This is a genomic window from Rhodanobacter sp. LX-99 (assembly GCF_018599185.1).
Classification (GTDB): domain Bacteria; phylum Pseudomonadota; class Gammaproteobacteria; order Xanthomonadales; family Rhodanobacteraceae; genus Rhodanobacter.
Genome location: NZ_JAHFVL010000001.1, coordinates 1,515,863 through 1,630,592, shown reverse-complemented (window position 1 = coordinate 1,630,592; position 114,730 = coordinate 1,515,863). Strand labels below are relative to the sequence as shown.

At 68.2% G+C, this 114,730-nt stretch carries 98 protein-coding genes, 1 tRNA gene and 1 riboswitch (1 of these 100 only partly in view); of the genes, 39 read left to right on the top strand and 60 right to left on the bottom strand.

Annotation, left to right across the window (positions count from 1 at the left end; genetic code table 11):
* Positions 1–119, top strand: partial view of a ComF family protein gene (locus KK131_RS07620; protein WP_214556062.1) — the 3' portion only. 595 nt of this gene lie to the left of the window's left edge; 119 of the gene's 714 nt are visible here — the last part of the coding sequence; the start codon falls outside the window, past its left edge; the stop codon is at positions 117–119.
* A gap of 17 nt (positions 120–136) precedes the next feature.
* Here the strand turns inward: KK131_RS07620 and ubiA are convergent, their stop codons facing one another.
* Positions 137–1,066, bottom strand: a complete 930-nt coding sequence (ubiA, locus tag KK131_RS07615) for a 4-hydroxybenzoate octaprenyltransferase (protein WP_214556682.1) — start codon at positions 1,064–1,066, stop codon at positions 137–139.
* Between the two features lie 261 nt (positions 1,067–1,327).
* Here ubiA and KK131_RS07610 point away from each other — a divergent pair, with 261 nt between their 5' ends.
* Positions 1,328–2,452, top strand: a complete 1,125-nt coding sequence (locus KK131_RS07610) for a GGDEF domain-containing protein (RefSeq protein WP_214556061.1) — start codon at positions 1,328–1,330, stop codon at positions 2,450–2,452.
* A gap of 4 nt (positions 2,453–2,456) precedes the next feature.
* Here KK131_RS07610 and ilvA read toward each other — a convergent pair whose 3' ends face one another.
* The 14 genes from ilvA to KK131_RS07540 all read right to left on the bottom strand — a co-directional run bounded on the left by ilvA (position 2,457) and on the right by KK131_RS07540 (position 18,741).
* On the bottom strand, positions 2,457–4,022 hold the full coding sequence (gene ilvA, locus KK131_RS07605) for a threonine ammonia-lyase, biosynthetic (RefSeq protein ID WP_214556060.1): 1,566 nt from the start codon (positions 4,020–4,022) through the stop codon (positions 2,457–2,459).
* Positions 4,019–4,267: an acetolactate synthase small subunit gene (ilvN, locus tag KK131_RS07600; protein ID WP_214556059.1), complete on the bottom strand. Its 249-nt coding sequence runs from the start codon at positions 4,265–4,267 to the stop codon at positions 4,019–4,021. The genes ilvA and ilvN overlap by 4 nt, the downstream gene beginning before the upstream one ends.
* A 154-nt stretch (positions 4,268–4,421) precedes the next feature.
* Complete coding sequence (ilvB, locus tag KK131_RS07595) at positions 4,422–6,215, bottom strand: biosynthetic-type acetolactate synthase large subunit (RefSeq protein ID WP_250887079.1); 1,794 nt, start codon at positions 6,213–6,215, stop codon at positions 4,422–4,424.
* Positions 6,216–6,347: 132 nt separating this feature from the next.
* The gene (gene ilvC, locus KK131_RS07590) at positions 6,348–7,358 is read right to left on the bottom strand and encodes a ketol-acid reductoisomerase (RefSeq protein ID WP_214556057.1); all 1,011 of its coding nucleotides are present in this window, start codon (positions 7,356–7,358) and stop codon (positions 6,348–6,350) included.
* A complete protein-coding gene (locus KK131_RS07585; protein WP_214556056.1) occupies positions 7,355–9,076 on the bottom strand; it encodes a dihydroxy-acid dehydratase in 1,722 nt (573 codons plus the stop codon). The genes ilvC and KK131_RS07585 overlap by 4 nt, the downstream gene beginning before the upstream one ends.
* A 174-nt stretch (positions 9,077–9,250) precedes the next feature.
* Positions 9,251–10,348 carry a 3-isopropylmalate dehydrogenase gene (leuB, locus tag KK131_RS07580; RefSeq protein ID WP_214556055.1) on the bottom strand — a complete coding sequence of 366 codons (1,098 nt, stop codon included), beginning with the start codon at positions 10,346–10,348 and terminating at the stop codon, positions 9,251–9,253.
* Entirely contained in the window at positions 10,345–10,932 is a 588-nt protein-coding gene (leuD, locus tag KK131_RS07575) for a 3-isopropylmalate dehydratase small subunit (protein ID WP_214556054.1), read from the bottom strand. The genes leuB and leuD overlap by 4 nt, the downstream gene beginning before the upstream one ends.
* Positions 10,929–12,359, bottom strand: coding sequence for a 3-isopropylmalate dehydratase large subunit (leuC, locus tag KK131_RS07570; protein ID WP_214556053.1), 1,431 nt, complete (start codon positions 12,357–12,359; stop codon positions 10,929–10,931). Before leuC ends, leuD begins: the two co-directional genes overlap by 4 nt.
* Positions 12,356–13,357 carry a branched-chain amino acid transaminase gene (locus KK131_RS07565; RefSeq protein ID WP_214556052.1) on the bottom strand — a complete coding sequence of 334 codons (1,002 nt, stop codon included), beginning with the start codon at positions 13,355–13,357 and terminating at the stop codon, positions 12,356–12,358. The genes leuC and KK131_RS07565 overlap by 4 nt, the downstream gene beginning before the upstream one ends.
* Complete coding sequence (locus KK131_RS07560; RefSeq protein ID WP_214556051.1) at positions 13,354–14,955, bottom strand: 2-isopropylmalate synthase; 1,602 nt, start codon at positions 14,953–14,955, stop codon at positions 13,354–13,356. The genes KK131_RS07565 and KK131_RS07560 overlap by 4 nt, the downstream gene beginning before the upstream one ends.
* Positions 14,956–15,065: 110 nt before the next feature.
* A complete protein-coding gene (locus KK131_RS07555) occupies positions 15,066–15,203 on the bottom strand; it encodes a hypothetical protein (protein WP_214556050.1) in 138 nt (45 codons plus the stop codon).
* A 120-nt stretch (positions 15,204–15,323) separates the two neighbouring features.
* On the bottom strand, positions 15,324–16,640 hold the full coding sequence (gene thrC / locus KK131_RS07550) for a threonine synthase (RefSeq protein WP_214556049.1): 1,317 nt from the start codon (positions 16,638–16,640) through the stop codon (positions 15,324–15,326).
* Positions 16,637–17,602 (bottom strand): homoserine kinase, encoded by a 966-nt coding sequence (locus tag KK131_RS07545; protein WP_250887080.1) that lies wholly within the window; start codon positions 17,600–17,602, stop codon positions 16,637–16,639. Before KK131_RS07545 ends, thrC begins: the two co-directional genes overlap by 4 nt.
* Positions 17,603–17,625: 23 nt before the next feature.
* Positions 17,626–18,741: a homoserine dehydrogenase gene (locus KK131_RS07540; protein WP_250887081.1), complete on the bottom strand. Its 1,116-nt coding sequence runs from the start codon at positions 18,739–18,741 to the stop codon at positions 17,626–17,628.
* A 174-nt stretch (positions 18,742–18,915) separates the two neighbouring features.
* On the opposite strand from KK131_RS07540, the gene KK131_RS07535 reads away from it, so the two are divergent.
* The 4 genes from KK131_RS07535 (at position 18,916) to KK131_RS07520 (ending at position 23,115) form a co-directional block, all read left to right on the top strand.
* Positions 18,916–19,185, top strand: a complete 270-nt coding sequence (locus KK131_RS07535; RefSeq protein WP_214556046.1) for a hypothetical protein — start codon at positions 18,916–18,918, stop codon at positions 19,183–19,185.
* Positions 19,182–19,949, top strand: a complete 768-nt coding sequence (locus KK131_RS07530; RefSeq protein ID WP_214556045.1) for a c-type cytochrome — start codon at positions 19,182–19,184, stop codon at positions 19,947–19,949. The genes KK131_RS07535 and KK131_RS07530 overlap by 4 nt, the downstream gene beginning before the upstream one ends.
* Positions 19,946–21,232 (top strand): cytochrome c, encoded by a 1,287-nt coding sequence (locus KK131_RS07525; RefSeq protein WP_214556044.1) that lies wholly within the window; start codon positions 19,946–19,948, stop codon positions 21,230–21,232. The genes KK131_RS07530 and KK131_RS07525 overlap by 4 nt, the downstream gene beginning before the upstream one ends.
* Before the next feature lie 836 nt (positions 21,233–22,068).
* Positions 22,069–23,115, top strand: coding sequence for an alpha/beta hydrolase (locus KK131_RS07520; protein ID WP_214556043.1), 1,047 nt, complete (start codon positions 22,069–22,071; stop codon positions 23,113–23,115).
* Between the two features lie 40 nt (positions 23,116–23,155).
* On the opposite strand, the gene KK131_RS07515 is transcribed toward KK131_RS07520, so the two are convergent.
* The 3 genes from KK131_RS07515 to KK131_RS07505 form a co-directional block, all read right to left on the bottom strand.
* Complete coding sequence (locus tag KK131_RS07515; protein ID WP_214556042.1) at positions 23,156–24,127, bottom strand: SDR family NAD(P)-dependent oxidoreductase; 972 nt, start codon at positions 24,125–24,127, stop codon at positions 23,156–23,158.
* A gap of 13 nt (positions 24,128–24,140) precedes the next feature.
* Positions 24,141–24,905: a glucose 1-dehydrogenase gene (locus tag KK131_RS07510; RefSeq protein WP_214556041.1), complete on the bottom strand. Its 765-nt coding sequence runs from the start codon at positions 24,903–24,905 to the stop codon at positions 24,141–24,143.
* Between the two features lie 183 nt (positions 24,906–25,088).
* The gene (locus tag KK131_RS07505) at positions 25,089–25,949 is read right to left on the bottom strand and encodes an AraC family transcriptional regulator (protein ID WP_214556040.1); all 861 of its coding nucleotides are present in this window, start codon (positions 25,947–25,949) and stop codon (positions 25,089–25,091) included.
* A gap of 150 nt (positions 25,950–26,099) precedes the next feature.
* Between KK131_RS07505 and KK131_RS07500 the strand changes: the two genes are divergently transcribed.
* Both KK131_RS07500 and KK131_RS07495 read left to right on the top strand, forming a co-directional pair.
* Positions 26,100–27,104, top strand: coding sequence for an aldo/keto reductase (locus tag KK131_RS07500; protein ID WP_214556039.1), 1,005 nt, complete (start codon positions 26,100–26,102; stop codon positions 27,102–27,104).
* Positions 27,105–27,137: 33 nt separating this feature from the next.
* On the top strand, positions 27,138–27,545 hold the full coding sequence (locus KK131_RS07495; RefSeq protein WP_214556038.1) for an organic hydroperoxide resistance protein: 408 nt from the start codon (positions 27,138–27,140) through the stop codon (positions 27,543–27,545).
* A gap of 281 nt (positions 27,546–27,826) precedes the next feature.
* Here KK131_RS07495 and KK131_RS07490 read toward each other — a convergent pair whose 3' ends face one another.
* The gene (locus KK131_RS07490) at positions 27,827–29,824 is read right to left on the bottom strand and encodes a bifunctional 2',3'-cyclic-nucleotide 2'-phosphodiesterase/3'-nucleotidase (RefSeq protein WP_214556037.1); all 1,998 of its coding nucleotides are present in this window, start codon (positions 29,822–29,824) and stop codon (positions 27,827–27,829) included.
* 218 nt (positions 29,825–30,042) lie between these two features.
* Between KK131_RS07490 and KK131_RS07485 the strand changes: the two genes are divergently transcribed.
* The 6 genes from KK131_RS07485 to KK131_RS07460 all read left to right on the top strand — a co-directional run bounded on the left by KK131_RS07485 (position 30,043) and on the right by KK131_RS07460 (position 37,666).
* Entirely contained in the window at positions 30,043–31,755 is a 1,713-nt protein-coding gene (locus KK131_RS07485; protein ID WP_250887031.1) for a sulfatase-like hydrolase/transferase, read from the top strand.
* A gap of 141 nt (positions 31,756–31,896) precedes the next feature.
* Positions 31,897–32,112 (top strand): hypothetical protein, encoded by a 216-nt coding sequence (locus KK131_RS07480; RefSeq protein ID WP_214556036.1) that lies wholly within the window; start codon positions 31,897–31,899, stop codon positions 32,110–32,112.
* Positions 32,113–32,207: 95 nt separating this feature from the next.
* The gene (locus tag KK131_RS07475) at positions 32,208–33,950 is read left to right on the top strand and encodes an alkaline phosphatase (RefSeq protein ID WP_214556035.1); all 1,743 of its coding nucleotides are present in this window, start codon (positions 32,208–32,210) and stop codon (positions 33,948–33,950) included.
* 49 nt (positions 33,951–33,999) lie between these two features.
* On the top strand, positions 34,000–34,746 hold the full coding sequence (locus KK131_RS07470) for a lysoplasmalogenase (RefSeq protein ID WP_214556034.1): 747 nt from the start codon (positions 34,000–34,002) through the stop codon (positions 34,744–34,746).
* The gene (locus KK131_RS07465) at positions 34,743–36,029 is read left to right on the top strand and encodes a sterol desaturase family protein (protein ID WP_214556033.1); all 1,287 of its coding nucleotides are present in this window, start codon (positions 34,743–34,745) and stop codon (positions 36,027–36,029) included. The genes KK131_RS07470 and KK131_RS07465 overlap by 4 nt, the downstream gene beginning before the upstream one ends.
* 125 nt (positions 36,030–36,154) lie before the next feature.
* Positions 36,155–37,666 carry an amino acid permease gene (locus tag KK131_RS07460; protein WP_214556032.1) on the top strand — a complete coding sequence of 504 codons (1,512 nt, stop codon included), beginning with the start codon at positions 36,155–36,157 and terminating at the stop codon, positions 37,664–37,666.
* Positions 37,667–37,678: 12 nt separating this feature from the next.
* On the opposite strand, the gene KK131_RS07455 is transcribed toward KK131_RS07460, so the two are convergent.
* Positions 37,679–38,764, bottom strand: coding sequence for a GGDEF domain-containing protein (locus tag KK131_RS07455; RefSeq protein ID WP_214556031.1), 1,086 nt, complete (start codon positions 38,762–38,764; stop codon positions 37,679–37,681).
* 287 nt (positions 38,765–39,051) lie between these two features.
* Here KK131_RS07455 and KK131_RS07450 point away from each other — a divergent pair, with 287 nt between their 5' ends.
* From KK131_RS07450 to KK131_RS07440, 3 genes are all read left to right on the top strand, one after another.
* On the top strand, positions 39,052–40,950 hold the full coding sequence (locus KK131_RS07450) for a M61 family peptidase (RefSeq protein ID WP_214556030.1): 1,899 nt from the start codon (positions 39,052–39,054) through the stop codon (positions 40,948–40,950).
* Positions 40,951–41,101: 151 nt separating this feature from the next.
* Positions 41,102–41,178: transfer RNA gene (locus tag KK131_RS07445), tRNA-Arg, on the top strand.
* A gap of 84 nt (positions 41,179–41,262) precedes the next feature.
* A complete protein-coding gene (locus KK131_RS07440) occupies positions 41,263–42,318 on the top strand; it encodes a glycerophosphodiester phosphodiesterase (protein WP_250887032.1) in 1,056 nt (351 codons plus the stop codon).
* A gap of 55 nt (positions 42,319–42,373) precedes the next feature.
* Here the strand turns inward: KK131_RS07440 and KK131_RS07435 are convergent, their stop codons facing one another.
* The 3 genes from KK131_RS07435 to KK131_RS07425 form a co-directional block, all read right to left on the bottom strand.
* Positions 42,374–42,967 (bottom strand): hypothetical protein, encoded by a 594-nt coding sequence (locus tag KK131_RS07435; RefSeq protein WP_214556028.1) that lies wholly within the window; start codon positions 42,965–42,967, stop codon positions 42,374–42,376.
* A gap of 172 nt (positions 42,968–43,139) precedes the next feature.
* Complete coding sequence (queF, locus tag KK131_RS07430) at positions 43,140–43,964, bottom strand: NADPH-dependent 7-cyano-7-deazaguanine reductase QueF (RefSeq protein WP_214556027.1); 825 nt, start codon at positions 43,962–43,964, stop codon at positions 43,140–43,142.
* An 86-nt stretch (positions 43,965–44,050) separates the two neighbouring features.
* Positions 44,051–45,043 (bottom strand): aldo/keto reductase, encoded by a 993-nt coding sequence (locus KK131_RS07425; protein ID WP_214556026.1) that lies wholly within the window; start codon positions 45,041–45,043, stop codon positions 44,051–44,053.
* Between the two features lie 104 nt (positions 45,044–45,147).
* Between KK131_RS07425 and KK131_RS07420 the strand changes: the two genes are divergently transcribed.
* Positions 45,148–46,047, top strand: coding sequence for a LysR family transcriptional regulator (locus KK131_RS07420; RefSeq protein WP_214556025.1), 900 nt, complete (start codon positions 45,148–45,150; stop codon positions 46,045–46,047).
* A 9-nt stretch (positions 46,048–46,056) separates the two neighbouring features.
* Here KK131_RS07420 and KK131_RS07415 read toward each other — a convergent pair whose 3' ends face one another.
* Together KK131_RS07415 and KK131_RS07410 are read right to left on the bottom strand one after the other, a co-directional pair.
* Complete coding sequence (locus tag KK131_RS07415; protein ID WP_214556024.1) at positions 46,057–46,809, bottom strand: glutathione S-transferase family protein; 753 nt, start codon at positions 46,807–46,809, stop codon at positions 46,057–46,059.
* Between the two features lie 77 nt (positions 46,810–46,886).
* Positions 46,887–47,279, bottom strand: coding sequence for an acyl-CoA thioesterase (locus KK131_RS07410; protein ID WP_214556023.1), 393 nt, complete (start codon positions 47,277–47,279; stop codon positions 46,887–46,889).
* Positions 47,280–47,474: 195 nt separating this feature from the next.
* Here KK131_RS07410 and KK131_RS07405 point away from each other — a divergent pair, with 195 nt between their 5' ends.
* Positions 47,475–49,811 carry a DPP IV N-terminal domain-containing protein gene (locus tag KK131_RS07405; RefSeq protein WP_214556022.1) on the top strand — a complete coding sequence of 779 codons (2,337 nt, stop codon included), beginning with the start codon at positions 47,475–47,477 and terminating at the stop codon, positions 49,809–49,811.
* A 141-nt stretch (positions 49,812–49,952) separates the two neighbouring features.
* Here KK131_RS07405 and KK131_RS07400 read toward each other — a convergent pair whose 3' ends face one another.
* The 6 genes from KK131_RS07400 to glnK all read right to left on the bottom strand — a co-directional run bounded on the left by KK131_RS07400 (position 49,953) and on the right by glnK (position 56,785).
* Positions 49,953–51,785 carry a M56 family metallopeptidase gene (locus tag KK131_RS07400; RefSeq protein ID WP_214556021.1) on the bottom strand — a complete coding sequence of 611 codons (1,833 nt, stop codon included), beginning with the start codon at positions 51,783–51,785 and terminating at the stop codon, positions 49,953–49,955.
* Between the two features lies 1 nt (position 51,786).
* Positions 51,787–52,173 carry a BlaI/MecI/CopY family transcriptional regulator gene (locus tag KK131_RS07395; protein WP_214556020.1) on the bottom strand — a complete coding sequence of 129 codons (387 nt, stop codon included), beginning with the start codon at positions 52,171–52,173 and terminating at the stop codon, positions 51,787–51,789.
* Between the two features lie 82 nt (positions 52,174–52,255).
* Positions 52,256–53,281 carry a ribonucleotide-diphosphate reductase subunit beta gene (locus KK131_RS07390; protein WP_214556019.1) on the bottom strand — a complete coding sequence of 342 codons (1,026 nt, stop codon included), beginning with the start codon at positions 53,279–53,281 and terminating at the stop codon, positions 52,256–52,258.
* 14 nt (positions 53,282–53,295) lie between these two features.
* Entirely contained in the window at positions 53,296–53,520 is a 225-nt protein-coding gene (locus KK131_RS07385; protein ID WP_214556018.1) for a hypothetical protein, read from the bottom strand.
* Between the two features lie 17 nt (positions 53,521–53,537).
* A complete protein-coding gene (locus KK131_RS07380) occupies positions 53,538–55,988 on the bottom strand; it encodes a ribonucleoside-diphosphate reductase subunit alpha (protein ID WP_214556017.1) in 2,451 nt (816 codons plus the stop codon).
* A 153-nt stretch (positions 55,989–56,141) separates the two neighbouring features.
* Positions 56,142–56,357: riboswitch (cobalamin riboswitch) on the bottom strand.
* An 89-nt stretch (positions 56,358–56,446) separates the two neighbouring features.
* On the bottom strand, positions 56,447–56,785 hold the full coding sequence (gene glnK, locus KK131_RS07375) for a P-II family nitrogen regulator (protein WP_214556016.1): 339 nt from the start codon (positions 56,783–56,785) through the stop codon (positions 56,447–56,449).
* Between the two features lie 180 nt (positions 56,786–56,965).
* Here glnK and KK131_RS07370 point away from each other — a divergent pair, with 180 nt between their 5' ends.
* From KK131_RS07370 to KK131_RS07360, 3 genes are all read left to right on the top strand, one after another.
* Complete coding sequence (locus tag KK131_RS07370; protein ID WP_214556680.1) at positions 56,966–57,226, top strand: accessory factor UbiK family protein; 261 nt, start codon at positions 56,966–56,968, stop codon at positions 57,224–57,226.
* Positions 57,227–57,375: 149 nt separating this feature from the next.
* Complete coding sequence (locus KK131_RS07365; RefSeq protein WP_214556015.1) at positions 57,376–58,869, top strand: YifB family Mg chelatase-like AAA ATPase; 1,494 nt, start codon at positions 57,376–57,378, stop codon at positions 58,867–58,869.
* Between the two features lie 70 nt (positions 58,870–58,939).
* Entirely contained in the window at positions 58,940–60,745 is a 1,806-nt protein-coding gene (locus KK131_RS07360; RefSeq protein ID WP_214556014.1) for a sodium:proton antiporter, read from the top strand.
* Between the two features lie 74 nt (positions 60,746–60,819).
* Here KK131_RS07360 and aceA read toward each other — a convergent pair whose 3' ends face one another.
* Positions 60,820–62,115: an isocitrate lyase gene (aceA, locus tag KK131_RS07355; protein ID WP_214556013.1), complete on the bottom strand. Its 1,296-nt coding sequence runs from the start codon at positions 62,113–62,115 to the stop codon at positions 60,820–60,822.
* Positions 62,116–62,176: 61 nt separating this feature from the next.
* Entirely contained in the window at positions 62,177–63,805 is a 1,629-nt protein-coding gene (gene aceB, locus KK131_RS07350) for a malate synthase A (RefSeq protein WP_214556012.1), read from the bottom strand.
* A 123-nt stretch (positions 63,806–63,928) separates the two neighbouring features.
* On the opposite strand from aceB, the gene KK131_RS07345 reads away from it, so the two are divergent.
* Positions 63,929–64,969, top strand: coding sequence for a LysR family transcriptional regulator (locus KK131_RS07345; RefSeq protein ID WP_214556011.1), 1,041 nt, complete (start codon positions 63,929–63,931; stop codon positions 64,967–64,969).
* 65 nt (positions 64,970–65,034) lie between these two features.
* On the opposite strand, the gene KK131_RS07340 is transcribed toward KK131_RS07345, so the two are convergent.
* The 11 genes from KK131_RS07340 to KK131_RS07290 form a co-directional block, all read right to left on the bottom strand.
* Positions 65,035–65,985, bottom strand: coding sequence for a polysaccharide deacetylase family protein (locus KK131_RS07340; protein ID WP_250887084.1), 951 nt, complete (start codon positions 65,983–65,985; stop codon positions 65,035–65,037).
* Positions 65,986–66,218: 233 nt separating this feature from the next.
* Positions 66,219–67,706, bottom strand: a complete 1,488-nt coding sequence (locus tag KK131_RS07335; protein ID WP_250887033.1) for a hypothetical protein — start codon at positions 67,704–67,706, stop codon at positions 66,219–66,221.
* Positions 67,694–69,085 carry a glycosyltransferase gene (locus tag KK131_RS07330; RefSeq protein WP_214556010.1) on the bottom strand — a complete coding sequence of 464 codons (1,392 nt, stop codon included), beginning with the start codon at positions 69,083–69,085 and terminating at the stop codon, positions 67,694–67,696. Before KK131_RS07330 ends, KK131_RS07335 begins: the two co-directional genes overlap by 13 nt.
* A complete protein-coding gene (locus KK131_RS07325; RefSeq protein ID WP_214556009.1) occupies positions 69,051–70,067 on the bottom strand; it encodes an NAD-dependent epimerase/dehydratase family protein in 1,017 nt (338 codons plus the stop codon). Before KK131_RS07325 ends, KK131_RS07330 begins: the two co-directional genes overlap by 35 nt.
* A gap of 335 nt (positions 70,068–70,402) precedes the next feature.
* Positions 70,403–70,999, bottom strand: a complete 597-nt coding sequence (locus KK131_RS07320; protein ID WP_214556008.1) for a 1-acyl-sn-glycerol-3-phosphate acyltransferase — start codon at positions 70,997–70,999, stop codon at positions 70,403–70,405.
* Positions 70,996–71,418: an alternative ribosome rescue aminoacyl-tRNA hydrolase ArfB gene (arfB, locus tag KK131_RS07315; protein WP_214556007.1), complete on the bottom strand. Its 423-nt coding sequence runs from the start codon at positions 71,416–71,418 to the stop codon at positions 70,996–70,998. Before arfB ends, KK131_RS07320 begins: the two co-directional genes overlap by 4 nt.
* Before the next feature lie 97 nt (positions 71,419–71,515).
* Entirely contained in the window at positions 71,516–72,229 is a 714-nt protein-coding gene (locus tag KK131_RS07310) for a pseudouridine synthase (RefSeq protein ID WP_214556006.1), read from the bottom strand.
* A 42-nt stretch (positions 72,230–72,271) separates the two neighbouring features.
* Positions 72,272–73,921, bottom strand: coding sequence for a ubiquinone biosynthesis regulatory protein kinase UbiB (ubiB, locus tag KK131_RS07305; protein ID WP_214556005.1), 1,650 nt, complete (start codon positions 73,919–73,921; stop codon positions 72,272–72,274).
* Positions 73,918–74,568 carry an SCP2 sterol-binding domain-containing protein gene (locus KK131_RS07300; protein ID WP_214556004.1) on the bottom strand — a complete coding sequence of 217 codons (651 nt, stop codon included), beginning with the start codon at positions 74,566–74,568 and terminating at the stop codon, positions 73,918–73,920. Before KK131_RS07300 ends, ubiB begins: the two co-directional genes overlap by 4 nt.
* A 27-nt stretch (positions 74,569–74,595) precedes the next feature.
* A complete protein-coding gene (locus tag KK131_RS07295; RefSeq protein WP_214556003.1) occupies positions 74,596–75,066 on the bottom strand; it encodes a tRNA (cytidine(34)-2'-O)-methyltransferase in 471 nt (156 codons plus the stop codon).
* 41 nt (positions 75,067–75,107) lie between these two features.
* Positions 75,108–75,311 carry a hypothetical protein gene (locus tag KK131_RS07290; RefSeq protein WP_214556002.1) on the bottom strand — a complete coding sequence of 68 codons (204 nt, stop codon included), beginning with the start codon at positions 75,309–75,311 and terminating at the stop codon, positions 75,108–75,110.
* 272 nt (positions 75,312–75,583) lie between these two features.
* Between KK131_RS07290 and KK131_RS07285 the strand changes: the two genes are divergently transcribed.
* Both KK131_RS07285 and KK131_RS07280 read left to right on the top strand, forming a co-directional pair.
* Positions 75,584–78,439 carry a pitrilysin family protein gene (locus KK131_RS07285; RefSeq protein ID WP_214556001.1) on the top strand — a complete coding sequence of 952 codons (2,856 nt, stop codon included), beginning with the start codon at positions 75,584–75,586 and terminating at the stop codon, positions 78,437–78,439.
* A gap of 142 nt (positions 78,440–78,581) precedes the next feature.
* Complete coding sequence (locus KK131_RS07280) at positions 78,582–78,980, top strand: DUF4156 domain-containing protein (RefSeq protein WP_214556000.1); 399 nt, start codon at positions 78,582–78,584, stop codon at positions 78,978–78,980.
* Positions 78,981–78,985: 5 nt separating this feature from the next.
* On the opposite strand, the gene KK131_RS07275 is transcribed toward KK131_RS07280, so the two are convergent.
* The gene (locus tag KK131_RS07275; protein WP_214555999.1) at positions 78,986–80,110 is read right to left on the bottom strand and encodes a CapA family protein; all 1,125 of its coding nucleotides are present in this window, start codon (positions 80,108–80,110) and stop codon (positions 78,986–78,988) included.
* A 330-nt stretch (positions 80,111–80,440) separates the two neighbouring features.
* Here KK131_RS07275 and KK131_RS07270 point away from each other — a divergent pair, with 330 nt between their 5' ends.
* The 7 genes from KK131_RS07270 to pssA all read left to right on the top strand — a co-directional run bounded on the left by KK131_RS07270 (position 80,441) and on the right by pssA (position 91,770).
* Positions 80,441–83,155, top strand: coding sequence for a TonB-dependent receptor (locus KK131_RS07270; protein WP_214555998.1), 2,715 nt, complete (start codon positions 80,441–80,443; stop codon positions 83,153–83,155).
* An 80-nt stretch (positions 83,156–83,235) separates the two neighbouring features.
* Complete coding sequence (locus KK131_RS07265; protein WP_214555997.1) at positions 83,236–84,648, top strand: hypothetical protein; 1,413 nt, start codon at positions 83,236–83,238, stop codon at positions 84,646–84,648.
* A 2-nt stretch (positions 84,649–84,650) separates the two neighbouring features.
* On the top strand, positions 84,651–86,585 hold the full coding sequence (locus KK131_RS07260) for a CocE/NonD family hydrolase (RefSeq protein WP_214555996.1): 1,935 nt from the start codon (positions 84,651–84,653) through the stop codon (positions 86,583–86,585).
* Positions 86,586–86,660: 75 nt separating this feature from the next.
* Positions 86,661–87,593 (top strand): LysR family transcriptional regulator, encoded by a 933-nt coding sequence (locus tag KK131_RS07255; protein ID WP_214555995.1) that lies wholly within the window; start codon positions 86,661–86,663, stop codon positions 87,591–87,593.
* A gap of 66 nt (positions 87,594–87,659) precedes the next feature.
* Complete coding sequence (locus KK131_RS07250; protein WP_214555994.1) at positions 87,660–90,143, top strand: prolyl oligopeptidase family serine peptidase; 2,484 nt, start codon at positions 87,660–87,662, stop codon at positions 90,141–90,143.
* A 51-nt stretch (positions 90,144–90,194) separates the two neighbouring features.
* Positions 90,195–90,326 (top strand): hypothetical protein, encoded by a 132-nt coding sequence (locus KK131_RS17730; protein WP_284731447.1) that lies wholly within the window; start codon positions 90,195–90,197, stop codon positions 90,324–90,326.
* 52 nt (positions 90,327–90,378) lie between these two features.
* Entirely contained in the window at positions 90,379–91,770 is a 1,392-nt protein-coding gene (gene pssA / locus KK131_RS07245; RefSeq protein ID WP_214555993.1) for a CDP-diacylglycerol--serine O-phosphatidyltransferase, read from the top strand.
* A 3-nt stretch (positions 91,771–91,773) separates the two neighbouring features.
* Here the strand turns inward: pssA and KK131_RS07240 are convergent, their stop codons facing one another.
* Both KK131_RS07240 and KK131_RS07235 read right to left on the bottom strand, forming a co-directional pair.
* Positions 91,774–92,373, bottom strand: a complete 600-nt coding sequence (locus tag KK131_RS07240) for a GNAT family protein (protein WP_214555992.1) — start codon at positions 92,371–92,373, stop codon at positions 91,774–91,776.
* A 19-nt stretch (positions 92,374–92,392) separates the two neighbouring features.
* Positions 92,393–92,599, bottom strand: a complete 207-nt coding sequence (locus tag KK131_RS07235; protein WP_056388232.1) for a DUF465 domain-containing protein — start codon at positions 92,597–92,599, stop codon at positions 92,393–92,395.
* A 108-nt stretch (positions 92,600–92,707) separates the two neighbouring features.
* Between KK131_RS07235 and ttcA the strand changes: the two genes are divergently transcribed.
* From ttcA to KK131_RS07215, 4 genes are all read left to right on the top strand, one after another.
* Complete coding sequence (ttcA, locus tag KK131_RS07230) at positions 92,708–93,565, top strand: tRNA 2-thiocytidine(32) synthetase TtcA (protein WP_214555991.1); 858 nt, start codon at positions 92,708–92,710, stop codon at positions 93,563–93,565.
* A 40-nt stretch (positions 93,566–93,605) separates the two neighbouring features.
* A complete protein-coding gene (locus tag KK131_RS07225; protein ID WP_214555990.1) occupies positions 93,606–94,808 on the top strand; it encodes an amino acid aminotransferase in 1,203 nt (400 codons plus the stop codon).
* Between the two features lie 161 nt (positions 94,809–94,969).
* Positions 94,970–95,887 (top strand): recombination-associated protein RdgC, encoded by a 918-nt coding sequence (locus KK131_RS07220; protein WP_214555989.1) that lies wholly within the window; start codon positions 94,970–94,972, stop codon positions 95,885–95,887.
* A 115-nt stretch (positions 95,888–96,002) separates the two neighbouring features.
* On the top strand, positions 96,003–96,773 hold the full coding sequence (locus KK131_RS07215) for a YgjP-like metallopeptidase domain-containing protein (RefSeq protein WP_214555988.1): 771 nt from the start codon (positions 96,003–96,005) through the stop codon (positions 96,771–96,773).
* A gap of 224 nt (positions 96,774–96,997) precedes the next feature.
* Here KK131_RS07215 and KK131_RS07210 read toward each other — a convergent pair whose 3' ends face one another.
* From KK131_RS07210 to KK131_RS07180, 7 genes are all read right to left on the bottom strand, one after another.
* Entirely contained in the window at positions 96,998–97,585 is a 588-nt protein-coding gene (locus KK131_RS07210; RefSeq protein ID WP_214555987.1) for a sterol desaturase family protein, read from the bottom strand.
* Positions 97,586–97,738: 153 nt separating this feature from the next.
* Positions 97,739–98,683: an alpha/beta fold hydrolase gene (locus KK131_RS07205; protein WP_214556677.1), complete on the bottom strand. Its 945-nt coding sequence runs from the start codon at positions 98,681–98,683 to the stop codon at positions 97,739–97,741.
* A gap of 176 nt (positions 98,684–98,859) precedes the next feature.
* Positions 98,860–100,716 (bottom strand): M1 family metallopeptidase, encoded by a 1,857-nt coding sequence (locus KK131_RS07200; RefSeq protein ID WP_214555986.1) that lies wholly within the window; start codon positions 100,714–100,716, stop codon positions 98,860–98,862.
* A gap of 96 nt (positions 100,717–100,812) precedes the next feature.
* Positions 100,813–101,454: a glutathione S-transferase family protein gene (locus tag KK131_RS07195; protein ID WP_214555985.1), complete on the bottom strand. Its 642-nt coding sequence runs from the start codon at positions 101,452–101,454 to the stop codon at positions 100,813–100,815.
* Positions 101,455–101,543: 89 nt separating this feature from the next.
* On the bottom strand, positions 101,544–102,497 hold the full coding sequence (gene pip, locus KK131_RS07190; RefSeq protein WP_214555984.1) for a prolyl aminopeptidase: 954 nt from the start codon (positions 102,495–102,497) through the stop codon (positions 101,544–101,546).
* A gap of 34 nt (positions 102,498–102,531) precedes the next feature.
* Entirely contained in the window at positions 102,532–104,232 is a 1,701-nt protein-coding gene (gene acpA, locus KK131_RS07185) for an acid phosphatase (RefSeq protein WP_214555983.1), read from the bottom strand.
* A gap of 25 nt (positions 104,233–104,257) precedes the next feature.
* Entirely contained in the window at positions 104,258–104,752 is a 495-nt protein-coding gene (locus KK131_RS07180) for an Lrp/AsnC family transcriptional regulator (RefSeq protein WP_214556676.1), read from the bottom strand.
* Positions 104,753–104,892: 140 nt separating this feature from the next.
* On the opposite strand from KK131_RS07180, the gene KK131_RS07175 reads away from it, so the two are divergent.
* Complete coding sequence (locus KK131_RS07175) at positions 104,893–105,813, top strand: EamA family transporter (RefSeq protein WP_214555982.1); 921 nt, start codon at positions 104,893–104,895, stop codon at positions 105,811–105,813.
* Here KK131_RS07175 and KK131_RS07170 read toward each other — a convergent pair whose 3' ends face one another.
* From KK131_RS07170 to KK131_RS07145, 6 genes are all read right to left on the bottom strand, one after another.
* Positions 105,814–106,428 (bottom strand): FmdE family protein, encoded by a 615-nt coding sequence (locus tag KK131_RS07170; protein WP_214555981.1) that lies wholly within the window; start codon positions 106,426–106,428, stop codon positions 105,814–105,816. It lies immediately after the preceding gene.
* 13 nt (positions 106,429–106,441) lie between these two features.
* Positions 106,442–106,708 carry a DUF2249 domain-containing protein gene (locus KK131_RS07165; RefSeq protein ID WP_214555980.1) on the bottom strand — a complete coding sequence of 89 codons (267 nt, stop codon included), beginning with the start codon at positions 106,706–106,708 and terminating at the stop codon, positions 106,442–106,444.
* Between the two features lie 90 nt (positions 106,709–106,798).
* The gene (ubiE, locus tag KK131_RS07160) at positions 106,799–107,569 is read right to left on the bottom strand and encodes a bifunctional demethylmenaquinone methyltransferase/2-methoxy-6-polyprenyl-1,4-benzoquinol methylase UbiE (RefSeq protein WP_214555979.1); all 771 of its coding nucleotides are present in this window, start codon (positions 107,567–107,569) and stop codon (positions 106,799–106,801) included.
* Positions 107,570–107,604: 35 nt separating this feature from the next.
* The gene (gene plsB, locus KK131_RS07155) at positions 107,605–110,250 is read right to left on the bottom strand and encodes a glycerol-3-phosphate 1-O-acyltransferase PlsB (protein ID WP_214555978.1); all 2,646 of its coding nucleotides are present in this window, start codon (positions 110,248–110,250) and stop codon (positions 107,605–107,607) included.
* A 31-nt stretch (positions 110,251–110,281) separates the two neighbouring features.
* Entirely contained in the window at positions 110,282–111,211 is a 930-nt protein-coding gene (locus tag KK131_RS07150; RefSeq protein ID WP_214555977.1) for a YbjP/YqhG family protein, read from the bottom strand.
* A gap of 300 nt (positions 111,212–111,511) precedes the next feature.
* Positions 111,512–112,408: an HAD family acid phosphatase gene (locus KK131_RS07145; protein ID WP_214555976.1), complete on the bottom strand. Its 897-nt coding sequence runs from the start codon at positions 112,406–112,408 to the stop codon at positions 111,512–111,514.
* 124 nt (positions 112,409–112,532) lie between these two features.
* On the opposite strand from KK131_RS07145, the gene KK131_RS07140 reads away from it, so the two are divergent.
* A complete protein-coding gene (locus KK131_RS07140) occupies positions 112,533–113,564 on the top strand; it encodes an AI-2E family transporter (protein WP_214555975.1) in 1,032 nt (343 codons plus the stop codon).
* Between the two features lie 111 nt (positions 113,565–113,675).
* Positions 113,676–114,578, top strand: a complete 903-nt coding sequence (locus tag KK131_RS07135; RefSeq protein WP_214555974.1) for a LysR substrate-binding domain-containing protein — start codon at positions 113,676–113,678, stop codon at positions 114,576–114,578.
* The last annotated feature ends 152 nt before the right edge of the window (positions 114,579–114,730 follow it).

Below are 114,730 nucleotides of genomic sequence, written 5' to 3'. Positions count from 1 at the left end.
TCGACGACGTGATGACCACCGGCGCCACCCTGGCCGAATGCGCCCGCGTGCTGCGCCGCGCCGGTGTGCAGCGGGTGGACGTGTGGGCGCTGGCGCGCGCGCCGTCGCCGCGCGGGTGACGGTACCCGGTGCGTTGCTAGCGCAGCGCCAGCGCCAGCACGATGCCGATCCACACCGCCAGGCCCAGCCAGTTGTTGTGGCGGAACGCGGCGAGGCAGGCGTCGCGGAGGCGGTCGCGGATCAGCCACAGCTGGTAGCCGAACAGGCCGGCGGCGGTCAGCAGGGCCAGCCAGTACGGCCAGCCGAGCCCGGCGCGCTGGCCGACGAACAGCATGGCCAGCAGGAAGGTGCCCATCAGCATGCCGAGGATCGGCACGTCGGCGTCGCCGAACAGGATCGCGGTGGACTTCGCGCCGGCCTTGAGGTCGTCGTCGCGGTCGACCATCGCGTACTCGGTGTCGTAGATCACCGACCACAGGATGTTGCCGATGAACAGCAGCCAGCCCACCGGCGGCACCGTGCCGGCCACCGCCGCGAACGCCATCGGGATCGACCAGCCGAACGCGGCGCCCAGCACCACTTGCGGCAGGTAGGTCCAGCGCTTGGTGAACGGATAGATCGCCGCCAGCGCGGCGCCGGCGAACGACAGCTGGATGGTCAGCCTGTTGGTGAACAGCACCAGCACGAACGCGAACGCCAGCAGCGCGGCGAACACGAGCAGCGCCTCGCGCGGCGTCACCCGCCCGGAAGCGATCGGCCGGCCGGCGGTGCGCGCCACCAGCGGATCGAGCTTGCGGTCGGCGTAGTCGTTGATGGCGCAGCCGGCCGCGCGCATCGCGAACACGCCGAGGGTGAAGACGAGCAGCAGCTTCCACGGCGGGAAGTCGCCGGCCGCCAGCCACAGCGCCCACCAGGTCGGCCACAGCAGCAGCAACGCGCCGATCGGGCGATCCATCCGGGTCAGCACCAGGTAGTCCCGGGCTTTCTCGCGATGACGCGTCGGCAGTTTCTGCAGCAGCCAGTCCAGTACCCGCATGGCGCGGGTCGAGCTGTCGGCCGGGCGCACCGGTTTGGCGGCGGCTTTCGCCGGGCCGGGCCGTGGCCGGGCGGCGGACGCAGGCGCGGCGCTGCGCCGCGGGTGCTTCTTGCGGGATGGGGGAGCCATACGCGGAAGTCTAGCGCGCCATGCCGCTTCGAACCGCGCGGTGGATCACTGGCCGGCTAAAGTCCGCCGCCCGGCAGCCGATATGGCCTATGGGCGAACCATTCGGGGTAACGCCAAGCATGCGCCGTACGAAGCCCGGGGCCGCCGGTGTCTGGAACGTTGATGGCCGGATACGAAACCACCGAAAAGGACTCCGTTCTGTCGCGCGATGCGACCGCTGCCGACGACGGCGCTGCCGCCATGTCCACGCCGGCGGTGGCGGAATCGTTCGTGCATTCGCGCCTGCTCGATTCGGTGGCCTCGTTCACCCACCACCGCGACATCGCCGCGCTCGACCACAGCCTGGTGCTTTCGCTGGCCGAACTGACTTCGGCGCACCGGGTGGTCCTGGCCAAGCGGGCGCTCGACGGCGCGTACGTGGAAAGCATCGTGCGCTGCATGCCGGACGCGCAGGGCGCCTATCAGCTGCAGGCGGACGATCCGGATCGGGTCGATCCGGCGCTGAAGCTGCTGCATCGCTGCATGCACCGGCTGGAAGTGCAGACGGAAAGGGTGCAAAGCGTGTACCGGCTGGTCGTGCCGATCCTGCGCGACGGCCGCGCGATCGGTGCGCTGCAGCTGGACAGCGACATGCCGCCAGCCGCCAGTCGGCCGCTCGCCGACGGGTTCGCCCGCATCTATGCCAACTACACCGGCCTGCTCCATGAAAGCGAGCGCGACAAGCTGACCGGCCTGTACAACCGGCGCAGCCTAGAGCGCCAGCTGCAACGGTTGTTGCACCAGCGCGAACAGGCACTGCGCAATGCTGCCTTGGCCGGCGGACCTGCCGATGAGCCGCCGCAGGTGTGGCTGGCAATCCTCGACATCGACCACTTCAAGCGCATCAACGACAATTACGGCCATATCTATGGCGACGAGGTGATCCTGCTGCTGGCCCAGCAGATGCGCGCCTGTTTCCGCCGCGGCGACGTGCTGTTCCGCTTCGGCGGCGAGGAGTTCGTGATCCTGTTCGGCGCAACCGGGCAGGCCACCGTGCACGCCGCGCTGGAGCGTTTTCGCCGGCGCATCGCCGAGCACGTGTTTCCGCAGGTGGGCAGCGTCACCGTCAGCATTGGCTATGCCGGCGTCGGCCGCCACGATTACCCGGCGAGTGCGCTGGACCGTGCCGACAAGGCGCTCTACTTCGCGAAGCAGCATGGCCGCAACGGCACCTACGGCTACGAGAACCTGAGTGCGTGCGGTCTGCTGGGACGCGGGATGGCGGCGGGAAGCATCGACCTGTTCTGAGCCGTCAGCTGCGCAGCAGCAGTCGGTAGGCCGGGTGTGCGCTCTCGTCAACCCACGGGTAGCCCAGCGTGGCGAGGAAGCGCCGGAACAGCGGCTGTTCGGCCGCCGGCACCTGGATGCCGACCAGGATGCGGCCGTGGTCGGCGCCATGGTTGCGGTAATGGAACAGGCTGACGTTCCAGTCCGGATGCAGCTGGCCGAGGAAGCGGGTCAGCGCGCCGGGGCGTTCGGGAAATTCGAAGCGGTACAGCAGCTCGTCCTGCGCCAGCGGCGAGCGGCCGCCGATCATGTGGCGCAGGTGCAGTTTGGCCAGCTCGTCGTCGGTGAGGTCGAGCACGTCGAACCGCTGTGCGCGGAACGCGGCGATCAGCGCTTCGCGCTCGTCGCGGCTGGCGATCTGCACGCCCACGAAGAGGTGCGCGGAGCGCGCATCGCCGATGCGGTAGTTGAACTCGGTGATGGCGTGCCGGCCCAGTGCGGAGCAGAAGCGGCGGAAGCTGCCGCGCTCCTCCGGGATGGTCACCGCGAACACCGCCTCGCGCTGCTCGCCGACCTCGGCGCGTTCGGCGACGAAGCGCAGGCGGTCGAAATTCATGTTCGCGCCGGAGACGATCGCGACCAGCGCGCCGTCGCCGGCGCCGTGTGCGGCGACGTACTGCTTCAGTCCGGCCAGCGCCAGTGCGCCGGACGGTTCCGGCACGCTGCGGGTGTCCCGGTAGATGTCGCGGATCGCGGCGCAGATCGCGTCGGTGTCCACCCGCAGCATCGCGTCCACGTGCTGCCGGCACAACGCGAAAGTGAGCGCGCCGACCTGCTTCACCGCGGTGCCGTCGGCGAACAGGCCGACCTCGTCCAGCACCACGCGCTCGCCGGCTTCCAGCGAGCGCGCCATCGCGTCCGAATCCGCCGCCTGCACGCCGATCACCTTCACTTCGGGCCGCAGCGCCTTGATGCACGCGGCCACGCCGGCGAGCAGGCCGCCGCCGCCGACCGGCACGAACAACGCCTGCAGAGGGCCGGGGTGCTGGCGCAGGATCTCCAGCGCGATCGTGCCCTGGCCGGCGATCACCGCCGGGTCGTCGAACGGGTGCACGAACACCGCGCCACGCTCGGCCTGCAACTGCGCAGCCGCGGCCTGCGCGTCGCTGTAGGAATCGCCGGCCAGCACGACGTCCACCAGCGCGCCGCCGAAGCGGCGCACCGCGTCCACCTTCAGCTGCGGCGCGGTCACCGGCATCACGATGGTGGCGCGGATGCCCAGCTTCGCCGCGGCCAGCGCCACGCCTTGCGCATGGTTGCCGGCGGAGGCGGCGACCACGCCGCGTGCGCGTTGCGCTGCATCCAGTTGCACCATGCGGTTGTACGCGCCGCGCAGCTTGAACGAGAACACCGGTTGCTGGTCCTCGCGCTTGAGCAGCACGCTCTGGCCCAGCCGCGCACCGAGCAGCGGCGCCGCTTCCAGTGCCGATGCATGCGCCACCTCGTAGACGCGCGCGGCGCGGATCCGTGCCAGCAGGTCGCCGCTCGCTGCCGCATCGCCGTCGGTGAGCTGCGGCGCAACGGCATTCATGCAGCGAGAGCCGTCGCCGGATGTGCCACCTGCAGCACGTCGACCAGCTTGCGCGTCTGCTGCAGGATCTGGCCGAGTGCGGCGTCGTCGCATTGCAGGCTCAGGGTCAAGCGCGACACCGCCGGGTCATGCGTGGCGGCGACGGTCAGCGTGTCGATGTTGTAGCCGCGCGCGGCGAACAGCCCGGCCACGCGCACCAGCGCGCCGGCTTCGTTCTGCAACAGGATGGACAAGGTGTGGTTCATGGCGGGTGCTCCAGAGATGAGTCCCTCTCCCTTCGGGAGAGGGTGCCGACAGGCGGGTGAGGGTTCGGACGGAGCGAGGCGCTGAGGCTCGCCCGTACCCTCACCCGACCCTTCGGGCCACCTTCTCCCAAAGGGAGAAGGGAAGGTCAAACGCTCAGAACATGTGGGACGTCGAGTCCTCGTGCGCGACCGGCGCCGCGCGCGAGGCGATGAAATCGCCGGTGATCATCTGCGCGTAGCTGGCGCCAGGCCCGACCATCGGGTACACGCCGGCATCCGGGTCGATCATCACTTCGAGGAAGGCCGGGCCGTCGAAGGCAAGGAAGTCGGCAATCGTCGCTTCCAGCTCGTCCACGCGTTCCAGCCGCCGCGCCCATTCGAATCCGTCGGCCTGCGCGGCGCGCACGAAATCCTTCTTGTGCAGGCTCTTGTCGGACGCGGCGAAGCGGCCCTTGAAGTACAGCTTCTGCCACTGCCGCACCATGCCGTCGCCGACGTTGTTGAGCACCACGATCTTCAGCGGCAGGCCGTAGGTGGTGACCGTTTCCAGCTCGCCGATGTTCATGCGGATGCTGGCGTCGCCGTCGATGTCGATCACCAGCTTGTCGCGGTGCGCGAACTGCGCGCCGATCGCCGCCGGCAGGCCGAAACCCATCGTGCCCATCGAGCCGGAGGTGAGCCAGTGCCGCGGCGCGCGGAAGTCGAAATACTGCGCCGCCCACATCTGGTGCTGGCCGACGCCGGTGCTGACGATCGCGCGGCCCCGGGTGTGGCGGTTGATCGCCTGCAGCACCGCGTACGGCTGGATCAGCGCGCTTTCGCGGTCGTAGTTCATCGCGTGCACGCGCTTCAGTTCCGCCACGTGCGCATGCCACTCGGCGAGCTGCGGCTTGAAGCGGTGCGCGCAGCCATAGGCGGTGAGCCGTTCCAGCGCGCGTTGCAGCGGGCCGACGTGATGCCAGCCGACGCCCTTCACCTTGCCGATCTCGGCCGGGTCGATGTCGATCTGCGCGATGAACTTCGCGCGCGGCGCGAACTTGTCCGGCACGCCGGCCACGCGATCGTCGAAGCGCGCGCCCAGCGCCAGCACGAAGTCGCAGTCCTCCACCGCGTAGTTCGCGTACGCGGTGCCGTGCATGCCGAGCAGGTGCAGCGCCAGCGGGTCGGTGCTGTCGAAGCCGCCCAGACCCATCAGGGTAGTCGTGACCGGCAGGCCGAATGCATCGACGAACGCGCGCAACGCCGCGGATGCCTCCGCGGCGATCACGCCGCCGCCGGCATAGATCAACGGCCGCCTGGCCTGCATCAGCGCGGTGAACAGCGCATCGCAATCGGCGTCGCCCAGCGTCGCCTGTTCCACCGCGCGCAGCCGCGTGCGGTAGCCGCTCAACGCCAGCTCGCCGCGGCCATGCCAGTTCAGCGCGGCGTTCTGCACGTCCTTCGGCACGTCCACCACCACCGGCCCGGGCCGGCCGCTGCGGGCAAGGGTGAACGCGGTGCGCACGGTGGCTTCCAACTGGCTCGCGTCGGTGACCAGGAACACGTGCTTGGCGCAGGCGCCCATGATGTTGCTGATCGGCGCCTCCTGGAACGCGTCGCTGCCGATCGCCGCGGTGCCGACCTGGCCGCAGATCGCCACCAGCGGGATCGAGTCGGCCATCGAGTCGCGCACCGGCGTCACCATGTTGGTGGCGCCGGGGCCGGATGTGACGATGGCCACGCCGACCTTGCCGGACGCGCGCGCGTAGCCCGCGGCCATGAAGCCCGCGCCCTGCTCGTTGGCCGGCACCACCAGCGGCATCGCTTCGCCGCCGTCGGCGCGCGGGTGCTCGGCGTTGTGGCGGAACACCGCGTCGTACACCGGCAGGATCGCGCCGCCGGAATAGCCGAACAGCACGCCGACCCCTTCGTCGGCGAGTACCTGCACGATCACTTCGGCGCCGCTCATCGCCTGGCCGGCAAGCGGATGCCGGTCTGTTGAGGTTTCGGCTTTCAGTGGTTGCGCATTCACAAGATAGATTCCCCACGCGTTGCGGTGATGTGCTCTCTCCCCTGCATCGCAGGGCAGAGAGCAGGAGCGTCAGCCGGCTTTCTTCAACGGGGTGACGGCGGCCGCCGCCGCGTTCGGCTGCAGCCACGGCATCCGCGCACGCAGCTTCGCGCCGACCACCTCGATCGGATGCTCGAGATCGGCCTGCTTCAGGCGCTTGTAGTTCGGCAGGCCGGCCTGGTACTCGGCGATCCAGTTGCGCGCGAAGGTGCCGTCCTGGATGTCGGTGAGCACTTCCTTCATGCGCGCCTTGGTGCCGGCGTCGACGATGCGCGGGCCGCTGACGTAGTCGCCGTACTGCGCGGTCTCGGAGACGAACTGCAGCATCTTGGCCAGGCCGCCCTCGTAGAACAGGTCGACGATCAACTTCAGCTCGTGCATCACCTCGTAGTAGGCGATTTCCGGCTGGTAGCCGGCTTCCACCAGGGTTTCGAAACCCTTGATCACCAGCTCGCTGGCGCCGCCGCACAGCACCGCCTGCTCGCCGAACAGGTCGGTCTCGGTCTCTTCCTTGAAGTCGGTCCGGATGATCATCGCGCGGCCGCCGCCGATGCCGTCGGCGTAGCCCCTGGTCTTCGCCTCGGCCTGGCCGCTGACGTCCTGGTGCACCGCCCAGATGCACGGCACGCCGCGGCCGCGCTCGTACTCGCTGCGCACCAGCGCACCGGGGCCCTTCGGCGCAACCAGGATCACGTCGATGTCGGCACGCGGTTCGATCTGCCTGAAGTGCACGTTGAAGCCGTGCGCGAACAGCAGCGCGGCGCCCGGCTTGATGTTCGGCTCGATCGCTTCCTTGTACAGCGTCGGCTGCACCATGTCGGGGGTGAGCACGGCGACCAGGTCGGCGCCTTTCACGGCTTCGGCCGGCTCGGCCACCTTGAAGCCGTCGGCTTTGGCCTTGTGCCAGGTCGGTCCGTTCGGGCGCAGGCCGACCACGACGTCGAGGCCGGAGTCGCGCAGGTTCAGCGCGTGCGCGCGGCCCTGGCTGCCGTAGCCGAGCACGGCGATGCGGGATTGGGCGAGGGTGTTGTTGCTGCTCATGCGGTGACTCCCTGGTTGGATTCGGTATGGGTTTGCTTGGGTGTGGAGACGGCTGAATGAATCTGATTGGAGCCGGGATGCGTGGTGGCGCCGTCGGAGGCGGAGCCGACCAGCAGCGCGTACTTGGCCAGCGCGCCGCGGCTGACTTTCGGTGCGGGCGGTTGCCAGCCGGCGCGGCGTGCGGCGAGGTCGGCGTCGGTGGCGATCTCGCGCCGCGCCGCGTCGATCACGATGCGGTCGCCTTCGTGCAGCAGCGCGATGGGGCCGCCGCGCGCGGCTTCCGGCGCGATGTGGCCGACCATGAAGCCGTGGGTGGCACCGCTGAAGCGGCCATCGGTGATCAGCGCCACGTCGTCGCCCAGGCCGCGGCCGATCAGCGCGGCGGTGACGCCGAGCATCTCGCGCATGCCGGGCCCGCCGGCCGGGCCTTCGTTGCGGATCACGATGACGTCGCCCTTGGCGATGTCGCCGGCCTGCACCGCGGCGAAGGCCTGTTCCTCGCCCTCGTACACGCGGGCGCGGCCTTCGAAGTGGGTGGCGCCCTTGCCGGCGAGCTTGAGGATGCAGCCTTCCGGGGCGAGGTTGCCGTACAGGATCGAGTAGCCGCCGCGCGGCTTCAGCGGTGCGCTCACCGGATGCACCACGTCCTGCGCTTCGGCATGCGGCGCCGCCGCGGTTTCGGCGAACAGCGAGCGGCCGGTGACGGTGGGCGTGTCCTCCAGCATGCCGGCGGCGATCAGCTCCTGCGCCACCCGCGCGCTGCCGCCGGCGCCGAACAGTTCCACCGCGGTGTAGCGCCCGCCGGGCAGCAGGTCGGCGATCACCGGCGTGTGCGCCGAGGCCGGCTCGAAATCCTCCAGCGTCCACGCGACGCCGGCCTCGCGCGCGATCGCCAGCAGGTGCAGCACCGCGTTGGTGGAGCCGGCGGTGGCGGCGACCATGCGCGCGGCATTGCGCATCGAGCTGCGCGTGATCAGCTCGCGCGGCGTGCGGTTCGCGCGCAGGCATTCCATCACCAGCTCGCCGCAGCGGAACGCGGCCGCGCCCTTGGCCGGGTGGGTGGCGGGGATGTCGTTGTAGCCCAGCGGCGACAGCCCCAGCGTGGTCAGCACCATCGCCATCGTGTTCGCGGTGAACTGGCCGCCGCAGGCGCCGGCGCCGGGGCAGGCGTCGCGCTCGACCGCGGTGAGTTCCTCGTCGCCGATCTTGCCCGCGCCATGTGCGCCGACCGCCTCGAACACCTGCTGGATGGTGATCGGATGGCTGTCGTGGGTGCCGTGCGCGATCGTGCCGCCGTACAGCGCCACGCCGGGAATGTTCAGCCGCGCCAGCGCCATCGCGGCGGCGGGGATGGTCTTGTCGCAGCCGCACAGCACCACCATCGCGTCGAGGCAGTGGCCGTCCACCGCCAGCTCGATCGAGTCGGCGATCACTTCGCGGCTGATCAGCGACGAGCGCATGCCCGGCGTGCCCATCGCGATGCCGTCGGTGACCGCGATGGTGTTGAACTCCACCGGCGTGCCGCCGGCGGCGCGGATGCCGGCCGCGGCCTCGACCGCGAGCTCGCGCAGGTTGAGGTTGCACGGGCTCACGTTCGACCAGGTGTGCACCACCGCGACCAGCGGCCGCGCGATCGCCTCGTCGTCGAGGCCGGTGGCGCGCAGCATGGCGCGGGCGGGTGCGCGGTCGGGGCCGCTCTTGATCAGGTCACTGCGCATGGCGATTCCGCTGGGTGAAGAAAGAAAAGCGCCCCCTGCGTGCGAGGGAGGTGGCTGGACGGGGCGGGGATCGGCGCCATCGCGGCGTGCGCGAACCGTCCTGTGCCGGGAGCACGCAGGGGGCGGCAGAAAATGCGGGCACGTCCGTGTGCCCGCTGGGGAAACCTGGCTGCATCAGCCGCATGCGCGTGCTCCGCAGAAGAACGCGGCGGCGTTGTCGGCGTGATCCTCGATCGCCGCGAGCACGGCATCGCGCACTTCATCGGTGCCGGCGTTGCCGCCGATGTCGCGGCTGTGCGGGCCATGGCGCAGCACCTGCTCGACCGCCGCCTCGATCGCCACCGCTTCGGCTTCCAGGCCCAGCGAGTGGCGCAACAGCAGCGCGGCGGAAAGGATCGCGCCGACCGGGTTGGCCACGCCGGTGCCGGCGATGTCCGGCGCGGAGCCGTGGATCGGTTCGTACAGCCCGCGCCGGCCGTCGCCCAGCGACGCCGACGGCAGCAGGCCGAGCGAGCCGGCCAGCGCGGCGGCCTCGTCGGTGAGGATGTCGCCGAACAGGTTCTCGGTGACCACCACGTCGTAGCGGTTCGGCTGGGTCAGCAGCAGCATCGCCATCGAGTCGACCAGCTGGTGCTCGAGCTTCACGTCCGGATACTCGGCAGCGATGCGCTGCACCGTGCTGCGCCACAGCCGCGAGGTCTCCAGCACGTTGGCCTTGTCGACCGAGGTGACATGGCGGCGGCGGCCGCGTGCCAGCTCGAACGCGCGGCGCACCACGCGCTCGATCTCGGCCACGGTGTATTTGCACTCGTCGGTGGCGGCCTCGTCGCTGCGCGTCTTCGCGCCGAAGTAGGCGCCGCCGGTGAGCTCGCGCACGAACAGCACGTCGACGTGCTTCAGCTTGTCGTTCTTCAGCGGCGACAGGTTGGCCAGCGCCGGATGCACCTGCAGCGGGCGCAGGTTCGCGTACACGCCGAGCGCGGCGCGCAGCGCCAGCAGGCCCTGCTCGGGCCGCACCGGCGCGTTCGGATCGGACCACTTCGGGCCGCCGACGGCGCCCAGCAGCACTGCATCGGCGGACTTACATGCCGCCAGCGAGGCGGCCGGCAGCGGCTCGCCGGTGGCGTCGATCGCGATGCCGCCGATCAGCTGCTCGTCGAACGCGAACACGTGCTCGTAGCGCGCGGCCACGGTCTTCAATACGGCCACCGCGGCAGCGGTGACTTCGGGGCCGACGCCGTCGCCGGGCAGGGTAACGATGTGGGCTTTCATGCCGCTTGCTCCTGATGCTGTTGTTCGTAAGAGGTGATCGCGTCGCCTTGCTGAAGCAGGTAACCGAGCTGGTCGACGCCGTTGAGCAGGCAGTGCCGCGCGAACGGCTCCAGAGCGAACGGGATGCGGCCGCCGTCGGGCAGCGCGATGTACTGCTCGCGCACGTCGATCGCCAGTTCGATGCCGGGATGCTTGAGCAGCCAGCGGTGTTCGAGTTCGTCGATGACGATGGCGAGCAGGCCGTTCTTCAGCGCGTTGCCGCGGAAGATGTCCGCGATCTCGCTGCACAGCACCGCCTGGATGCCGTAGTCGAGCAGCGCCCACGGCGCGTGTTCGCGCGAGGAGCCGCAGCCGAAGTTGCGCCCGGCCACGAGGATCGAGCAGCCGCGCGCTTCCGGGCGGTTCAGCGGGAAGGCGGGGTTGTCGCTGCCGTCGGCCTGGTAGCGCCAGTCGTGGAAGCACAGCTTGCCCAGCCCCTCGCGCGTGGTCGTGGTGAGGAAGCGCGCCGGGATGATGCGGTCGGTGTCGATGTTCTCGTCGGCCAGCACGGCGGTGCGGGAGTGGAGGTGGGTCACGGGTTTCATGCGGCTTGCTCCTGCCGGCTCTTGTTGTGTACGGCGTACTCGCGCGGGTCGGCGATGCGCCCGGCGATTGCCGACGCAGCGGCGGTGGCCGGGCTGGCCAGCACGGTGCGCGCGCCCTTGCCCTGGCGGCCCTCGAAGTTGCGGTTGGAGGTGGAGACCACCAGCTGGCCCGGCTGCGCCAGGTCGCCGTTCATCGCGATGCACATCGAGCAGCCGGGCACGCGCCACTCGGCGCCGGCGGCGGTGAACACGTGGTGCAGGCCTTCGCGCTCGGCGTCGCGGCGCACCGCTTCGGAGCCGGGCACCACCAGCATGCGCACGCCGTCGGCGACGTGCCGGCTATGCAGTACGCGCGCCGCTTCGCGCAGGTCGGACAGGCGCGAGTTGGTGCAGCTGCCGACGAACACCACGTCGACCGGCGTGCCCTGCATCGGCTGGCCGGGCTTGCTCTGCATGTAGTCGAGCGCACGGCGCTCCTGCGCATTGGTCGCCACCGGCACCGGGGCGTCTAGCGCGATCGCCATGCCCGGATGGGTGCCGTAGGTGACGGTGGGTTTCACGGCGCCGGCATCGATGCGCACCTCGCGGTCGTAATGCGCACCGTCATCGCTGCGCAATGCGCGCCACTTCGCCACCGCTGCGTCCCACGCCTCCCCCTGCGGCACGCGCGGGCGACCCTTCAGCCAGGCGAATGTGGTCTCGTCCGGCGCGATCAGCCCGGCGCGCGCGCCGGCTTCGATCGACATGTTGCAGACGGTCATGCGCTGGTCCATCGACAGCGCCTCGATCGCCGCGCCGCGGTACTCCAATACGTAGCCGGTGCCGCCATCGACGCCGATCGTGCCGATGATGTGCAGGATCAGGTCCTTCGCGCCCACTCCCGGCGGCAGCTGGCCGTCGACGTGGATCGCCATGGTCTTCGGTCTGCGCTGCAGCAGGCACTGCGTGGCCATTACGTGGCCGACCTCGGTGGTGCCGATGCCGAACGCCAGCGCGCCGAACGCGCCGTGGGTGGAGGTGTGGCTGTCGCCGCAGACGATGGTCATACCTGGCTGGGTCGCGCCCAGCTCGGGGCCGATCACGTGCACGATGCCGCGGTCGGCGCTGTCCCAGCCGTGCAGCTCGACGCCGAACTCGCGGCAGTTGGATTCCAGCTGCGCGACCTGCGCCTGCGCTTCCGCGTTCGCATAGGGGCGGCTGCCGTCGGCGTTCGTGGGCAGGGTCGGGGTGGAATGGTCCAGCGTGGCCAGCATGCGGTCGGGCCGGCGCAGTTTCAGTCCGCGCTCGTGCAGTTCGCTGAACGCCTGCGGCGAGGTGACTTCGTGCACCAAGTGCAGGTCGACGTAGATCACCGCCGGTGTGTCGCCGGTTTCGGCGGCGACGACGTGGGCGTCCCAGACTTTCTCGAACAAGGTCCGCGGGTTCATGCCGCTGCCTCCGTGGGGGCCGGCCGTTCCTGAGGAGTCCGGCCATGGATGGCCGGTTCTTGATCTTCGCGGTCAGGGATGACCGCGTTAACCAAACTCAGCCAGGACCAGCGATCTTCCGTGCGGCCGTCGAACAGGCCGAAGAACGCCTGCTGCAAGACCTTGGTGATGGGACCGGGCGCACCCTTGCCGACCGCCTTGCGGTCGACCGAGCGCACCGGGGTGATCTCGGCGGCGGTGCCGGTCATGAACACTTCGTCGGCGGAATACAGCGCCTCGCGCGGCAGGTCGCGTTCTTCCACCGCGATGCCGAGATCGGCGGCCAAGGTGATCATTGCATCGCGGGTGATCCCGGCCAGGATGCCGGCGCTGGACGGCGGCGTGAGCAGCTTGCCGCGCTTCACCAGGAACAGGTTCTCGCCGGCGCCTTCGCTGAGCAGGCCGTTGTGGCCCAGCGCGATGCCCTCGTCGTAGCCGTTGCGGCGCGCCTCCAGCCCGATCAGCTGGCTGGACAGGTAATTGCCGCCGGCCTTGGCCCAGCTCGGCAGGGTGTTCGGCGCGGGGCGGTTCCAGGACGACACGCACACGTCGGCACCGCGTTCGGCCGCCTCGCCGAGATACGCGCCCCAGTTCAGCGCGATGATCGCCACCTCCACCGGCGCATCGCCCTTCGCCAGCACGCCCAGCCCGCCGGCGCCGCGGAACACGATCGGCCGCACGTACGCCGATGGCATCCGGTTCGCGCGGATCACGTCGAGGCAGGCGGCGTTGATCTCGTCCTCGCTGTAGCCGATATCGATCTCGTAGACGCGCGCCGATTCGAACAGCCGGCGGGTGTGCTCGGCCAGCCGGAAATACGCCGGCCCGCGCGGCGTGGCGTACACGCGCTCGCCCTCGAACACCGACGAGCCGTAGTGCAGCGCATGCGCGCTGACGTGGGTGGTGGCCTCGGCCCACGGCTTGATCTGGCCGTTGTGCCACAGGAATGGCGTGCTCATGCGGTGGCTCCCTTGATGTGCGCGACGGCAGCGGTTGGCGTGGTTCGTTCGATCCGGTTGACGATGACCAGCGCGGCCAGCGCGGCGGCCTCGACGATGTCGGTGCTGCTGCCGTGGCCGCGCCAGTCGCGGGCGGCGTGGCGCGCGCTCAGCTGCGCGTGGCCCAGGGCGTCGGCGCCTTCGCCGAGCGCATCGATCTGGAAGCGGGTGAGCGCCAGCGGCGTGCCGGTGGCGCGCTCGATCGCGCGCAGCACGGCGTCGACCGGGCCGTCGCCGATCGCCGCCTCGCCGACCTCGTGGCCGTCGTCGTGGGCCAGCTTCACCGAGGCCGAGGCGCTGCCGCCGAAGTGCGAGCTGGCGTGCAGCTGCACCAGCCGCCACGGGCCGGCAGCGTGCGGGTCGCGGCCCAGCGCCAGCGCTTCCAGGTCTTCGTCGTGCAGTTCGCGGCCGTGGTCGGCCAGCGTCTTGAAGCGGCCGAAGATCTCGTCCAGCGCGGCGTCGTCCGGTGTGTGGCCCAGCGCCTGCAGGCGCTGGCGCAGCGCGGCGCGGCCGGAGTGCTTGCCCAGCACCAGGCGGGTTTCGGCGATGCCGACGTCCTGCGGCCGCATGATTTCGTAGGTGCCGCGATGCTTGAGCATGCCGTGCTGATGGATGCCCGACTCGTGCGCGAACGCGTTGGCGCCAACGATCGCCTTGTTGCGCGGCACCGCCTGGCCGGTCAGTTCAGTGAGCAGGCGCGAGCTTGGGTACAGCTGGCGGGTGTCGATGCGGGTATCGACGCCGAAGTGCGGCGCACGCACCTTCAGCGCCATCACCACCTCCTCCAGCGCGGCGTTGCCGGCGCGCTCGCCGATGCCGTTGATGGTGCATTCCACCTGGCGTGCGCCCGCGCTCACCGCGGCCAGGCTGTTCGCCACCGCCATGCCGAGGTCGTCGTGGCAGTGGCTGGAGAACACCACCTTGTCCGCGCCGCGCACGTGCTGGCGCAGGTAGCGGAACAGCTCGACGATCTCGGTCGGCGTGGTGTAGCCCACCGTGTCCGGCGCGTTCAATGTGGTGGCGCCGGCGGCCACGGCGGCGCTGAACACTTCGGCGAGGAATTCGGGTTCGGTGCGCAGGGCGTCCTCGGCGGAAAACTCCACCTCGCCGCAGAAGCCGCGGGCACGTTCGATCGCACGCACCGCGGTGTCCAGCACCTGCGCCTTGCTCATGCCCAGCTTGTGCTCGCGATGCAGCGGGCTGGTCGACAGGAACAGGTGGATGCGCGAATGGCGTGCCGTCTTCAGCGCGCGCGCCGCGCTGTCGATGTCGCCGTCCTGGCAGCGCGCCAGCGCGCATACCGTGGTGCTTTTCAGCGCCCCGGCGATTTCCGCAACTGCAGCAAAATCGTCCGGCGAAGCCTGCGGAAAGCCCGCTTCGAGCACGTCCACGCCCAGCGCCTCGAGTTGCTGTGCCATGCGCAGCTTCGCGCGCCGGTCCATCGAGAAACCAGGCGCCTGCTCGCCGTCGCGCAAGGTGGTGTCGAAGATCCGCACGCGTTCGGCGACTACGTCGTCGTCGCTGATCGGGGTGTTGTGCTGGTCGGGGTTTTTCATCATGGCTCCGCTGTGGGCGGCGCCGAAGGCACAAAAAAACCCCGCATCCGTTACCGGGTGCGGGGTTCTTTGGGAGTCTTCAGGTTATTTTTCAGCTACCTGGACACATGCCCTCAGCCCGCACCTCCGTTGGTAATAAGGAGTACGAGTACGAGGGTAATAAGGAGCGTGCCGCCGAGCTGCAGCAGGCCGCCGACCGTCGCGAGACGGTTCATTTCGGCGATGCGGCAATGGCTGCTGCGCTGCGACATGAGACCGACCTTAGGGCACTTCGCACGACGGCGTCAACAGTTTCATTTGAAATCAGTCGATCGGCTTGCTTTGGACGTCCAGATGTCCAGATGATTTTTCCGGGCCAGGCGCGGAATGTTTTACGAGAGCATCAGCCAGTCCCGCAAAGCCGTGTCGCTGGCGGCCAGCGGCTCGGCGCGGGCGTCGCGCGCCAGCATCGCGGCCAGCGCCGGGGGAACCTCGACCGGGTGGCCGACCAGCGGCTCCACCACGCTCTCGAACTTGGCCGGGTGGGCGGTGGCGACCACCGCCCATGGCGCGTCGTCGCCGTCCGCACGCAGACGGTCGAGCAGGTGCATCGCGGTGGCGGTATGCGGGCAAAACACTTCGCCGTGTGCGCGCGCGTGATCGGCAAGGGTGCGGCGGATCGTGGCGTCGTCGACGCTGTCCGCCTGCAGCAGCCGACGCAGGCGGGCTTCGTCGGGGAACGTCCAGCGCAGCCGCTCGAAGTTGCTGGGCGCGCCCACGTCCATCGCGTTGGCGAGGGTGGCGATCGCTTCGCGCGGCGCGTACGCGGCGCCGGCGAAATAGTCGGGCAGGGTGGCGTTCGCGTTGCACGCCAACTGCACGTCACCGACCGGCAGGCCCAGTTCGCGCACCCACAGGCAGGCCAGGGCGTTGCCCAGGTTGCCGGTGGGTACGATGAAGTTCAGCGGCGTGCCGTGCTCGCGCCTCCAGCCCAGCGCGGCGTGCGCGTAGTAGCTCATCTGCGGCAGCAGGCGGCCAAGGCTGATGCTGTTGGCCGAGGACAGCGGCCGCTGCGCCTGCAGTGCGGCGTCGTTGAGCGCTGCCTTGACCATGCGCTGGCAGTCGTCGAAGCGGCCGGTCACGCGCAGCGCGCGGACGTTGTCGCCGAAGCAGCCGAGCTGGTGCGCCTGCCGCGGCGAGACCAGGCCGTCCGGATACAGGATCGCCACGTTCACGTTCGGCTGGCGATGGAACGCGGCGGCCACCGCGGCGCCGGTGTCGCCCGAGGTGGCGACCAGGATGGTCAGCGGCCGCGCATCGGCGCGCGGCAGTCGGCGCAGGCAGGCGGCGAGGAAGCGCGCGCCGAAATCCTTGAACGCCGAGGTGGGCCCGTGGAACAGCTCCAGCATCAGCGTGGCCGGATGCGCCGGCAGTGCGCGCAGGGGCGCGTCGAAGGTGAACGCTTCGGCGCAGATCGCGCGCAGTTCGCCGGCCAGCGCATCGCCGGCGAAGAACGGCATCAGCAGGGTGGCCGCGGTATCGGCCAGCGAGCCGTGCGGGTCGAACGTGGCCGGGTCGAGTGCGGGCAGTGCCGCGGGCACGTACAGGCCGCCGTCCGGCGCCAGCCCGGCGGCGATCGCCTGGCCGATCGGCACGGCCGGAGCGCCGCCGCGGGTGCTGTGATATGGCAAGGGATCGGCGGCACTCATGCGGCAGCCTCGATCGAGTCGATCAGTGCGGCAGCCGGCCCATTGATCGGCGATACCCACGCGTCGCTGTCCAGCCCGGCCTCCGCGAACGCGGCTTGCATCGCCACGCTCGCCGCTTCGGCATCGCTGCGGTTGTCGTACCAGCCGAACACGCTGGGGCCCGCGCCGGAGATGCTGGCGCCGAGTGCGTGGTGATCGAGCGCCGCCTGTTTCACCTTGGCGAAGTTCGGGATCAGCGGCGCGCGGCGCGGTTCCACCAGCACATCCTTCAGGCCTTCGCGGACCAGCGCCGCGTCGCCGCGGTAGCAGCCGGCCAGCACCAGCGCGAGGTTCGAACTCTGCGCCACGAACTCGCCCAGCGCATAGTGACCGGCCAACGCCGCGCGCGCCTTGCGCGTCTCCAGCACCACGTGCGGATGCACCAGCGCGCAGTGCCATGCGGCCGGCACCTCGATGCGCAGCAGGCGTTCGTGGGTGGCCAGCACCAGGCCGCCGAGCAGCATCGAGCCGAGGTTGTCGCCGTGACGGCTGCCGCTGGCCACCGTCTCGCCGTCCAGCGCGAAGCCGTACAGCGCCTCGCGCGGCAGCGGCTGCGCCAGCAGCGCGTTGGCGGCCACCAACGCGGCGACGCAGGAGGCGGCCGAACCGCCCATGCCCGAGCCCAGCGCGATGCCCTTGTGCAGCACCAGCTCGAAACCGTGCTGCAGGCCGAGCGCCTTGCGCAGCGAGAGCAACGCGGTGCCGGCGGTGTTCGCGCGCGGATCGGTGGGCAAGTCGGTGACGCAGCCGCAGATCGCCGCGATGCGCACCACCGCCTCGTCGATGCGGCGCACCTCGGCGCGGTCGCCGGCGCCGGCCACGCTGTGGCCGAGCAGGTCGAACCCCACGCCCACGTTGCCGACACTGGCGGGCGCGAAGGCGCAGGCGACTTGCGGGGGTTTGGGGCGGCGCGGTGAGGCCATGACGGGTTCCAGCAGCGAGGAGTTCATGCGCGCGCCTCCAGCGACTCGGCGATACGCAGCAGGTCGGTGAACACGCCGGCGGCGGTCACCTCCGGACCGGCGCCGGGGCCTTGCACCGACAGCGGATTATCGCAGTAGCGGCGGGTGGTGAACTGCACGATGTTGTCGGTGAGCCGGGTATGCGCGAACGCGTGGGTGGCCGGCAGCACCATCAGCCGCACGCTGGCGCGGCCGTGCCGGTCCAGTTGCGCCACGTGGCGCAGCACGCCGCCTGCGGCATGCGCCTCGGCCAGCCTTGCCGCCATCGGCGCATCCAGCTCGTCCAGCCGCTGCATGCATTCGTCCAGCGGCAGGGCGGCCAGCGCCGGCGGCACCAGGCCCTGCAGGTCGACGTCCTCCAGCGACAGCGGCCAGCCCGCCTCGCGCGCCAGGATCACCAGCTTGCGCGCCACGTCGAGGCCGGACAGGTCGTCGCGCGGGTCGGGTTCGGTATAGCCCAGCGCATGCGCCTCGCGCACCAGGGCGGAGAACGGCTGGCGGCCGTCGTGGCGGTTGCACAGCCACGCCAGCGTGCCGGAGAACATGCCATCCACCGCGAGCAGTTCATCGCCGGTATCGAGCAGGTCGCGCAAGGTCTGCACCACCGGCAGCCCGGCGCACACGGTGGCCTCGTAGCGGAAGCGCGCGCCGCTGGCGCAGGCCGCGCGGATCGCCTGCCAGCGCGGCAGCGGCCCGCTGCCGGCGAGCTTGTTCGGCGTCACCACGTGCAGGCCGGCGGCGAGCCAGCGCGGGTAGTGCGCGGCCACCTCGTCGTTCGCGCTGCAGTCGATCAGCAGCGCATGCCGGCCGTCGTTGCCGCGCACGTGTTCGGCGAACGCATCCAGGTCGTTCGGCCGCCAGATCTGCGCGCCGCCGTGGCGGCCGTTGAGCTCGGCGTCGTCGCAGTCCAGCCACATGCGCTTGCTGGCCACCACGCCGCAGAGTTTCAGTTCCAGCCCGCTGTCGCGGGCCAGCCGCGGTTGCGCGGCACGCAACTGTTCCAGCAAGGCGCTGCCGACGCGGCCGGGGCCGATCACGCCGACTGCCAGCACGCGTTGCCGCCGCAGGGTCGGCGTGGCGAAGCCGAGCGACGGCGGCAGATCGGCAAGTTGGGGCGCACAGATGTTCACGATGACCTCCTGGTGAGGCCCGTGCTCGCTGGCGGATCGGCTTGTGCTTGGGGAGTGCGCCGGCCCGCCTCGGTCGAGGGCGGGGCCGTTGCGTAGCGAAGAACCTAGTCGCGCACGGACACCCACCCCGACCGAGTGGTAATCGTGGTCGTGGTGGTGGTGGTGGCGAAGGAACGGTTGACGACGCCGGCCGGCAACGGCGCACGCCCGGCGCGAACCGGGGCGAAGTGCGTGCGTGCTGGCGTGGAAAGCGGCGACATGGCGTCGACCTTAAAGTGGATATTGCACTGCGGTCAACAGATTCATATGCAACTTTTCGGGAGGCGTGCATGGATTGCCACGCTGCGGCAGGTTGTCGCGATCCGCTATTCGGCGCCGGTTGGCCCGTTCGGGGCGCCTACAATTCGTGGATGAACAGATTCGTTTCACTGCGCCAGCGGTTGCGTGGACATGCGTCGTGCGCGGCGTTCGTGTTCGGTGTGTGGAGTCTTTCGGCATCGGCCGCGGGCCTGCAGGCGGGGACCGCTCCGCCCGTACCCGACACCATGCAGCAGCGCGTCGCCGCCTGCACCAGCTGCCACGGCGTGCACGGCGAGGGTTCGCCGGACAGCGTGGTGATTCCGCGCCTGGCCGGCAAGCCGGCGGGCTACCTGGTTCAGCAGCTCGAGTATTTCCAGACCGGCCAGCGCCGGCACGCGCCGATGGAATACGTGGTGCGCCAGTTGAGCCCGGCGTACCTGCGCGATATCGCCGAGTACTTCGCGAAGCAGGACGTGCCCTACCGGAAACTGCCGGTGCCGGCGGTGTCCGCGGAGACCCTGCGGCGCGGCGAGCAGCTGGTGATGCGCGGCGATTCGACCCGCGGCGTGCCGTCGTGCGTCAGCTGCCACGGCGGCAAGCTCACCGGCGTGGAGCCGATGATGCCGGGCCTGATGGGCCTGTCGTACGACTACCTCAGCACCCAGCTGGTGTCGTGGCGCACGCGCCAGCGCGCGGCCGAAGGGCCCTACTGCATGGGCGTGGTCGCCAACCGCATGCGCGAATCGGACATCACCGCCGTGTCGGCGTGGCTGGCCAGCCACGAGCCGCCGGCCGACATGCATCCGGAACCGGCCAGTGCGCAGACCGAACCGTTGCCGGGCTGGTGCGTGATGGGCAAGAGCGGAGCGGCTCAATGAAACTGTGGCGACGTGGATGGTGGCTGCTGGCGTTGCTGGCGATTGCGGTGCTGGGCTGGCGGTACTTCGGCCGCGCTGGTCAGCCGGCGTCATCGCCCGCGCAGCGCGAGGCGGATGCCGCTGCTCTGCACGATCCGGCGTTGATCGCCCGCGGCGAATACCTGGCCACGGTCGGCGACTGCGCCGCCTGCCACACCGCGCGGGACGGCCAGCGCTACGCCGGCGGCCGCTCGCTGGGCACGCCGTTCGGCGACGTGCCGGCGCCGAACATCACGCCCGATCCGGAAACCGGCATCGGCCAGTGGAGCTTCGATGATTTCTGGAATGCTTTGCATCAGGGCAAGGGGCGTCAGGGCGAACTGCTGTACCCGGTGTTCTCGTACACCTCGTTCACCAGGGTGACCCGCGACGACGCGTTGGCGATCTTCGCCTACCTGAAGTCGCTGCCGCCGGTGCATCGGCCGGATATCGAACCGGGACTGGGCTTTCCGTACAACGTGCGCAGCAGCCTGGTCGCGTGGCGCGCGCTGTACTTCAAGCCGGGCGAGTTCAAGCCCGACCCGGCGAAGTCGCCCGAATGGAACCGCGGCGCCTACCTGGTGCAGGGCCTGGGCCATTGCAACGAATGCCACACCACGCGCGACGCGCTCGGCGGCATCGAGCAGGACCGCCACCTCACCGGCGGCCGGATCCCGCAACTGGACTGGTACGCGCCCGACCTCAGCACCCAGCCCGGCGGTGGCCTCGACGGCTGGAGCGCGCAGGACATCGTCGACCTGCTGAAGACCGGCCAGTCGGGCAAGGGCAGTGCGTTCGGTCCGATGGCCGACGTGGTGCGCCTGAGCACCCAGCACATGGCCGACACCGACCTGCAGGCGGTGGCCGTCTACCTGCAGTCGCTGCCGCCGCGCGCGCAACCCGCGCCGGCACCGTTCAAGCGCGCGGCCAGCCACGAGCAGGGCGGCCAGCTCTACGCGCAGCGCTGCGCCGACTGCCATGGGGCAGACGGTCGCGGCGTGGCCGGCGTCTACCCGCCGCTCGACGGCAACACCTCGGTCACCGAACCGACCGGCATCAACGCGATCCGCAGCGTGCTGCTCGGCGGCTTCGCCCCGGCCACCGCCGGCAACCCGAAGCCGTACTCGATGCCGCCGTTCGCGCAGCAGCTGAACGACGAGGACGTCGCCGCCGTGGTCGGCTACATCCGGCAGTCGTGGTCGAACCGGGCCGGGCCGGTGAAGCCTGCGGATGTGAGCACGTATCGGCATACGCCGATCGATTGAATGGTTGCAGGAGTTTCGGCGAGGCTGCGCGGTATTCCCTGCTTGCCTCTCAAGGGACTTCCTTCGGTCGCAGGGGAGGGTTAGGCGACCAAAGGGAGTCCTTCAGGCGTGGGGTTCGCTCTTGATCTTCTTTCCGACACCGTTCGGGAATCGCTGAGCCTCTGTCCGCTCGCCGACATCAGAAGCAAGAGCTTTCGTCCTCCTTCGGAGGGCGAGTCACTTTCTCTTGCGTGGCCAGGAGAAAGTAACCACTGCGCCGCAGAAGCGGCGCGAACGGCGAAGCCGGCCCGAAGGGCGGAGGGCAGGGTGTCCGGAGTAAAGAGAAGGCCACCCCGCTTACGCGCTTTCCGGGAATCCCTGCCCGGAAAGTCCGCGGTCGGGCTCCGGGTTTGTCGACAGTGCATTCGACAACTGCTCCTGCGTTGCTCTATCTCGGACATCCATGTCCTCGCCTACCCTGACGCCAAACTGGCTTGCATCCTCGCAAGCCACCCTGCGGGGTGGTCCTCCACCCGCCCGCCGCTGCAGAGGGGCCCCAGGTAGAGCAACGCGCATCCTGCGCGTACTCGGTACGCCGCCGCGTTACGGCGGTGAAGGCGATAGGTCACGAACCAATCCTGCAATTCGACGTGCCGCCAGGCTGTCGCAAGGGGCCGCGATCGGCCAATAGAGGACGCATCGCGAATTGCACCAAACGCCCCGGACTCGAATTCCGAGGCAGGGATGCTGTACGGACGCGCGGAATGGAAACCTCGGTGGCGTTGTAGTTGAATTAACAGGGCCAGGCTCATCCGTCGCAAGCGCACCAAGCTATCGCCCACCAAAGGGAGTTTGCAATGCACGAGCAAAATTCCGTTGACGAGGGTCGTCGCCGCATCCTTGGGGCCGTGGCGCTCGGCGTTGCCATCGCACCGTTGGGGGTGGCGGGCATGGCCCCGCAAACGCCGGCGACAACCGCACGAGCCATCAAGCCAACAGATGCCGCCGCATTCGCAAGCCTCAAGCGCATACGCGCCGGCGACCTCGAAATCGCGTACGTCGAGGTCGGGCCGAAGAAGGGCAAGCCTGTCGTTCTGCTGCACGGGTGGCCCTACGACATACACAGTTTTGTCGAGGTCGCGCCGCAGCTCGCCTCGCGCGGTTATCGTGTTTTTGTCCCTCATTTGAGGGGCTACGGCGAAACCCGCTTCCTTTCCCCCGAGACTCCTCGAAACGGCCAGCCCGCGGCGTTGGCACGAGATGTGATCGCTTTTCTCGATGCCTTGGGAATCGAAAAAACAATGCTGGGCGGTTTTGACTGGGGTGCCAGGACGGCAGGTATCGTTTCCGCAATCTGGCCGGAACGCGTCCTGTCACTGGTGTCGGTCAGTGGCTACCTCATCGGCAGCCGGAAAACCGCTCAGGTTCCGCTTCCGCCGGAGTCCGAATTCCAGTGGTGGTACCAGTTTTATTTCGCGACCGAGCGCGGGCGAGCAGGCTACGAGAAATACCGGCACGACTTTGCCAAGTTGATTTGGAAGCTGGCCTCGCCGAAATGGGCTTTCGACGACGCCACCTTCGACCGCAGCGCCCGCTCCTTCGACAATCCCGATCACGTCGACATCGTCGTCCACAACTACCGCTGGCGCCTCGGCCTGGCCGACGGTGAACCCCGGTTCGACGACATCGAGGCGAGACTTTCCGAGGCGCCATTCGTCACTGTTCCGACCATCACAATGGAAGGCGATGCCAACGGCGCACCGCATCCGCCGCCGGAAAGCTATGCAAAGCGCTTCACCGGTAAGTACGAACACCGCCAGCTTACCGGCGGTATTGGCCATAACCTTCCCCAGGAGGCCCCGGACGCTTTCGTGAAGGCGATCGTCGATTCCATTCGCGTGTGACACCAGCCCCGAGCATCGCCCGGGGCCGGTTTGCACCTCCTCAGCCCGGAAACCTAACGCCGGTCGCTTCCTCGCTGACCTTCCACAAGCGCGCCGCCGCTTCGGGCGAGACGGCCCACGGTCGAACACCCAGGTGCGCGTTGGAGTTCGCGGGAACAGCCTGCGCGATGTTGCAGTTCTCGCAATAGACGCCCCCCATGCCTTTGAGCAATGGACTGGTGGCGCACCAAACCGTCGTCGCCGCACCCTGCTCAAGGGTTTTCATGTTGTTTTCCGGGTCCACGACTGGCCGGCCCTCGGTATCGAGGAAACCCGCGGCCTTCTTGTCGGCTTCGCTCATGTCACGGGAGAAGCCCGAGGTGATCATCCCGCCCGGATGCAGTGAGAAGGAGCGAATCCCCGCAACGCGACCGATACGATCCAGCGAGTAGGCGAACAAGGCGTTCGCAGACTTCGACTGCCCGTAGGCCACGTAGTCGTTGTAGGGACGACGTTCGAAGTGGATGTCGTCGAAATCCACGGCAGCGACCTTATGGCCCATGGACGACACGGTCACGACACGAGCGCCCCTGGTCAGTGCCGGCCACAGCCGCGCGGTGAGCTGGAAGTGACCGAGGTGATTGGTGGCGAATTGCGACTCGTATCCACGCGCGTCGCGCTCGAAGGCGTAGTTGATGAAGCCTGCGTTGTTGATCAGCAGATCCAGCTTGCGGCCTCGCTCCAGGAAGCGTTGGGCAAACGCGTCGATGGAGGCAGGCCCGATCAGGTCGATGGTATCGATCTCGACGTTGGGCCAGCCGCCGACCGCTTTGGTGGCCTTGGCTGCGTCGCGGGCAAGCACAATGACGGTCGCGCCCGCTTCGGACAGGGCGCGCGTCGTCTCTAGGCCGATGCCGGAATGACCGCCGGTGACGATCGCAAGCTGGCCGGAGAGATCCAGCCCTGCGATCACTTCCCGCGCGGTGCTGGCAGCGCCGAAGGGGGAGCGGAGGGGAGTCTGGGGAGTATCCATGGTTCGCTTCCCCCTACTGCGCCGTGAAGCCGCCGTCGAGCGGCAGCGCCGTGCCCAGCACGTAACTCGAACGTTCGGAACAGAGCCAGACGATCGCGTCGGCGATCTCCGCCGTGCTCGCGATGCGCCCGATCGGGTGGGCGGCAATGAGGCGGTCGGCATTTTCGCCATCGGCCGCCGCGCTCTGCGCCCACAGCGGCGTGTCCACGAGACCAGGGCAAACCGCGTTGATGCGAATGCCGTCACGCGCGTACTCCAGGGCCGAGCTTTTCGTCATGCCGATTTCGGCCCACTTCGACGCCGAATAGGCGGCATAGCCCGGCACGCCAATCAAGCCGGCGCCTGACGCGATGTTGACGATGGCGCCGAAGCCCTGCTTTTGCATCTGCGGCAGCTGGTACTTCATCGACAGGAAGACACCGCGCACATTGGTCGCCATCAGGCGATCGAACTTGTCCATCGGGTAGTCGGTGGTCAGCTCGGGGCCCTCGCCGTCGACGCCCGCGCTGTTGATCGCGAAGTCTAGGCGGCCGTGCGCTTCGACCGTGGCCTTCACCGCCGCGGCCAGCGCCTGTTCGTCCGCGACGTCGCACAGATCGTAGCGGGCGCTACCGCCGGCCTCCTGGATGGAACGGACGGTTTCCTGCAACGTCTTCGCCGTCCTGCCGACGACCGTGACCGCACAACCGTGCGCCGCCAGCGCCTGCGCCGCGGCCCGGCCGATGCCGGTGCCGCCGCCAGTGACGAATGCAACTTTTCCAGCAAACTGCTTGCTCATCTTTTGATCCTCTTCGATAGATGGTTGGGGACAGGATCGACATGCCGGCGCGGGCTCATGCACCGCCGAGGCACGCGATTTCCTGTGCGAACCATTGGAGTACCGCTACGCCTGGGAGCGGTATCTCGAATCCACCGATTCCTTGCCCGATCCTGTCACCGGGATATACGCGCTTGCGCAGGTCTATTGACTGTCGCGAAACCGCCCGGCATCGCGAGCGGGTGGATTCCCGAAGAGTCGCGAGTAGTCGCGACTGAACTGACTCGGGCTTTCGTAGCCCACGCTGAACGCGACGCCGGCCGCGTCGCTCGTGCGTGCGAGCAGCCGCGCACGCGCCGTCTGCAGCCGAATCTGCTTCTGGTATTGCAGGGGGCTCATCGCCGTCGCCTCCTTGAAGTGGCGATGGAACGATGCCGGGCTCATCCCGGCCAGCTTGGCCAGGCGTTCGATCCGGATCGGCTCTGCAAAGTTCGTGCGAAGCCAGGTAACGGCACGGCTGATCTGGGAAAGACGGCTTTTCGTCAGCGCGATGCTGCGGACCATGGCGCCGCTCGGCCCCTGCAGGATTCGCCAGAACACTTCACGTCGGAACATCGGAGCAAGCACGGCGATGTCCTGCGGCCGATCCAGAAGCCGTGTCAACCGCAGCATGGCGTCTAAGAGATCGGCACTCGCACGCTGGACCTCCACGCCGGCGCTGGCGCCCAACGCCGGCGCGGAGGGCTCGGCAATCAGGCTCGCGATCACGCTCGGCTCTAGATCCAAGGTAAGCGCCGAATACGGAGCGCTCGTCACTTGCCCCGTTGCCGGCAAGTCGACCGAAACGGCGACGTAATCGCCCGCTTCCACGTCGAACACTCGTCCGCCGAGGATCGTACGTTTCGTGCCGCCCAGGATCAGCGCCAGCACGGGACGATGGACGACATAACTCACGACCGACGGGTCCGTCTCCAGGTACAGCGTCAGTCCCGGCACCGGCGTCTCGGTTGCGCCTTCGGTGCCTCGAGCCTCCACGAGTTGTCGGAGTTCCTCCAACGCCTGCACGACCACCTCCGCGCCGAAACGGCAGTCGCGCCCTCCTCGCGATCGCCTGAAAGGATTGTGCAAGAACTTGGTGTGTTCGCGCTACCGCCGCTTGGGTACGCTGCGTTCCACTGTCGACACCGCAATGACGCGGATCTACAGGAGATCGAAATGAAACAAGTAGCACTTGGCAGCCAAGGCCTCGTGGTCACGTCGCAAGGTCTGGGTTGCATGGGCATGAGCACCACCTACGGGCCAAGCGACGAGAACGAAGCGCTGGCAACGCTTGCTCGCGCCTTGGACCTCGGCGTCACCTTCTTCGACACCGCCGAGGCCTATGGCCCCTTCATGAACGAAGCACTGCTCGGCAAGGCCTTCAAGGGCAAGCGGGACCGGGTCGTACTTGCGACCAAGGTCGGCTTCCGCTACACCGGCGATGGCAAGCTCGCGGTCGATGCCGGCGGTCGCCCGGTGGTCACCGGCGACCCGACACTTATCCGTAAGGCCGTCGAAGGCTCGCTGCGTCGGCTGGACACGGATGTCATCGACCTGGTCTACGTCCATCGCATCGATCCACACACTCCGATCGAGGTGACAATCGACACGCTTGCCTCGCTCGTACATGAAGGCAAGATCCGCTACGTCGGTGTCTCGGAGGCCTCCGCGGCCACCATCCGGCGGGCGCACGCGGCCCATCCACTCACCGCCGTGCAAATGGAGTATTCGCTGTTCGAGCGCGGGGCCGAGCGCAATGGCGTGCTGGCAGCCACCCGTGAGCTGGGAATCGGTTTCGTGTCCTACTCTCCGCTGGGCCGGGGCTTTCTTACGGGCGAGCTGAAAGGCCTGGATGCGCTGCACTCGACCGACTTCCGTCGCTTCGATCCGCGCTTCCAAGGCGTGAACCTGCAGGCCAATCTCCAGCTCGTCGAACGCCTCGGTCAAATTGCCGCCGCCAAGGGCGTGAAGCCGTCGCAGGTGGCGATCGCCTGGGCCATGAGCGCAGGCACCGTGCCCATCCCGGGTACACGACGCATCAAGTACCTCGAAGAAAACATCGCCTCGTCCGCGATCACGCTGACGGCCGACGACTTGGCCGATCTCGAGCAGGCTGCGCCCTTCGGCGCCGCCGCTGGCGAACGCTACTCGGCCGGAATGATGGCCACCCTAGGTCACTGACACAAAAGCAACTCAACCTACGGAGAACCTGAAATGAGAAAGATCTTCTACACCGGCAAGACCCGCACCATCGGCGGCCGCGAGGGCGCGGCGCGCAGCTCGGACAATCGGCTCGACATCAAGTTGTCGCCCCCAGGCAGCTCGGGTGAGGGCACGAACCCGGAGCAACTGTTTGCGGCCGGCTGGTCGGCCTGCTTCATCGGCGCACTGGGCATTGCTGCAAGCAAGCGCAGCGTCACGCTACCCACGAACCTCGCGGTCGATGCCGAAGTGGATCTCGGCGCAAGGGACGGCGACTTCTTCCTGCAGGCGCGACTTGGCGTGAGCCTGCCGGGAATGGCGAGCGACCTGGCGCGCGACCTCGTCGAAGAGGCACATCGGATTTGTCCGTACTCCAAGGCGACGCGCGGCAACATCAACGTGGATTTGAGCCTCGCATGAGCGAAGCGAGCGCCAACGAAAGGAGGAACTGCCGATGGACGAGTGGGTGCGATCCGCAGGAGGAGCGGGTCGCGCCCTTAGTCGAAGATCTGCTGGAACTCGGCTTCAGCCTTGGTCTTGGCATTGCCTCATCGCACCTCGCGGGCGCGCTGGACGGTAGTGAAAGTGTCTCAACGCCACTAGGAGTACTTCGCCGAAAAATTCAAATGTCCAGGCTATGGCCGCGCCATAATATCCGCTTCGGGTCGAAAGCGGACTTGCCATTCCTCCGCATGCCATCTTCACCGCGACAGGTCGATCGCGTAAGTCGCCGTGCCGTCGCCGTGGTCCTTCAGCTGGCGGATGTGGCCGAGGCCGGCGGCGCGGGCCACGTCCTGCTTGCCGCTGGCGTCGGTGAACACGACCGGACCACGCGTTTTCAGGGGTGCGAAGTTCCATGACGTCGGTTCGAGGTCCTTCGCGCCGATCTGCTTGTGGCGCTCCAGCCATTTCGCCAGGATCTCGCGAGTACCGTCCGGCGCGGCCAGCACGATGTTGCTGCCGTCGAGGCCGGGGAAGTGGCCGCCGCCGCTGGCGCGGTAGTTGTTGGTGACCACGATGAACGGCTGGTCCGGTTCGACCGGCTTGCCCTGGAAGGTCAGCGTGGTGATGCGTTGGCCGGCCGGCTTCGAGACGTCGATGACGTAGCGGATGCCGCCCTGGATCTGGTCGAAGTTGTAGCCGGTGAAGCGGCTGTTGATCAGCACCTGTTCGCCGGCCTTCGCCGGGTCGATCCGGTTGAAGCGTTCGGCGGATTTTTCCAGCCAGGCTTTCACGCCGGCGCCGTCGGTCTTCACCGCGGCCAGCGTGTTCGGGTAGAAGTACAAGTCGGCGGCGCTGCGCAGGGTGAGCGGGCCGGGCGCGACGTCGGTGTAGTCGTCGGGGCCGCCGAAGCCGGTGCGGAACGCGGCGGCGGCAGACAGCACCGGCACGCCGGCCAGTTCGGGATGCGAGCGCGGCAGTTCGTTGCGCACGTAGTCGGCCTGGGCGGCGTTGACCGGCGCCAGCGCGGTCATGTTGCCCTCGTCGGCGAAGTGGCTGCTCATGTGCAGCGTGCTTTCGCCGATCGGCGTGTTGACGTAGGCGATCGCCGCCGCGTGCGCTTGCTGCACCAGCGGCGCGATCGCCGGGTCGGCCGGCACGCAGTCGTTCTTCTGCGGACAGATGCGCCGCACTTCGCTGTGGCTTTCCTCGCGGTCGACCACCCAGCGGCCGTCCTTGCGGTCCAGCACCAGTTGGATCATGCCCAGGTCCTTGCCGAAGAAGTCCGCCATCACCGCCGGCACGCCGCGCACCAGGCCGCGCTGGGCGTCGACCTCCTTCAGGCCGGCGTAGCGCGGGCCGGGGAATTCGGCGTGCGAGTGGCCGAGCAGCAGCGCGTCGATGCCGGGCACGCCGGCCAGGTGCCAGCCGGCGTTTTCCATGTCCGGGGTGTACGGCGCGGTGTTCAGGCCGCCGTGCAGGATCGCCACGATCAGGTCGGGATGCTGCGCCTTGAGTTCCGGCAGGTACTTGCGTGCGGCTTCGACCACGCCGCTGACGGTGACCTTGCCGGCCAGGTTCTGCTTGTCCCAGTCCATGATCGGCGGCGGGGTGAAGCCGATGATGCCGACTTTCAGCGGCACGCTGAGCTTGCTGCCGTCGGCCGTATACACCTCGATGTTTTTCGTCACCACCGTCCACGGCTTGAAGATCGGCTTGCCGTCGCGCGCGCTGTAGACGTTGGCCAGCACCAGCGGGAAGCGAGGGCCGGCGCAACGGTTGTCGTGGCCGCCGTCCACGTTCATCGGCGTGCCGGTGACCTGCGACAGGAAGCGCAGGCCGTAGTTGAACTCGTGGTTGCCGGCGGTGCCGCCGTCGTAGCCCATCGCGTCCATGGCCTGGTAGATCGCCAGCTCCTGGTCGCAGGTCACCGGCTTCACCAGCGCCTGGTAGTCGGCCAGCACGCTGCCCTGGATGGTGTCGCCGCTGTCGAACAGGAAGGTGTTGGGGAACTCGGCGCGGGCGCGGCGGATCAGCGTGGCGGTGCGCTCGTAGCCGAGCGAGGGGTCCGGTTTCAGCTTGTAGTAGTCGTAGCTGAGCACGTTGGCGTGCACGTCGGTGGTTTCCAGGATCGCCACGTTCGCGCGCGCACCGTCGGGCGTCTTGCCGGCCGCCCAGGGCAGGCTGGAGCAGCCGGCGAGCAGGGCGGCGCCGAGGGCGAGCAGCGGGGCGGCGAACGGGGTCGGGCGAAGCGGCATGGCGGTTCCGTGGGACGTGCGGGTTCGGATGGCGAAAGCTAGCAGATCGGGGTGGCCGGATGCTTGCATGCCGTCGCCGGAAGCGGCTTTCGCTCCGCCCGCCATGCCAAGCCCAACGCCAGTGGAACAGCCTGCCCGCGGTGCCGACATGTTTTCGTTTGCAAGACCGTAAGATGGCACTCCAGTGACACCGGTCCTTACGGGGGGACTTTCCAGCCATGCGTCGAATGTCGTTGCGCCCCACGCGGGCAGGTGCGGTGGTGCTGTGCGCGCTGCTTTTCTTCGCCGCCTGCATCGCGCTCACCGCCTGGCAGGAGCCGCTGCCGCTGCAGCGCGGTTTCATCGCGGGGCTGATGCTGTGCACGTTCGGCGTGCTGCTGTTCGCGTTCGGCCGGTTCGCCACGGCGCTGCTGGTCGGCGGCGGGCTGTTCCTGCTGCTGAAGTCCGTGGCGGAATTGAAGCTGCGCTACCTCGACTCGCAGCTGATGCCGTCGGACTTCATCTATTACGTGCGCACCAGCCTGCTCGACACGCTAAGCCACTACCCGCACCTGTACACGGTAGGGATCGGCCTGTGCGTGCTGCTGCCGCCGCTGCTGTACCTGGTGTGGCGCTGGGACTGGCGCGTGCTGGCCGCGCTGCGGCCGCGTCGCGCCGCCGGCCTGCGCGTGGGCGGCATCGCGCTGTACGTGTTGGCATTCTGGGTGTGCATGCTGCCCACCGGGCCGTTCGCGCAGGTGCACTCGCGCAACGCGTGGCAGAGGATGTCCGACGATGCGCAGCTGACGAATTTCTTCGTCAACCTGCATGACGCCGACGTGGAGCTGCCGGCGATGGCCAGCGACGCCGTGGCCGAGTGGGACTGGGGCGCGACCGCGCCTGGCAGCCCGGGCAGCATGTCGCCGCCGTATCCGGACATCGTGCAGGTGCTGGAGGAAAGCACCTTCGATCCGTCGATCTACGACGCCTGCAGCGTGCCGCAATGCCGGGTGGCGATGTTCCGCCCCGACGCGCGCACCCGCGCACACGGCGCGCTGCGCGTGCACACGTTCGGCGGCGGCACCTGGGTCAGCGAGTTCGCCGCGCTGACCGGCATGCCGCAGGACATCTTCGGCTCCGGCGGCATGTATGCGCCGTACGTGCTGGCGCCGAACGTGCACGACGCGTTGGCGCTTCAGCTGCGCCGGCTCGGCTACCTCACCATCGGCATCTATCCGACCAGCGCCAGCTTCATCAACGGGCGCAACGCGTACCAGGCCTACGGCTTCGACCACCTGTACGGCGCCGACGAGTTGGGCCTGGAGGAGTGGGAGGAAAGCGACGCGCAGATGTTCGCGGCGGCGAAGCGCATCTACGACACGGTGAAGAAGCCGGAGCAGCCGGTGTTCATCATGATCCTGACGCTGAACCAGCACGGCCCGCACGATCACCAGCCGATGGCGAAACTGCCACGGCCCTACCGCAACCTGCTGCGCGGGCTGGCGCCGAACGTGGCGCTGAACTTCGACACCTACCTGTCGCGCCTGCACGATTCCGACCTGGCCATGCGCGCCCTGGAGCATGCCTTCCTCGACCGTCCGCAGCCGACCGTGCTGCTCCATTTCGGCGACCACCAGCCGTCCTTCAACGGGCAGATCCGCAACCTGCCGCGCCGGTTGTCGCCGGCGCTGCTGCCGTATCGCGACTACCTCACCTACTACATGCTGAAAAGCAACTTCGCCGGCCCGCCGCTGCCGCAGTACCCGCTGCTCGACATCGCGTTCCTGCCCAGCATGGTGCTGCAGGCGGCGGGCGTGCCCACCGACGCCTATTTCACCGCGGCCAGCGGGCTGCGCGATCGCTGCAACGGCCTGTACGGCGACTGCGCCGTACCGGGCCTGCTGGCGTCCTACCACGCCTGGACGATCGGGCGGCTGCACGTATACCAGTGACGGCGGGCGCCGCGGCTGGTCGCGGCTGACCCGCAGCGGCAGTTTTCGCCGCCGATGGCCAGCGCGGCAGGCGGCTGATCGGGCGCATGCCGCGTGCCGTGGGATCGACGCCACTGGCAGAGGTCTTGCTTGCCATCAGGCATGAGCGAGCGCAAGCCAGAACGTCTCGAAACCGCCGACGCCAGCCTGGAACGGCAGATGGCCGACTGCGGCCTGTCGAACGATACCCGGCAATTCCTGCGCGATCTGCATGCCGCCGAGAAGCAGCTCAACGACGCCTTCCGGCGGGCCCATCAGGGCGGCGCGCTGGAAGCACGGGTGAGCGCGGTGTACCGCAGGATGTACGGCAGGGATTGAGCACGGCCGTGTCGTTGCCGCGGAACGTTCGCATGCCTCGGCTATGATCTCCGGCGATCCGCGTGGACGTTCACGCGATGCCCTGGAAGATCCGCATGCCCCGTTTTTCGTTCGCCGCGCGCCCGGTCCTGCTGGGCGCCATGCTCTCCGCGCTCGGCGCCTGCGCCAGCCAGCCGCCGATGGCTTCGTCGCCGGCGGCGATCGCCGTGCCCGCCATCCAGCGCCCGCAGGGCGAGACGCCGGCGTGGTGGTTCCGCAGCGGCGCGGCGCAGGCGGCGCTGGCCTCCGCCCAGGCGAATACGGGCGGCCAGCGCGCGAAGAACGTGATCGTGTTCCTCGGCGACGGCATGAGCCTTCCCACCATCGCCGCCGCGCACGTGCTGGCCGGCCAGCGCGCCGGCACGGACGGGGAGAGCTACCGGCTGAGCTTCGAGAAGTTTCCGTTCAGCGCGTTGTCGCGCACCTACGAGACCGACCAGCAGACCCCCGACTCGGCCGGCACCATGACCGCGATCATGACCGGGGTGAAGACCCGCGCCGGTTTCATCGGCGTATCGCAGGTGCCGCGCCGGCAGGACTGCGCCGGCACGCGCGGGCAGGAGCTGGTCAGCGCGCTGGAGCTGGCCGCGGCGGCCGGCATGAGTACCGGCGCGGTCACCACCACGCGGATCACTCATGCCACGCCGGCCGCCACCTACGGCCACCTGCCCGAACGCAACTGGGAAGTGGATGCGGATCTCAGCGAAGCGGCGAAGGCCGCCGGCTGCAAGGATTTCGCCGCGCAGCTGATCGACTTCCCGGTCGCCGGCGGGCTCACCGTGGCGATGGGCGGCGGCCGTACCGAATTCATGCCGGCCGGCGCGGACGATCCGGAGTATCCGACCCGCGTCGGCCAGCGCCTCGACGGCCGCGACCTGATCGGCGAATGGACGTCCAGCCATCCGGACGGCAAGTACGTGTGGAACGCGGCGCAGCTGAAGGCGCTGGATCTTTCGCGCACGCCGCGCCTGCTCGGCCTGTTCGAGCCTTCGCACATGAACTACGAACACGAGCGTCCGCGCGACAAGGCCGGCGAGCCCAGCCTGGCCGAGATGACGGCCAGCGCGATCGCGGTGCTGAAACGGAACCCGAACGGTTTCTTCCTGATGGTCGAAGGCGGCCGCATCGACCATGCGCTGCACGCCGGCAACGCCTACCGTGCGCTGGACGAGACGATCGCCTTCGCCGCCGCGGTACAGGTTGCGCTGGAGCACACCGATCCGGCCGAGACGCTGATCGTGGTCACCGCCGACCACAGCCACACGCTGGCGTTCGCCGGCTATCCGCGCCGCGGCAACCCGATCCTGGGCAAGGTCCGCGGCGCCACCGACAGCTACGACGACGAAAGCGCGCCGGGCCTGGCGCGCGACGCCACCGGCCTGCCGTACACCACGCTCGGTTTCGCCAACGGCCCCGGCTACACCGGCGCCAGCGACCAGCAGCCGGAAGGCAGCAAGCGTTATCCGCACAACCCGCGCGAATACAGTGCGATCGGCAAGGGCCGGCCCGACCTGCGCGAGGTCGACACCACCGATCCGGACTACCTGCAGGAGGCGATCCTGCCGCTGAAAAGCGAAACCCACGGCGGCGAGGACGTGGCGATCTTCGCCACCGGCCCCGGCGCCGCCGCATTCCACGGCGAGCTGGAACAAAACGCGATCTTCCACGTGATCGTGCAGCACGCGCCTCGGCTGCGCGCCGAGCTGTGCCGGCTCGGCAGCTGCAATGCCGACGGCGTGCCGGTGGAGCGGCCGACGCGGCAGGCGTGGCTGCAGCAGGCGGGAGCGGCGGCCCGCTGAGGACGTCGCGCGGGCTATGATCGAACGACCTTCGCCTCCCGGAGCGTGCATGTCCGCCGCCGCCTTCGAAACCGCATCCATGCCTTATCCGCGCGGGCTTGCGCTGGCCACGCTGGGCGCGGCGATCGCCGCGATCACCGGCGCGCTGCTGGCGACAGGCGATGCCGGCCACGGCTGGCTGTGGCTGCACTGGTGCGGCAAGCCGCTGGCCACCGCGCTGATCTTCGTGCTGGCGTGGCGCGCGCAGCCGGCGCAGTCGCCGCGCTATCGGCGCCGGATCCTGGCCGGCATCGCCTGCTCGCTGCTCGGCGACGTGTTTCTCATGTTGCCGGGCGACCTGTTCGTGCCGGGGCTCGTGGCGTTCCTGTGCGGCCACCTGTGCTTCATCGCCGCCTTCCTCGGCGACAGCCGCTTCGGTGCGCGGCCGCTGCTGTTGCTGGCTAGCCTCGGCTACGGCGCGGTGAACCTGGTCCTGCTGTGGGATGCGATCGGCACGCCGCTGCGCGTACCGGTGATCGTCTACGTGCTGGTGCTGGCGAGCATGGGCGGGCAGGCGCTGGCGCGGGCGCGGCTGTTCGCGCAGCGCGGCGACGCGCAGGCGCCGGCCGCGCGGCTGGCCGCGTTCGGCGCGCTGGCGTTCATGCTCAGCGACAGCCTGCTGGCGTGGAACCGCTTCCACGGCGCGATCCCGTGGTCCAGCCTGTGGGTGCTGTCGGCGTATTATCTGGCGTTGTGGTGGATCGCGCGCTCGGTGCAGCGCGTCGACACGGCGATCGAGGCGGGTGCGGCGCAGTGAATACGCAGGAACTCATCATCACCTGGGCCACCCCGGTGTTCTTTCTGCTGATCGGGATCGAGCTGCTGGTGGCCAAGCTGCGCGGGCGCGAGGCCTACGCCAGCAACGACGCGGTCAACAGCATCGGGCTGGGCGTGATCTCGCAGATGGTCGGCGTGTTCAGCAAGCTGCTGACGATCGGCATCTATGCCTGGTGCGTCGAGCACCTGGCGCTGTTCGCGCTGCCGGAGAACAACCTGCTGGTGTGGCTCGGCGCCTTGCTGCTGTACGACCTCTGCTACTACTGGCTGCATCGCTGCGGGCACCGCGTGAACATCCTGTGGGCCGCGCACGTGGTGCATCACCAGAGCGAGCGCTACAACCTGTCCACCGCGCTGCGCCAGACCGGCAGCGGCGCGCTGCTGGGCTGGCTGTTCTACCTGCCGCTGGCGCTGCTCGGCGTGCCGCTGAAAGTGTTCGTGATCGTGGCGCTGATCGACCTGCTGTACCAGTTCTGGGTGCACACCGAGCAGATCGGCCGGCTCGGCTGGTTCGACCGGGTGTTCTGCTCCCCGTCCAACCATCGTGCCCATCACGCGGTGAACGACCGCTACCTCGACCGCAACTACGGCGGCATCCTGATCGTGTGGGACCGCCTGTTCGGCACCTTCGTCGAGGAGGACGACAGCGACCCGCCGGTGTACGGCACGCGCTCGCCGCTGCGCAGCTGGAACCCGCTGTGGGCGAACGCCGAGGTGTACTGGCACACCGCGGTGGACGCCTGGCATGCCAGGCGCTGGCGCGACAAGCTGCTGGTGTGGCTGAAGCCGCCGGGCTGGCGCCCCGCCGACGTGGCGGCGCGCTACCCGAAGCCGGCGTTCGCGATGCCTGCCGAGCGTTTCGATCCGCCGTTGTCGCGGCCGCTGAAACTCTACGTGCTGGTGCAGTTCGCCCTGCTGCTGGGCATGACCACCCAGTTCCTCGGCATGGCCGGCACGGCCAGCCTGCCGGCGCTGCTGGGCTATGCGGTCTACCTGGTCGCCGGCCTGTGCGTGATCGGCGCGCTGATGGAAAGCCGGCGCTGGGCGCCGTGGGCGGAAGGCGTGCGCGTGCTGGCCACGGCCGCGGTGCCGCTGCTCAGCGGGCGCTGGTTCGGCATCGGCCATCTGGACGGCCATATCGTGCTGGCGATCGCGGTGGCGTTCGGGCTCAGCGCGATTGCGCTGGCATGGCTGCGCCCGTCGTCGACCGGCACGGGCGTGGCTGCCGTTCCCGCTGAATCCGCAACCGCTTCGCCGCGGTAGGGCGGTGCCCGCCCTGGCGGATTTGCGCGGAACTTCGGCGGTCCGGCAACTGCCGTGTTGCAGCGCGCTGTGTGCCTGCCCGTGCATTCGCTATGATCGCCGCTTGCTTAACTCAGGGGCAGGCGATGGGATTCTTCAGCAAGCTGGTGCGCCACAAGACGGTCGAGCAGTTGCAGGCGGAGGCCGGCACGCGCGGCGATTTCCGCCGCGTGCTGGGGCTGTGGCAGCTCACCGCGATCGGCATCGGCGGCATCATCGGCGTGGGCATCTTCGTGCTGGCCGGCCAGCAGGCGGCGATGAACGCCGGCCCCGCGGTGGCGATCAGCTTCCTCATCGCCGGCGTCGGCAGCGCCTGCGCCGCGCTGTGCTACGCCGAGTTCGCCGGGCTGATCCCGGTCACCGGCAGCGCCTATACCTACGGCTACGCGGTGCTCGGCGAATTCGCCGCCTGGATCATCGGCTGGGACCTGCTGCTGGAATACGCGCTGGTGGTCGCGGTGGTGGCGATCGGCTGGTCCGGCTACGTGCAGGTACTGCTGAACTCGGCCGGCGTGCACCTGCCGGAATGGGCGCAGCAGAGCATGAGCGCGCAGACCATGGAGTATTACCTGCAGCAGCTGTTAGGCCTGCACGGTTCGACGGCGGTCGCCGGACCCAGCGACGGCCACCGCTTCAACGTGATCGCCGCCGCGGTGTCGCTGGCGGTCGCCGTGCTGCTGACCGTGCGCACCGAGTGGGGCGCGCGCTTCAACACGCTGGTGGTGGCGATCAAGGTGATCGGCGTGCTGCTGGTGGTGCTGGTCGGCGTGTTCTACATCGACACGGCGAACTGGCATCCGTTCATCCCCGCGCGCGTGGTCGACGTCAGCACCGGCATCGGCCACTTCGGCTGGCAGGGCGTGTTGACCGGCGCCAGCGTGGTGTTCTTCGCGGTGTTCGGCTACGACACGCTGACCACCGCGGCAGAGGAATCGAAAAATCCGCAGCGCGACCTGCCGCGCGCGGTGCTGCTGTCGCTGGGGATCGCGATGGTGCTGTACATCGCGGTGTCGCTGGTGCTCACCGGCATCTCCCACTACAGCAAGCTCGGCGGCGAGGCCTCGGTGTCCGACGCGTTCGAGTCGATCGGCCTGCACTGGCTCAGCATCACGATCGCGGCGGCGGCGGTGATCGGCGTCACCAGCGTGCTGTTCGCCTTCATGCTGGGCGCGGCGCGGATCTGGTTCGCGCTGGCCCGCGACGGCCTGCTGCCGACCTGGTTCGCGAAGGTGAGCCCGCGCTTCGGCACGCCGGCGCGGCCGACCCTGATCCTGGGCGTGTTCACCGCGCTGGTCGCCGGGCTGCTGCCGATCGGCGAGGTGGCCGAGCTGGTCAACATCGGCACGCTCAGCGCCTTCATCATCATCTGCAGTTCGATCATGCTGCTGCGCGTGCGCCGTCCGGACCTGCGGCGCAACTTCAAGACCCCGGCGGTGTGGTTCACCGCGCCGCTCGGCATCCTGTTCTCCGCCGCGCTGATCTACGGCCTGCCGTGGATCACCTACGAGCGCTTCATCATCTGGATGGCGCTGGGCTGCGTGATCTACTTCGCCTACGGCATCCGGCACAGCAGGATGGAACAGGGCGGGCGAGCGTAGCGCCCGCGGCGCTCAGCAGGCGCCGGGGTGGCACGCCACCCGGTCGCGTCCGGCGTTCTTGGCCTGGCGCATGGCCTGGTCGGCACGCGCCAGCAGGGCCTCGATGTCGTCGCGGCAGCGGGGCGGGCATTCGGCGATGCCGATGCTGGTGGTGAGCGGGCCGTCCGGGCGCTGGATCTGGTGTATCGACTGACGCAACTGCTCGGCACGCTGGCGCGCCTGCTCCAGGTTGTTGCCGGGCAGCAGCATCGCGAATTCCTCGCCGCCGATGCGGCCGATCAGGTCGCCCTGGCGCATCTGCCGGCGCATCGTCGCGGCCAGCGCGACCAGCGCCGCGTCGCCGGCGGCGTGGCCGTACTGGTCGTTGAGCTGCTTGAAGTGGTCGGCATCCAGGAAAAGCATGCAGGCCGGCTGCTGCTGCCGGTGCAGCTCGGCCATCGCGGACCGCGCCAGCTCCAGGAAGCGGTTGCGCAGCAGCAGGCCGGTGAGGCCGTCGGTGTTGGCCTGCTCGCGCAGCTGGCGTTCCAGCCGGAACTGTTCGAACAGGGTGCGCGCCATGAACGCGCGCAGCACCGTCGACAACGCGATTGCGACCGTCATGTAGACCAGGTACTGGATGACCTGCACACCGTCGATGCGGCCGAACAGCAGCATGGGCAACGGCCCCAGCGCGCACAGCAGCATCGCCGCGACGAAATCCCAGCGCCCCAGCCAGATCACCGACGACGCCACCGGCAACAGCAGCCCGGGCAATACCACGGACTGCCCGCGCATATCGCCGAAGCCGTTGAGATTGATGCCGATCTCCAGCAGCAGGACGCACAGCAGGGTCAGCGCGCTGAGCAACTGCGGCTGCCGCACATGCCGGGTCCACGAGGTCACCAGCAGCAGCGGCACCAGCGGCGCGAGGCGCAGCCACAGCGGCAGCGATGAGTGGCGCACCAAGGTGCTGGCGACGACCGCCACCAGATAGGCGAGCGCGCCAACCAGCATCAGGGCGTGGATCATCGGTCCCATCTGCAGCGCCAGATAGCGGCTGTACTCGCGGCGCTGGTCCGGGTCGTCGGCAAGCCGGAGGCTTTTGAACAGGGCGTGCATGCGGCTCCCGCGGGCGGAAAAGTGAGGGTGTCGGCGCAAGCCGAGCAAGATGGATGCCAGGCCGACGCAGCCCGCTGGACCGGTTCATGTGCAAGCCATGGTCGTGACCTTCGGCAGGGGTGAACCCTGGTGTTGCCGGTCTAGCATCGACGCCTCGGATTCCTGTCGCGGCAACTTTTCGCGACGCGGATTCCCGGAGCCTGCCTGGTCTGTCCGCCTCGCCCCGTGGAACACGGCTCGAGCGGCAGCGTCCGTCAGGCTTCCCATTCCCACCCCCGGAGAACGCATTGAAAGCCACCCGCCTCGCTTCCGCCCTCGCCGCTGCCGCTTTCGGCCTGGCCAGTTTCGCCGCGCTTGCCGATGTCCCGGCGCCGCAGGATGTGCCGTACCAGGGCACCTTGAAGATCAATGTGGACGCCACCGACGTGGCCCACCGCATCTTCCGCGTGCACCAGGTGATTCCGGCGCAGGCCGGTCCGCTGACCCTGCTGTATCCGCAGTGGCTGCCGGGCAACCATTCGCCGAACGGCACGATCGACAAGATGGCCGGGCTGGTGGTGAAGGCGAACGGCCAGGTGCTGCCGTGGACGCGCGACCCGCTGAACGTCTACGCGTTTCACGTCGACGTGCCGCAGGGCGCCACCGGCGTGGAGGTCGAGTTCCAGTTCCTCTCGTCGCAGGACCAGCGCCAGGGCCGCGTGGTGATGACGCCCGAGATGCTCAACCTGCAGTGGAACTCGGTGACGATGTATCCGGCCGGCTACTTCGCACGCCAGATCAACACCGAGGCCAGCGTGAAGCTGCCCGCCGGCTGGCAGGCCGGCACCGCGCTGGAAGTGGCCTCGAAGGACGGCGACACGCTGAACTTCAAGCCGATCAATTACGACGACCTGGTGGATTCGCCGATCTATGCCGGCAAGTACTTCAAGCGCATCGATCTGGATCCGGGCGCCAAGGCGCCGGTGCACATGAGCATCGTGGCCGATGACGCGAAGTACCTGGAGATCAAGCCGGAGCAGATCAAGCCGTTCCGCAACCTGGTCCAGCAGATGTACAAGATGTACGGCGCGCACCACTACGACCACTACGACTTCCTCGTCTCGCTCAGCGACAAGATGAGCGGCAACGGCCTCGAGCATCACCGCTCCAGCGAGGACGGCACCTCGGCCGACTTCTTCACCGAGTGGAAGAAGAACGCGCTGGCCCGCGACCTGTTCTCGCACGAGTTCAACCATTCCTGGAACGGCAAGTATCGCCGCGGCGCGGACCTGACCACGCCGAACTTCAACGTGCCGATGAGCGACACGCTGTTGTGGGTCTACGAAGGCCAGACCCAGTTCTGGGGCCAGGTGATGGCCGCGCGTTCGGGCCTGTGGGACGCCGAGCAGGCGCACGACATGTGGGCCTTCACCGCCGCCACCTACGACAAGGGCCGCCCCGGCCTGGCCAGCTTCCGCAACGTGCAGGACACCACCAACGATCCGATCATCGCGCAGCGTCGCCCGTTGCCGTACCGCAACTACCAGGCCAGCGAGGACTATTACTCGGCAGGCCAGATGATCTGGCTCGACGTCGACGGCCAGCTGCGCGAGCTGAGCGGCGGCAAGAAGAGCATCGACGATTTCGGCAAGGCGTTCTTCGGCATGGAGAACGGCAAGTGGGACGTCAACACCTACACCTTCGAGGACGTGGTCAAGACGCTCAACGACATCGCACCGTACGACTGGGCGAAGTACCTGCGCACGCGCCTCGATGGCCATGGCCCGCTGATCGGCGGCATCGCGTCGCACGGCTGGAAACTGGTCTACACCGACAAGCCGTCCGAAGCGGTGAAGGCGATCGAGGCACGCCGGCATAGCGCCGATCTCACCTATTCGCTGGGCGTTTCCATCGGCAAGGGCGGCAGCATCGGCGACGTGCTGTGGGACGGCCCCGCGTTCAAGGCCGGCCTGTCGCCGAGCATGACGGTGATCGCCGTCAACGGTCGCGACTATGACGCCGACGCGCTCAAGGATGCCGTCACCGCCGCAGCGAAGGACAAGAGCCAGCCGATCGAGCTGCTGGTGAAGAACTTCGACGAGTACAAGACCGTCCGCATCGACTATCACGACGGTCTGAAATACCCGCACCTGGTACGCGACACCAGCAAGCCCGACACGCTGACCACGCTGCTCAAGGCACGCTGAGGCAAGCCTGCGTCGGCCCTCCCGACACCGTTCGGGAGGGCCGATCGCGTTTCCGCTGCCGGCGGCGGTCCGTCCACCCCCAGGGGCAACTCGGCTATACTGCGCTCCCCGCGGTGCCGGCCTCCGGCCACGGCCCCGCGCGACCATACATGCGCCCGTAGCTCAGCTGGATAGAGTACTGCCCTCCGAAGGCAGGGGTCGTGGGTTCGAATCCCGCCGGGCGCACCATTTTCCTGCGGCACCTGCACCTTCCATGGCGTTATGCGCCATGGCGTCGCTTCGCGTCCGCCACGTTGCTTTATGCTCCGTGGCATGCCCACGCCTGCCACCGCCGCTGCCGAGAAACCGCTTGCCGCCAGGGTGCTGGTGATCGGCCATCGCGGCGCCAGTGCGCTGCGCCCGGAGCACACGCTGGCTTCGTATGCGAAGGCGATCGCCGACGGCGCCGACTTCATCGAGCCGGACCTGGTGATGACGAAGGATGGCGTGCTGGTGGCGCGCCACGAGAACGAGATCGGCAGCACCACCGACGTGGCCGACCATCCCGGGTTCGCCGCGCGCAAGACCAGCAAGGTGATCGATGGCAGGCAAGTGACTGGCTGGTTCAGCGAGGACTTCGGCCTGGCCGAGCTGAAGACGCTGCGCGCACGCGAGCGGCTGCCGCAGCTGCGCAGCACGCGGTACGACGGCCGGTTCCCGATCGCCACGCTGGACGAGATCATCGACCTCGCTGCCGCCGAGTCGAAGGTGTGTGGCCGAATCATCGGGATCATTCCGGAGATCAAGCACGGCACGTATTTCCGGGACATCGGCCTGCCGCTGGAAGACAAGCTGCTCGCCACGCTGGCCGCGCACGATTACACGCGCACGGCCCCGATGGAGATCCAGTCGTTCGAGGTCGGCAACCTGAAATACCTGCGCGGCAAGCTCGCCGACGGCATGCACGGCAACATCCGCCTGCTGCAGTTGCTCGGCGACGCGGGAGAGCAGCCGTACGACGCGGCTGCGGCAGGCGGCAAGCAGACCTACGCGCAGATGATGACGCCGGCCGGGCTGCGCGAGATCGCCGGGTATGCGGATGCGATCGGGCCGGGCATCCGCGCGATCATCCCGCTGGAGTTCAACCGCACGCTCGGCGCACCCACCGGCCTGGTGCACGACGCGCACGCTGCCGGCCTCGAGGTGCACCCGTACACCTTCCGTCCCGAGAACCATTTCCTGCCGCCCGACCTGTGGCAAGGCGCCGACCCGCGCCACGTCAACGAAGCCGGTTCCGTCGCCGAGATCCGCCGCTACCTCGCCACCGGCATCGATGCGTTCTTCACCGACGATCCGGCGATCGGGCGCAAGGCGCTGGACGGGCGCTGAACCATGAAAGAGGCGCCTTGCAGGCACCTCTTCGTGCATGCCGGATCGAGCGAAGTCAGCTTTTCCTGATCGCGAAATCCTGCTTCGCCACCGGCTTGCCGTCGAGCGAGATCTCGACCTTGTACTTGCCTTCCGGCCACAGGTCGGGGTTCTGCACCTTGAACGTGGTGACGGCGGGGCCGTCGGTGGCGATCGACTGGCTGATGCTGCTGACCAGCTGGCCCTGGCCTTCCAGGTAACTCCACTTCGCGTTGAGCGTGGCGCCGCCGGTGCTGCCTTCGGTGGCGACGCTGGCGTAGATGGTCTTGTCGTCGGTGGCGAAGCTGCTGCTGGCGCGGGTCACCTGGTGCTCGGCGTTCACCGCGCTGCCCAGGGTCAGCTTGGCCACCGTGAGCGGCGCGGGCATGGCGGCCGGGGAGGTCACCGACGCGGCGCTCGCCACGCTGGCCGTGCCAGCCGGGGCTGCGCCGGCAGGCGGCAACGCTGCCGCCGTGCTGGCCGGTGCGGGCGCCGTCGTCGTTGTCGCCGGCGCGGTGCTGGCCGGTGCCGGCGCGCCGGCCGGTGCCGGTTCGTTCTTGCCGCAGCCGCCGAGCAGCAGGCCGGCCACGGTGGCGCCGTACAGCACGGTGAAACGCATGGATCGTGTCATGGGAACTCCGGTGTCGATGACGTGGCAGATGCCGCTCCCTGGCTGGGGCAGGACAGCCCTTTTTCAACAACTTGTGAGGTCAGGACACCGAGGCTAGCGCCGTCGATCTGAAGCGCTGATTACCGGCGGAAATCGCCGGGCACGGACTTTCACGCGGCAACGACGCGTGGCGCTACTGCCGAACCGTGCGCGGATTGCCGGGCGTGGCCGGCGTGCTGCTGCGGAACGGGTTGATGTCCAGCCCGCCGCGGCGGGTGTAGCGCGCGTACACGCTGAGCTGCCGCGGCGCGCAGCGCTGCGTCAGGTCGACGAAGATGCGTTCCACGCATTGCTCGTGGAATTCGTTGTGGGTGCGGAACGAGACCAGGTAGCGCAACAGGCCGGCGTGGTCGATCGGCGCGCCGTGGTAGGCGATCTGCACGCTGCCCCAGTCGGGTTGCCCGGTGACCGGGCAGTTCGAGCGCAGCAGGTGCGAGACCAGGGTTTCCGCCACCGGCATGGCGGCGGTGTCGGCCTGCAGGAAATCGGCGTTCGGCGGGCCGTAGTGGTCGATGGCGATGTCCTGCCCGTCGAGCAGGCGTCCATCCAGATCGACGACGGGAAGCGCAGCGGCGCGTGCGTCGCGCAATTGCACGTTGACCACCGCGCCGGCCGCCGCGGACAGGTCGTGCATCAGGGTGGCGGACAGCGTCGCGGCGTCGGCGATGCGTTCCTGCGCGAAGCCGTTGAGGTACAGCTTGAACGACTTCGATTCGATGATGTGCGGCGAGGACGCCGGCACATGGAACTCGGCCAGCGCCACCTGCGGCTTGCCGCGCAGGTCGAGCCACGACAGCTCGTAGGCGTTCCAGATGTCCACGCCATGGAACGGCAGCGTTTCGGCCACGCCGATCTCGGCGCGCTTGTCCGCGCGCGGGATCGGAAACAGCAGGCGCGGATCGTAGCGGTCGGCGTAGACGGTGTCCTTGCCGAGCGGGGAGTGTTCGGGGGTGCTCATGCCGCGCAGTTTAGCCGCCCTGCGAGACACGGGTGGGACCGGGACCTCCCCGGCCCTCCCCTGCGAGCAGGGGAGGGCGTGGCGGGTTACATGTTGACCATGTGCATGCCCGAGCTGACGTAGCGGTCGCCGGCGGCGGCGTCCGGCGGGAACACCGCGTCGATCGCCGCGATTTCGGCCGCGCTGAGCTGCACGTCGAGCGCGCCGAGGTTTTCGTCCAGTCGCGAGCGTTTCCTGGTGCCCGGGATCGCCAGCACGTCGTCGCCCTGCGCCAGCACCCAGGCCAGCGCCAGCTGCGCGGGCGAGCAGCCCTTGTCGGCGGCCAGCGCTTTCACCTGTTCGACCAGCTGCAGGTTGCGGGCGAAGTTGTCACCCATGAAGCGCGGGCTGGTGCGGCGGTAGTCGTCGGCGTCGAAATCGTCTGGCGAGCGGATCGCGCCGGTGAGGAAGCCGCGGCCCAGCGGCGAATAGGCGACCAAGCTGACGCCGAGCTTGCGGCAGGCGGCGAGCATGCCGTTCGTTTGCGGGTCGCGCGTCCACAGCGAGAACTCGCTTTGCAGCGCGGCGATCGGGTGCACCTTGCACGCACGTTCCAGCGTGGCGCCGGAAGCCTCGCTCAGTCCGAGGTAGCGCACCTTGCCGGCGGCAACCAGTTCAGCCATCGCGCCGACGGTCTCCTCGATCGGCACGCCCGGGTCGACGCGATGCTGGTAGTACAGGTCGATCGTGTCGATGCCGAGCCGCTGCAGGCTGGCGTCGCAGGCCGCGCGCACATAGTCCGGGCGGCCGTTGACGCGGCGCGCCTGCGGGTCGTCCGGATCGCGCATGATGCCGAACTTGGTGGCGATGAAGGCCTGCTTGCGGCGGCCCTTGATCGCCTTGCCCACCAGTACCTCGTTGGTGTGCGGGCCGTACATGTCGGCGGTGTCGAGCAGGTTGAGGCCGCGATCCAGCGCGTGGTGGATGGTGGCGATCGATTCGGCGTCGTCGTGCCGGCCGTAGAACGCGCTCATGCCCATGCAGCCGAGGCCGAGGGCGGAGACGGTCGGACCGTTATGGCCGAGAGTGCGGGTCTGCATGGTGGTCGTTCCGGTGGGTGAAGGTGGGTGCATGGTGCGCCGCGACGGAAAGCGGATAAATGCTCAATAATGGTCATCACCATTTCAAAAGAAGCAACAATGCCATGGACCGACTCGAAGCCATGCGGCTGTATACGCGGATCGTCGAGCTGGGCAGCTTCACTGCCGCGGCGGACGACCTGAACCTGCCGCGCGCCACCGTCACCCATGCGATCAAGCGGCTGGAGACGCAGCTGGGCGCGCAGCTGCTGCAGCGGACCACCCGCCGCGTGCATGCCACCCGCGACGGCGAGACCTACTACGGCCATTGCCTGCGCCTGCTGGCCGACGTGGACGAGGTCGAGACGGATTTCCGCGAGGCGCGGGTGCAGCCGAAGGGCCGCCTGCGCATCGACCTGCCGGCGACGCTGGCGCGCCTGCTGGTGATTCCCGCGCTGCGCGATTTCTTTGCGCGCTACCCGCAGATCCAGCTGGACATCGGTACCGGCGACCGCTTCGTCGACCTGGTGCGCGAGGGCGTGGATTGCGTGCTGCGCATCGGCGAGCTGGGCGATTCGGGCATGGTCGGGCGCCGCGTGGCGATGCTGGAGCAGGTCACCGTGGCCAGCGCCGCCTACGTGCGCCGGCATGGCCTGCCCGATGCGCTGGCCGCGCTGCAGGACGGACACCTGGCGGTGAACTGGGTCTCGCCGACCACCCACCGGGCCGAGCCGCTGGAGTTCATGGTCGGCCGCAAGCGGCGCGAAGTCGTGCTGCCGGGCTGCGTCAGCGTGAGCGGCGTGGATGCCTACCTCGGCTGTTGCGAAGCCGGCCTGGGCATCGCGCAGATGCCGCGTTACCGCATCGTCGATGCGCTGAAGAGCGGCCGGTTGCGCGAGATCCTGCCGGCGCACCCGCCGCCGTCGTTGCCGATGACCATCCTGTACCCGCAGCAGCGGCAGATGCCGGCGCGGCTGCGGGTGTTCGTGGACTGGCTGGTGGAGCTGACGACGGGGCAGCGTTGAGGCGGATGCCTACGACGCGCGCGGCGGGCCGGGGCGTGGTGCGCTGGTGCCCAGGGTATCGCTGGTCAGCGGCGCGCCGGCGGTGATCAGGGCGCCGCGCTGTTCGTCCAATGGCAGGCGCAGCATGCAGTCCTCGAAGCCGGCCAGTTTCTGGAACACCGGCAACGCCTGCACCTGCGCCACCAGCGCGGCCATCAGCGGCCAGCGTTCCGCGTCGATCGCGTAACGCACGAACGAGGCGGTGCGGAAGAAGCTGGCGAGGCTGATGTCGGCGATCGACAATGCGCCGAACACGAAGCCGTCGTCCGGCAGCTGCCTTTCCAGGTAGTCGAGCGCGGCGGGGATCTCCACCTCGCGCGCATGCTGCACCACCGCCTCGTTGGGGGCTTCGCCGAAGACGTGGCGCTTGATCGCGAGTTGGTGGAACAGCCGCCAGATCAGCCCGTCGGCCAGCCGCGTGTCGGCGTATTCCTCCAGCCAGCGGGCGCGCGCGCGGTCGGCGATGTCGCGCGGGTAGAGCGCCGGCGTGGGCTGCCGGTCTTCCAGGTACTGGCAGATCACCGAGGAGTCGTTGAGCACCAGTTCGCCGTCGAGCAGCACCGGGATGCGGCGCAGCGGGCTGAGCCGGGTGAACTCGTCGTTGCCGACGAACGGCGCGATCGGGTCGACCTCGTATTCCAGCCCTTTCAACTCAAGGCATGCCAGCACCTTGCGCACATAGGGCGAGAAGTAATTGCCGATGACTCTGAGGCGCTGCGGCATGACGCGACTCCGGGAACACGGGTGCCGCAGCGTGCGACGGCCGGCGCAGGCCCGTCAAGCGGGGCCTGCGGCGGTGTTCAGCCGGCGGCATCCGGCAGCGCCGGGATCGCCGTGGGCGAACCGTTGGAATCCAGCGCGATCATCACGAAGCGGCCGGTGGTGCAGATCCGGCGGTCGCCGCTGAGCGGATCCTCGGCGGTCATTTCCACCTCGACGTGCATCGAGCTACGGCCGACCTTGACCACGCTGGCGACCAGTTCGACCAACTGGCCGGTACGGACCGGCACGCGGAAGTTCACCTCCTCCGAGCGCGCGGTGACCACGGTGCGCCGTGCGTAGCGCGAGGCCACGATGAAGGCGGCCTTGTCCATCCAGGCCAGTGCCTGGCCGCCGAACAGGGTGCCGAGGTGGTTGGTGTGATCCGGGAAAACCATTTCCAACAGGCGGGCTTCGATCGGGGCAGGGGGCATCGGGATCGCTTCTCTGGGGAGGCGGGGCGGGTTGCATGCCGTCCATGCGGTGGCGCATCTTGCGGCATGAGTGGGGGCAATCGGGACCAATGGCAGGGGTGCCATCGGTCATGCTCACGTTAGCATCGGGTGTTCGGGTGCATCTGGGCCAGGGTCGGCAACCGCAGAAATCCGCTTTCGCAAGGGGAACGCAACATGGGCTTGAAGATAAGCAGTTCGCGCGTGCTTGGCGCGCTGGTCATGGGAACACTTTCCGCCGGCGTCGCCGCGCAGGGACGGACGCTGAGCGCGGACGACTACGCGCGGGCGGAACGCTTCATGAGCTACAACACCGCGCCGCTGGTCGATCACACGGTGCAGAAGGTCGACTGGCTGGACGATGGCCACTTCTGGTACGTCGACCACGATGCCGGCGGCGACCACTTCGTGCGGATGGATGCGGCCAGCGGCAAGACCGCGCCGCTGTTCGACCAGGCGAAGCTGGCAGCGGCGCTGGGCGAGGCCGGCGGCAAGCCGGTCGATGCGAAGAAATTGCCGGTGACCGGCTACGAGGCAAGGCCGGACGGCCGCATCGATGTCGCCGTGCGCGGCAAGCACTACGTGTGCGACCTCGCCGCCGCCGAGGCGAGCTGCGTCGACCGCGCCTCGCTGGTGAAGACCGGCAAGGAGCCGGGCGCGCTGTCGCCGGACAAGAAGAGCGAGGCGTTCATCCGCGACTGGAACCTGTGGCTGCGCGACGTCGCCAGCGGCCAGGAGACCCAGCTCACCACCGACGGCGTGGAGAACTTCGGCTACGCCACCGACAACGCCGGCTGGAAGCACACCGACAACGCGATCGTGGAGTGGTCGCCGGATTCGAAGCGGATCGCCACCTTCCAGCAGGATCAGCGCAAGACCGGCGAGATGTACCTGGTCAGCACCAACGTCGGCCATCCGAAGCTGGAGAAGTGGAAGTACCCGCTGGTCGGCGACAAGGACGTGACGATGATCGAGCGCGTGATTATCGACGTGGCCGCGAAGAAGGTCACGCGCCTGCAGATGCCGCCGGACCAGCACCGTTCCAGCCTGTGCGACGACGTCAGCTGCGGCCCCGACGGCGGCTGGGACGACGTGAAGTGGGCGGCCGACGGCAAGACCCTGGCCTTCGTCTCCACCTCGCGCGACCACAAGCACGAATGGTTCCGCATTGCCGACGCGACTACCGGCAAGGTGCACACGGTGTTCGAGGAAGTGGTGCCGACGTACTACGAGAGCGGCAACGGCGCGGTGAACTGGCGCTACCTGCCCGAGACGAACGAGGCGATCTGGTTCAGCGAACGCAACAACTGGGGTAACCTGTACCTGTACGACCTCACCAGCGGCAAGCTCAAGCGCGCGATCACCAAGGGCGAGGGCAACGTCACCGAGGTGCTGAAGGTCGACCCGAAGACGCGCACCGTGTGGTTCCGCGGCGTCGGCCGCACCGCCGGCGTGAACCCGTACTACCAGCAGTTCTTCAAGGTCAGCCTGGACGGCGGCAAGCCGGTGCTGCTCACGCCGGAAGCAGCCGACCACACCGTCACGCTGTCGCCGGACGGCAAGTCCTTCGTCGATGCGTACTCCACCCCGACCACGCCGCCGGTCACCGTGCTGCGCAGTTCGGACGACGGCCGCGATCTGGCGAACGTGGCCACCGCCGACATCTCGCGCCTGAAGGCCGCCGGCTGGGTGCCGCCGATCCCGTTCACGGTGAAGGGGCGCGACGGCAAGACCGACCTGTACGGCATGATGTTCAAGCCGACGAACTTCGATCCGTCGAAGAAGTATCCGATCATCGACTACATCTACCCGGGTCCGCAGACCGGCTCGGTGCGCGGGCGCAGCTTCTCCTCCGCGCGCGCCGACCACCAGGCGATGGCGGAACTCGGCTTCATCGTGATCGCGCTCGACGGCATGGGCACGCCATGGCGTTCGAAAGCGTTCCACGACGCCTACTTCGAGCACGTCGAGGACAACACCCTGCCCGACCAGGTGCTGGGCCTGAAGGAACTCGGCAAGAAGTATCCGTGGATCGACCTCGACCGCGTGGGCATCTGGGGCCACTCCGGCGGCGGCAACGCCACTGCGGCCGCAATGTTCCATTACCCCGATTTCTTCAAGGTCGGCTGGGCCGAAAGCGGCAACCACGACAACCGCAATTACGAAGACGACTGGGCCGAGAAGTGGCAGGGCCTGCTGGTCACCGACAAGGACGGCAAGACCAACTACGACGCCCAGGCCAACCAGAGCTTCGCGAAGAACCTCAAGGGGCGGCTGATGCTGGTGCACGGCACGATGGACGACAACGTGCCGCCCTACCAGACCCTGCTGGTGGCCGACGCGCTGATCAAGGCGAACAAGGATTTCGACCTGCTGCTGATCCCGAACGTCCACCACGGCTACGCCGAGGCCACCCCGTACGCCACCCGCCGGCGCTGGGATTACTTCGTGCAGTACCTGGCCGGCAACACGCCGCCGCACGAGTACCAGCTGAAGGCGTGGCCCTGGCGCTGAGCGTCAGCCAGGCGATGCGCCGGTCCATCCGGATCCGGCGCATCGCCTGCCGGGGCGGCGCGTAACCGGCCCCACCGCTGTCCGCTGGATCGCCGCTTGCTCCGCGAGACGTTCTGCAACGAACGCTCGCGGCTGTTCCGGTCAGCGCAGGCTCGTCGGCTTGGCGACGCCTTTGGCGATCGCTTCGTCGAGCAGCTTGCGGATCTGCTGGCTGGCCTGATTGCTGGCCTGTTGCTGGCGCTTGCCCAGTGCTTCCTGTTGCGCTCCAAGCGCTTCCTGTTGCTTGCCCAGTTCGGCCTGCTGCCGGCCCAGTGCCGACTGTTGCTGGCTGAGCTTTTCCTGCTGCCGATCGAGTTCCTGCTCGCTGGCTTCCAGCTCGGCACGGTTCGCCTGCGCTTCCGCGGAGCGTTCATGCTGGCCGGATTGCGCGGCGAGCGTGGCTTGCCGGCTGGCCAGCATGGCGCGCTGGCCGGCGAGCTGCCCTTGCCTGGCGCCCAGCGCGCCCTGCTGCGCGCCCAAGGCTCCCTGCTTGCCGCCGAGCGCACCTTGCTTGCCGCCCAGTTCGCCTTGTTGTCTGGCCAGGGCGTCGACCGGCGCGTAGGCGGCCTTGGCGCGTTGCACGTAGGCGGGGTCGTCGATCAACCAGGCCTTGTCGCCACGGCGAAACCATATAGTGGACTTGCCGTCCCGCTGCAGGCGCTTCGCGGCGGCGAGGTCGACGTCGCTGCCGTTGACGATGGCCGCATCGCCGTCGAACAGCGCGAAGCCTTCGCCGGCGTCGGTATGGATGGCGACGTTGGCGTGATGGACGCGCAGACCGCTGGCGTCGTGCGGCGGGACTGGTGGCAGCGGTGGTGCCGGCGGCGGGGCGGGCGGGGCGGGGAGTGATGCCGCTGGAGGGGCCGGCGGCGGTGGCGGCAGCAGGCTTGCCTGGGTGGAAGCCGATGTGGCGGGAGTGTTGTCCGCGCCGGCCGCCGTCACGCGATAGGGCAGCACGCCGACGAGGGCGATCAGTGCGACGAGCAGCCAGCCGCGCGTGCGCGACGACGGCTGGTTCACGGTTTGCTGCAGCATGGTCAGTCGCCTCTTGAGGTTGTGGAAGGACGGGGAGGCGCCGGCAAGGCCGGCGTGCATCGGTTGCGCCACGCCGAGGCGCAGCAGCAGGCGGCCGTAGTCCTGCGGCGTGGCGTGGTCGTGCTGCACGACCTGCGCATCGCAGGCCGATTCGCGGTTGAGTGCGTACTCGCGCATCGCCCAGCGCACCAGCGGATGGAAGCAGAACAGGCACTGCGCGAGCGCCGGCACCCAGGCCAGCCACAGGTCGCCGCGGCGCAGGTGGGCCAGTTCGTGCGCGAGCGCCATCGCCGCTTCGTCGGCGCTGAGCGTGTGGCCGGCCGGCAGCAGCACGGTGGGCCGCCACAGGCCGGTCACCTGCGGCGAGATGATCGCGTCCGAGACGCGCAGCCGTGGACAGCGGCGCAAGCCGAGTTGCCGCGCCTGCTGCGTGCACAGCGCTTGCAGTGAGGCATCGCGCAAGGCCTGCGATTCGTGCAGCATGCGGCGCGCCTGCCGCCATTGCCGCAGCGCGATCAGCGCCTGCAACAGCAAGGCGACCAGCCACAACAGGGCGATGCCGGTGCGCCAGGACGGCGCCGGTGCGGCCGGTGGAGCGACCGACGGCAGTGCGGCGTCGGCGGTCGCCGTCGTGGCGAAGAACACCACGGGCGGCGTGACCGGCGCGGTCGCTTCAAGCGGTGCGGGCGACAGCAGCGGAAGCTCCAGCGGCGCGTGCCACAGCAGGCCGAGCAGCAACTGGGCGCCGACCAGCCACCACAGCGTGCAGCGCATCGCCGCCGACAGGCGTGGCCACAGTCGGCCGGCCAGGTAGACGGCGCCGATCAGCAGGGCGGCCTGGATGGACGTCCAGACCAGTCGCGTCAGCAGGATGTCGGCGAAATGATCGAGTGCGTCCATCTCACGACTCCTTGCGCCGCGATTGCAGCTGCGCCACCAGCGCTTCGAGCTCGGCCAGTTCGGTGTCGGAGACTTCGGCACGCTCCGACATCCAGGCCACGAACGGCGACACCGAGCCGCTCAGCGTCTTCTCGACGAAGCTGCCCACGGCGCTGCGCATCACTTCGCCCGGGCCGGTGGCGGTGCTGTAGCGGAACATGCCCTTGAGCTGCCGGCGCTTGAGATAGCCCTTGCCGCGCAAGCGCTCCATCATGGTCAACACGGTGGAGCGGGCCAGCCCGCGCGGCTCGCCGAAGCTCGCGGCCACCTCGCCGACCGAGGCGGCGCCGCATTCGTCGATGTGGTGCAGCAGCGCCAGTTCCTGGTCGCCGATGGTGGGCTTGCGCATGACGGACGGTCCGTTTGACTACATGTGTAGTCAAACTACGCCATGCCTACACATGTAGTCAATAGGCCGTCCGGCATATCGCTCAGAACGCCATGTCGAATGCCACCTCGCCCTGCACGCCGACCTGGTAGGCCGAGACACGGCGCTCGAAGAAATTGGCCAGTTCCTGCACGTCCTGCAGGTCCATGAAGTCGAACGGGTTCTTCGCGCCGTATTTCTTCGGCATGTCGAGCTGGGCGAAACGCTGGTCGGCGCAGTACTCCAGATACTGACGCATGTCCTTCACCGACATGCCGGCCACGCCGCCGGACAGCACGTCCTCGGCGAACTGGGTCTCGCAGGCGATGGCGTCTTCCATCATCTCCTCGACCTGCGCACGCATCGCGTCGTCGAACAGCTCCGGTTCCTGCGCGCGCACGGTGCGCACGACTTCGAACGCGAACGCCATGTGCCCGCTCTCGTCGCGGAACACCCAGTTGGTGCCGGCGGCGAGACCGTGCAGCAGGCCGCGCGAGCGCAGGTAGTAGACATAGGCGAACGCGGCGTAGAAGAACAGGCCCTCGATGCAGGCGGCGAAGCAGATCAGGTTGAGCAGGAACTGGCGGCGGTGCTCGCGCGTTTCCAGCCGCTGCAGACCCTGGATCGAGTCGATCCACTTGAAGCAGAACGCGCCTTTCTGCCGGATCGACGGGATCGTCTCGATCGCCGCGAACGCACCGTTGCGCTCGGCCGGGTCGGGGATATAGGTGTCCAGCAACGTGAGGTAGAACTGCACGTGCAGCGCTTCCTCGTACAACTGGCGCGACAGATACATGCGCGCTTCCGGCGCGTTGATGTGCTGGTACAGGTTAAGCACCAGGTTGTTCGAGACGATGGTGTCGCCGGTGGCGAAGAACGCCACCAGGCGCTGGATCAGGTGACGGTCGGCGGCGGACATCTTCGTGTCGAGGTCGCGCGTATCCATCGAGAAATCCACCTCCTCGACGGTCCAGGTGTTCTTGATCGCGTTGCGGTACATCTCGTAGAAGCCGGGGTAGCGCATCGGGCGCAGGGTGAGTTCGAAGCCCGGATCGAGGATGTGGGCGTTGCGGGTGGGTTGGGCGGACATGGGGTTCCTTCGATTCAAAGCTTGCGCGCATAGGCGTCATGCACGAAGCGGCTGACATAGGTGGCGAGGCCGCGGCCGGCTTGCGCCAGACGCTGCATGTTTCCAATGTGTTTGCGGCCGGTGACCTCGTCGGTGTATTCGTAGACATCGCCGTTGACGAAACGAACGCGGATGAAGCCGTCACCGCATTCGTACGCGGTGACGCCGGAGTGACCGTCGAGATTCCGGTAACGCCTCATCGCGACACCTCACGACGCTATTGGCAGGCCTCGCAATACTCCGGGTTCTCAAGTGAACAAAACACCGCCGCGGCAGCTTCGGCCTGGTCCGGCACCGCCGATACCGTGGTCTTGGCGATCTTCGTGGCCGGCCGCGAGCGCAGGTAATACGTCGTCTTGATGCCGGACTTCCACGCGTACATGTACATCGAGCTCAACTGGCCGATGTTCGGGTTCTCCATGAACAGGTTCAGCGACTGGCTCTGGTCGATCCAGGCGCCGCGCGCGGCGGCCAGGTCGATCAGCGACTTCTGCGGCAGTTCCCACACGGTACGGTAGATCTGGCGCAGGCGTTCGGGGATCGCCGCGATGCCCTGGATCGAACCTTCCGCCAGCTTGATCGCGTCGCGGATTTCGGACGTCCACAGGCCAAGCACCTTCAGCTCGTCGGCCAGATAACGGTTCACCTGCAGGAAATCGCCGGACAGCGTCTCGCGCTTGAACAGGTTCGATACCTGCGGCTCGATGCATTCGTAGCAACCGGCGATCGAGGCGATGGTTGCGGTGGGTGCGATCGCGATCAGCAGTGAGTTGCGCAGGCCATGTTGCTTGATGCGTTCGCGCAAGGCGTTCCAGCGTGCGCCATCGTGCGGCGCGGCGCCGGGCCAATGATCGAACTGCAGCTCGCCGTTCGCGGCGCGGCTTTCGGCGAAGCCGGGGTGCGCGCCTTCCGCCTCGGCCAGCTCGCATGACTGCGACAAGGCGTTGAAGTAGATCTCCTCGGCGATGCGCGTGGACAGCGCCAGTGCCTCGGCCGAGTCGAACGGCAGCCGCAACTTGAAGAACACGTCCTGCAGGCCCATCACGCCGAGTCCGACCGGACGCCACTTCATGTTGGCGGTACGTGCGGTATCGATGGGGTAATAGTTGAGGTCGATTACCCGGTTGAGCTGGCGCACTGCGGTGCGTACGGTGGCGGCGAGCTGGTCGAAGTCGAATGCGCCGTCGACGACGTGCCGCGCCAGATTCACCGAGCCCAGGTTGCACACTGCCGTCTCGGTCGCCGAACTCACTTCCAGGATCTCGGTGCACAGGTTGGACAGGTGGATCACGTTTTCCGGTTTGGCCGTCTGATTGCTGGTGGCGTTGCAGCGGTCCTTGAACGTCATCCAGCCGTTGCCGGTCTGCGCCAGCGTGCGCATCATGCGGGCGTACAGCTCGCGTGCCTTCACCGCCTTCACGGCCAGGCCGTCGGCCTCGGCTTGGGCGTAGGCGGCATCGAACGTCTCGCCCCAGCTGTCGACGAAGTGCGGCACCACCTTCGGATCGAACAGCGACCAGTCGCCATCGTTCTCGACGCGGCGCATGAACTCGTCGGGGATCCAGTTGGCGATGTTGAGGTTGTGCGCGCGACGGGCGTCGTCGCCGGTGTTGTCGCGCAGTTCGAGGAAGTCCTCGATGTCGGCGTGCCACGACTCCAGGTACACGCAGGCCGCGCCTTTGCGCTTGCCGCCCTGGTTCACCGCGGCGACCGAGGCATCCAGCGTCTTCAGCCACGGCAGCAGGCCGTTGGAGTGGCCGTTGGTGCCGCGGATCAGCGAGCCGCGCGAACGCACGCGCGAATACGCCAGGCCGATGCCGCCGGCGAACTTGCTGAGCTTGGCGACGTCGGCGTACTTGTCGTAGATCGACTCCAGCGAGTCGACCGGCGAATCCAACAGGTAGCACGAGCTGAGCTGCTCGTGGCTGGTGCCGGCGTTGAACAGCGTGGGCGAGCTGGCGATGTATTCCAGCGACGACAGCAGCCGGTAGAGTTCCAGCGTCTCGCCGATCTCGTTGCCGCCCAGCGCGCAGGCGATGCGCATGAAGAAATGCTGCGGCGTCTCGATCACCCGCCGTTGCTGCGGATGGCGCAGCAGGTAGCGGTCGTACACCGTGCGCAGGCCGAAGTATTCGAAGCGGCGGGTGGCCAGCGGGTCGATCGCATCGTTGAGCTTGCGTGCGTTGGCGGCCACGAAATCGCGCAGGCGATCGTTGAGGATGCCCAGCTCCGCGCCGCGCGCGATCGACTGCGAGAAACTCTGGATTTCCTGACCGCTGACTTCCTTGTCGATGTACGCGCCGAGCAGCCGGGCGGCGAGCTGGCCGTATTCGGGTTCCTCGGCGGTCAGGCCGGCGGCGGTGCGGATCGATAGTTGGTCCAGTTCCTGGGTGGTGGCGCCGTCGTACAGGCCACCGATGGTTTTCAGCGCCACGCGCAGCGGGTCGACCCCGTGCAGGCCTTCGGCGCTGCGCGTCACCGCGCGCACGATCTTGTTGACGTCGACGGTTTCCTGGCCGCCGTTGCGCTTGGTCACGCGCATCTGCGCAGGGTTGTGCGGCGGGGTCAGTGCGAACGCGGTTTCGGGTACGGATGTTTCGCCGATGGCGGCGGACGAATCGGCGCGCGCGACGGTGCGCTCGCGTTCGGTGGTATCGAGAGGGTGCATGGCTGGTGGCTCCGGCATGGACATCAAACGCCTGCTCCCGCGCGCAGGGCCTGATAGCGATGGATTCCGGAGGCGGCGCGCAAGCCGGGCACCGTGCGGCGTCCTGCTCCACGACGCACTTCCCCGCGGAAGCCGTCACTACGCACCGGGACACGTTCGTCCCGGTGTGCCGGCAGGTCTTCGGACTTGCGGACATGGATCAAAGCGATCCGCCTACTTGCTCCCGCTTCCCAGCCGCCGAGGGCCAGTGCATGTGGGTGCTTTCGTTTCCGCTTTACCGCTGCGGGGCAGTTCCGGATTCACACCGGATTCCCTTTTAAGCCCGACCGATGTCGCATCTGGTCGGGCACCGACGCGCACAACATATCGGGTGACCTGGGAAGGGTCAACCCAACAAGTTGTGTATAAGTCGGAGTGGAAGCCGCTTATGGCGAGTGCCGGCGCGGGCTGCCGCAAAATTACAACGCGTCGAGATCCAGCTCGCCGGTGCGGATGCGGATCACCTGTTCCAGCGTGCTGACGAAGATCTTGCCGTCGCCGATCTTGCCGGTGCGGGCGGAAGACTGGATCGCTTCCAGCACGCGGTCGAGCTGATCGTCGGCCACTGCCACTTCCAGCTTGATCTTGGGCAGGAAGTCGACCACGTATTCGGCACCGCGATACAGCTCGGTATGGCCTTTCTGGCGGCCGAAACCCTTCACTTCGGTGACCGTAATGCCCTGTACGCCGACTTCGGCCAGCGTTTCACGCACGTCGTCCAGCTTGAATGGCTTGATGATCGCCACGACCAGCTTCATGGGTGGTTCCTTGAAAGGCATCGGTTATGCCGAAGGTGCATTTTGCCTGTCCGGCGGGGCATTGTCGCACTGAGAACGGCACGTGTAGGACAATCCCTACAGTTTTTGACGGAGCATACCGATGGCGCGCCCGATTTCCCTTCACCTAGTATTTACCTCGACGAGCTCGAGGCGCTATCCATGATGGATAGGCAGGATATCGACAAGATTGCCCTGCGACTTGTGTCGTTGGTACCGCCAGGGGTGGCACAGGCGCATCAGGATTTGCGAACCAACTTCCAGGACGTTCTGGTGCAGGGACTGCGCCGCCTCGACCTGGTCACCCGCGAAGAATTCGAAGTCCAGTCCCAGGTACTGGCGCGTACCCGCGCCAAGGTCGACGAATTGGAGCGACGCGTGGCCGAACTGGAGGCCACGGTGGCTGCCCGCGCGGGTCAGTGACAAACCACCTCCCGGGAGCCGCCTCCGATCCGTCACCCTCACCCCGAGAACGATCGGAGGCGGTTATTTATTAGCACTGCTGGATGGAGTCGCTTGATGATCGTTTCTGTCAGCGACCCATCCTCCATGCGTCGGCGATCAGCGGCCGCATGAGTCTTGCCGTCACCCTCAGCCGCGCCCAGGAAGGGATCGCCGCACCGCAGGTGATGGTCGAGGTACACCTTTCCGGCGGCTTGCCGTGCACCAATATCGTCGGCCTGCCCGAGGCGGCGGTGCGCGAGGCGCGCGATCGCGTGCGCGTGGCGATCCAGAACACCGCCTTCGAATATCCCGGTCGCCGCGTCACCGTGAACCTGGCGCCGGCCGAATTGCCCAAAGACGGTGGCCGTTTCGACCTGCCGATCGCGCTGGGCATCCTCGCCGCCAGCGGCCAGGTGCCGCGCGAGAAACTGGATGACTGCGAGTTCCTCGGCGAGCTGGCGCTGACCGGCTCGCTGCGCAGCGTCTCCGGCGTGCTGCCGGCGCTGCTGCGTGCGCGTGCGCGCGGGCGCCGCGTGGTGGTGCCGCTCGAGAACGCCGCCGAAGCGGCGCTGGTGCCGGACGTGGACGTGCGCGTGGCCGATACCCTGGCCGAGGTATGCGGCTGGTTGCGCGGTGCGCACGAGCTGTCGATGCCGGTCGGCATTCCCAGCAACGGCGGCGCCGACGACGGGCCGGACCTGGCCGACGTACGCGGCCAGCTGCAGGCGCGGCGCGCGCTGGAGATCACCGCCGTCGGCGGCCATCACCTCTTGCTGGTGGGTCCGCCGGGCACCGGCAAGACCATGCTGGCCGAGCGCCTGCCTGGCATCCTGCCGCCGCTGTCGGAATCGGAGGCGCTGGAAACCTGCGCCGTGCTGTCGGTGGCCGGGCAGGTGACCGACCTGGCGCGCTGGCGCCGGCGTCCCTTTCGCGCGCCGCACCACACCGCGTCGGCGGTGGCGCTGGTCGGCGGCGGTTCGTATCCGCGCCCGGGCGAGATCTCGCTGGCGCACAACGGCGTGCTGTTCCTGGACGAGCTGCCCGAGTTCAGCCGGCACGTGCTGGAAGTGCTGCGTGAGCCGATGGAATCGGGCCACATCATGATTTCGCGGGCGGCGCGGCAGTCGACCTTTCCCGCCCAGTTCCAACTGGTCGCGGCAATGAATCCCTGTCCCTGCGGCTACGCCGGCGACCCGCGTTGCCAGTGCACGCCGGATCAGATCCAGCGCTACCGCGCACGCATCTCCGGGCCGCTGCTCGATCGCATCGACCTGTGCGTGGAAGTGCCGCCGGTGCCGCTGGCGGAGCTGGGCACGTCGCGCAATGAGCGCGACGAGGATTCCGCCACGGTGCGTGCGCGCGTACTCAAGGCGCGCCGGCAATCGCTGATGCGGGCGGGGCGACCGAATGCCGAGATCAGCACGCGCGAGCTGGAGCGTGACTGCGCACTGGGTCCTGCCGAGCGGCGCTGGTTCGAGAGTGCACTGGAGCGGCTGGGCCTTTCCGCACGCGCCTACCATCGCGTGCTGCGGGTGGCCCGCACGATCGCCGACCTCGACGGCGGCGCCGCGCTGCTGGAGCGCGAGCACCTGGCCGAGGCGCTGCAGTACCGTCGTTTCTGAGTTTCGCCTGCCCGCTGGACGTCTCTGCCGGTGCGTGTTTCGATGGCGGCCCGATCTTCCAAGGACTGCGATGACTATCGAGCTGGGCCTGATGCTCGCCGGCATGCTGATGATCGGCTTCCTGGCGCAATGGCTGGCGTGGCGGGTCAAGCTGCCGGCGATCCTGTTCCTGCTGCTGGCGGGTATCGTGCTGGGCCCGGTCAGCGGTGTACTCGATCCGGACAAGCTGCTCGGCGAGCTGCTGTTTCCGACCGTGTCGCTGGCGGTGGCGCTGATCCTGTTCGAGGGCAGCCTGACCCTGCGTTTCCACGAGTTGCCGGGGATCGGCAAGGCGGTGCGCGGGCTGGTCAGTTATGGCGCGGTGGCCTCGTTGCTGCTGCTGGCGCTGGCTGCGCATCTCGTCGCCGGCCTGGCCTGGCCGATCGCGCTGCTGTTCGGCGCGCTGGCCTGCGTGACCGGGCCGACGGTGATCGCGCCGATGCTGCGCACCCTGCGCCCGAACGCGCGCATCGCCAACACGCTGCGCTGGGAAGGCATCGTGATCGATCCGCTGGGTGCGCTGTTTGCGGTGCTGATCTACGAGGCGATCGTGTCGCGCCAGGAGGGCCACACCATCGGCATCTTCGTGGCGACGATCGGCTGCGGGGCGGTGATCGGGGCGTTGTCCGCCTGGCTGATGGCGTTCTTCCTGCGCCGCCAGATGATCCCCGAGTACCTGCAGAACTACGCCGTACTGGCCGCGGTGCTGCTCGCCTTCAGCGTTTCCAACACGATCACCCACGAGTCGGGGCTGCTGGCGGTGACGATCATGGGCATCGCGCTGGGCAACCTGCGCGGCGTGCACATCGACGACATCCTCGACTTCAAGGAAAGCCTCACCACGGTGCTGGTGTCGCTGCTGTTCATCCTGCTGGCGGCGCGGCTGCACTGGCCGCTGCCGGACGGCATGCTCGGCGCGGGCATCGCCCTGTTCGTGATCGCGCAGCTGGTGGTGCGGCCGCTGACCGTGGCGATCTCGAGTTTCGGCAGCGGCTTGAATTGGCGCGAGCGTACGCTGATCGGCTGGGTGGCGCCGCGCGGCATCGTGGCGGCGTCGGTGTCGGCGCTGTTCGCGCTGCGCCTGGACCAGCTCGGCGTGGCTGGTGCGGAGGCGCTGGTGCCGCTGGTGTTCACCCTGATCATCGGCACGGTGATCCTGCAGAGCGCCACCGCGCGGCCGCTGGCGATCTGGCTGAAGGTGGCCGAGCCGGAGCCGCGCGGCGTGCTGATCTTCGGTTCCGATCAGGTCGCCCGTGCGATCGGCAAGGCGCTGGACGAGGCCGGCTTCCGCGTGGTGCTGGCCGACGATGACTGGGACGGCATCCGCCAGGCGCGCATGGACGGGCTTGCCACGTTCTTCGGCAACCCGGCCTCGCCACATGCCGAACGCCACCTCGACCTCACCGGCATCGGCCGGCTGCTGGCGGTCTCCACCCATCGCGAGCGCAACTCGCTGGCCTGCGTGCATTACCGGCAGGAGTTCGGGCGCGAGAAAGTGTATCGGCTGCGCAACCTGACCCCGCAGGAAAACACCGACCGCGCGGCACTGGCCGGCAGCCTGCTGGCACCGCCGCTGTTCGACGAGGAAATGACCCACGGCCGCTTCGCCGAGATGATGCGCGACGGTTGGCGGATAAAGACGACCCGGCTCAGCAGCACCTTCGACTGGCCGCACTTCATCGAGCAATACGGCTCGAACAGCGTGCTGATGTTCGGCGTGGAGGAGAAGGGCGCGTTGCGGGTGGCCTCGGCCAAGCGCGAGCTGGAGCCGAGGCCGGGCTGGACGGTGATCGCGCTGGTACCGCCGTTGAAGGCAGTGGTGAGTGGAGAGGAGTGAGAAAAGAGTAAAAGCACAAGCGTGCGAAACCCCACTCGATTCTCACTTCTCGTTCCTGCACTCGCTCCTCTCCATCACGCGGCGGCGTGGCGGGCGAACTGCGCTTCCTCGGTCGAGCCTTTCAGCGCGGTGGTCGAGGACTGGCCCTGCTGGATCGCCTGGGTCACCTGGTCGAAGTAGCCGGTGCCCACTTCGCGCTGGTGCTTCACCGCGGTGAAGCCGCGCTCGGCGGCGGCGAATTCCTTTTCCTGCAGGTCGACGAACGCGCTCATCTGGCGGCGCGCGTAGCCGTGCGCCAGGTCGAACATGCCGTAGTTGAGGCTGTGGAAGCCGGCCAGGGTGATGAACTGGAACTTGTAGCCCATTGCGCCAAGCTCCTTCTGGAAGTTGGCGATGGTGGCGTCGTCCAGGTTCTTCTTCCAGTTGAAGCTGGGCGAGCAGTTGTAGGCCAGCATCTTGCCGGGGAATTTCGCGTGGATCGCCTCGGCGAAGCGGCGCGCGTCGTCCAGGTTCGGCTTGCTGGTTTCGCACCAGATCAGGTCGGCGTATGGCGCGTAGGCGAGGCCGCGACTGATCGCCTGGTCCAGGCCGGGCTTGACGCGGAAGAAGCCTTCGACGGTGCGCTCGCCGGTGATGAAGGGCTTGTCGTTCGCGTCGATGTCGGACGTGAGCAGGTCGGCGGCGTCGGCGTCGGTGCGCGCCACCAGCAGGGTCGGCACGCCGGCGACGTCGGCGGCCAGGCGCGCGGCATTCAACTTGTCGACCGCCTCGCGGGTCGGCACCAGCACCTTGCCGCCCATGTGGCCGCACTTCTTCACCGAGGCCAGCTGATCCTCGAAGTGCACGCCGGCGGCGCCGGCCTCGATCATCGCCTTCATCAGCTCGAACGCGTTCAGCACGCCGCCGAAACCGGCCTCGGCGTCAGCCACGATCGGCACCAGCCAGTCGCAGTCGTCCTTGCCCTCGGCGTGGTGCAACTGGTCGGCGCGCAGCAGGGTGTTGTTGATGCGCTTGACCACCAGCGGCACCGAGTTGGCCGGGTACAGCGACTGGTCGGGGTACATCTCGCCGGCCACGTTGGCGTCAGCCGCGACCTGCCAGCCGCTCAGGTAGATCGCCTGCAGGCCGGCCTTGACCTGCTGCATCGCCTGGTTGCCGGTGAGCGCGCCCAGCGCATTGACGAAGTCCTCCTGGTGCAGCGACTTCCACAACCGCTCGGCGCCACGACGGGCCAGCGAGTGCTCGACCGCGACGGTGCCGCGCAGGCGCACCACGTCCTCGGAGGTGTAGTTGCGCTGCACGCCGGTCCAGCGCGGGTTGTTGTTCCAGTCCAGGGTGATCTGTTCGGCGGTGGGCAGGGTGGTCTTCATGGCGTGACTCCGTGGCGAAGGTTCGGGTGGATCAGGCTTGAATGGGGCAAGCTCGAATGGATCAGGCGAGCTGGTCGTAGGCGGGCAGGGTGAGGAAGTCGCTGAGTTGATCGGCGTGGGTCATCGCCGTGAGCAGCGCTGCTGCGGCATCGGCACGGGTGGCGCCGGGGTGACGGCTGTCGCGCAGGCGATGGGTGTGCGTGGCCACCGCGTGGTCGAACAGCGCGAAGTCGATCGGTGCGTGGTCGGGGAATTCGAGGTGGCCCCCGGCCGGCGCCCCGCCGGCCGGAACGTCGGCATGGTGCAGCCACTGCCACAACTGCGCGCGCGCGATTTCGGCGGTGGCGGCGTCTTCCATCAGGTGGTGGATCGGCACGCAGCCGAGGCCGTCCAGCCAGGCCGCGGTGTAGCGCAGGCAGACCTCGACGTTGTTGTCGAAACCGGCGCGGCTAATCGTGCCGTTCGGCGCGGCGAGCAATTGTTCGCGGGTCACCTGCACGTCCTTGCGCAGCACACGCAACTGGTTCGGCGCCGGCATGTACTGGTCGAAGATGTCCTGCGCCACCGGCACCAGCGCCGGGTGCGCGACCCAGGTGCCGTCGTGGCCGGCCTGCACCTCGCGCAGCTTGTCGGCGCGCACCTTGGCCAGCGCCGCCTCGTTCGCCGCGTCGTTGCCCTTGATCGGGATCTGCGCGGCCATGCCGCCCATCGCGAACGCGCCGCGGCGATGGCAGGTCTGGATCAGCAGCTCGGAATACGCCTTCAGGAACGGCGCGGTCATCTGCACCTGGCCGCGCTCCGGCAGCAGGCGGTCGCGATGCCCGCGCAGGGTTTTCAGGTACGAGAAGATGTAGTCCCAGCGGCCGCAGTTGAGGCCGACCGCGCGGCGGCGCAGCGCGTGCAGGATCTCGTGCATCTGGAACGCCGCCGGCAGCGTCTCGATCAGCACGGTGGCCTTCATCGTGCCGACCGGCAGCTGCAGCTCGTCCTCCGCCGCGGCCATCACCGCGTCCCACAACGCGGCTTCCTCCATGGCTTCGAGTTTCGGCAGGTAGAAGTACGGGCCGCGGTCGCGGCTGTGCAGCGCGCGCGCGTTGTGGAACACGAACAGGCCGAAGTCGACCAGCGCACCGGCCATCGGCTCGCCATCCACGCTGAAGAACTTGTCGTGCAGGTGCCAGCCGCGCGGGCGCACCACCAGCACCGCCGGCTTGTCGTTGACGCGGTACTCCCGGCCTTCGGGCGAGGTGAACGCGATGGTGCCGTTCACCGCGTCGCGCAGGTTGATCTGGCCGTCGAGCTGGTTGGCGAAGGTGGGCGCCGAGGAATCCTCGAAGTCGGCCATGAACACCTTTGCGCCGGAGTTCAGCGCGTTGATGATCATCTTGCGTTCGACCGGCCCGGTGATCTCGACGCGGCGGTCCTGCAGTGCGGCCGGGATCGGCGCCACGCTCCACTCGGACTCGCGGATCGCCCGCGTGTCGGCGCGGAAATCCGGCAGGCCGCCGGCGTCGTAACCCGCCTGGCGCTCGCGCCGGGCTTGCAGCAGGCGCTGCCGGGCGGCGTCGAAGCGGCGGTGCAGCTGGGCCAAGAAACCCAGCGCCGCGGGGGTCAGGATGCTTTCGTAACCGGCGTGGTCGGCATGGATCTCGACGGTGCCGGTATCGAGTCGTTCCTGCGGTACTGCCATGGGGGTCGCTCCGTGTCGTGGATGACTCGAAGCTAGGGAGAAATCATGTATTTGACAAAGTGAATGTTTTAATCATTATTATGAGCAAAGCCAATGTCTATTCCAACTGACTGAATAAATTCGATGAAAAGGCCTGGCAACACGCTGAACAAGCCGAAAAAGTCGCGCCGCAACGCAACAAAAAAGCGTGTCGTTGGCGAGCATGCCGACGAGGCGGGCGGCCGTTTCTACTACAAAGGCAACCGCCACAAGCAGCTGCGCGCGTTTGTCAGCGTGGTGAAGCTGGGCACCCTGACCCGCGCCGCCGAGGCGCTGTACCTGTCGCAGCCCACGATCAGCCTGCAGCTGCAGGCGCTGGAGCGGGAACTGGGAGTGAGCCTGCTCGAGCGGCGCCGGCGCCGCATCAACCTCACCGATGCGGGTGAGGCGCTGTACGAACTGGCGCGGCCGCTGGTCGAGGGCTGGGACACGCTGGATCGCGACTTCCAGGCGAAGGTAAAGGGCTTGCAGGCCGGCCGGCTCACCATCGCCGCCGGCACCTCGACCATCCAGTACCTGCTGCCCGAGCTGGTGCGCCGCTATCGCGAGCGCTTCCCCGCGGTGCAGCTGCAGCTGGCCAACGTCACCGGCAAGGACGGCCTGGCCCTGCTGCGTGCCGACGATGCCGACTTCGCGGTCGGCTCGATGCTCGACGTGCCGAACGACATCGCGTGGGCGCCGGTGCACCACTACGACCCGATGCTGATCATGCCGCCGGATCATCCGCTGGCCGCGAAGGAAAAAATCACGCTGGAGGATATTTCGCCCTACGGGCTGATCCTGCCGCCGCAACGGCTGTCCACTTACCGGCTGGTCGACCTGGTGTTCCAGCAGCAGCAGGTGCCGTACCACGTGGCGATCGAGGTCGGCGGCTGGGACGTGATCAAGGAGTACGTGGCGATGGGCATGGGCATCTCGATCGTCACCGGCATCTGCATCAGCGCGGCCGACCACGGCCGCCTGGCCGTGCGCAACATGAAGCAGTTTTTCCCGCAGCGCAGCTACGGCGTGGTGATGCGCAAGGGCAAGTTCCTCAGCGCCGAGGCGCGCGCGTTCATCGACCTGATCCGCCCGGGCCTGCTGACCCATCGCGACTACGACGAGTCGGGCCATTCGGCGCGCTGAGCAGTATCGCAGGGCCATCGCATCGCGGCTGGCCACAGCACCACGTCACCGCCCGCAAGCGGGTGTTACTCCGAGTCCGTGGGCACGCCGGCCAGATCGATCACCCATTTCGGTGAAGTCGGCTCGCCGCCGTAGAACTTCCACGACCTGCCTGCGGCTATCGCCCAGCGATGGATCCAACTGGTGCCGAGCGCGCTGGTGAATTCGTCCGCGCGCCGATAGGCGGGATCGCGCATGGCCTCGTCGATGCCGACGAATCGGTAGCCGCGTGCATGCAATCTGGCGACGAAATCGGGGTAGGTATCGGCATTGAGCGCATTAGCGTGCAACAGCATCACCTGCGGCAACGCATAGCCAAGCAGCTTGATCGAGCGGTGCTCGAAGTAGTTCACCATGCGCAGCAGGTAGGGTACGTACTGTGCGCGCAGCTTCGCCTGGGTGGCGGCATCGCCGCTGTCCAGCGCCTTGGCGTAGGCGGCGGCCCAGATCCAGTCGGAGTCGGTGACCGTGACCGGCGCGATGCGGTAACCGTGCGCAGCGAGGAAGACATCCATCGCCGCCTTGTCTTCCAGCGTGCGCCCGGTGCGCAGGTAAGGATGGCGGAACCATTGCGGTTCATGGCCGTGCTTGGCCAGCAGCGGCCGCAGCACACGGTCGCAGGCGAGGATGTCGTTCTCGTAGGCCTGTACGCCGACGGCGTGCAGGTCGGCGTGGGTGGCGGTGTGGTTGCCCAGTTCCAGTCCGGCATCGAGCCAGGCGTCGAGCATCGCCGTGCGGTCCGGTTGCGGCTGGCCGCCGACCAGTAGGCGCGCGGAGTTGACGAAACCGATAGCAGGCGTCCCCGCGCCCTCGATTGCCTGCAACAGGCGCGCGGACTCGGCCGCGATGCGTGGCGGCACCGTGCCCTGCGCGGGCAGCGGCGTGTTCGGATCGAGGCTGGCCCAGGGCAGGTCGTCGAAGGTGATCGCGATGCGCCGGTCAAGGGATGCAGTTGCGGTTGCTGTCTGCGCCGCCATGGGCGCGGCCGGCAACAGGCACACGAGCGCGATGCAGGCAAGGTGCAGCAATCCCTTCATGTTCTCCCCCCCCCGATACGGTGCCAGATGCGTGCTTGAGCCGGTCCATGCGCGGCAATAGGGCTGCGTGCGAACCAGTGCCGCGACCAAGTAGCGGCAGCGCCGCGATATCGCGATGGAAGATTTATGGAAGGACACGCCTGTCACCGCCGGCGCGGGTTTCATCGGGCCGCTCAACGCACTGATGGGCAGCGGCCGGCGCGGAACTCGCAGAAGCGGTAACGCAGTTTCAGCCCGACGGTGGCGCCCTCGTAGCGGCCGAACTGGTTCAGGCGCTGGCTGTAGCCGGCATGGCCGACCAACTGCCAATGGCTGAAGATGCCGAGGGTCAGCTCGGCGTTGATGTCGGTGGCGCGTTTCCAGTTGTCGAAAGTCTCGTCCCTCTGCTGGCCGAGCGCGGCCGACAGGTACAACCCGGCTTCCTGGCCCAGCGAGATGTAGCTGGAAGCCGCGACGGCATAGCGTCGGTAGCGGTCGGGGCTGTAGTAGCCATTGTCGGTGTTGCGGGTGTTGTGCTGACCCTCAACCTGCAGGCCGAGGTCGAACATCACTCGCCCGCCGCGGTACACGGCACGGGCATAGCTGGCCAGCACCGAGGTGCGGCGGTTGTCGTCGTCGAAATCGTCGTTGGCGATGCGCGCATCGAAGCGGTCGCGCAGCGTCGGCGTCCAGCGCAGGTCGGCGGCGAGGCCATGGCGCATCACCGCCAGCGCGCGCGGCGATTGATCGACGCGGTCGCGGTCGAGGGTGAGTGCATAGAGGAAGGCGTCGCTGGCGCGTTGCGAGAGCTGCAGGTGGCCGATCGTTTTGTTGTCGCTGCCGATACCGTTGTCGATCCGCGAATTGCCCACCCACAGTTCCAGCGCGGTGTCGGGCGACGGTGCGAAGCGCAGCCCTGCGCCAACGCGATCCTCGTCGACGTGGTTGTCGCCGAGCAGCGGCGCGAACGGTCCGCCGAAGGTGGCCGAATGCTCGCGTCGCGTGACGCCGGCCAGCAACCGCCAGCGATCCGACAGCCACAGGTTGGCATCGGCGGCGATGCTGCGGATTTCGATGTCATCCGAATCGCTGTACAGCGAAGGTGTCAGGCCGATCGAGGAGAACAGCGGCAGGCGCACCGCCTTGGCGAGGTCGATGGTGTCCTTGCTGTCCGGCTTGACCGCCTGCACGGTGGCCAGCGCCGGCAAGGCCTGGTACGGCCATTCTCCCTGCCGCAGGATCAGCGCCTGGGTCCAGGCATTGTCGTAGTCGCCCGGGTCGGCCGCGTACAACGGCGTGTTGAGCGCCAGCGCGGCATCGCGGCGTTCGGCCCAGGCCAGCACCCGTGCATGCACCGCGGCGGCTTCTTTGTCATCAGCGCCGAACCCGGCCAGCGCGTCGTCCGCCTTCGCGTAGTCGCCGAGCCAGGCGAGGAAACGCGCCCGATCGAGCCGCGCGGCATGGTCGTCCGGGTGCTTGGCGAGATAGGCGTCGATCAGGCGCAGCGCCTCGCTGGTGCGCCCGGCCCAGGCAGCGTCCAGCGCCGGCTGGTAGGCGACGGCGTTCTGCGCGAAAGCCGGCTTCAGGGACAGGGCGCAAGCGAGCGCGCAGGCGAGCAGGCTGGCTCGACCCAGCGCCGCAGCGCGGGTCGATGTCCGACGGCAGGAGGTCATTTGCGCCATTTGCGGTTCCCCGTAATCCACAGGTCGATGGCGAACTGGCCGATCGTGCGGATCTCGGTCAGCATCAGGAAGTAGCGCAGCGGCGTCACTAGCAGGCCCTTGCCCAGAACCTTCCAGCGCTCGCCTCGGGAGATCACCGTCAGCACGATCAGCGACAGCGCCGACTCCGCCAGCAGGGTGATCAGCAGCGGTTCCCACCAGCGCAGCAGGGCCATCACGATCAGCGCGGTGGGGAAGCCGATCTTCTCGAACGCGGACATGAAGATGATCCAGCCCAGCGGACGCCCGTAGCGTTTCGTGACTTCCTCGCCGAACGCCTGCCGGTACGGCTCCTGGATCTTGCGCAGTTCCTGGATGTGCTTGCCGTGCTCGCCGCGTTTCTCGTGCCAGCGCCGGCGCATCCGCGCGAACGCCTTGAACGGGCTGCGCACCAGCGCGTCGAAGTAGTAGCAACTCTGCAGGAAGGACGAGGACCACAACGAGATCTGGCGCGGCAGTCGCGTGGCCAGCGGCTCTTCCGAGCGCGCCGTCACGTCCAGCAGCTGGGCGTTGCGGTAGCCCTGATTGATCAGGGCGAAGCCGATGAAGATGTCTTCGGAGTTGGTCAGGTTGTCGCCGAACTGCGGCTCGTAGCGGTCGAACAGGTCCTTGACGTATTCGCGGCGGTAAGCCACGGCGCAACCCACCGGGTTGGTGATGCCGCCGAAGAAGACCACCTGGCCGTAGAACACGAAGCCCTGCAGGAAGCGGTACAGGCAATCGCGGTAGATGTTGGTCAGACCCCACCACATCAGCTGCAGCCGGCTGCGCGCGGCCTTGGGGTCGACGAACGGCGCACCGGCCAGCACCGCGGCGTATTCCGGCGTCGCGGCCAGGGTGCGGCGGTCCACCAGGCGCATCGGCAGCACGCGGCCGCAGACCGAGGCGATACCGACGCCCTTGTAGAGTTCCTCGACGCAGCGGGCGATGTAGTCGGGCGACTCCAGGAAGGTGTCGCCGTCGAGGATGAACTCCACGTCCGCGTCGAATTCGCGCGCCTGGCGCTTGATCGTGGGCGTCTTGCCGATCGACGACTGGCGCCGGATCACCTGGACATCGAGCCCCAGCCGCCGCGCCACCTGCTCGGCGCAGCTGGCCGTGGCATCCGTGCTGCCGTCGTCGACCACGATGATGTTGCGCGGCTTGAGCGTCTGCCGCGCCACCGACACCAGGCAGTGGGTGATGTTCTCCGCCTCGCGGTAGGCCGGGATGACCACGTCCACCACGGCCGTGCGCCAGTCGTGGGTGGGCGTCGGTACGGTCCGGTCCGGACCGCGCAGCAATCCGATGACGCTGAGCAGCGCGTTAGGACTGATGACAAACCAGGGGGCGGTGGCCATGTTCTGTCCCTGTGAGGGCGATGCGTCGTTCGCGGATGAGCTCGTCGAGCGTGTCTTCCAGCGCGTAGCGGTGCTGGAAATCGGTCAGCGTGCGCAACCGGGTCAGGTCCGGCCGGCGCCGCTGGATGTCTTCGAAATCCTCGCCGTAGGCCTGCAGGTACGGCACATGGCTGATCGGCGAGTCGCTGTCGGCGCGCTCGCGGATCAGCTCGGCCAGTGCGTTCATGCTGATTTCGCGGTCGTTGCCGACGTTCGCCACCAGCGCGTCGCCGCCTTCGCGCGAAGCAAGCAGGTCGAGCGCGCGCACGTTGTCGCGCGCGTCGCAGAACGAACGGGTCTGTTCGCCGTCGCCGTACACCGTGATCGGCTCGCCGCGTACCGCCTGCTCCACGAAACGCGGCACGACCATGCCGTAGCGTCCGGTCTGGCGCGGCCCGATGGTGTTGAAGAAGCGCGCCACCACCACCGGGATGCCGAACTTCTGCGAGTAGGACAGGGCCAGTGCCTCGTCGGCGATCTTGCTGACCGAATAGTTCCAGCGTGTGCCGGCGCGGGTGGACACGCTGAGGTCCATGTCCTCGGTCAGCAGTTCCGCATGGCGGTGGCCGTAGACCTCGGAGCTGGAGGCCACCACCACCTGCGGTTGCCAGCCGCTGGCGGCGATGGTGCGGAACAACCGTTCGCAGGCGGCGATGTTGGTGGCGAGCACGCGCGTCGGCTCGGCGATCACGCGGTACACGCCGACCACGGCGGCGAGATGATAGACGCGGTCTGCCCAGGCGGCGGCCTGCTGCAGCAGCGGCCAGGTGAGCATGTCCGCCTCGTCGAAGCGGAAGTTCGGCGACGCCTCGAAAGGCGCCAGGTTGGCGCGCAAGCCGGTCGACAAGTCGTCCACCACGTGGACCTTGTGCCCTTGCGCGAGGTGCAGCGCTACCAGATGGGAGCCGATAAAACCGGCCCCGCCCGTGATCAACACGTGCATGTTCGGATTCCCCCAGTGCATGCCTGCGCCCAATTACGAGGCGCAATCCATAATGTGATGTGTATCACATTTCCAGTACGTATTGGCAAGCACGGGCCGTGCCACTGAGGAAAAATCCGTGCTAGCGGCGATTTTCATCGGGCGCGTTGCCCCGCCGTTGCAGGAAGGGGCGGACGGGATGGCCCGAGCAGGTCAGGAAAGGACAAAGAACGTCGCCGCGGATACGGCCCGGCGGTGCGATGGGGACTCGGCCTAGCGACCGGTTCAATCCGTACCCCGGTTTGCGAGTGGCCGATGATGGGTGCGAGGCTGGGCTGGGAAAGCCCGGGAGTGGATCAGACGTTGCGGCGCTTGCCCTTGAACGGCGCGTAGAACGCGCGCAGGCGGACGAGGTCCGCATCCATGTCGGTGCTGGTGTCGAACAGCGGGCCGAGCCGGATGGTCTTGTCGGGGTAGTGGAACGCGACCGGGAAGATCGGCACGCCGGCGTCGTGGGCGATGCGCCAGAAGCCGCTCTTCCAGCGCTTCACCGGCTTGCGCGTGCCTTCCGGCGCGATGCCCAGCCACAGCCGGTCGCGCTGGCGGAACTGGTCGATCATCTGCTCGACCACGCCCTTGGCGGCGCCGCGGTCGATCGGCATGCCGCCAAGCCGGCGCAGCAGGCCGCCGAGCGGCCAGAAAAACAGCTCCTGCTTGCCCATGAAGTTCACGTCGGCACCGATCGCCACCTTGATCAGCAGGCCCCACACGCCGTCCCACCAGGACGAGTGCGGGGCGGCGATGAGCACCAGTTTCGGCGCATCGGGAAATGCGCCGACCAGGCTCCAGCCGGCCATGCGCAGCACGGCGCGGCAGGTGCGGCGTTGCCATCCGTCGCGCAGTTGCGGCATCCGCGGCGGCAGTTGGGCGGGAGTCAGGAGGTGGCCGTTCATTCGAGTTCCGGTTTGCGCGAACGGGTCTGCTTGATCCGGCCGCGCTGCTGCTTGCCGACCAGCCGACGTTCCTTCGAAGCGCGGGTGGGTTTGGTGGCGACACGTTTCTTCGGCGGCACCAGCACGCCGCGGATGATCTCGGCCAGCCGCTCGCGCACGTCGTCGCGGTTGCGCGCCTGGTCGCGGAAGCGGCGCCCCTGGATCACCAGCACGCCCTCGGCGGTGAGCCGGCGATCACGCCGCGCCAGCAGGCGCGCGCGGATTTCCTCCGGCAGCGAGGGCGAGTTGATCACGTCGAAACGCAGCTCCACCGCGCTCTCGGTGCGGTTCACGTGCTGCCCGCCGGGGCCGTCCGCGCGCAGGAAGCGCTCGATCAGTTCGGACTCGGGCAGGGAGAGGGTGCGGCTGATGGTCAGCATGCGGGGAGTGTAGAGGGCCGGAAGTGAGTAGGTGAAGCGAGGATTGGGAAGCGGGAGGAAAACGGCCGTGCGTCCGGACCCTGGTTTCTCTCGCTTCTCATCCCTCTTCACTCACTCCTGGCAATGCCCAGCCGAAGCGTCGAAGTAGTCCGGCATACGCATCGTCCAGCGGTGCCTCGATCTCCATCGCGGCACCCGTGACCGGGTGTGCGAAGCGCAACCGCCACGCATGCAGCAGCATCCGGTGGCAGCCGAAATGCTGCTTGTACAGCCGGTTGTGGTCGCCGCGGCCGTGCTGGCAATCGCCAACCACCGGGTGATGGATGTGCGCCAGGTGCTTGCGGATCTGGCGGAAGCGGCCGCTTTCCGGCTCGGCCAGCAGCAGCGCGTAACGCTGCTGCGGATAGCGGCCCAGCGCGATCGGCACCTCGACCGTGGCCAGCCGCCGGTAGTGCGTGCGCGCCTCGCGGCGCGGGCCGGTTTCGCGCGAGCCGGGCAGCGGGTAGTCGACCACGCCTTCGGCCGGTTCCGGCCAGCCGCGCACCACCACCAGGTACTGCTTGTGTACCGCGCGGCCCATGAACTGCTCGCCCAGCGCGGCGGCGACCTCTTTGCTGCGCGCGATCAGCAGCACGCCGCTGGTGGCGCGATCGAGCCGGTGCGCCAGGTACGCGCTGTCGCCGACCTGCTCGCGCAACAGGTCGATCAGGAATTCCTCGGCGTTGCCCACCATCTTCGAACGATGCACGGCGAGGCCGGCGGGCTTGTTCACCGCGATCAGCGCGTCGTCCTGGTAGAGGATATCGATCATGGTCTGGTCTGTGCAGGGGCGCACCTCGTGCGCTCCTGCAGGTCAGCGTGAGCGCGGCCAGCCGATCGCGAATGCCAGCAGCCCGGCGATGCCGGCGCACAGCGGCGGCCAGATGCCGTGTTGCGGCGCCGATGTCCACAGCAGGGCCGCGCCGATCAACAGTGCGCCGCCGAGCAGGCCGCAGGCAAGCAGCTTGTGCTGGCGCTGGGCGTTCTCGCGCAGCAGCTTGAGCGCCGCCGGGTCGCTCAGCGCGCGCTGCTCGCCGCGGCCGATCTGGCGCAAGGCATCGCGCACCAGCTCGGGGAACTGCGGTGCCTCGTGCAGCCATTCCGGCAGCCGTTTGCGCACCTCGCGCAGGGTGCGCAGCGGGCTGTAGCGTTCGCGCAGGATGCGTTTCAGCACCGGGTGCGCCACCGCCCAGATGTCGATCTCCGGATCGAGCATGCGGCCGACGCCTTCGATGTTGAGCAGGGTCTTCTGCAGCAGGATCAGCTGCGGCTGCAGGGTCAGCTCGAAGCGGCGCGCGGTCTGGAACAGCTTCACCACCAGCTCGGCCAGCGAGATCTGCGACAGCGGGCGGGTGAAGTACGGCTCGCACACCGTGCGCACCGCCGCTTCCAGCTCGTCCAGGCGCACGTCGGCGGGCATCCAGCCGGCGGCCACGTGCAGTTGCGCGATGCGCGCGTAGTCGCGCTCGAACAGCGCGATGAAATTCTGCGCCAGCCAGTACTGGTCGGCCTCGGGCAGCGAACCCATGATGCCGAAGTCCAGCGCGATGAAGCGCGGCTCGCCGGTGTGCGTGGGGTCGACCCAGATGTTGCCGGGGTGGGCGTCGGCGTGGAAGAAGTTGTCGCGGAACACCTGTTCGTAGAACACCCGCACGCCCTTGGCGGCGAGTGCCTTGCGGTCGAGCCCGGCGGCGTCGATCGCGGCGATGTCGTCGCTGCTGATGCCGTGCACGCGCTCCAGCGTCAGCACGCGTGCGCTGGTCAGCTCCCAATGCACGGCCGGCACGTAGAGGTCCACGCCACTGTCGAAGTTGCGCTTGAGCAGGCTGGCGCTGGCGCCTTCGCGCTGCAGGTCCAACTCGTTCTCCAGCATCTTCTCGACTTCGGCCACCACATCCAGCGGGCGGATCTTGTCGGCGTTCGGGTGCCAGCGCTGGGCCAGCTCGCCGAGCGAGCGCAGCAGCTTCACGTCGCGGGCGATCTGCGCGTCGATGCCGGGGCGCAGCACCTTCACCACCACTTCGCGGCCGTCGTGCAGGGTGGCGGCGTGCACCTGGGCGATCGAGGCGGAAGCCAGCGGCGTTTCGTCGAATTGGGCGCATAGACGGCCAATCGGCGATTTCAGTTCCTGCTCGACGATCGCGCGCGCCGCGCTGCCGGGGAACGGCGCGACCTGGTCCTGCAGCAGGGCCAGTTCGTCGGCGATGTCGGCCGGCACCAGGTCGCGGCGGGTCGACAGCACCTGGCCGGCCTTGACGAAGATCGGACCGAGTTCGGTCAGCGCATGGCGCAGGCGGGCGCCGCGCGGCAGGCCGCGGATGTCGATGCGCGGGCGCGCCACCAGCGGCCGCAGCAGCTTCAGCGGGCGGTACAGATGGGCGGCGTCGACCAGTTCGTCGAGCCGGTACGCCAGCAGCACCGAGGCGACCCGCAGCAGGCGCGGCACCACCTTCAGCGGCGTCACGCAGCGTTGCCCTGCAGGCGCTGCACGAGCCGCTGCACACGCGATTCCAGCCGCTCGCTGCGTTCGCGCACGTCGTCCACGCCGTCGAGGAAGCCTTCCACTTCACCTGGCGCCATGGCCACGCGCGCCTCGTCGCGCAACCAGTCGGCCGTGTCTTCGGTGAGGTGGCCGGCGGTGTCGCGGGCGTGCGCGAGGCCCGTGCGCACGGCCTTGGCCAGCGGCACGCCGAGCACGTCGCCGAAGCTGCGCGCGAACGCTTCCTCGAAATCCGGGGCGAACTTGCCGGCCAGCTTTTCCAGTCGGCGTGCCAGTTCGGCGTCGCCGGCGATCTCCACCTTGCCCGGCGCGATGCCGTCGTCGTCGCGGCGGAACAGCATCGCCAGCAGGCTACCCGGCGTGGCGGCCACCTTCAGCTGGCTGTCGTCTTGCGGCGGCCCGACTTTCAGGCGTTTTTCGTCCACGGTGACGGCCAGCGCGAGCTCCGGCCCGCGCAGATGCAGTTGCACACTGCGGCCGTTCAACGCGGCCAGCTTTTGCTGGGTGTCCGGGTCCAGCGACAAGGTGTGGTTCAGCGCGGTTTCCAGCGCGCGGCCGGCGAGCTTGCGCAGCGGTTGCGGCAACCAGGAGTTGGGAGTGGCGGCGTTCATCCGCCGATTGTAGCCCGCCGACCGGGCTCAGACGCTCGCGGCACCGGCGAAGCCGAGCTGGCGCCAGGCTTCGTAGACGGCCACGGCGACGGTGTTCGACAGGTTCAGGCTGCGGCTGTCCGGGCACATCGGCAGGCGCAGGCGCTGGTCGGCGGGAATCGACTCCAGCACGTCGCCCGGCAACCCGGCGGTCTCGCAGCCGAACAGCAGCGCGTCGCCGTCGGCAAAGCGGGCATCGACATGGGCGACCCGGCCGCGAGTGGTGAAGGCGAACACGCGCGGCGTACCGATCGCGCCGAGGCAACTGGCCAGATCGTCGTACACGGCGACGCTGGCGTATTCGTGGTAATCCAGTCCGGCACGGCGCAGCCGGGCATCGTCAAGCTGGAAGCCGAGCGGCCGGATCAGGTGCAGCGCAGTGCCGGTGTTCGCGCACAGGCGAATCACGTTGCCGGTGTTCGGCGGGATCTCGGGACGGAACAGGATGACATGCAGCATTCCGCCATTATCGCGTGTCCGCGCCGATCCGCGTCGAATGCTCAGCCGCCGAGCTGCGGGCAGACCACACCGTCCGGGGGCAGTGCGCAGCTGGTCGGCGCGGCCAGCAGGATGGCGCTTACGCTGCCGTGGGCGGCGAGCTGCACGGAGGCCGGCGTAGTCGTCACCATCGCGCCGAGAATCAGGCCGCAGACCGCCAGGCAGGCGATGAACAGGCCGCGCAACATCAAGGTCTCGAATTTCATGATCATGTCTCCGATGAATGGGTGGAAATCCCTGCACCCCGGATAGAGCAATCCCCGTGCCAAGCGCTGCGTGATGTACAAGTTGTTGATTTTATTGAGTCATGACGGCGAATCCGGCGACTGAAAGATTGTCCGCGGACAGCCGTCCGCCCGCCATCGGACAGCCGGACACCGCGCCGCCAGCGTCGGCTCGACCGTGCCGCAAGTCATTTGCGATGGCTGCGTGGCGCCGCTAGCCTGCGGGGACTCATCCGTGAAACAGGAGGTTCACCGTGGCAAAGAAACCGCTCGCCCTGCTCATCGTCGGCCTGCTGACCTTTACCGGCGGCATGCCGCTGGCACTGGCGACCCCCGACACCGCTGTCGCGACCGCGGCAACGCAACAGATCCCCGAACTCGCCTACACCCGCTTCACCCTGCCGAACGGCCTGACCGTGGTGGTGCACGAGGATCACAAGGCGCCGGTGGTGGCGGTGAGCGTGTGGTACCACGTCGGCTCGTCGTACGAGCCGAAGGGCAAGACCGGTTTCGCGCACCTGTTCGAGCACCTGATGTTCCAGGGCTCGGAAAACCACAAGGACGAGTTCTTCAAGCCGTTCGAACTGGCCGGCGCCACCGACCAGAACGGCACCACCTGGCTCGACCGCACCAACTATTTCGAGACGGTGCCGACCAGCGCGCTGGACATGGCGCTGTGGATGGAATCGGACCGCATGGGCCACCTGCTCGGCGCGATCGGCCAGCCGCAGCTCGACGAGCAGCGCGGCGTGGTGCAGAACGAGAAGCGCCAGGGCGAGAACCAGCCGTACGGCCGCGCCAGCGAGCTGATCCAGGCCGAGGCGTTCCCGGCCAACCATCCGTACCACCACGACACCATCGGCTCGATGGACGACTTGAACGCCGCCTCGCTGGCTGACGTGAAGCAGTGGTTCCGCGGCTACTACGGCGCCGCCAACACGGTGGTGGTGCTGTCCGGCGACATCACGCCGGCGCTGGCGAAGGAAAAGATGCTGAAGTACTTCGGCGACATCGCCGCCGGCCCGCAGGTACCGCGGCCGCAGCCGTGGATCGCGGCGCGGGACAAGTCCACGCGCGGCACGATGACCGACAACGTGGCGCAGACCCGCATCTATCGCGAATGGAATGTGCCGGGTCGCGGCACCACCGACGAAAACCTGCTGGAGCTGGCCGCCGCCGTGCTGGGCGGCAGCAAGACCTCGCGGCTGTACCAGCGGCTGGTCTACCGAGACAAGCTGGCCGACGACGTCTCGGTCGAGGTGGAGCAGCACGTGCTGGCCAGCCTGTTCAATCTGCAGGTGGACGTGAAGAAGGGCGCCGACCCGGCCAAGGTCGAGGCGGCGATCGCCGACGAGTGGCAGAAATTCCTGAAGGGCGGCCCGACCGCCGACGAGCTCGCGCGGGTCAAGACGGAAACCCGCGCCTCGTTCGTGCGCGGGCTGGAGCGGGTCAACACGCAGGCGACGATCCTGGCCCAGGGCCAGCTGTACCGCAACGACCCGGGCGCCTACCTGAAGGACTTCAAGGAGTACATGGCGGCCACGCCGGCGCAGGTCAGCGCGGTGGCGAACCGGTGGATCGCCAGGGGCGACTACACGCTGACCGTGGTGCCGGGCAAGGTCGAGGCAACCGACATGGCGAATGTCGCCGGTCGCGCCGCGGCCAGCGGTGCGCCGGCACCGGTGCTGTCGGCGAAAGGCGACTACCGCACGGTGGCGAGCGACGTCGACCGCAGCAAGGGCGTGCCCGAGGTCGGCACGTTCCCGGACCTCAGCTTCCCCGCCCTGCAGCGCGGCAAGCTGGACAACGGCGTCGAAGTAATCTTGGCCGAGCGCCACACGGTGCCGGCGGTGCAGCTGCAGCTGCTGTTCGACGCCGGCTACGCGGCGGACCAGGGCCGCAAGCTGGGCACCTCCAGCTTCACCATGGCGATGCTGGACGAGGGCAGCAAGAGCCTGGATTCGGTCGAGATCGCCAAACGCAAGCAGCGTCTCGGCGCGATGATCGCCAGCGGCTGCGGGCTGGACTACTGCAACGCCACGCTCAACGCGCTGGACGACCAGCTGAAGCCGTCGCTCGACCTGTTCGCCGACATCGTGCGCAACCCGGCGTTCCGCGAGGCCGACATCAGCCGCCTGCGCGGCCAGTGGCTGGCCGGCATCGCCCAGGAAAAGAGCCAGCCCACCGGCATCGCGCTGCGCACCCTGCCGCCGCTGCTGTACGGCAAGGGCCACGCCTACGCGATCCCGTTCACCGGCTCGGGCACCGAAGCGTCGATCAAGTCGCTGAGCGCCGCCGACATGCGCGCGTTCATGGGCGACTTCATCCGCCCGGACAACATGCAGATCCTGGTGGCCGGCGACACCACGCTGGACAAGATCATCCCGCAGTTGAACGCGGCGTTCGGCAACTGGAAGGCCCCGGCCGGCAAGGTGCCGGCGAAGAACATCGGCAAGGTCGCGCCGCCATCGCAGGTACGCGTGTACCTGGTCGACCGCCCCGGCGCCCAGCAGAGCCTGATCCTCGCCGGCAGCCTGGCGCCGTCCACCGAGGCGCCGAACGATCTGGAAATCCAGACCATGAACGGTGCGTTCGGCGGCACCTTCACTTCGCGCCTCAACATGAACCTGCGCGAGGACAAGCACTGGGCCTACGGCGCCTTCAGCTTCCTGCAGAACGCGCAGGGCCAGCGCCCGTTCATGCTGTACGCGCCGGTGCAGACCGACAAGACCGCGCCGTCGGTGGCCGAGATGCTGAAGGAGGCGAAGGGCGTGATCGGCGACCAGCCGCTGACCGCGCAGGAGATCGACAAGATCAAGGTCGGCGACGTGCGCAGCATGCCGGGCGGCTACCAGACCACCTCGGCGGTGATGGGCGCGCTGCAGGGCATCGCGCTGTACAAGCGCCCGGACGACTACGTGCAAACGTTGAAGTCGCGCATCGAGGCGCAGACGGATGCTTCGGTGGAGGCGGCGGCGAAGGAGATCATTCACCCGGACCAGCTGACCTGGGTGATCGTCGGCGACCTGGCGAAGATCGAGGCGCCGATCCGCGCGCTGAACCTCGGCCAGGTGCAGGTACTCGACGCCGACGGCAAGCCGGCGAAGTGAGCCGGCGTGCGGCGCCGGCTTCCACGGCGCCGCACGTTATGGATCGGTTGCAGGACGCGCTGGCGTCCTCGCGTTAGGATGGAGGCCGGGCCGGCAACGGCCCGGCCTCCTTCATGTCCAAGACACCGCTGCGGAGCTACCCATGCGCAAGACACTGTTGTTGCTCGTCCCCGTCCTCCTGCTCGGTGCCTGCAGCTGGGGCATCACCTTGGACGACGCGGCAAAAAGCGTGCGCACGGCGTGGAGCGGCGACGTATCCGCCTGCCGCGAGCTGGGCAAGGTCACCGTCTCCGTGATGGAACGCGTCGGTCCGGTCGACCGCAACGACATCAAGGTGCGCGACGAGCTGGAAGTGCTGGCCCGTAACGAGGCCGCCAAGATGCACGCCGACACCATCAAGCCGCTGGCCGAGCCGGCCGACGGCTCGCAGCCGTGGGGCGCCTATCAGTGCGGCGCGAACCCGGTGCCATCGGCACGCTCGTCCGCGCCGGCCGGTTCGGCGCCGGGCAACGCGCAGACGTTCCCGATCCGGGGCCACTGACACCTTCAGCCCACTTCGATCCAGCCGCGTGCCCGTGCGATCCGCAGCGAGGTACCAAACGCACTGCTGAGCGCCTGCAGGCGGGTGAGGATGCGCTGCGCATCATCACCCGTGGCAATCCGCGGACGGCCGCGGGTCTCGTTCTGGCGCGCGGCGTCGTCGCCGCGCTCGTTGAGCACGACCGGCACCAGTTCGAGCCGGCGCAATCGTCCGTCGCGGTAGTGCAGGTGCGCGATGGCGCTTTCCCAGACCTCCGGGGGGTAATGGCCGGGGGCGGTGCGCGAATGGAAGATCAGGCTGCCGAGGCAATAGAAGATCGGCGCGTCGCGATGCAGCTCGATCCCATGCAGCAGCGGTGCGCCGTGCGCGAAGAACGCGCTGGCTCCCGCGTCGATGCAGGATCTGGCGAAGCGGCGGGTCCATGCGCGGGTCACGCGCATGTCGTCGCCCCAGTCGTGGTTGTGCAGGCAGGCGACGACGCGGGTCGAGCCGGCGACATCGCGGATCGCCGCATGGATGCGCTCGACGTCCCCGTTTTCCGGTTGGCCGTGCGCGACGAGTCGCAGTTCGTTGATGCCGGGCAGGGTGGCGGTGGCCGCTGCACCGTCGCGGATCTTGCCGGCGGCCATGGCGACCAGGGCCACCGGTTGCCCGGCGGTGGCGAAGCGCGCCGCGCGGCTGGCGTCGGCGAGGTTGCGGCCGCTGCCGGCAGTATGGAAACCGGCTTCATGCGTTGCCTGCAGCGTCGCCAGCATGCCGTCGCGGCCGAAATCGCCGGCATGGTTGTTGGCCAGCGCGAGCATGTCGAAACCGAGCGTGCGCAGGCAACGCAATTCGTCGGTGCCTGCCTCGTGCAGGAAGACGCCCTCGCGGGTCGGAGCCCCGGATGCGCGGGTGCGGATCGCCGTCTCCAGGTCGGTCATGGCGACGTCGCCGCGGCGGATTTCCGCGATGACGGCGGCGAGCCCGGGGTAGGCGTCGGCGCACAGATCGTGGGCAATCAGGGCCTGCCCGGCCAGCGTCAGGGTCTGCGCTGGCGAGAGGCGTTTCGCTCCGCACAGCAACAGCGCCGGCGCGGCTGCCAGCCCGGCCATGAGCCGACGGCGCTGATGATTGCAGGACTCGGTCATGCTGCCCCCGTGGTGATAAGGAAACGGTACCGGACGAACGCCAGGCCTGTGCATGCCTGCCGCGGCGACGTCATGGTCGCGTGGGTATTCGCCACGTCGTCCGTGCCTAGCAACACATGCCGGGCGGGCCGGACGCAAGCGTATTCACCAGCACGGGAAACTCATATCAAAAACGCATGGGCGCATTACATGGGCCGATAAGATTGCATAAGTTATCCGCGCATGAATTACTCGGAATCATGCCCGCGATGGGCTTGCAGACAAGTTGATGCCGATTCCTTGGGAGGGGTGATGAACGAAATGACGAATAATGGGCCGACACGGCGTGGCATGCGCCGGAGTTTGATGATGGTGGCGATTGCCGGGGCGCTGGGTGCGGGTGGCGTCACGCTGCCCGCCGACGCGCAGGAAGCGAACGCCGGTGCCGTCGATTCCGCCAGTGAGGCGAAGACGCTGGAAGCGGTCAGCGTGGTCGGTTCGCGCATCCGCCGCAAGGACGAGACGGCGGCGAGTCCGGTGTTCACGATGGAGCGCAGCGAGATCGAATCGACCGGCGTGGTCTCGGTCGGCGAGTTGCTGCAGGAGCTGCCGTCGGTCGGCTCCAGCTTCAACTCGACCGGCTCCGGCGGTACCAGCCATGGCTCCAGTTCGCTGAACCTGCGCAACCTGGGCGCCAACCGCTCGCTGGTGCTGGTCAACGGGCGGCGCTGGGTGAACGGCGCGGGTACCCGCGGTTTCCGCGACTTCGTCGACCTCAACACGATCCCGCTGGCCGCGGTCGAACGGGTCGAGGTGCTGCTGGACGGCGCCACTGCCATCTACGGCGCCGATGCGATTGCCGGCGTGGTCAACATCATTACCTACAGCAGCTTCGACGGGCTCAAGCTCAGTTCCTATGTCGGCACCACCGACAAGGGTGACGGCTTCACCCACAACGAGGATTTCCTGTGGGGCAAGTCGGGCGACTGGGGTTCGGCGCTGGTATCGGCGACGGTCGCGTCGAGCAAGGAGATTCTTGCCGGCGACCGCGACTTCTCGAACACGCCGCTGCAGGGGTTGAGCCGCAACACGCCGGCGGGCCGCTTCAAGAACAGCACGGCGGTGGGCAGCTTCGGCACCAAGGCGTTCGTGCGCGACGGCAACGGCGGCTACCGCCTGGACGTGCCGGCCACCGACGTCTACAACGAGACGCCCGACACGACCCTGATCGGGCCGCTGGATCGGGCTGGCCTTTACGGCCAGTTGCGCTTCCATCTCGGCGACTCCGTCACGTTCGTGACCGAGGGCCTGTACAACACCCGCGAGTCGAGCCAGCGCTTCCCGGCAGCCACGCCGCGCATCCGCGGCGGCGATGGCATGACGATCCCGGCCGACCACCCGTACAACCCGTTCGGGGTGCCGTTCCAGGGCAGCGGCACCAGCTTCGAAGTGGTGCGGGCGATCACCGAGCTGGGTCCGCGCATCAACACGCAGAACGTGAACACGATGCGCCTGGCCGCGGGCTTCGAGGGAGACTTCACCAACGGCTGGTCGTGGAACAGCTTCTATACCTACGCGCAGAACAAGGCGAAGTGGACCTCGGCCAACCAGATCGACCTGGACAAGGTGGCGCTGGCGCTGGGTCCGAACGACCGCTGCGTGGCCAACGGCTGCGTGCCGCTGAACATTTTCGGCACGATCACCCCGGACATGGCCAACTACATCCGCGCCAACGGCGTGGACCGCAACGGCACCAAGCAGCATGACTTCACCGCCAACCTCACCGGCGACCTGTTCGCGCTGCCGGCCGGCATGCTGGCGTTCGCGGCGGGTGTCGAGTACCGCAAGGAATCCGGCTACGACGAGCCGAGTGCGTACTTCAACCAGACGCCGGAATTCATCAGCTACAGCCGCAAGACCACTTCGGCGCCGCGCCTGCCGACGAGCGGCTCCTACGATCTGAAGGAGGCCTACGTCGAGTTCAACGTGCCGCTGCTGGCGGACCTGCCGCTGGTGAAGCAACTGGAACTGTCCGCGGCCACGCGCCACTCGCGCTACAGCACGTTCGGCGGCACCACCAACAGCAAGCTCGGCCTGGTCTGGCGCCCGTGGGAGGACCTGATGGTGCGCAGCACCTGGGCACAGGGCTTCCGCGCCCCCTCGATCAACGAGCTCTATGCAGGCCTGCGTCAGACCAACCTGCCGGCCATCGATCCGTGCAACGGCGGCGGTGCCGGCAAGCCCGGTTGCGTCGGGGTGCCGGCCAGCTACGACCAGAGCAATTATTCGGGCGGCTCGATCCTCTCGACCGTGGGCGGCAACCCCGACCTGCAGCCGGAAACCTCGGTCAACCGCAGCACCGGTTTCATCTACACGCCCGGCTTCGCCAAGGGCCTGAGCTGGTCGGTGGACTGGTACGACATCGACCTGAAAGAGGCGATCTCCAGCTTCGGTTCGCAGAACCTGCTCAACCTGTGCGCCAGTACCGGCCAGCGCTGCAACCTGGTCACGCGCGACAGCAGCGGCGAGATCGTCAACCTCATCGACGGCCCGATCAACCTGAACCGGATCAAGGCCAGCGGCGTCGATACGACCTTGCGCTACCAGTTGCCGAAGATGGCCGCGGGCAACTTCGACCTGATGTTCAACGCCGCCTATCTCAGTGCGTTCGACCGCTATGACACCCTGCCCAACGGGCAGGTGCGGGTGGCGGCGCGGGCCGGCAAGTCGGACATCGCGCGCGAAAGTTTCCCGCGCTGGAAAGCCAACACCAGCCTCGACTGGTCGCTCGGCCTGTGGTCGGCGAACTGGAGCATGCACTACATCGGCAACACCGACGAGGGTCCGGCGCCGGGATACGGCCGGATCCCGGTGCAGCTGACGCATGACGTGTGGGGCGCGTATACGCTGCAGTCGCAACCGGTGACGTTCACCGTGGGTGTGCAGAACCTGTTCGACAAGGAGCCACCGTTGTCCTATGTCAATGGCGGCGACCTGAACTTCGACATGAGCACCTACAACCCGCGCGGCCGCTTCATTTACGTGAAGGCGGCAATCAACCTCTGAGGCAAGCGCCGGCGGCGTCCGTGCGATACGGGCGGCCGCCGGTGCCGTGAGGCTTCGTCAAACACATGGAAACTCCCGGCATGGCCAAGAGCCCCGTCACTGGCGACAAACCCGCAGGCCGCCCCCGCCGCGCGATCGACGTGCATCCGGTGCTGATGCTGCTGTCCGTGTTGCTGCTGTGCGCGGTGCTGACCTACGTGCTGGATTCGGGCACGTTCCAGCGCGTCGATGGACGGGTGGTGCCGGGAACGTACATGGTGGTCGAGAAGTCCCGCGACTGGCTGCACCTGCTCGGTCTGGGCGGCGTCGACGAACTGGCCCGACCGGCCGGCGTGGTCACCGTGCTGCAGTCGATCCCGCTGGGCCTGGCCCGCAACGCGCCGCTGATCTTCATGGTGATGTTCGTCGGCGGCATGTTCGGCGTGTTCAAGCAGACCGGCGCGCTGGACGCCGGGCTGGACCAGCTGGTGCACCGCTCGCGCGGCAACGTCTACCTGCTGGCGCCGGTGCTGATGTGCGCGCTGGCGGCGGGCAGTTCGTTCCTCGGCTTGATTTCGGAATACCTGGTGGTGCTGCCGGTGCTGCTGTCGATGGCCGAACGGCTGCGGCTCAACGGGCTGTACGCGGTGGCCATGCTGCTGATCGCGGCCAAGATCGGCTACATCGCCTCGGTCAGCAATCCGGTGGTGCTGCCGATCGCGCAGGGCATCGTGCAGGTGCCGATCTTCAGCGGCTTCGGCATGCGCCTGGCGGTGCTGGGGATCTTCCTGCCGATCGGCATTGCCTACCTGCTGCACCGCATCCGCCGCAGCGGTTTCGTCAAGGCGGATTTCGCGGCCGATGCACGGTCCCTGTCCGGGCGCCACATGGGCGTGCTGCTGCTGCTGGGCCTGGCGATCGTGCTGATGGTCTACGCCGGGCGCACCTGGGACTGGCACTACAACGAACTCAGCGCGTTCTATCTGGCGGTCACCGCGGTGCTTGCCGTGGTCGGCGGCCTGGGCGCGCGTGCCAGCGCGGACGCCTTCATCGACGGCATCAAGGGCATGATCCTGCCCTCGCTGCTGATCGGCCTGGCCGGCGCCATCCACGTGCTGCTGCAGCAGGCGCAGATCCTCGACACGGTGGTCCATGGGATGGCCGGACTGATCCACGAGCAGTCGTCGTGGATTGCGTCGCTGGCCATCATGTTCACCGAGGCGGGCCTGGATGTCCTGATTCCGTCGACCTCGGCCAAGGCCGCGATCAGCATTCCGATCCTGTGGCCGATCGGGCAGCTGTCGGGTCTGCACGGCAACTCGGTGGTGCTGGCGTACCTGTTCGGCAACGGCCTGATGGCGATGGTCAGCCCCACCTCCGGGCTGATGCTGGCGATGCTGGCGATGGCGAAGGTGCCCTACGGCCAGTGGGTGCGTTTCATGTTGCCGCTGACCCTGGCGCTGACCGCGGTGGCGATGGTGTTTTTGTTGATCGCCACGCGGATCGGTTATTGAGCATGGCGATCGACAGCGGCATGCAGCACGCACTTGCGAGTGGTGTTGACGGCGTGGCGGCGGGCCTGGGCGAAGGCCCGTACGCAGTGAGCCTCAGCCCGGATGTGATGGTGGCAATGCGCGATGGCGTGCAACTGGCCGTCGACCTGTACGTGCCGGTGGCGGCGGAAGGTTCCGCCGCAACGCGTTGGCCGTGCCTGCTGGAGCGCACGCCGTACGACAAGTCCGGCACTGCGCAGTCGGACGTCGTGGCGGGGCAGCCGCTGCCGCTGTCGAAACCGCAGATCGCGCGCTGGTTCGCCAGCCACGGTTTCGTGGTGGCGATGCAGGATTGCCGCGGCCGCTACCGTTCGCAGGGCGTGTTCACCAAGTACACCAACGAGGCCGAGGACGGCTACGACACGCTGGCATGGCTGGCGGCGCAGCCGTGGAGCGACGGCCGCGTGCTGACCCAGGGGTTGTCGTACTGCGCGCACGTGCAGACCGCGCTGGGCAGCCTTGCGCCGGCGGCGCTGACGGCGCAGTTCGTCGACTCCGGCGGGTTCTCCAACGCCTACCAGGGCGGCATTCGCCAGGGCGGTGCGTTCGAACTCAAGCAGGCGACCTGGGCGTACAAGCACGCGTTGCTGAGCCCGCTCACGCAACAGGATCCGCTGCGCAAAGCGGCGCTGCAGGCGCAGGACATCCGCGCCTGGTTCCGGCGCATGCCGTGGGCGCGCGGCGACTCGCCGGTCAGCGCCGCGCCGGAGTACGAGGATTACCTGTTCGAGCAGTGGGAGCACGGCGATTTCAGCGCGTACTGGCAGCAGGTCGAACTGTGCGGCGAACGCCATTACGACCGCTATGCCGACGTGCCGATGGTGCACATGTCGAGCTGGTACGACCCGTACGTACGCACCGCTACCGACAATTACCTCGGCCTGTCGCGGCGCAAGCGCGCGCCGGTGCACCTGGTGATGGGGCCGTGGATCCACGGCCGGCGCTCGCAGACACATGCGGGCGATGTCGACTTCGGGCCGCAGTCGACCCTGGATGCCGCCTTCGGCGGTTCGTTCTACCAGTTGCGCCGCGCATGGTACGACCACGTGCTGGGGCGAAGCGGCGACGATCCGTTTGCGCGCGGCCGGGTATCGATCTTCGTGATGGGCGGCGGCAGCGGCCGGCGCAACGCCGAGGGCCGGCTGGAACATGGCGGGCGCTGGCTGCATGCCGACGACTGGCCGTTGCCCGGCACCACCACGCGGGCGTTGCACCTGCACGCCGATGGCCGGCTCGATGCCGCGCCGTCGACGGATCCGCTCGCGGCGCTGGACTATGTCTATGACCCGGCACGGCCGGTACCGACCATCGGCGGCACCATCACCTCGGCCGAGGAGATCATGCCGCCGGGCGCGTTCGACCAGCGCGACGACGCACGCTTCTTCGGCTGCAGCGGCAGCGGTCGCGATATCGGCGAGCGCGACGACGTGCTGTGTTTCCGCAGCGCGCCGCTGACGCAGGATGTCGAGATCGCCGGCGGCATTCGCGCGCGGCTGTTCGTGTCGTCCGACTGCGTGGACACCGACATCACGATCAAGCTGATCGACGAGTACCCGCCCAGCGCGGACTACCCGCAGGGTTTCGCCATGAATCTCAGCGACGGCATCCTGCGCCTGCGCTACCGGGATTCGTGGGAGCAGCCGCGCCTGCTGGTGCCGGGGGAAGTGGTCGAGATCGAGGTCGAGGCCTTCGCCACCGCCAACCGGTTCAGGCAGGGGCACCGGATCCGGCTGGACGTGTCCAGCAGCAACTATCCGCACTTCGATCTCAACCCGAACACCGGCGCCGCGCCGGGCCGCTGGTGCGAGGCGCGGGTGGCGCACAACCGCGTGCACATGGATCGCGCGCATCCGTCGCAGTTGCTGTTGCCGGTGTTGCCGCTGCGCGACGATGGATAAGAGCGGTGCCGGCTCCCGTCGCGATCGTGTACGTTCACAGGCAGCCCATTCATAGCCGCCAGGTGCCGCCCAGCCATGAGACTCGACAATATCAAGACCCTGGAAGCCTTCCGCGAAATCATCCAGGTCGGTTCGGTGACTGCGGCGGCGCGCAGCCTGGGTTTCAGCCAGCCGGCGGTCAGCCGGCTGCTGGCGCAGTTCGAAGCCGAGCTGGGTTTCAAGCTGTTCCATCGCAGCAAGGGCCGGCTGCTGCCGACCTCGCAGGCGCTGATGCTGTTCGAGGAGGTGGATCTGGCCCTGCAGGGCGTCGAGCGGATCAACGTGCTGGCCAAGGACATCCGCCAGACCAATGCCGGGCAGCTGCGCGTGGTGGCGCCGCCGAGTTTCGCCGAAGGGCCGCTGGTGAAACTGGTCGCCACCTTTCTGACGCTGCATCCGAAGATCCATATCAACATCGATTCGCGCACCCGGCCGACCGTGATGAACCTGGTCGCGACGCGCACCGCCGACTGCGGTTTCGGCAAGCTGCCGCTGGATCACCCCGGGATCCGCCTGCGGCCATTGATCAGCAGCCCCACGGTCTGCGTATTGCCGCCTGCGCATCCGCTGTCGGCGGGCAAGCGCGCGATCGGCGCCAGGGAACTGGCCGGCGAACCGCTCATTCTGGTTGGCCACCGCGGTGGCGACACCCGCATGCGGATCGGCCGGGCGTTCCAGCAGGCCGGGGTGCATCCGAACGTGCGGCTGGAGACCCACAACGTCGGCGCGGCCTGTGCGCTGGCAGCCGAGGGCGTCGGCATCGCCATCGTCAACGAGCTGCTGTCGCGCCGCTCGCTGTGGACCGGCGTGTGCATCCGCCGTTTCGCGCCGGTGATCGAGCAGGAGTACGTGTTCATGTCGTCGGCCAATGTGCGCGAGACGCCGTTGACCGAAGCGTTCTACCAGCATTGCCGCGCCGCGCTGTCGGGGCGGGCGCCGTCGAAGCCGCGCAAGCCGCGGCCCGCATGATGCCGTTGTCGTCGCGCCGGTGAGCGGTCGGTTTTCCCATCCACCCACCCAGGAGTACCGACCCGGATGATCCGAGCATGGCTGTTCCCGATGCTGGCGATGCTGACGGCGAGCGTGGCGGCGCAGACGCCGCCGACTTACCGGCAGCCGCCTGCGGAGATCCTGGCACTGGCGGATGCGCCAGCGGCACCGGAAGTGATCAGCGACAGCCGTCAGGCGGTCCTGGTACTGCTGGAACAGGATGCCTATCCGCCGCTGGCCGAGCTGTCCGCGCCGGAACTGCGCCTGGGCGGGCTGCGCATCGATCCGCGCACGCACGTCGCCAACACCATCACGCTCAGCGACAACCGGCCGGTCCGGCTCGCCTACAGCCGCGGCCTGGCATTGCGGCGGGGCGATGCGACGGGTCCCATCCCGGTCAGCGGGTTGCCGCCGCGGGCGCGGCTGGCGTACTTCACCTGGTCGCCCGACGAGACCCGCCTGGCCTTTACCCACACCGCCGACGAGGGTGTCGAGATCTGGGTGCTGGATCTGGCCAGCGCCAGCGCACGCCGGCTCACCGACGCGCGCGCCAACGCCAGCCTGGGCAATCCGATCACCTGGTTCAAGGACGGTCGCGCGCTGCTGGTGCGGATGTTGCCGGCGTCGCCGCGGGCGCTCACCGATCCGCAGGCGGCGATCCCGGCAGGGCCGATCGTCAGCGTCAGCGATGGCAGCAAGGCATCGAATCGCACCTATCGGGACATGCTGACGAGCCCGGTCGACGACGCCAATTTCGAGGCGCTGACCACCTCGGTGCTGGTGCGGGTGCCGCTGCAGGGCGCGGCCAGCCACTGGGCGGGGCCGGGCATGTATCGCGGCACGCAGTTCTCGCCGGACGGGTCGTATCTGCTGGTCGACTCGCTGCAGCAACCGTTTTCGCACAGCGCGCCGCTGGACCGGTTTCCTGCACGCCACGATTTGCTCGATCGTGATGGCAAGCCGGTGCTGACGGTGGCGCGGGTGCCGCGCAGCGACAACCTGCCGCGCGGGCGCATGGCGGTACGCGAAGGCCGGCGCAGCCTGGGCTGGCGCGCCGACGCCGCGGCGACCCTGGTCTGGGTCGAGGCTCTCGATCGCGGCGATCCGGCCAACCCTGTCGCGTTTCGCGACGGGCTGTATGGCTGGGCGGCACCGTTCAACGCCGCGCCCCGCCTGCTGCTGAAGACGGTCAACCGCTTCAAGGGCGTGCTCTGGGGCGACGACGGCCATGCCGTCGTCGACGATGAATGGTGGGATACGCGCGATACCCGCACCTACGCATTTTCTCCGGCACATCCGGCGCCGCCGCGGTTGCTGTTCCAGCGTGACGCGCAGGATCGTTACGCCGACCCGGGTCGCTTTTCGATGATTCGCAATGGCCAGGGCGAACCCGTACTGCGCCTGGACGGCGGCCACGCCTGGCTGGTCGGCGAGGGCTACGGCGCCGAGGGGCCGTTCCCGTTCGTCGACCGGATCGACCTGGCGACAGGACAGCGCCAGCGCCAGTACCGCTCCAGCTTGCGCGACCGCGCCGAAACCATCGTGGAGCTGGCCGGCACCGCAGCCACCACCGCATTGGTGCGGATCGAATCACCCAGCGATTACCCCGACTACTACCTGCGTACTCTGGCGACGACCGCGCCGCCGCGGCAGCTGACCCGCTTTGGTGCGCCCTACCCATCGTTGCGCGGCGTGCACAAGCAGGTGCTCGACTATCGGCGCGCCGATGGTGTGGGATTGAGCGGCGTGCTGTATCTGCCGGCTGGCTACGATCGCCGCGGCAAAGACAAGCTGCCGTTGCTGATCTGGGCCTACCCGGTCGAATACAAGGACAAGGACAGCGCCGCCCAGATCACCGCCAACCCGAACCGCTTCACCCGGCTCGACTTCAAATCGCCGGTGTACTGGGTCGGCCGCGGCTATGCCGTGCTCGACCAGGCCGCCTTCCCGATCGTCGGTGCGGGCAGGCACGAACCCAACGACACCTATCTGCCGCAACTGCTGGCCAACGCCAGGGCGGCGATCGATGCGGTGGATGCGCTCGGCTACATCGACCGGCGGCGGGTCGCCATCGGCGGGCATTCGTACGGCGCGTTCATGGTCGCCAACCTGCTCACCCATACCGACTGGTTTGCCGCCGGCATCGCGCGCAGCGGTGCCTACAACCGCACACTGACTCCGTTCGGTTTTCAGCGCGAGGAACGCACCTACTGGCAGGCGCCCGAGGTCTACGAACGCATGTCGCCGTTCCTGCATGCCGGGCGGATGAAAACGCCGCTGCTGCTGATCCACGGCGAGGACGACGGCAACGCCGGCACCCACACGATGCAGAGCGAGCGCTACTTCGACGCGCTGAAGGCGTTGGGCGCGCCGGCGCGACTGGTGCTGCTGCCGCGGGAAAGCCACGCCTACCGTGCGCGCGAGTCGGTGCTGCACGTGCTGTGGGAACAGGACCAGTGGCTGGAACGCCACGTCAAGCGCGGTGCCGGCGTGGTCGACTCGGCGGAGGCGGCGGCACGACTCCGCTGATCTGCCGCCGACGAGGGTGGCTGACATCAACCCGTCTTCAACCGGGTGCGGTTGGCCCGGCGCGTACTGTTGTGCGTCGCGATCGGCGCCGGCCACCGCCGGCCGGACGACACGCTGATCGCCGCCGGCATGACCGCCACCATCGAGGTGCAACCGCGCGCGGCTGGCAAGCAGCGGCGGTAGGCGTGCCGTGCGCGGTTTGCGATGATGCGCGCTGTCGTCTGCCGATCTCGCCATGAACAAGTTGATCACCGCACCGGGCCGTCTCGCGCGCCGCATGCTGCCGTTCCGGCGCAAGCCGGAGACGCATGCCGAGCTGCCGTTCTTCGCGGTGCCGGCCGACGCCATCGCCGTGCTGCCCGATCCGGCCGCGTTCCGGCAGACACTGCTGCACCTGATCGAGCAGGCCACCCGACGCATCGTGATCGTCGCGCTGTACCTGCAGGACGACGACGGCGGCCGCGAAGTGCTCGATGCGCTGTATGCGGCGAAGGCGCGGCAGCCGGGGTTGCAGGTGTCGGTGTTCGTCGACTGGCATCGCGCGCGGCGCGGCCTGATCGGCAAGCAGAAGAGCGAGGGCAACGCGGGCATGTACCGCGAATACGCCGCGCGGCTCGGCCCGGGCGTCGACATCTACGGCGTGCCGGTGCAGAACCGCGAGCTGTTCGGCGTGCTGCACCTGAAGGGCTTCGTGATCGACGACGCCGTGCTGTACAGCGGCGCCAGCCTCAACGACGTCTACCTGGTGCGGCACGGGCGCTACCGGCTCGACCGCTACCACCTGCTGCGGCATCGCGGCCTGGCCGACGCGATGGCGGGCTTCGTGCAGCGGCACTTCGCCGGCAGCGAAGCGGTGCGCCGCCTCGACGAAGGCGAGCCGCCGTCGACGAAAGCCCTGCAGCCGGCGATCCGCGAGTTCCGCCACGACCTGCAGCGCGCCGCGTACGAGGTGCCGTGCGACACGTTGGATGCCGGCGAGGTGGCGGTGACGCCGCTGCCCGGCTTCGGCCGCGGCGACAACACGCTCAGCGAGGCCTTGCTGGCGCTGCTGCGCGGCACGCGCCAGCGGGTGATCCTGCTGACGCCGTACTTCAATCTGCCGCGGCCGTTGCGCATCGTGCTGGGCCAGCTGCTGCGGCGCGGCTGCAGCATCGACATCATGGTCGGCGACAAGACCGCCAACGATTTCTACATTCCGCCGGGGCAGCCGTTCAAGACCATCGGCCTGCTGCCGTACCTGTACGAGAACAACCTGCGCCGCTTCGCGCGGGCGCACCGCCGGCAAGTCGGCAGCGGCCAGCTCAACCTGCACCTGTGGCGCGACGGCGACAACAGCTACCACCTGAAAGGCCTGTTCATCGACGACGACGTGGCCGTGCTGACCGGCAACAACCTCAACCCGCGTGCGTGGTCGCTGGATCTGGAAAACGGCCTGGTCCTGCGCGATCCCGCGCGCCTGCTGCAGGCGAAGCACGCGGCGGAATGGGCGGCGTTGCGCCGGCATGCCACGCGCCTGGCCGACTACCGCGCGCTGGAAAGCCCGCGGCGCTACCCGGCCGAGGTGCGCAGGCTGCTGCGACGATTGAACCGCACGCGGCTGGACCGGCTGGTCAACCGCCTGCTGTGACGTTCAGCCCGCGGCGAGCCGGTTGAGCCGCATGCCCAGCCAGTTCGCCACGTTCGGCCACTCGTCGGCGAGGATGCTGAAGCAGACGGTATTGCGCAGACTGCCGTCGGTGCGACGCTTGTGCGCGCGCAACACGCCTTCGCGCTGCGCGCCGAGGCGCTCGATCGCGCGCTGCGAGTCCTCGTTCCGTTCGTCGGTGTGAAAGGCCACCGCCACGCAGCCCAGCGTCTCGAACGCGTGCTCCAGCAGCAGGCGTTTGCAGGCGGTGTTGAGGTGGCTTTTCTGCCAGCGTTTGGCGTACCAGGTGTAGCCGATCGCCAGGCGCGGCAGCGCGGCGTCGATCTCGTAATAGCGCGTGCTGCCGACGATGTCGCCGCTGCCGGTTTCGCGCACGGCGAACGGCAGCATCAGTCCGTCGGCCTGGCCCTGCAGCGCTTTTTCGACGTAGTCGCGCGCCTGTCCCGGCGGCGGCACGCTGGTGACCGCGAGGTTCCACAGCTCGCCGTCGGCGGCGGCGGCTTCCAGCGCCGGCACGTGGTCCAGGCTCAGCGGTTCCAGCACGACGTGATCGTCCTGCAGACGGATCGGGGCGAACGGATTCATGGGTAATCCAGTCTGGCGTTCAGGCGTCGAGGTCGGGGATCAGCTTGCTCTCGAGCCGCGCGATGTTGTCCTTCAACAGCAGCTTGCGCTTCTTCAGCCGGGTCAGCTGCAACTCGTCGCGACCGATCGCGGAAGCCAGCCGATCGATCGCCGCGTCGAGGTCGCGATGCTCCATCCGCAACTCGGCCAGGAGATGGACGATCTCGGCGTGATCCTGAACCTGCATGGCGAGCGGCTGCTGGGGGCGATACCCCTAGTTTAACGCTGTTTGCGGGGCGGTAGCGGGGCGCGTGGCCCGCTACAATGGGGATTCTTCACCGTCTGATTGGCCGTCATGCCCGTCCTGCTCGAGATCCCCCGTCCACCTACTGCCGAGGCCGGCAAACTGGCCAGGCGCCTGCGTCGCCAGGTCGGGCAGGCGATCGGCGATTTCGGCATGATCGAGGACGGCGACAAGGTGATGGTGTGCCTGTCCGGCGGCAAGGATTCCTACACCTTGCTGGACTTGCTGCTGCAACTGCAGGCGAAAGCGCCGGTGCGCTTCGAGCTGATCGCGGTGAACCTCGACCAGAAGCAGCCGGATTTCCCCGGGCACGTATTGCCGGATTACCTCACCGCGCGCGGCGTGCCGTTCCACATCATCGAGCAGGACACCTACAGCACGGTGACGCGGGTGATCCCGACGGGCAAGACCATGTGCAGCCTGTGTTCGCGGCTGCGCCGCGGCGCGCTGTACACCTGGGCCGCGGCGAACGGCATCACGAAGATCGCGCTCGGCCACCATCGCGACGATATCCTCGCCACGTTCTTCCTCAACATGTTCTACCAGGCGCAGCTGAAGGCGATGCCGCCGAAGCTGCGTTCGGACGACGGCCGCCACGTGGTGATCCGCCCGCTGGCGTATTGCCGCGAGAGCGACATCGCCGAATACGCGGCGCAGCGGCAGTTCCCGATCATCCCGTGCAACCTGTGCGGTTCGCAGGACAACCTGCAGCGCCAGGCGGTGCAGCGCATGCTGGCCGAGTGGGAGAAGCAGCAGCCCGGGCGCAGCGAGAACGTCTTCCGCGCGCTGGCGCATGTGTCACCCTCGCACCTGGCGGATCGCCAGCTGTTCGATTTCGCGCTGGGCGCGTCGTCTGCCGCGGCCTGGCCTGCCGACGCGGCGGATGAGACCGCGAACCGGCAAGCTTGAACATTCCGCCCACCCTTCCACTGTCTGTCGAGTAACCGCCGTGTCCTTCTTTGCATCCGTTGAAATGGCCCCGGGCGATCCGATCCTGGGCCTCACCGAGACCTACGTGGCCGATCCGCGCCCGGGCAAGATCAACCTTGGCGTGGGTGTCTACGTCGACGAGCAGGGGCGCATCCCGCTGCTGCCGACCGTGCACGAGGTCGAGCAGGCGCTGGCTGCGGCGGCCAAGCCGCGCGGCTATCTGCCGATCGACGGCCTGGCGGCGTACAACCAGCTGACCCAGCGACTGGTGTTCGGCGCGGAGTCGCCCCTGCTGACGGCCGGCCGCGTGGCTACCGCGCAAACCATCGGCGGCAGCGCCGCGCTGCGCGTGGCGGCCGACCTGCTGAAGCAGGTGGCCGGGGCGGGCGCGAAGGTCGCGATCAGCAGCCCCAGCTGGGGCAACCATCATGTGGTGTTCCGCACCGCGGGCTTCGAGCTGCTGGAGTACCGCTACTACAGCGCGGCCAGCCACGGCCTGGATGTCGCCGGCATGCTGGAGGACCTGGGCAAGCTGGAACCCGGCACCGTGGTGCTGCTGCACGCGTGCTGCCACAACCCGACCGGCGTCGACCTGGATGCGGCGCAGTGGCAGCAGGTGATCGGGCTGCTGAAGGAGCGCCGGCTGCTGCCGTTCGTCGACATGGCCTACCAGGGCTTCGACCAGGGCACCGAACAGGACGCCACCGCGGTGCGCCTGCTGGCGGAGTCCGGCATCGACGCGTTCGTGGTCGCCAATTCGTACTCCAAGTCGTTCTCGCTGTACGGCGAACGCGTCGGCGCGCTGTCGATGGTCGGCGCCGATCGCGGCGAGGCCGCGCGGCTGCAGTCGAAGATCAAGCAGGTCATCCGCACGATCTACTCCAGCCCGTCCACGCACGGCGCCGCGCTGGTCGCCGGCGTGCTCGGCAGCGCCGAGCTGCGCGCGCGCTGGGAACAGGAACTGGGCGGCATGCGCGGGCGCATCCACGCGATGCGCGCCGGTTTCGTCGACAAGCTGGCCGCGCTGGGTGCGCCGGATTTCGGCTTCATCAACCGCCAGGCCGGCATGTTCTCCTACTCCGGCCTGAGCAAGGCGCAGGTACACCGGCTGCGCGACGAGTACGCGATCTATGCGCTCGACAGCGGGCGCATCTGCGTGGCGGCGCTGAACCACGGCAATCTCGATACCGTGGCTGCGGCGGTCGCTGCCGTTACCCGCTGATGCTTTGCCAGCCCCCACACCGTTCGCCCTGAGCGTAGCGCAGCGGAGTCGAAGGGCACGCTGCGGCACCCTTCGACTTCGGCCCTTCGGGCCTATGCTCAGGGTGAACGGTGTGGGGAGCTGAAATCTTGCCTACGGGCCTCTTAATATCCGGATATCGAATGTTCTTTCGCAACCTCACGCTATTCCGTTTTTCTCCCGCCGTTGCCGATGACTTGAGCCGCCTCGACGAAGCGCTGGCCGAGCACCGGCTGCGCCCGTGCGGGCCGCTGGAAATGTTCACCAAGGGCTTCGTGCCGCCGGTCGGGCGCGGCGAAGGCGAGCCGCTCACGCATACGGTGAAGCACTGCACCCTGTTGACCGTGGGCGGCGAGGACAAGCTGCTGCCGGCCGCGGTGATCAACGACGAGCTGCATCGCAAGGTGCAGAAGATCGCCGAGGAAGAAGGCCGCAAGGTCGGCGGCCGCGAGCGCAAGCGGATCAAGGAAGACCTGCTGACCGAACTGCTGCCGCGCGCCTTCGTGCGCAACTCGCGCATGTCCGCCTACGTCGACAGGAAACACGGCTGGCTGGTGCTGGACACCTCCAGCCGCAAGTCGGCCGAGAACGCGCTGACCCAGGTGCGCGAGGCGCTGGGCAGCTTCCCCGCGGTGCCGCTGGCGCCGGAGGAAGGCCCGCGCGTGCTGATGACCGACTGGTTGTCCACCGGCAACCTGCCAGCCGGCCTGACCCTGGGCGACGAGTGCGAACTGCGCGACCCGGCCACCGCCACCGGCGCGATCGCCCGCTGCCGCCGGCAGGACCTGGACGCCGAAGAGGTCAAGGAGCACCTGCGCAACGGCAAGCAGGTGTTCATGCTGGGCCTCACCTTCGACGACCGCATCAGCTTCGTGCTGGGCGAGGACCTGATCGTGCGCAAGCTGAAGTTCCTCGACGTGGTGATGGACGAGCTGGGCGACAGCCAGCAGGACGCCCAGGCCGAGCTGGATGCCGGTTTTGCCCTGCTGACGCTGGAACTGGAGCGCCTGCTGGGCAAGCTGGAGGAATGGTTCGGCCTGCCGCGCCCGGCCGATAGCTGAACGAAAAATCCATACCGCCAGGACGCCCGGCGCGCCATACTGGGTGTCCGGCCGCTTGCGGGCGGCGGATCCCCATCTTTGATCGGAACGGGCCAGGCGAGAAGCAGGCAGGATCATGGCGCAGCATCTGGAAGGCGATTGGCTGGAATTGGCAACGGTGGGCGGCAGCCTCATCCGGGTGCTGAAGAGCGCCCATCCGCGCGCGCGCCGGCTGCGCCTCACGGTGACGCCGCAGGGCGCGCGAGTGACTTATCCGCTCGGCACCCATCCCGCCCAGGTCAGCGCGTTCCTGCGCAACCACGCCGAATGGCTGGAGCAGAAGCTCGACGAACTGAACCTGATCGTGAAGCCGCTGCCGCCGCTGCGCGTGGGTTATCCGTGCAGCTTTCCGTTGCGCGGCGAGACTGCCGAACTGGACTGGGCCGAAGGCACCTACCCGAAGATCGAGCCGCACGCGACCGGCCTCACCCTGGTGATCCCGCGCCCACATACCCGCGCCCTGCCGATCGCCCGCGGCCTGCTCGCCTCGCACCTGGAAACGCTGATCCGCCGCGACGTCTCGCGCTGGCTGGCCGGCTACGTGCCGCAGCTCGGGCTGGCGCCCACCGCGCTGAAGATCCGCCCGATGAAAAGCCTGTGGGGCAGCCTGGACACCCGCGACCGCATCAACCTGGACCTCGCGCTGGCGCTGGCGCCCCCGGCCGCGCTGCGCTACGTGCTGGTGCACGAGCTGTGCCATCTCAAGATACGCAACCATTCGCCGCGATTCTGGAGCCAGGTCGAGAGCCTGCTGCCCGGCTGGCGCGAGCAGCGCGACTGGCTGCGCCAGCACGGCGCGATCCTGAAGGCCGAACTCGACCGCCTGGTCGACGACCTGGCCGATTGAGGATCAAGAGCAAGGAAGCACCCGCGCCGTACGTTCACCGTGCAGCTTTTCGTGCGAACCCGCTCGGCACGTTTGCTCCCTCTCCCTTTGTGGGAGAGGGTTGGGGTGAGGGTGCGGGACTTGCGTGATCTCCAACGAAAAAATGCCGGGTTCGGCGTCATTCCAAATCGCGCTCCGCCCCGCACACCCGGCGCTGTGCGGCGGCCTTCACCGCTGCATGAAGGTCAGCCCTTGCGCCCCTGCCGCACGTAGCGCGTGCCCAGCAGCACGTCCCACAGCGGCGTGGTGACGCCGAAGTTGCTCTCGGGGTGATAGTGGTGCACGTGGTGGGCGCCGGCCCAGCGCCGCAGCAGCGGCTGCTTGAAGCGCACGTGATGGATGATGAAGTGGCTCAGGCCGTAGACGATGTAGCCGAAGGTGATCGCACTGGCCAGCAGCAGGGCGAAACCGGTCGGCATGACCAGCACGAATGCGCCGGCCAGCGCCAGCAGCACCGCCGCAGGAAGGAAGAACGGCAGCGAGTCGTAGCCCAGCGGCCGCGCGTGATGCAGGTCGTGGCCCTGCGCGAACAGCGGGATGCGCGTGTGGAACATCCAGCGGTGGAAGAAGTATTCGATGAAGCTGAAGGCGAACAGGCCCAGGCCGAGGGCCAGCAGCGCAGTCAGCGGTCCGTCCGCATGCCTGCGCCAGCCCAGCACCAGCAACAGCAGGCACAGCGCACCGTCCACCCCGAGCTCGGCCCAGTAATTGGTGCGGGTGGCGGACATCCGCACCACCGCGTCCACGAAGATGCGCCAAGGGTTCCCTTTCATCGCCTGCTGCACCGTCCCGCCTTCATGCGCATGGGGTACGCCAGACCACGGCGTCACGGCGGCATTCTCCCACGGTGTCACACGCATTTCACAATGCCGTGACAGGGCGGCGGCAGTCCGTTCAGCATCCTGCATGCGGGTGCCGCATCGTGTTCAGTGTGACAGCGCGAAGCCGGTAAGAATTTGCGCGGTCTGCTCGGGCTTTTCCAGCATCGGCATGTGGTTGCAGCCGTTGATGGTGCTGGTGCTGATCGCGCTGGCGCTGGTCAGGCCGTTGCGCAAGCTGTCCAGCGCGGAGATGTCCACGATCCGGTCGTCGTGGCACCACAGGCCGAGCACCGGCATGCTCAGCTGGTCAAGCCGGTTCTGCACGGAAAGGTATTGTCCGGGCTCGCGCAATTCGGCAAAGCTGCGCTCGATGAAGGCATGGTCGCGCTGGTTGCGTTTCACCAGCACGTCGACGAAACGGCCGGGCAGGTCGAGCGGTTTCTCGAATGCCAGCGACGTGGCGCGTTCGAAACCGGCGCGGTCGTCGTACACGAACGGGTTCTTGCCGGCCAGCGCGTCGCTGTCGAACGCGTTCTGCCTGCCCTTCAGGCCGAACGAATCGAGCAGTGCCAGAGCGGCCACGTGCTCGGGATGTTCGCTGGCGTACACGCCGGCGATCGCGCCGCCCACCGAGTGGCCGACCAGCAGGAAGCGCTGCAGGCGCAGGGTCTGCACGAAGGCATCGAGGCGCCCGGCCTGGGCGTCGATGTTGTAGCTGGCGTCGGGCACCTGCGAGGAGTCGCCCCAGCCGGGCAGGTCGGGGATGATCAGGTGGAAGTGCGGCGTCAGCAGCTTGGCGGTCTTCAGCCAGACGTTCTTGTCCGCGGCGAAGCCGTGCAGCAGCACGATGGTCGGCCCCTGTCCGCCTTCGTAGTAGACCCAGTGCGTATCGCCGGCCTGCACCGAATGTTTCTCCAGGTGCGCCGCCATCGCCTCGCGCGTGACGTTCGCCTGCAGCAGCCACTGCGGCGCGAACAGATAGCTGCCGCCGAGCACGATGGCCAGCAGCGCGGCCAGCCAGCCTAGGAATTTCAGCCGGCGCAGCAGCATGCGTTTCCAGAGCGGGGCGGTGGTGTTCGTTGATGGCGGCATGGCTGGGTCTTGGTTTCGTGGGGCGTGCGCGGGTATCTACCGTTCACCCTGAGCGTAGCGCAGCGGAGTCGAAGGGCTCCCTTCGACTCCGGCCCTGCGGGCCTACGCTCAGGGCGAACGGGTGAAAGTTCTGATCAATTTTTCTTGCTTTTCGCCTTGGCGATGATGCCTTCTACGACCTGCTGGGTCAGCGGGTGGTAGCCGGCCTTGGCCTTGGCGTAGACCTGCTCGGCATAAGAGAGGCCTTCCGGCGTCTTCACGAACGCCTTGTACAGCGGCGTGGTCAGGTAGATGCGGCCGATCCGGGTCATGTGTTCGGCGGCGGCTGTCCACACGGACTTGTCGCCGGCGGCGATCGCGTGGCTGTACCAGCGCATGCCGATCTCGGCGTTCGGCGTGCCGGTGAGGCGCCAGGCGGCGTCGAGTTGGCGCAGCTTGTCCAGCGGCGCCACGTCGGGCAGGCGGTCGAGGAAGTACATCCATTCCTGCGTGTTCCAGCCCTTGGCGTCGAGCTTGTCGGCGGCCAGTTTGCCCGCGAGGAAATCCGTGCGCTCGCGGTCGATCGCGTTGAAGCGCGGCGAGTCCGGCAGCGGCGCATCCTTCGGGATGCCTTCGCCGTAGACCCATGCCTTTACTTCATCCCAGCTCATCTTGCCGGGATACTTCTCGATCAGGTTCGGCTTCATGTAGTCGAGCATCTGCTCGGTGGTGATGCTCTGGAACGCGAAGTGGTGGAAGTAGCCCTTCAGGTACGCGTCGAAGTGGTCGCGGCCGAAGCGCTGCTCCAGCGTGCGCAGGAACCACGAGCCCTTGTCGTAGGCCACGTCGGACAGCGCATCGTCGGCGCCGATGCCGCGCGGGTCGGGCGCCAGCTTCTGCGCGTTGGCGGCCATCGTGCCGATGCTTTTCTGCAAGGCGCGCGCGGACAGCAGCGCCTCCTCGTCGGCCAGCGCCTTGCCGTACACCGCTTCGGTGATGCGCCCCTGCACGTAGGTGGTGAAGCCCTCGTTGAGCCAGATGTCGCGCCACGCGGCGCTGGTCACCAGGTTGCCCGACCACGAGTGCGCCAGTTCGTGCGAGACCAGCGAGACCAGGCTCTTGTCGCCCACCAGCACGGTCGGCGTGGCGAAGGTCATGTTCGGGTTTTCCATGCCGCCGAACGGGAACGACGGCGGCAGCACCAGGATGTCGTAGCGGCCCCACGCATACGGGCCGTACAACTGCTCGGTGGCGGCGATCAGTTTCTCGGTGTCCTCGAACTCGTGCGCGGCCTTGCCGACCACCGACGGTTCCGCATAGACGGCCGAACGCGGCCCGGTTTCCTTCACCGCGAGGTCGCCCGCGCTGATCGCCAGCAGGTAGGACGGGATCGGGTGCGGTTGCCTGAACGCGAACTTGCCGTCCAGCGGATGCTTCGCGTCGTTGATCGCGCTCATCGCCACGCGCACGTCCTGCGGCGCGGTGACGCGGGCGTCGTAGGTGAAGCGGATCGCCGGCGAATCCTGCAGCGGCACCCATGAGCGCGCGTGGATGGATTCCGACTGCGAGAACATGAAGGGCAGCTTCTTGTCGGCCGTCTGCGCCGGGGTCAGCCACTGCAGGCCGGAGGCCTCGGGCGAGGTGGTGTAGACGATGCGCACCTGCGCCGGATGCTTCGGCGTGGCGATGGTCAGCTTGCTGCCCAGCACCTTGTCGCGCGGGGCCAGCGCGTATGTCAGCGGCGTGGCCTTGCCGTCGCTGCCGAGCGCTTCGATCTTCGCGATCTTCAGGTCGCGCGTGTCCAGCACCAGCGACTGCGCCCTGGGGTTCTTCCAGTCCAGCTTCAGCGTGGCCTGGCCGTCGAGCTGCTTGCGCGGGAAGTCGATCGTCAGGTCCAGGTCCAGATGGGTCACGCGTACCTGGTCGGGCTGCGCGTAGGAGTTCGGGTCGTTGGCGTAGGCAGCCAGCGGCAGCAACAACGTGCCGAAGGCGAGGGCGGGCAGCAGGCGCATGGGGAAGTCTCGGGCCGGAAAACCCCGAGTATGCCATTGCTGCGATGGCGGCCGCCCGATGGCAACGCGAGGTGCTTGGAGATCGTGAGCAGGCTCTTAGGGCAATTCGTTGACCGAATGCGGATCCATCGCGTACGGGTACATCTCGGCGAGGAAGCCCGGCTGCGCCTCCACCCGCGCCACCCACGCGCGGAATTGCGGATACGCCTGTAGCGACAACCCGGCTTCCTCGGCGCGGCTGGCGTAGGCGAACAGCGCGATGTCGGCGACGCCGTAGTCGGCGCCGGCGATGAACGGCCGCGTCGCCAGTTCGCTATCCAGGATACCCAGCGTGCGCACGGCGGCGGCGCGTTTCGCCTCGATCATGTCCGCCGAACGGCGCGCCAGCTTGCCGGTCAGCGTCCAGTGCCGCAGCGCGCCGATCACCGATTCCACCCGCTCCTGCTCGAAGCACAGCCACTGCAGCACCTGGGCGCGCCCGAACGGATCGCCCGGCAGGTACGGCGTGCCGTCGGCCAGGTACATGAGGATCGCATTCGACTCGGCCAGCACGCGGCCGTCCTCCAGTTGGATCGCCGGCACCGTGCCGGTGGGATTGATCCGCCGATAAGCCTCGCTCCGGCCCTCGCCCTCGAAGATGCTCACCGGCACCGTGCGATACGGCCGGCCGAGATGGCGCAGCAACTGGCGCACCTTCCAGGCGTTCTGCGAGGGCAGGTAGTCGAACAGGGTGAGCACGGGCGGCTCCGGTGGTGGTGTGTGCCCAGTGTGGTCGCTGTGTTTCCCCGTAGCTATCCAGTTCTTGCGCCCGATTCGTGGACGACTGCTCAGCAATACCGATCCGCCAGCCGATCCGTCGCTTCCACCAACTGGTCGACGATCGCCGGATCAGTTGCGCTGTGGCCGGCCAGCACCACGTGCAGGTGCGCTTCGGGCCAGGCCTGGCCGAGGTCGTACGCGCTCTTCATCGGGCAGATGATGTCGTAGCGGCCGTGCACGATGGTGGCCGGGATGTGGCGGATGCGCTCGATGTTGCGCAGCAGCTGGTCGGGTTGCAGGAAGATCGCGTGGCGGAAGTAGTGCGCCTCCATCACGGCCAGGCTGACCGCCTTGTGCGGGTCCTCGAAATCGCCGCCGGCGTCGGGATCGTGCAGCAAGGTGGTGCTGCCGCCTTCCCACGCGCTCCACGCCTGCGCTGCGGCGAGCCGGGTGGCTTCGTCGTCGCTGGTGAGGCGGCGCCAGTAGGCGTCCAGCATCGAGTCGCGTTCGGCCTCGGGAATGAAGGCGAGGAAGCGCGCCCAGCGCTCGGGGAAGATCTGCGCGGCGCCGCCGTCCACTTCGTTGAACCAGCGCAGTTCCTGCGGCCGGCCCAGGAAGATGCCGCGCAGCACCAGGCCGAGCACGCGCTCGGCATGCGCCTGCGCGTAGGCCAGCGCCAACGTGGAACCCCAGGAGCCGCCGAACACCACCCAACGTTCGATCTCGAGCTGCTCGCGGATCGCCTCGATGTCGGCGACCAGGTGCCAGGTGGTGTTGTCGGTGAGTTCGGCGAACGGCGTGGACTGCCCGGCGCCGCGCTGGTCGAACAGCACGATGCGGTAGCGCGTCGGATCGAAGAAGCGGCGATGGTAGGCCGACAGACCGGCGCCGGGTCCGCCATGCAGGAACACCACCGGCAGGCCGGCGGGGTTGCCGCACTCCTCCACGTGCAAGGTGTGGATCGCGTCGACGGCGATGCGGTGGGTCCGGTACGGCTCGATCTCGGGGTACATCTCGCGCATCACGGGCATCCTCGGGTGAGGGGTGGAAAAGGCATCAGTCGAATTGCAGCGCGGCGGTGAGGTCGCCCGGCGGCGGGCCGCCGGCGGCGATCATCGCTTCCTCGCGCAGCCTGAGGCCGGCCAGCTTCTGCAGGCCGAAGCGGCGGCTGATGAAGCGCAGGATCGAGCCGGTGTCGTAGATGGTGTGGTCGACGAAACCCTTCTTCGCGAACGGCGACACCACCAGCGCGGGAATGCGTGAACCCGGCCCCCAGCGGTCGCCCTTGGGCGGCGCCACGTGGTCCCACCAGCCGCCGTTCTCGTCGACGGTGATCACCACCAGCATGTTCGGCCACAGCGGGCTGGCCTGCAGCGCCTCGACCACCTGCGCCAGGTGCCGGTCGCCGGCGTCCACGCTGGAATAGCCGGCGTGCATGTTGAGGTCGCCCTGCGGCTTGTAGAACGCCACCGGCGGCAGCGTGCCGGCCGCGGCCGCGGCAAGGAAATGGTTGCTGTCGGCGCTGCCACCGATGCCGGCGTCGCGCAGGTGCTGCCGGCGCGCCGGCGTGCCGGGCGCGAACTGGCGGAAGTAGTTGAATGGCTGGTGGTGCACCTGGAAGTTCGGCACTTCCGGAAACGCGCGGTGGTCGCCGTCGCCATGGCCGTCCAGCGCCAGCTGCCAGCCGCCGGCGTACCAGGCCCAGTCGACGCCGGCTTCGGACAGCGCGTCGCCGATGGTGCGGTGGGTCTGTGCGGGCAGCGTGTTCGGGCTGTCGGGGTCGGCGAAGCGCGGGTCGCGCTTGTCGTGGCCGAACGCCGGTGCGTAGGCCGGGCCCATCGTGTTGACCGCCCAGAAGTCGGGGGTGAGCGCGTCGCGCGCGGCGAACTTCGCGCGGCCCTGCATCGCGCTGGCCGGCGAATCCTCGGCCAGCTTCGGGCGGATGCCGGTGGGGTCGTCGCCTTCCACCACGGCGATCTGGAATTTCGCCGGACCGCGGTCCGCGTGCGGGTAGAACGGCGGCTGCGCCGCGGCGAGGTACTGGTGGTTGAGGAAGGAGCCGCCGAACGCGCCCATGAAGAAGTTGTCGCACAAGGTGTACCGGCGGGCGAGCTGCCACAGCCGCAGGTTCGCGGCGCCGTCGGCGTAGTGGCCCATCACCATCGCGCCGGTATTGCCCCAGGCGACGAAGCCGTCGTTGCGGCCGCCGTTGATCTGCAGCTGGTTCTCGTAGAAGCGGTGCACCAGGTCGCGGGTGATCACGCCGTGCGGCAGCGGCGCGCCGTCGGGCGTGCGCAGCGCGAACGGGCGGTTCGGCAGCCCGGTGATCGCGTGTTCGTCGAGCTGGTAGCGGCGGCCGCCCACCACCTGCGCGTGCGGCGCCAGCCCGCCCCAGACCGGCGGCAGCGACGCCAGCAGGCGGCCGTCGCGGTCGCGCTGGCGGTAGGCGGGCGAATCGAGCGCCTGCAGCGGCTGGGCCAGGCCGGGGAAGCCCGCGAACAGGTTGTTGAAGCTGCGGTTCTCGGCGTACAGCACCACCACGTGCCGGATGTGCCGGCGCAGCAGCGCATCGAACGCCGCGTCGGCAGCTGCGGGTGCCGGCGGGCGTTCGCCGAACGGCTTGCAGCCGCCGAGGGTGAGCGCGGCGCCGGCCAGCGCGATGCCGCCGAGCAGGCGCCGGCGCTCGGGGTTGGGCGGCGCGTCGCTTGGCGTATCCGGGAGCCCGTTCGTGCCGGGTTTGTCGTTGTCGTCGGTCATCGAAGCAGTCGGCAGGGGAAGGGGATCAATCGTCCGACATGGCGCGCGCAGCATTCCACATCGCGCGGGTCAGCGGGCGGTTCTCGTGCGGCGTCTGCAGCACGATCAGGGTGGTGGTGCTGGTGCTGGCGCCGGTCTTCAGCAGGCGGTCGAGCACGGATTCGAGGTGGCCGATCGACATCGCCACCACATGCAGCAAGGCCGAATCCTCGCCGGCCAGGCGGCGGCATTCGAGTACCTCGGGGATGTCTTCCACCAGGATGCCGATGCGCGCGCAGGTGATGCCGTCGCAACGCAGCCGGATCATCGCGCTGATGCCGTAGCCGAGGCGCTTCGGGTCGACGGTGGCGCGGTAGCCGCTGATCACCCCGGCCTCCTCCAGCCGCTTCACCCGCTCGGCCACCGCCGGTGCGGACAGGCGCACCTTGCGGCCCAGCTCGGCGTAGCCCAGGCGCGCGTCCTGTTGCAGCGCTTCCAGCAACTGCCAGTCCTTGCCGTCCAGCTCGGGCCTGGGTTCCATGACTTTCGATTCCATGGCGGAATACCTCATTGGTTGTTTCGATCGTTGGCGAAACATCGCGAAAACGATCCGGTGCATTATTCCGCGGCGCGACCGGCAAGACTAGGATGCGCACTTCCCCGCTGAAGGAATCCGTCCCCATGGATACCGTTGAACGTCTCGATGGCCGCGCCCTGCTCGCCATCGCGATTGCCCTGTTGACCTGGTCGTCGGCCTACGCCGCGATCGCCTATGCCTTGCCCGCGTTCACCCCCGGCGAGGTCGCGTTTGCGCGCCTGCTGATCGGCTCGCTGTGTTTCGCCGCGTTGCTGCTGGTGAAGCGAGTGCCGTTGCCGGCGCGGCGCGACTGGCCGCAGCTGGCCCTGTTGGGTGTGCTCGGCCTCACCGTCTATCACCTGTGCCTGAATTACGCCGAGACGCGGATCGCCAGCGGCACCGCCTCGATCCTGATCTCGCTGGTGCCGGCCGCCACCGCGGCGGTGTCGGCGTTCTGGCTGCGCGAGCGGCTGACGCTGCGCACGTGGATCGGGCTGGCGGTGGCGCTGGTCGGCACCGTTCTGGTGGTACTGGCCAGCGGGCAGCGGGTGGAGGTCGATCCGAAGGCCTTGCTGGTGCTGGTGTGCGTGATCGTCTCGGCGATCTTCTTCGTGGGCCAGAAGGCCTTGTTCGCGCGCAACAGCATGCTCGGCGTCACCGCGTTCGCGTTCTTCGCCGGCACGCTTGCCGCGCTGCCGTTCGGCTGGCACTTGCCGCAGGCGCTGGCGGCGTCGTCGTGGGCGCACATCGGTGCGCTGCTGTGGCTGGGCATCGCGCCGACTTTCATCGGCTACCTCGCCTGGAACATGGCGGTGAACCGCGCGTCGGCGTCGCGGGTCAGCAGCTTCATCTACCTGTCGCCGCCGATCGCGCTGCTGATCGGCTGGCTGTGGCTGCACGAGGTGCCGAACGCGCTGATCCTGATCGGCGGCGCGGTCACCATCGGCGGCGTGGTGCTGGCGAACGCGCGGCGTCGTGCCGTGCCGCACGTTGCGCCGACGGTGCAGGCGTGCGAACAGGCGTGATCAGTGCAGCCGGGTGAGCCGCAGCACCTGCGGGTCGTCGGCGTGATCCAGCAGCAGGCGCTGCACGCGGCCCTGCCAGGCTTGCGCGAAGGCCGCGCGCTGCTCCGCCGTGGCGCCGGGTTGGAGTGCGGCGACCATCAGTTCGCGCAGGTTCGGCGCCGACGGTACCGTAGCCAGGTCCAGTTCCACCGCCACGGCAGCGCCGTTGTCGCGGCGGCTGAACTGCACGGCGGTGGCGCCGGACGTGGCCGAGAAACCCAGCAGCGACTGCCGCACGAAGCGGCCGCCGATGCCGTGGAAGCCATTGCCGGCGGCGGCGCCGGTGATCAGGGTCAGCACCTGTGCGATGACGCCGGTAACGCCTTCGTCCTCGGCGGCCGGCATGCGCACCGCGATGCCGCCGCGCTCCGCCGGCTCGTCCGGGTACAGCGCGCGCAGCGCGGTGCGCGCCATCAGCCAGGCGCCGGCCACGGTGGGACAGGAGTGGCCGGCCAGGCGCACTGCATCGGTGTAGGCATATTCCAGCAGGCCGTCTTCGGCGGCGCCGAGGAACGCGGCGAGCGGATCGCGCATTCGGATGCGCGGCGCCTGCTCGTAGAACGCGGGGTAGTTCATGCGCCGGGGCCGATCACTCGACCGGCAGGCCGGTGATGCCGAAGTCGATCATCACCATGTCGGCGTCGCGCTGGCGATAGGTCACCGTGAGGTGGTCACCGAGGCGCTCGCGCAACTGGGCGATCAAGGGGATCGGATCGTGGTCGTTGACGAAGCGCATCGTCTCGCCCGAGCGCAGCACGCCGATCGCCCCAAAGATGGCCGAGTGGCGGAAGCGTCGCGCCACGCCGCGCGCGTCGAAGAGGTGCACGTTCTGTTCGGAAACGATGTCGATGGACATGATGCGGGCTCGCAGGAATGGGAGCCCAAACATACGCCGCACCGCGCGGCCGGCCACTGATCTGGATCAGGGCGGCCTTTGAACTGGCTCTCAGAACTTGTACGCGCGATGGATCGCCACGACGCCGTTGGTGAGGTTGCGTACCTCGACGCGGCCGAAGCCGGCGCGCTCCATCATGCCTTTCAGGGTTGCCTGGTCGGGATGCTTGCGGATCGACTCGGCCAGGTACTGGTAGCTGTCGGCGTCGCCGGCGAACAGCTGGCCCAGCTTCGGCAGCACCTTGAACGAGTGGAAGTCGTAGAGCTTGCCGAACAGCTCGTTCTGCACTTTCGAGAACTCCAGCACCAGCGCGCGGCCGCCGGGCTTCAGCACGCGGCAGATGTCGGCCAGCGCCTTGTCCTTGTCGGTGACGTTGCGCAGGCCGAACGCCATGGTCACCGCGTCGAAGCTGTTGTCCGGGAACGGCAGCGCCTCGGCGTTGAGCTGGGCCCAGCGCAGGCCGGAGACCAGGCCGCGGTCGGTGAGGCGGTCGCGGCCGACGCCGAGCATCGCCGCGTTGATGTCGCCGACCACCACCTCGCCCTCGTCGCCGACCACCGGTTTCATCAGCGCGGCGATGTCGCCGGTGCCGCCGGCCAGGTCCAGCACGCGGTCGCCGCGGCGCACGCCGCTGACCGCCACGAAATGGCGCTTCCACAGCCGGTGGATGCCGAACGACATCAGGTCGTTCATCAGGTCGTAGCTGCGCGCGACCGAGGTGAATACCTGGCCGACCAGCTTCTGCTTGTCGCCCACCGGCACGTCGCGGAAGCCGAAATGTGTGACCGGAGCCGGGGCGATTTTGGGCTGTTCGTTGTTCATGGGCGCATGCTACAGGATGGGTCCGGCGAGCCGGGTCAGTCGGGGGCCTTGGCGGAGCCGTCCGATGCGGCCGGATGCTGGTGCAGCTGGTGTTCGGCGGCGACGTGGCGTTCGTGCAGCGCGGCGTCGTCGCTGTCGGCGGGGACGTGGCCGGGCGTGGCGGAGTCTTCGTGGACTTCGTTCGCGCCCGCTTCCTTGTCGTTGCCGCCGGGAGTGATCTTCAGGATCGAATGGCGCACCTCGCGCGACAGGATCACCCGCGCGTCGCGCACCATCCCTTCCAGCGCGCTGTCGTAGTCGAGCTTGCCGGCATCGTCGGTCCACACGATGCGGCGCTCGCGCAGCTTCTGGATGAAGCCGCGGAACAGCGCCTTGTCGAAGAACTCCGGCGCGGACAGTTCGTTGAGCAGGGAGAGCCGCTGCGCTGTGAGCGTGCAGGCGTTCTCGAGCTCGGCGCCGGTCATCGTGTGCGGGCCGTTCTTGGCAAGCGCGGCGATGGTGATGTAGTAGCGCTCGAACGCCTGGATCAGGCTGCGCGCGATCACCTTGAGCTGGAAGGCGCCGTCGTCCTGGCCGGGGCTGCGCTCCAGCACGCGGCCGTCGCTGACCGATTCGAGCAGGCCGCGGCGCACGAAGAAATCGATGGTGGCCTCCAGCTGCCCGGCGAAACCGTCGGTATCCCACGGCAGGAACAGCTCGCCCTGGATGAACGGGTAGATGATCCGGCCCAGCCGCAGGATCGAGGAGCGCGACATGCGGCGGTTGTTGAGGAAGCAGCACGACACCCAGGCGGCGGTGGCGGTGAGGTGCAGCACGTTGTTGCGGAAGTAGCTGAGCAGCACCGCGCGCTCGCCGGTGGCGGTAAGCACGTCGCCGAGCGGGTGCTGCACGCGCTGGATCCAGCCCATCTGCTCACCGTAGGCGATGATCGCGGCCGGGTTCATCGGGGTCAGCGTGACCCGGTCCGAATACGGCAGCTCCTCCAGCATCGTCTTGCTCAGCTCGAGCTGGGTCAGCAGGTCGCTTTCGGCCATCGCGTGCTTCGGCGTGGCCAGCAGGGCCAGCGCCAGCAGGTTGATCGGGTTGACGTCGGCGGCGCGGTTGATGTTGATCTGGATCTGCTCGGCGAGGCGGTCGGTGACCGCGCCCAGCCATTCCGGCTTCGCCTCGGGATCCGCGCCGGCGGCGCGCCAGTCGGCGCTGGCCGCGTCCAGCAGCGGAGTCAGTTCGATCGGCTCGCCGAAGTTCAGCGCCACGTGGCCGTAGCGCTGGCGCAGCACCTTCAGGCCGCGCAGCAGGCCGATCAGGGATTCCTTCTCCTTCGGCTGGCCGCTGAGTTCGCCCGCATACGAGGCGCCCTCCATCAGCTTCTCGTAGCCGATGTACACCGGCTGGAACAGCACCGGCCGACGTGGCGCGCGCAGGAACGCGCGCACCGTCATCGCCAGCATGCCGGCACGCGGCGCCAGCAGGCGGCCGGTGCGCGAGCGGCCGCCTTCGATGAAGTACTCCATCGGCACGCCGCGGTCGATCAGCTGCGCCACGTACTCGTTGAACACCACCGAGTACAGCGCATTGCCCTTGAAGCTGCGGCGCAGGAAGAACGCGCCGCCGCGGCGCAGGATCGGCCCGATCACCGGCAGGTTGAGGTTCACGCCCGCCGCGATGTGCGGCACCACCACGCCGGAGACGTGCAGCTGGTAGCTCATCAGCAGGTAGTCGGCGTGGCTGCGGTGGCAGGGCACGTAGATCACTTCGTGGCCGGGCGCGGCGGCGCGGGCCTTGTCGAAGTGGTGCATCGAGATGCCGTCGTACAGCTTGTTCCAGAAGTTGCCGAGCAGGAACGAGGCCGAGCGCACCACCGGGTGCGAGTAGTCGGCGGCGATCTCCAGCGCCAGCTGGTGCGCCTTGCGCCAGGCCTTGGCGTGGCTGGTCTTTTCCTTGGCGGCGGTGGCGGCGATCGCGGCGCGCACCGGCTCGGCATTCAGCACCGCGTCGACCACGGTGCGCTTGTGCGACAGGTCGGGCCCGATCACCGCGGCGCGGATGCGGTGGAAGTGGGTGCGCAGCACCCGCGCGACCTTGCGCGCGAAGCGCTCCGGCGTGATCCCGCCGGATTCGTCCAGTATCTGCCGCAGCGACACCGGCGTGGAGAAATGCACTACCGTGTCGCGCCCGTTCAGCAGCAAGGCGAGCATCCGGCGGAAGCGGCCGACCATCACCCAGTTTTCCGAGAACAGCACACGGAACCAGCCGCTGTCGCGGCTGGGCGCGCGGCCCACGTAGATCGACACCGGCACGATCTGGATGTCGCGTTCGGGCATGCCTTCCAGCGAATGCACCAGTTGCCGCAGCGGTTCGTTCGGGTTGCGCTTGCGGTTGCGGCCGAGCAGGCTGCCGTCGCGTCGGGCCAGCGCGAACACCGAACGCCGCCGGCGGGTGCCGGCCAGCGGCTGCATCGGGTTGGGCAGGCCGGCTTCGCGGCAGGCGCGCTGCAGGATCAGCGCGTCGGAGAAGCCGTCGCGCTCGATCACGTAGCAGACCGGCACGCCGGCCTGCAGCAGGGAAGTGGGTTCCGCCGGGTCGCGGCGGATGCGCACCCAGGGCTGCAGCAACTGGCCGGCCAGGTTGAACCACCAGGGGGCGCGTTGGCGGGCAGGGAAGTCCGCGGTGGTAGTCATTTGCATCCGCTTATTCTAACGGCTGCGTCGTTCAGTCTTTCGTTACGGCGCTGCCGGCGCTGGCGGGCGCACTGGCGGTGGCCGCCTGCTGCAGCTGCCGGTGCGACTGCCGCGCGTTCTGCAGCAGGTCTTCGCTGTACCAGCGGCCGTTCTCCTGCACCAGTTTCGATTCGGTCGACAGCGGCTTGCCGAGCAGGGTGTAGTCGACCTTCACCACGGCGTGGCCGTTGCTGCTGGACACAGGGGTGAGTTTGACCGAGTTCAGCGTGTCGTCCACCGACAAGCCATAGATCGCCAGCAGCTGCTTGAGGCCGCCATAGGCGGTGGCGTACTTGCCCATGGTGGTGTCGAAATCCATCGCGCGCATCTGCTCGGGACTCTTCAGGTCCAGCTTGCGCGCCGTCGCCACGGCCACGCCGACCGCCTGCTTCGCCCTGGCCTGGTCGAACCACGGTGTCTGCCGGGCCCACGGCAGCAGCACGTCGAGCACGCCGCCGGCCTGGGTCTTCTGCGTCTCGCTGAGGGTCCGGCTCTGCGCGACGGCGCTCTTCAGCATGGCGTCGCCGACGCTGATCAGCACCGGCAACTGGTCCTTGTACTGCTGTTCCATCGCCGTCAGCTTCGGCTGCAGTTCGGCGTACAGCCGGTTCTCCGCGTCCGGTCCGGCGAGCTTTTGCATCGTCTCGTTGAAGCGGGCGCGATCCTCGGCGCTGATCGGCTGCGCATCCCGCTGCTGGAGTTGCCAGTCGGCGCGCATGTTGGCGTAGTCGGCCGGCGGCAGCGCGTGCTTCCACAGGCCGTTGAAGTCGCCGGCCTTGAGCAGGTCGACCGAGGCCTGCAGCGCCGCCTCCGGCGTGCTGCCGCCCGGTTGCGCCGAATCGTCCTTGCCGTGGCAGGCGCCCAGCAGCCATGCGGCGAACAACGGCAGCAGCGCGTGGCGGAAGAGGGAAGGGAGGCGCATCGGCGAACTCTCGCGGTGGGTGGTGGCGGGCCAAGGCGCGCCACGGGCGGGGTGATCGCGCAGGGTAAGGGCCGCGGCGGCATCGAAACAAGGGCGAGGCGCAAGTTTTCGCGATGCCACAAAAGAAAACCCCGCGGGCACGAGGCCTCGCGGGGAAATCCGGCAGAGCCGGAAGGGAAATGGCCTTGCCTGCAAAGATTTTGGTCAGCAGGTGTTGGCAGGCGAAATATTACTTGCTCGTTAAAGCTAAGGCAATACTTTTGTTTTGTATTGTAATTTATTGTTTTAAATAGAAATTTATCATTGAGCGCGCAGTGCTTCGACCTTCTGCTGGCGCCGTTGTTCGGGCGAAGCGCTCCAGTCGTTGTTGAACAGCGCCGGCTCCCACGAGCCGTAGGTGGGGTTGGGCAGCACGAACCAGCGCGTGCCGATCCACGGCAGGTAGTCGGCGACAGCCTTGCGGCGACCGTCGGCGGTATTGGCGAGGACGTCGACGAAATCGCCGATCTGGTCGCCGAACTGCATCAATACGCGGTAGTGCCGTGCAACCAACTGGCGGCGGCAACCCTTCTCGCTGCCGGCCTGCTCGCAGCCCTCGACCACGGTGCCGAGGCCCAGGAACGATTGCGGGCCGCTGACCGGGAACCCGGCCTTGCGCAGGTTCGCCAGGGTGGCCTGGTCCAGATCCTTGGCGCGGTTTGAAATGTAGATCACCGCGATGCCGTGGTTCGCGGCGAACCGGGTGAACTCGACTGCGCCGGGCAGCGCACGCGCGTTTTCCTCGCGGCACCAGGAGGCCCAGTCGGCCTCGTTGTATTCGCGGTTGGCCTGCACCATGCGCGCGGCGAACGGCGAGTTGTCCAGCACGGTCTCGTCGATGTCCAGGATCACCGCCGGCTTCAGGCCGCGCAGCGGCGTGGTGCGGTCGCCCTTGCCCAGCGCGTCCCAATGGCGGTCGTGCAGCGCGGCCAGCAGGCGTGCCTGGGCGTCGCGGTAGGTCTGCAGGTAGATCAGGTCGTGCTCGATCGCGGTCTGGCTCCACGCCACGGCATTGAGGTTGTCGTTGGCGGCAACCGCGGCCGGTGTCGTCTGTGCAGTCGGCGCGGCCGGCATCGCGGCCACCGGTTGACGCGGCGTGGTGGCACAGCCGGCCAGCAGGGCGAGCGCGAGCAGGGTCGTGGGCAGGCGGAACGGCATCGGGAAATCCTTGGGACAAGACGGGCGAACAGTGAACGGAGTTTACGACAGCCCTGTGGCAGGGCTGGCAGCAAGGGCGGGCTGCTGACAGACTGGCGGCCCCGCACCCACGGCTTCGTCCCGCATGGATTCTCCCTTGCCCGCCTTGCGCGAGCCTTCGCCGGCCATCCGTTACGCGAGTTACCTGCTGACGGCCGCGGCCCTCCTGCTGATCGTCGAGATCCATCTGCTGCCGGCGCTGCTGGCCGGCCTGCTGGTGTTCGAGCTGGTGCAGGCGATGGTGCCGCTGCTGGGCCGGCGCATTTCCGGCGACCGCGCGCGGGTGGTGGTGGTGGCCGTGCTGGGCGCGGTCGTGGTGGGCTTGCTGATCCTGCTGATCCTCGGCGCGATCAGCCTGTTCCACAGCGAGATCGGGAATCCGCAGCTGCTGTGGCAACAGCAGCTGATGCCGCTGGTGGAGAAGGCGCGCCAGCAGCTGCCGCCGATCCTGGTGAACAACCTGCCCGACAGCGTCGACGACCTGCGCGTGGGTGCGATCGAGCTGGCGCGCAAGCATGCGGCCACCCTGCAGCTGGCCGGCAAGGGCGCGGTGCGGGTGTTCGTGCACATCATCATCGGACTGGTGCTGGGCGCGATCGTGGCGCTCAGCCGGACCCGGCCGGCGCACCAGATGGGCCCGCTGGCGGGGGCGCTGAGCCTGCGCTGCCAGCGCCTGGCCGAGGCGTTCCACAACATCGTGTTCGCGCAGATCAAGATCTCGCTGATCAACACCTTGTTCACCGCGATCTTCCTGCTCGGCGTGCTGCCGCTGGCGGGCATCCACGTGCCGCTGGCCAAGACGCTGGTGGTGGTGACCTTCATGGTCGGCCTGCTGCCGGTGATCGGCAACCTGATCTCCAACACCGCGATCGCCATCGCGGGGTTGTCGGTGTCGCTGGGCGTGGGCATCGCCGCGCTGGTGTTCCTGATCCTGATCCACAAGCTCGAGTACTTCCTCAACGCGCGCATCGTCGGCACCCAGATCCGCGCCCGCGCGTGGGAACTGCTGGTGGCCATGCTGCTGATGGAAGCCGCGTTCGGGCTGCCCGGCGTGATCGCCGCGCCGATCTACTACGCGTATCTGAAAAGCGAGCTGGAAGCCGAGCAGCTGTTGTAGCGGCCGCTCGCGGGCCGTGGCGGGCGTCCAGCGCGAAAGCTTGCTTCGCAACGGCGCCTATGCTGCACTCGGAAACCGTCGCCGTCGTGGCGCAAGGGGCGAAAATCCGGCATGCGTCTGCGCCATATCGAACTGTTTCACGCCGTGCTGACCACCGGTAGCCTGACCGGTGCGGCCGACCTTCTGAATATTTCGCAGCCAGCCGCCAGCAAGGCCCTTCAGCATGCCGAACACCAGCTCGGCTTCGCCTTGTTCAGCCGCGTGCGCGGGCGCCTGCAGCCGACCCAGGAAGCGCTGCTGCTGCGCCACCGCGTCGAGAAGATCATCCAGGACCTGCACGACCTGCAGCGCCTCACCGCGAACATCGGCCGAGCGGAAAGCTACCCGTTGCGGGTGACGTGCACGCCGACCCTGGCGCAGGCGCTGGTGCCCGACGCGACCACCCTGTTGCGCCAGGCCTTCCCGGGTACGACCGCGGAACTGTTCACCCAGCACTCGGCGCAGATGTGCGAGTCGCTGATGCTGCACGAAGCCGACATCGGCCTCACGCTGCAGGACGCCGGCCATCCGGGGCTGCGCCAGGAACCGCTGTGCCATGGACAGGTCATGGTCATCGCTCCGCCCGGCTGGTGGTCGCCGGCGGAACTGGCGCAGCCGTTGCCGGTCTCCGCGCTGGCCGGCCAGCCCATGATCGGCATCGCCATGCAGGACGCGCTGGGCCGCATGCTGCAAAGCCACCTGACGCAAGTGGTCCCGGCGCCGCAGACCTCGGTCTGGGTACAGACCTATCAGCTGGCGTATTCCCTCGTCGCGCAAGGCGAAGGCCTGGCCCTGGTCGATCCTTTCACGGCATCGCGAGGCAGCGGGGAAACCGTGCAGACGCGCCCGCTGAAACTGCAGCTGGACATCGTGCTTTATGCGGTCTACCGGGTGGACAGCCCGCTGAATCCGGTGCAGAAACGTTTCCTCGACCTGGTGCGCCAGCTTGCCCAGCGGATGCTGGCGCCGGCCTGAAGCGAAGGCATCGCGCCCGCCCGTTCGGGGCCGAGGCGTCCACAACCTTCAGTTATGCCACGTGCCCGTCTTTTCATTGGTGGCTTTCGCACGCCTGTGCCTATGCTCAACCCCGTGCTGCGAAGGGTGAGCGAATGTCCGACCGAAACGCG

Coding starts and splice junctions, on each gene's coding strand:
- KK131_RS07260 (WP_214555996.1), top strand. CDS start 84,651: ATGGCGATCGACAGCGGCATGCAGCACGCACTTGCGAGTGGTGTTGAC.
- KK131_RS07455 (WP_214556031.1), bottom strand. CDS start 38,764: ATGCACGCCCTGTTCAAAAGCCTCCGGCTTGCCGACGACCCGGACCAG.
- KK131_RS07310 (WP_214556006.1), bottom strand. CDS start 72,229: ATGATCGATATCCTCTACCAGGACGACGCGCTGATCGCGGTGAACAAG.
- KK131_RS07520 (WP_214556043.1), top strand. CDS start 22,069: ATGCACGAGCAAAATTCCGTTGACGAGGGTCGTCGCCGCATCCTTGGG.
- KK131_RS07295 (WP_214556003.1), bottom strand. CDS start 75,066: ATGCTGCATGTCATCCTGTTCCGTCCCGAGATCCCGCCGAACACCGGC.
- KK131_RS07400 (WP_214556021.1), bottom strand. CDS start 51,785: ATGGACGCACTCGATCATTTCGCCGACATCCTGCTGACGCGACTGGTC.
- KK131_RS07340 (WP_250887084.1), bottom strand. CDS start 65,985: ATGGCGGCGCAGACAGCAACCGCAACTGCATCCCTTGACCGGCGCATC.
- KK131_RS07250 (WP_214555994.1), top strand. CDS start 87,660: ATGATCCGAGCATGGCTGTTCCCGATGCTGGCGATGCTGACGGCGAGC.
- KK131_RS07330 (WP_214556010.1), bottom strand. CDS start 69,085: ATGGCCACCGCCCCCTGGTTTGTCATCAGTCCTAACGCGCTGCTCAGC.
- KK131_RS07555 (WP_214556050.1), bottom strand. CDS start 15,203: ATGTCGCAGCGCAGCAGCCATTGCCGCATCGCCGAAATGAACCGTCTC.
- ilvA (WP_214556060.1), bottom strand. CDS start 4,022: ATGAATGCCGTTGCGCCGCAGCTCACCGACGGCGATGCGGCAGCGAGC.
- KK131_RS07485 (WP_250887031.1), top strand. CDS start 30,043: ATGCGTCGAATGTCGTTGCGCCCCACGCGGGCAGGTGCGGTGGTGCTG.
- KK131_RS07265 (WP_214555997.1), top strand. CDS start 83,236: ATGGCCAAGAGCCCCGTCACTGGCGACAAACCCGCAGGCCGCCCCCGC.
- leuB (WP_214556055.1), bottom strand. CDS start 10,348: ATGAAAGCCCACATCGTTACCCTGCCCGGCGACGGCGTCGGCCCCGAA.
- KK131_RS07345 (WP_214556011.1), top strand. CDS start 63,929: ATGAAAAGGCCTGGCAACACGCTGAACAAGCCGAAAAAGTCGCGCCGC.
- ilvN (WP_214556059.1), bottom strand. CDS start 4,267: ATGAACCACACCTTGTCCATCCTGTTGCAGAACGAAGCCGGCGCGCTG.
- KK131_RS07415 (WP_214556024.1), bottom strand. CDS start 46,809: ATGCCGCAGCGCCTCAGAGTCATCGGCAATTACTTCTCGCCCTATGTG.
- KK131_RS07270 (WP_214555998.1), top strand. CDS start 80,441: ATGCGCCGGAGTTTGATGATGGTGGCGATTGCCGGGGCGCTGGGTGCG.
- KK131_RS07475 (WP_214556035.1), top strand. CDS start 32,208: ATGCCCCGTTTTTCGTTCGCCGCGCGCCCGGTCCTGCTGGGCGCCATG.
- aceA (WP_214556013.1), bottom strand. CDS start 62,115: ATGAAGACCACCCTGCCCACCGCCGAACAGATCACCCTGGACTGGAAC.
- ilvC (WP_214556057.1), bottom strand. CDS start 7,358: ATGAGCAGCAACAACACCCTCGCCCAATCCCGCATCGCCGTGCTCGGC.
- KK131_RS07275 (WP_214555999.1), bottom strand. CDS start 80,110: ATGACCGAGTCCTGCAATCATCAGCGCCGTCGGCTCATGGCCGGGCTG.
- KK131_RS07335 (WP_250887033.1), bottom strand. CDS start 67,706: ATGGCGCAAATGACCTCCTGCCGTCGGACATCGACCCGCGCTGCGGCG.
- KK131_RS07410 (WP_214556023.1), bottom strand. CDS start 47,279: ATGCCCCCTGCCCCGATCGAAGCCCGCCTGTTGGAAATGGTTTTCCCG.
- KK131_RS07360 (WP_214556014.1), top strand. CDS start 58,940: ATGACTATCGAGCTGGGCCTGATGCTCGCCGGCATGCTGATGATCGGC.
- KK131_RS07390 (WP_214556019.1), bottom strand. CDS start 53,281: ATGTCCGCCCAACCCACCCGCAACGCCCACATCCTCGATCCGGGCTTC.
- acpA (WP_214555983.1), bottom strand. CDS start 104,232: ATGACCGACGACAACGACAAACCCGGCACGAACGGGCTCCCGGATACG.
- KK131_RS07490 (WP_214556037.1), bottom strand. CDS start 29,824: ATGCCGCTTCGCCCGACCCCGTTCGCCGCCCCGCTGCTCGCCCTCGGC.
- KK131_RS07300 (WP_214556004.1), bottom strand. CDS start 74,568: ATGAACGCCGCCACTCCCAACTCCTGGTTGCCGCAACCGCTGCGCAAG.
- KK131_RS07460 (WP_214556032.1), top strand. CDS start 36,155: ATGGGATTCTTCAGCAAGCTGGTGCGCCACAAGACGGTCGAGCAGTTG.
- KK131_RS07405 (WP_214556022.1), top strand. CDS start 47,475: ATGGGCTTGAAGATAAGCAGTTCGCGCGTGCTTGGCGCGCTGGTCATG.
- KK131_RS07210 (WP_214555987.1), bottom strand. CDS start 97,585: ATGAAAGGGAACCCTTGGCGCATCTTCGTGGACGCGGTGGTGCGGATG.
- glnK (WP_214556016.1), bottom strand. CDS start 56,785: ATGAAGCTGGTCGTGGCGATCATCAAGCCATTCAAGCTGGACGACGTG.
- KK131_RS07585 (WP_214556056.1), bottom strand. CDS start 9,076: ATGCGCAGTGACCTGATCAAGAGCGGCCCCGACCGCGCACCCGCCCGC.
- ubiE (WP_214555979.1), bottom strand. CDS start 107,569: ATGAACAACGAACAGCCCAAAATCGCCCCGGCTCCGGTCACACATTTC.
- KK131_RS07220 (WP_214555989.1), top strand. CDS start 94,970: ATGTTCTTTCGCAACCTCACGCTATTCCGTTTTTCTCCCGCCGTTGCC.
- KK131_RS07325 (WP_214556009.1), bottom strand. CDS start 70,067: ATGCACGTGTTGATCACGGGCGGGGCCGGTTTTATCGGCTCCCATCTG.
- KK131_RS07435 (WP_214556028.1), bottom strand. CDS start 42,967: ATGACACGATCCATGCGTTTCACCGTGCTGTACGGCGCCACCGTGGCC.
- KK131_RS07370 (WP_214556680.1), top strand. CDS start 56,966: ATGATGGATAGGCAGGATATCGACAAGATTGCCCTGCGACTTGTGTCG.
- KK131_RS07200 (WP_214555986.1), bottom strand. CDS start 100,716: ATGCGCCTGCTGCCCGCCCTCGCCTTCGGCACGTTGTTGCTGCCGCTG.
- KK131_RS07135 (WP_214555974.1), top strand. CDS start 113,676: ATGCGTCTGCGCCATATCGAACTGTTTCACGCCGTGCTGACCACCGGT.
- KK131_RS07480 (WP_214556036.1), top strand. CDS start 31,897: ATGAGCGAGCGCAAGCCAGAACGTCTCGAAACCGCCGACGCCAGCCTG.
- KK131_RS07440 (WP_250887032.1), top strand. CDS start 41,263: ATGCCCACGCCTGCCACCGCCGCTGCCGAGAAACCGCTTGCCGCCAGG.
- KK131_RS07175 (WP_214555982.1), top strand. CDS start 104,893: ATGGATACCGTTGAACGTCTCGATGGCCGCGCCCTGCTCGCCATCGCG.
- KK131_RS07565 (WP_214556052.1), bottom strand. CDS start 13,357: ATGAGCACGCCATTCCTGTGGCACAACGGCCAGATCAAGCCGTGGGCC.
- KK131_RS07545 (WP_250887080.1), bottom strand. CDS start 17,602: ATGGCCTCACCGCGCCGCCCCAAACCCCCGCAAGTCGCCTGCGCCTTC.
- KK131_RS07205 (WP_214556677.1), bottom strand. CDS start 98,683: ATGCTGCTGCGCCGGCTGAAATTCCTAGGCTGGCTGGCCGCGCTGCTG.
- KK131_RS07180 (WP_214556676.1), bottom strand. CDS start 104,752: ATGGAACCCAGGCCCGAGCTGGACGGCAAGGACTGGCAGTTGCTGGAA.
- KK131_RS07530 (WP_214556045.1), top strand. CDS start 19,182: ATGAACAGATTCGTTTCACTGCGCCAGCGGTTGCGTGGACATGCGTCG.
- KK131_RS07320 (WP_214556008.1), bottom strand. CDS start 70,999: ATGAACGGCCACCTCCTGACTCCCGCCCAACTGCCGCCGCGGATGCCG.
- KK131_RS07165 (WP_214555980.1), bottom strand. CDS start 106,708: ATGTCCATCGACATCGTTTCCGAACAGAACGTGCACCTCTTCGACGCG.
- KK131_RS07140 (WP_214555975.1), top strand. CDS start 112,533: ATGGATTCTCCCTTGCCCGCCTTGCGCGAGCCTTCGCCGGCCATCCGT.
- KK131_RS07235 (WP_056388232.1), bottom strand. CDS start 92,599: ATGCAGGTTCAGGATCACGCCGAGATCGTCCATCTCCTGGCCGAGTTG.
- KK131_RS07215 (WP_214555988.1), top strand. CDS start 96,003: ATGGCGCAGCATCTGGAAGGCGATTGGCTGGAATTGGCAACGGTGGGC.
- KK131_RS07500 (WP_214556039.1), top strand. CDS start 26,100: ATGAAACAAGTAGCACTTGGCAGCCAAGGCCTCGTGGTCACGTCGCAA.
- aceB (WP_214556012.1), bottom strand. CDS start 63,805: ATGGCAGTACCGCAGGAACGACTCGATACCGGCACCGTCGAGATCCAT.
- KK131_RS07560 (WP_214556051.1), bottom strand. CDS start 14,955: ATGATGAAAAACCCCGACCAGCACAACACCCCGATCAGCGACGACGAC.
- KK131_RS07170 (WP_214555981.1), bottom strand. CDS start 106,428: ATGAACTACCCCGCGTTCTACGAGCAGGCGCCGCGCATCCGAATGCGC.
- ttcA (WP_214555991.1), top strand. CDS start 92,708: ATGCCCGTCCTGCTCGAGATCCCCCGTCCACCTACTGCCGAGGCCGGC.
- KK131_RS07255 (WP_214555995.1), top strand. CDS start 86,661: ATGAGACTCGACAATATCAAGACCCTGGAAGCCTTCCGCGAAATCATC.
- KK131_RS07290 (WP_214556002.1), bottom strand. CDS start 75,311: ATGAAATTCGAGACCTTGATGTTGCGCGGCCTGTTCATCGCCTGCCTG.
- KK131_RS07525 (WP_214556044.1), top strand. CDS start 19,946: ATGAAACTGTGGCGACGTGGATGGTGGCTGCTGGCGTTGCTGGCGATT.
- leuD (WP_214556054.1), bottom strand. CDS start 10,932: ATGAAACCCGTGACCCACCTCCACTCCCGCACCGCCGTGCTGGCCGAC.
- KK131_RS07510 (WP_214556041.1), bottom strand. CDS start 24,905: ATGAGCAAGCAGTTTGCTGGAAAAGTTGCATTCGTCACTGGCGGCGGC.
- queF (WP_214556027.1), bottom strand. CDS start 43,964: ATGAGCACCCCCGAACACTCCCCGCTCGGCAAGGACACCGTCTACGCC.
- KK131_RS07610 (WP_214556061.1), top strand. CDS start 1,328: ATGGCCGGATACGAAACCACCGAAAAGGACTCCGTTCTGTCGCGCGAT.
- KK131_RS07380 (WP_214556017.1), bottom strand. CDS start 55,988: ATGCACCCTCTCGATACCACCGAACGCGAGCGCACCGTCGCGCGCGCC.
- ilvB (WP_250887079.1), bottom strand. CDS start 6,215: ATGAGCGGCGCCGAAGTGATCGTGCAGGTACTCGCCGACGAAGGGGTC.
- KK131_RS07385 (WP_214556018.1), bottom strand. CDS start 53,520: ATGAGGCGTTACCGGAATCTCGACGGTCACTCCGGCGTCACCGCGTAC.
- KK131_RS07425 (WP_214556026.1), bottom strand. CDS start 45,043: ATGCAGACCCGCACTCTCGGCCATAACGGTCCGACCGTCTCCGCCCTC.
- KK131_RS07280 (WP_214556000.1), top strand. CDS start 78,582: ATGCGCAAGACACTGTTGTTGCTCGTCCCCGTCCTCCTGCTCGGTGCC.
- KK131_RS07515 (WP_214556042.1), bottom strand. CDS start 24,127: ATGGATACTCCCCAGACTCCCCTCCGCTCCCCCTTCGGCGCTGCCAGC.
- KK131_RS07145 (WP_214555976.1), bottom strand. CDS start 112,408: ATGCCGTTCCGCCTGCCCACGACCCTGCTCGCGCTCGCCCTGCTGGCC.
- KK131_RS07420 (WP_214556025.1), top strand. CDS start 45,148: ATGGACCGACTCGAAGCCATGCGGCTGTATACGCGGATCGTCGAGCTG.
- pip (WP_214555984.1), bottom strand. CDS start 102,497: ATGCGCGAGATGTACCCCGAGATCGAGCCGTACCGGACCCACCGCATC.
- pssA (WP_214555993.1), top strand. CDS start 90,379: ATGAACAAGTTGATCACCGCACCGGGCCGTCTCGCGCGCCGCATGCTG.
- leuC (WP_214556053.1), bottom strand. CDS start 12,359: ATGAACCCGCGGACCTTGTTCGAGAAAGTCTGGGACGCCCACGTCGTC.
- KK131_RS07495 (WP_214556038.1), top strand. CDS start 27,138: ATGAGAAAGATCTTCTACACCGGCAAGACCCGCACCATCGGCGGCCGC.
- KK131_RS07470 (WP_214556034.1), top strand. CDS start 34,000: ATGTCCGCCGCCGCCTTCGAAACCGCATCCATGCCTTATCCGCGCGGG.
- KK131_RS07395 (WP_214556020.1), bottom strand. CDS start 52,173: ATGCGCAAGCCCACCATCGGCGACCAGGAACTGGCGCTGCTGCACCAC.
- KK131_RS07240 (WP_214555992.1), bottom strand. CDS start 92,373: ATGAATCCGTTCGCCCCGATCCGTCTGCAGGACGATCACGTCGTGCTG.
- thrC (WP_214556049.1), bottom strand. CDS start 16,640: ATGAGTGCCGCCGATCCCTTGCCATATCACAGCACCCGCGGCGGCGCT.
- KK131_RS07150 (WP_214555977.1), bottom strand. CDS start 111,211: ATGCGCCTCCCTTCCCTCTTCCGCCACGCGCTGCTGCCGTTGTTCGCC.
- arfB (WP_214556007.1), bottom strand. CDS start 71,418: ATGCTGACCATCAGCCGCACCCTCTCCCTGCCCGAGTCCGAACTGATC.
- KK131_RS07365 (WP_214556015.1), top strand. CDS start 57,376: ATGAGTCTTGCCGTCACCCTCAGCCGCGCCCAGGAAGGGATCGCCGCA.
- plsB (WP_214555978.1), bottom strand. CDS start 110,250: ATGACTACCACCGCGGACTTCCCTGCCCGCCAACGCGCCCCCTGGTGG.